The organism is Streptomyces inusitatus, assembly GCF_014651115.1.
Lineage (GTDB): Bacteria > Actinomycetota > Actinomycetes > Streptomycetales > Streptomycetaceae > Streptomyces > Streptomyces amakusaensis.
This window is the reverse complement of sequence record NZ_BMWG01000018.1, coordinates 57,672-162,884: the sequence shown is the minus strand read 5'-3', so window position 1 is coordinate 162,884 and position 105,213 is coordinate 57,672. Positions and strand designations below refer to the sequence as shown.

At 72.1% G+C, this 105,213-nt stretch carries 92 protein-coding genes, 2 pseudogenes and 1 riboswitch (1 of these 95 cut by a window edge); of the genes and pseudogenes, 71 read left to right on the top strand and 23 right to left on the bottom strand.

Going from position 1 to position 105,213, the window contains the following annotated elements; all coding sequences use genetic code 11:
- From IE247_RS24430 to IE247_RS24420, 3 genes and pseudogenes are all read right to left on the bottom strand, one after another.
- Nucleotides 1-216 (bottom strand): annotated as a pseudogene (locus tag IE247_RS24430) (M4 family metallopeptidase); the annotation flags it as partial.
- 419 nt (nucleotides 217-635) lie between these two features.
- On the bottom strand, nucleotides 636-2,540 hold the full coding sequence (locus IE247_RS24425; RefSeq protein ID WP_190125399.1) for an ABC transporter ATP-binding protein: 1,905 nt from the start codon (nucleotides 2,538-2,540) through the stop codon (nucleotides 636-638).
- Nucleotides 2,537-4,429: an ABC transporter ATP-binding protein gene (locus IE247_RS24420; RefSeq protein ID WP_190125398.1), complete on the bottom strand. Its 1,893-nt coding sequence runs from the start codon at nucleotides 4,427-4,429 to the stop codon at nucleotides 2,537-2,539. Before IE247_RS24420 ends, IE247_RS24425 begins: the two co-directional genes overlap by 4 nt.
- Nucleotides 4,430-4,572: 143 nt before the next feature.
- Here IE247_RS24420 and IE247_RS24415 point away from each other — a divergent pair, with 143 nt between their 5' ends.
- The 6 genes from IE247_RS24415 to IE247_RS24390 all read left to right on the top strand — a co-directional run bounded on the left by IE247_RS24415 (nucleotide 4,573) and on the right by IE247_RS24390 (nucleotide 11,369).
- Nucleotides 4,573-5,808 carry a L,D-transpeptidase gene (locus IE247_RS24415; RefSeq protein WP_373305603.1) on the top strand — a complete coding sequence of 412 codons (1,236 nt, stop codon included), beginning with the start codon at nucleotides 4,573-4,575 and terminating at the stop codon, nucleotides 5,806-5,808.
- Between the two features lie 245 nt (nucleotides 5,809-6,053).
- Nucleotides 6,054-7,322, top strand: coding sequence for a L,D-transpeptidase (locus IE247_RS24410; RefSeq protein ID WP_190125396.1), 1,269 nt, complete (start codon nucleotides 6,054-6,056; stop codon nucleotides 7,320-7,322).
- A gap of 58 nt (nucleotides 7,323-7,380) precedes the next feature.
- Entirely contained in the window at nucleotides 7,381-8,157 is a 777-nt protein-coding gene (locus tag IE247_RS24405; protein WP_190125395.1) for an enoyl-CoA hydratase/isomerase family protein, read from the top strand.
- 271 nt (nucleotides 8,158-8,428) lie between these two features.
- Nucleotides 8,429-8,962: an ATP-binding protein gene (locus IE247_RS24400; protein ID WP_190125394.1), complete on the top strand. Its 534-nt coding sequence runs from the start codon at nucleotides 8,429-8,431 to the stop codon at nucleotides 8,960-8,962.
- Nucleotides 8,963-9,363: 401 nt separating this feature from the next.
- Nucleotides 9,364-10,167, top strand: a complete 804-nt coding sequence (locus IE247_RS24395; protein ID WP_190125393.1) for a polysaccharide deacetylase family protein — start codon at nucleotides 9,364-9,366, stop codon at nucleotides 10,165-10,167.
- Nucleotides 10,167-11,369 (top strand): YncE family protein, encoded by a 1,203-nt coding sequence (locus IE247_RS24390; RefSeq protein ID WP_190125392.1) that lies wholly within the window; start codon nucleotides 10,167-10,169, stop codon nucleotides 11,367-11,369. The genes IE247_RS24395 and IE247_RS24390 overlap by 1 nt, the downstream gene beginning before the upstream one ends.
- Before the next feature lie 100 nt (nucleotides 11,370-11,469).
- Here IE247_RS24390 and IE247_RS24385 read toward each other — a convergent pair whose 3' ends face one another.
- Complete coding sequence (locus IE247_RS24385) at nucleotides 11,470-12,006, bottom strand: flavoprotein (protein WP_190125391.1); 537 nt, start codon at nucleotides 12,004-12,006, stop codon at nucleotides 11,470-11,472.
- 246 nt (nucleotides 12,007-12,252) lie between these two features.
- Entirely contained in the window at nucleotides 12,253-12,435 is a 183-nt protein-coding gene (locus tag IE247_RS24380; protein WP_190125390.1) for a hypothetical protein, read from the bottom strand.
- An 81-nt stretch (nucleotides 12,436-12,516) separates the two neighbouring features.
- Here IE247_RS24380 and IE247_RS24375 point away from each other — a divergent pair, with 81 nt between their 5' ends.
- From IE247_RS24375 to IE247_RS24365, 3 genes are all read left to right on the top strand, one after another.
- Nucleotides 12,517-13,767, top strand: a complete 1,251-nt coding sequence (locus IE247_RS24375) for a helix-turn-helix domain-containing protein (RefSeq protein WP_190125414.1) — start codon at nucleotides 12,517-12,519, stop codon at nucleotides 13,765-13,767.
- A 281-nt stretch (nucleotides 13,768-14,048) separates the two neighbouring features.
- Nucleotides 14,049-14,732, top strand: coding sequence for a SpoIIE family protein phosphatase (locus tag IE247_RS24370; protein WP_190125389.1), 684 nt, complete (start codon nucleotides 14,049-14,051; stop codon nucleotides 14,730-14,732).
- A gap of 159 nt (nucleotides 14,733-14,891) precedes the next feature.
- Entirely contained in the window at nucleotides 14,892-15,542 is a 651-nt protein-coding gene (locus IE247_RS24365) for an ADP-ribosyltransferase (protein ID WP_190125388.1), read from the top strand.
- Here the strand turns inward: IE247_RS24365 and IE247_RS24360 are convergent.
- Entirely contained in the window at nucleotides 15,527-16,195 is a 669-nt protein-coding gene (locus IE247_RS24360; RefSeq protein ID WP_190125387.1) for a GNAT family N-acetyltransferase, read from the bottom strand. The two genes, IE247_RS24365 and IE247_RS24360, sit on opposite strands and share 16 nt — an antisense overlap.
- A gap of 151 nt (nucleotides 16,196-16,346) precedes the next feature.
- On the opposite strand from IE247_RS24360, the gene IE247_RS24355 reads away from it, so the two are divergent.
- From IE247_RS24355 to IE247_RS24305, 11 genes are all read left to right on the top strand, one after another.
- On the top strand, nucleotides 16,347-16,568 hold the full coding sequence (locus IE247_RS24355; RefSeq protein WP_190125386.1) for an EF-hand domain-containing protein: 222 nt from the start codon (nucleotides 16,347-16,349) through the stop codon (nucleotides 16,566-16,568).
- 78 nt (nucleotides 16,569-16,646) lie between these two features.
- Nucleotides 16,647-17,660 (top strand): CopD family protein, encoded by a 1,014-nt coding sequence (locus IE247_RS24350; RefSeq protein ID WP_190125385.1) that lies wholly within the window; start codon nucleotides 16,647-16,649, stop codon nucleotides 17,658-17,660.
- 76 nt (nucleotides 17,661-17,736) lie between these two features.
- Nucleotides 17,737-19,074, top strand: coding sequence for a diacylglycerol/lipid kinase family protein (locus IE247_RS24345; RefSeq protein ID WP_190125384.1), 1,338 nt, complete (start codon nucleotides 17,737-17,739; stop codon nucleotides 19,072-19,074).
- 178 nt (nucleotides 19,075-19,252) lie between these two features.
- Nucleotides 19,253-20,239 carry a DUF1702 family protein gene (locus tag IE247_RS24340; protein ID WP_190125383.1) on the top strand — a complete coding sequence of 329 codons (987 nt, stop codon included), beginning with the start codon at nucleotides 19,253-19,255 and terminating at the stop codon, nucleotides 20,237-20,239.
- A 97-nt stretch (nucleotides 20,240-20,336) separates the two neighbouring features.
- Complete coding sequence (locus IE247_RS24335) at nucleotides 20,337-21,308, top strand: DUF1702 family protein (protein ID WP_190125382.1); 972 nt, start codon at nucleotides 20,337-20,339, stop codon at nucleotides 21,306-21,308.
- Nucleotides 21,309-21,369: 61 nt separating this feature from the next.
- A complete protein-coding gene (locus IE247_RS24330) occupies nucleotides 21,370-23,214 on the top strand; it encodes a CRTAC1 family protein (RefSeq protein WP_190125413.1) in 1,845 nt (614 codons plus the stop codon).
- A 5-nt stretch (nucleotides 23,215-23,219) separates the two neighbouring features.
- Nucleotides 23,220-24,248: an enediyne biosynthesis protein gene (locus IE247_RS24325; RefSeq protein ID WP_229869317.1), complete on the top strand. Its 1,029-nt coding sequence runs from the start codon at nucleotides 23,220-23,222 to the stop codon at nucleotides 24,246-24,248.
- Entirely contained in the window at nucleotides 24,245-30,064 is a 5,820-nt protein-coding gene (locus IE247_RS24320) for a type I polyketide synthase (RefSeq protein WP_190125381.1), read from the top strand. Before IE247_RS24325 ends, IE247_RS24320 begins: the two co-directional genes overlap by 4 nt.
- The gene (locus IE247_RS24315) at nucleotides 30,061-30,528 is read left to right on the top strand and encodes an acyl-CoA thioesterase (protein WP_190125380.1); all 468 of its coding nucleotides are present in this window, start codon (nucleotides 30,061-30,063) and stop codon (nucleotides 30,526-30,528) included. The genes IE247_RS24320 and IE247_RS24315 overlap by 4 nt, the downstream gene beginning before the upstream one ends.
- On the top strand, nucleotides 30,525-31,085 hold the full coding sequence (locus IE247_RS24310) for a flavin reductase family protein (protein WP_190125379.1): 561 nt from the start codon (nucleotides 30,525-30,527) through the stop codon (nucleotides 31,083-31,085). Before IE247_RS24315 ends, IE247_RS24310 begins: the two co-directional genes overlap by 4 nt.
- Nucleotides 31,082-32,485 carry a cytochrome P450 gene (locus IE247_RS24305; protein ID WP_190125378.1) on the top strand — a complete coding sequence of 468 codons (1,404 nt, stop codon included), beginning with the start codon at nucleotides 31,082-31,084 and terminating at the stop codon, nucleotides 32,483-32,485. Before IE247_RS24310 ends, IE247_RS24305 begins: the two co-directional genes overlap by 4 nt.
- Nucleotides 32,486-32,532: 47 nt before the next feature.
- Here IE247_RS24305 and IE247_RS24300 read toward each other — a convergent pair whose 3' ends face one another.
- Both IE247_RS24300 and IE247_RS24295 read right to left on the bottom strand, forming a co-directional pair.
- The gene (locus IE247_RS24300) at nucleotides 32,533-33,300 is read right to left on the bottom strand and encodes a helix-turn-helix domain-containing protein (protein WP_190125377.1); all 768 of its coding nucleotides are present in this window, start codon (nucleotides 33,298-33,300) and stop codon (nucleotides 32,533-32,535) included.
- A gap of 113 nt (nucleotides 33,301-33,413) precedes the next feature.
- Nucleotides 33,414-34,364, bottom strand: a complete 951-nt coding sequence (locus IE247_RS24295; protein WP_268247237.1) for a ParB/RepB/Spo0J family partition protein — start codon at nucleotides 34,362-34,364, stop codon at nucleotides 33,414-33,416.
- A 382-nt stretch (nucleotides 34,365-34,746) separates the two neighbouring features.
- On the opposite strand from IE247_RS24295, the gene IE247_RS24290 reads away from it, so the two are divergent.
- The 26 genes from IE247_RS24290 to IE247_RS24165 all read left to right on the top strand — a co-directional run bounded on the left by IE247_RS24290 (nucleotide 34,747) and on the right by IE247_RS24165 (nucleotide 63,767).
- Entirely contained in the window at nucleotides 34,747-35,316 is a 570-nt protein-coding gene (locus IE247_RS24290) for a DUF5987 family protein (RefSeq protein WP_190125376.1), read from the top strand.
- A complete protein-coding gene (locus IE247_RS24285) occupies nucleotides 35,313-36,971 on the top strand; it encodes an FAD-dependent oxidoreductase (protein ID WP_190125375.1) in 1,659 nt (552 codons plus the stop codon). The genes IE247_RS24290 and IE247_RS24285 overlap by 4 nt, the downstream gene beginning before the upstream one ends.
- Before the next feature lie 61 nt (nucleotides 36,972-37,032).
- Complete coding sequence (locus IE247_RS24280; RefSeq protein ID WP_190125374.1) at nucleotides 37,033-38,106, top strand: carboxymuconolactone decarboxylase family protein; 1,074 nt, start codon at nucleotides 37,033-37,035, stop codon at nucleotides 38,104-38,106.
- Complete coding sequence (locus IE247_RS24275; protein ID WP_190125373.1) at nucleotides 38,103-38,933, top strand: TIGR03084 family metal-binding protein; 831 nt, start codon at nucleotides 38,103-38,105, stop codon at nucleotides 38,931-38,933. Before IE247_RS24280 ends, IE247_RS24275 begins: the two co-directional genes overlap by 4 nt.
- Nucleotides 38,934-38,950: 17 nt before the next feature.
- A complete protein-coding gene (locus tag IE247_RS24270) occupies nucleotides 38,951-40,447 on the top strand; it encodes an MFS transporter (RefSeq protein ID WP_229869315.1) in 1,497 nt (498 codons plus the stop codon).
- 331 nt (nucleotides 40,448-40,778) lie between these two features.
- Nucleotides 40,779-41,579: a TIGR03084 family metal-binding protein gene (locus IE247_RS24265; RefSeq protein WP_190125372.1), complete on the top strand. Its 801-nt coding sequence runs from the start codon at nucleotides 40,779-40,781 to the stop codon at nucleotides 41,577-41,579.
- 47 nt (nucleotides 41,580-41,626) lie between these two features.
- Nucleotides 41,627-43,078 (top strand): extracellular solute-binding protein, encoded by a 1,452-nt coding sequence (locus IE247_RS24260; protein ID WP_190125371.1) that lies wholly within the window; start codon nucleotides 41,627-41,629, stop codon nucleotides 43,076-43,078.
- Between the two features lie 99 nt (nucleotides 43,079-43,177).
- Complete coding sequence (locus IE247_RS24255; protein ID WP_229869314.1) at nucleotides 43,178-43,972, top strand: DUF2306 domain-containing protein; 795 nt, start codon at nucleotides 43,178-43,180, stop codon at nucleotides 43,970-43,972.
- Between the two features lie 145 nt (nucleotides 43,973-44,117).
- Complete coding sequence (locus IE247_RS24250; protein ID WP_190125370.1) at nucleotides 44,118-45,296, top strand: acyl-CoA dehydrogenase family protein; 1,179 nt, start codon at nucleotides 44,118-44,120, stop codon at nucleotides 45,294-45,296.
- A 48-nt stretch (nucleotides 45,297-45,344) separates the two neighbouring features.
- Nucleotides 45,345-45,758 (top strand): SgcJ/EcaC family oxidoreductase, encoded by a 414-nt coding sequence (locus tag IE247_RS24245; protein WP_190125369.1) that lies wholly within the window; start codon nucleotides 45,345-45,347, stop codon nucleotides 45,756-45,758.
- Between the two features lie 31 nt (nucleotides 45,759-45,789).
- The gene (locus IE247_RS24240; RefSeq protein ID WP_190125368.1) at nucleotides 45,790-47,175 is read left to right on the top strand and encodes an FAD-dependent oxidoreductase; all 1,386 of its coding nucleotides are present in this window, start codon (nucleotides 45,790-45,792) and stop codon (nucleotides 47,173-47,175) included.
- Nucleotides 47,156-48,313 (top strand): epoxide hydrolase family protein, encoded by a 1,158-nt coding sequence (locus IE247_RS24235; protein ID WP_190125367.1) that lies wholly within the window; start codon nucleotides 47,156-47,158, stop codon nucleotides 48,311-48,313. Before IE247_RS24240 ends, IE247_RS24235 begins: the two co-directional genes overlap by 20 nt.
- A 171-nt stretch (nucleotides 48,314-48,484) precedes the next feature.
- Complete coding sequence (hppD, locus tag IE247_RS24230) at nucleotides 48,485-49,582, top strand: 4-hydroxyphenylpyruvate dioxygenase (protein WP_190125366.1); 1,098 nt, start codon at nucleotides 48,485-48,487, stop codon at nucleotides 49,580-49,582.
- A gap of 31 nt (nucleotides 49,583-49,613) precedes the next feature.
- Complete coding sequence (locus IE247_RS24225; RefSeq protein ID WP_190125365.1) at nucleotides 49,614-50,852, top strand: cytochrome P450; 1,239 nt, start codon at nucleotides 49,614-49,616, stop codon at nucleotides 50,850-50,852.
- Complete coding sequence (locus IE247_RS24220; protein ID WP_190125364.1) at nucleotides 50,849-52,660, top strand: non-ribosomal peptide synthetase; 1,812 nt, start codon at nucleotides 50,849-50,851, stop codon at nucleotides 52,658-52,660. The genes IE247_RS24225 and IE247_RS24220 overlap by 4 nt, the downstream gene beginning before the upstream one ends.
- 60 nt (nucleotides 52,661-52,720) lie before the next feature.
- Entirely contained in the window at nucleotides 52,721-54,109 is a 1,389-nt protein-coding gene (locus tag IE247_RS24215) for a condensation domain-containing protein (RefSeq protein WP_190125363.1), read from the top strand.
- A gap of 4 nt (nucleotides 54,110-54,113) precedes the next feature.
- Complete coding sequence (locus IE247_RS24210) at nucleotides 54,114-55,151, top strand: ketoacyl-ACP synthase III family protein (protein ID WP_190125362.1); 1,038 nt, start codon at nucleotides 54,114-54,116, stop codon at nucleotides 55,149-55,151.
- A 53-nt stretch (nucleotides 55,152-55,204) separates the two neighbouring features.
- Nucleotides 55,205-57,118 (top strand): AMP-binding protein, encoded by a 1,914-nt coding sequence (locus IE247_RS24205; RefSeq protein WP_229869313.1) that lies wholly within the window; start codon nucleotides 55,205-55,207, stop codon nucleotides 57,116-57,118.
- 189 nt (nucleotides 57,119-57,307) lie between these two features.
- Nucleotides 57,308-57,562 carry a cispentacin biosynthesis acyl carrier protein AmcB gene (amcB, locus tag IE247_RS24200; protein WP_190125361.1) on the top strand — a complete coding sequence of 85 codons (255 nt, stop codon included), beginning with the start codon at nucleotides 57,308-57,310 and terminating at the stop codon, nucleotides 57,560-57,562.
- Nucleotides 57,559-58,956, top strand: coding sequence for an amipurimycin biosynthesis protein AmcC (gene amcC / locus IE247_RS24195; protein WP_229869312.1), 1,398 nt, complete (start codon nucleotides 57,559-57,561; stop codon nucleotides 58,954-58,956). Before amcB ends, amcC begins: the two co-directional genes overlap by 4 nt.
- Nucleotides 58,953-59,384: an acyl-CoA thioesterase gene (locus tag IE247_RS24190; protein WP_229869311.1), complete on the top strand. Its 432-nt coding sequence runs from the start codon at nucleotides 58,953-58,955 to the stop codon at nucleotides 59,382-59,384. Before amcC ends, IE247_RS24190 begins: the two co-directional genes overlap by 4 nt.
- Before the next feature lie 12 nt (nucleotides 59,385-59,396).
- Nucleotides 59,397-59,918: a cispentacin biosynthesis cyclizing decarboxylase AmcE gene (amcE, locus tag IE247_RS24185; RefSeq protein ID WP_229869310.1), complete on the top strand. Its 522-nt coding sequence runs from the start codon at nucleotides 59,397-59,399 to the stop codon at nucleotides 59,916-59,918.
- A complete protein-coding gene (gene amcF / locus IE247_RS24180; protein WP_229869309.1) occupies nucleotides 59,915-61,084 on the top strand; it encodes a cispentacin biosynthesis acyltransferase subunit AmcF in 1,170 nt (389 codons plus the stop codon). Before amcE ends, amcF begins: the two co-directional genes overlap by 4 nt.
- Nucleotides 61,074-61,628, top strand: a complete 555-nt coding sequence (gene amcG / locus IE247_RS24175) for a cispentacin moiety biosynthesis protein AmcG (RefSeq protein ID WP_190125360.1) — start codon at nucleotides 61,074-61,076, stop codon at nucleotides 61,626-61,628. The genes amcF and amcG overlap by 11 nt, the downstream gene beginning before the upstream one ends.
- 7 nt (nucleotides 61,629-61,635) lie before the next feature.
- Nucleotides 61,636-63,048: an adenylate-forming 2-oxoglutaryl-ACP ligase AmcH gene (amcH, locus tag IE247_RS24170; protein ID WP_190125359.1), complete on the top strand. Its 1,413-nt coding sequence runs from the start codon at nucleotides 61,636-61,638 to the stop codon at nucleotides 63,046-63,048.
- A 2-nt stretch (nucleotides 63,049-63,050) separates the two neighbouring features.
- Entirely contained in the window at nucleotides 63,051-63,767 is a 717-nt protein-coding gene (locus IE247_RS24165) for a thioesterase II family protein (protein ID WP_190125358.1), read from the top strand.
- Nucleotides 63,768-63,789: 22 nt separating this feature from the next.
- On the opposite strand, the gene IE247_RS24160 is transcribed toward IE247_RS24165, so the two are convergent.
- The gene (locus IE247_RS24160; RefSeq protein WP_190125357.1) at nucleotides 63,790-64,773 is read right to left on the bottom strand and encodes a sigma-70 family RNA polymerase sigma factor; all 984 of its coding nucleotides are present in this window, start codon (nucleotides 64,771-64,773) and stop codon (nucleotides 63,790-63,792) included.
- Nucleotides 64,774-64,977: 204 nt separating this feature from the next.
- Here IE247_RS24160 and IE247_RS24155 point away from each other — a divergent pair, with 204 nt between their 5' ends.
- Nucleotides 64,978-66,564, top strand: a complete 1,587-nt coding sequence (locus IE247_RS24155) for an MFS transporter (RefSeq protein WP_190125356.1) — start codon at nucleotides 64,978-64,980, stop codon at nucleotides 66,562-66,564.
- An 82-nt stretch (nucleotides 66,565-66,646) separates the two neighbouring features.
- On the opposite strand, the gene IE247_RS24150 is transcribed toward IE247_RS24155, so the two are convergent.
- The gene (locus tag IE247_RS24150; protein ID WP_229869307.1) at nucleotides 66,647-67,009 is read right to left on the bottom strand and encodes a putative quinol monooxygenase; all 363 of its coding nucleotides are present in this window, start codon (nucleotides 67,007-67,009) and stop codon (nucleotides 66,647-66,649) included.
- A gap of 232 nt (nucleotides 67,010-67,241) precedes the next feature.
- Between IE247_RS24150 and IE247_RS24145 the strand changes: the two genes are divergently transcribed.
- From IE247_RS24145 to IE247_RS24135, 4 genes and pseudogenes are all read left to right on the top strand, one after another.
- On the top strand, nucleotides 67,242-67,685 hold the full coding sequence (locus IE247_RS24145; RefSeq protein ID WP_190125355.1) for a winged helix-turn-helix transcriptional regulator: 444 nt from the start codon (nucleotides 67,242-67,244) through the stop codon (nucleotides 67,683-67,685).
- A 118-nt stretch (nucleotides 67,686-67,803) separates the two neighbouring features.
- The gene (locus IE247_RS24140) at nucleotides 67,804-68,319 is read left to right on the top strand and encodes a hypothetical protein (RefSeq protein ID WP_190125354.1); all 516 of its coding nucleotides are present in this window, start codon (nucleotides 67,804-67,806) and stop codon (nucleotides 68,317-68,319) included.
- 224 nt (nucleotides 68,320-68,543) lie between these two features.
- Nucleotides 68,544-68,600: pseudogene (locus IE247_RS35050) on the top strand (hypothetical protein); the annotation flags it as partial.
- Between the two features lie 306 nt (nucleotides 68,601-68,906).
- Complete coding sequence (locus IE247_RS24135; RefSeq protein WP_190125353.1) at nucleotides 68,907-69,551, top strand: alpha/beta fold hydrolase; 645 nt, start codon at nucleotides 68,907-68,909, stop codon at nucleotides 69,549-69,551.
- Here IE247_RS24135 and IE247_RS24130 read toward each other — a convergent pair whose 3' ends face one another.
- The 4 genes from IE247_RS24130 to IE247_RS24115 all read right to left on the bottom strand — a co-directional run bounded on the left by IE247_RS24130 (nucleotide 69,552) and on the right by IE247_RS24115 (nucleotide 75,512).
- On the bottom strand, nucleotides 69,552-70,829 hold the full coding sequence (locus tag IE247_RS24130) for an MFS transporter (RefSeq protein ID WP_190125352.1): 1,278 nt from the start codon (nucleotides 70,827-70,829) through the stop codon (nucleotides 69,552-69,554).
- 81 nt (nucleotides 70,830-70,910) lie between these two features.
- Nucleotides 70,911-71,441 (bottom strand): carboxymuconolactone decarboxylase family protein, encoded by a 531-nt coding sequence (locus IE247_RS24125; RefSeq protein WP_190125351.1) that lies wholly within the window; start codon nucleotides 71,439-71,441, stop codon nucleotides 70,911-70,913.
- Nucleotides 71,442-71,458: 17 nt separating this feature from the next.
- On the bottom strand, nucleotides 71,459-72,286 hold the full coding sequence (locus IE247_RS24120; protein ID WP_190125350.1) for a DUF8832 domain-containing protein: 828 nt from the start codon (nucleotides 72,284-72,286) through the stop codon (nucleotides 71,459-71,461).
- Between the two features lie 661 nt (nucleotides 72,287-72,947).
- Entirely contained in the window at nucleotides 72,948-75,512 is a 2,565-nt protein-coding gene (locus tag IE247_RS24115) for an SdrD B-like domain-containing protein (protein WP_190125349.1), read from the bottom strand.
- Between the two features lie 292 nt (nucleotides 75,513-75,804).
- Here IE247_RS24115 and IE247_RS24110 point away from each other — a divergent pair, with 292 nt between their 5' ends.
- On the top strand, nucleotides 75,805-76,542 hold the full coding sequence (locus tag IE247_RS24110) for a hypothetical protein (RefSeq protein ID WP_229869323.1): 738 nt from the start codon (nucleotides 75,805-75,807) through the stop codon (nucleotides 76,540-76,542).
- 7 nt (nucleotides 76,543-76,549) lie between these two features.
- Here the strand turns inward: IE247_RS24110 and IE247_RS24105 are convergent, their stop codons facing one another.
- A complete protein-coding gene (locus tag IE247_RS24105) occupies nucleotides 76,550-77,896 on the bottom strand; it encodes a right-handed parallel beta-helix repeat-containing protein (protein WP_190125348.1) in 1,347 nt (448 codons plus the stop codon).
- A gap of 112 nt (nucleotides 77,897-78,008) precedes the next feature.
- Between IE247_RS24105 and IE247_RS24100 the strand changes: the two genes are divergently transcribed.
- A complete protein-coding gene (locus IE247_RS24100) occupies nucleotides 78,009-79,166 on the top strand; it encodes a Dyp-type peroxidase (protein WP_190125347.1) in 1,158 nt (385 codons plus the stop codon).
- Nucleotides 79,167-79,237: 71 nt separating this feature from the next.
- Here the strand turns inward: IE247_RS24100 and IE247_RS24095 are convergent, their stop codons facing one another.
- From IE247_RS24095 to gcvT, 4 genes are all read right to left on the bottom strand, one after another.
- Nucleotides 79,238-80,605: an L-serine ammonia-lyase gene (locus tag IE247_RS24095; RefSeq protein ID WP_190125346.1), complete on the bottom strand. Its 1,368-nt coding sequence runs from the start codon at nucleotides 80,603-80,605 to the stop codon at nucleotides 79,238-79,240.
- A 219-nt stretch (nucleotides 80,606-80,824) separates the two neighbouring features.
- Nucleotides 80,825-82,084 (bottom strand): serine hydroxymethyltransferase, encoded by a 1,260-nt coding sequence (gene glyA, locus IE247_RS24090; RefSeq protein WP_190125345.1) that lies wholly within the window; start codon nucleotides 82,082-82,084, stop codon nucleotides 80,825-80,827.
- Between the two features lie 38 nt (nucleotides 82,085-82,122).
- Complete coding sequence (gcvH, locus tag IE247_RS24085; RefSeq protein WP_190125344.1) at nucleotides 82,123-82,500, bottom strand: glycine cleavage system protein GcvH; 378 nt, start codon at nucleotides 82,498-82,500, stop codon at nucleotides 82,123-82,125.
- Nucleotides 82,501-82,658: 158 nt separating this feature from the next.
- Entirely contained in the window at nucleotides 82,659-83,774 is a 1,116-nt protein-coding gene (gene gcvT, locus IE247_RS24080) for a glycine cleavage system aminomethyltransferase GcvT (protein WP_190125343.1), read from the bottom strand.
- A gap of 164 nt (nucleotides 83,775-83,938) precedes the next feature.
- Nucleotides 83,939-84,035, bottom strand: a riboswitch (glycine riboswitch).
- Between the two features lie 234 nt (nucleotides 84,036-84,269).
- On the opposite strand from gcvT, the gene IE247_RS24075 reads away from it, so the two are divergent.
- The 11 genes from IE247_RS24075 (at nucleotide 84,270) to IE247_RS24025 (ending at nucleotide 96,253) form a co-directional block, all read left to right on the top strand.
- The gene (locus IE247_RS24075; RefSeq protein WP_190125342.1) at nucleotides 84,270-84,944 is read left to right on the top strand and encodes an AAA family ATPase; all 675 of its coding nucleotides are present in this window, start codon (nucleotides 84,270-84,272) and stop codon (nucleotides 84,942-84,944) included.
- A gap of 172 nt (nucleotides 84,945-85,116) precedes the next feature.
- The gene (locus IE247_RS24070; RefSeq protein ID WP_190125341.1) at nucleotides 85,117-85,923 is read left to right on the top strand and encodes an enhanced serine sensitivity protein SseB; all 807 of its coding nucleotides are present in this window, start codon (nucleotides 85,117-85,119) and stop codon (nucleotides 85,921-85,923) included.
- 129 nt (nucleotides 85,924-86,052) lie between these two features.
- The gene (locus IE247_RS24065) at nucleotides 86,053-86,841 is read left to right on the top strand and encodes an enhanced serine sensitivity protein SseB C-terminal domain-containing protein (protein ID WP_190125340.1); all 789 of its coding nucleotides are present in this window, start codon (nucleotides 86,053-86,055) and stop codon (nucleotides 86,839-86,841) included.
- 499 nt (nucleotides 86,842-87,340) lie between these two features.
- Nucleotides 87,341-88,342 carry an ABC transporter permease gene (locus tag IE247_RS24060; RefSeq protein ID WP_190125339.1) on the top strand — a complete coding sequence of 334 codons (1,002 nt, stop codon included), beginning with the start codon at nucleotides 87,341-87,343 and terminating at the stop codon, nucleotides 88,340-88,342.
- Between the two features lie 158 nt (nucleotides 88,343-88,500).
- Nucleotides 88,501-90,279: an ABC transporter substrate-binding protein gene (locus tag IE247_RS24055; RefSeq protein ID WP_190125338.1), complete on the top strand. Its 1,779-nt coding sequence runs from the start codon at nucleotides 88,501-88,503 to the stop codon at nucleotides 90,277-90,279.
- 146 nt (nucleotides 90,280-90,425) lie between these two features.
- Entirely contained in the window at nucleotides 90,426-91,424 is a 999-nt protein-coding gene (locus IE247_RS24050) for an ABC transporter permease (protein WP_190125337.1), read from the top strand.
- The gene (locus IE247_RS24045; RefSeq protein ID WP_190125336.1) at nucleotides 91,421-92,536 is read left to right on the top strand and encodes an ABC transporter ATP-binding protein; all 1,116 of its coding nucleotides are present in this window, start codon (nucleotides 91,421-91,423) and stop codon (nucleotides 92,534-92,536) included. Before IE247_RS24050 ends, IE247_RS24045 begins: the two co-directional genes overlap by 4 nt.
- A complete protein-coding gene (locus IE247_RS24040; RefSeq protein WP_190125335.1) occupies nucleotides 92,533-93,693 on the top strand; it encodes an ABC transporter ATP-binding protein in 1,161 nt (386 codons plus the stop codon). The genes IE247_RS24045 and IE247_RS24040 overlap by 4 nt, the downstream gene beginning before the upstream one ends.
- Before the next feature lie 41 nt (nucleotides 93,694-93,734).
- Nucleotides 93,735-94,397 carry a trimeric intracellular cation channel family protein gene (locus IE247_RS24035; RefSeq protein ID WP_190125334.1) on the top strand — a complete coding sequence of 221 codons (663 nt, stop codon included), beginning with the start codon at nucleotides 93,735-93,737 and terminating at the stop codon, nucleotides 94,395-94,397.
- Nucleotides 94,398-94,447: 50 nt separating this feature from the next.
- Nucleotides 94,448-95,299 (top strand): thioesterase family protein, encoded by an 852-nt coding sequence (locus IE247_RS24030; RefSeq protein WP_190125333.1) that lies wholly within the window; start codon nucleotides 94,448-94,450, stop codon nucleotides 95,297-95,299.
- 96 nt (nucleotides 95,300-95,395) lie between these two features.
- The gene (locus IE247_RS24025; protein ID WP_190125332.1) at nucleotides 95,396-96,253 is read left to right on the top strand and encodes an SRPBCC family protein; all 858 of its coding nucleotides are present in this window, start codon (nucleotides 95,396-95,398) and stop codon (nucleotides 96,251-96,253) included.
- Nucleotides 96,254-96,283: 30 nt separating this feature from the next.
- Here the strand turns inward: IE247_RS24025 and IE247_RS24020 are convergent, their stop codons facing one another.
- Nucleotides 96,284-96,856, bottom strand: a complete 573-nt coding sequence (locus IE247_RS24020; RefSeq protein ID WP_190125331.1) for a TIGR03086 family metal-binding protein — start codon at nucleotides 96,854-96,856, stop codon at nucleotides 96,284-96,286.
- A 131-nt stretch (nucleotides 96,857-96,987) separates the two neighbouring features.
- Here IE247_RS24020 and IE247_RS24015 point away from each other — a divergent pair, with 131 nt between their 5' ends.
- Together IE247_RS24015 and IE247_RS24010 are read left to right on the top strand one after the other, a co-directional pair.
- On the top strand, nucleotides 96,988-97,953 hold the full coding sequence (locus IE247_RS24015; protein WP_190125330.1) for a helix-turn-helix transcriptional regulator: 966 nt from the start codon (nucleotides 96,988-96,990) through the stop codon (nucleotides 97,951-97,953).
- 128 nt (nucleotides 97,954-98,081) lie between these two features.
- Entirely contained in the window at nucleotides 98,082-99,245 is a 1,164-nt protein-coding gene (locus tag IE247_RS24010; RefSeq protein ID WP_190125329.1) for a cysteine desulfurase family protein, read from the top strand.
- A 35-nt stretch (nucleotides 99,246-99,280) separates the two neighbouring features.
- Here the strand turns inward: IE247_RS24010 and IE247_RS24005 are convergent, their stop codons facing one another.
- On the bottom strand, nucleotides 99,281-100,009 hold the full coding sequence (locus IE247_RS24005; protein ID WP_190125328.1) for an N-acetylmuramoyl-L-alanine amidase: 729 nt from the start codon (nucleotides 100,007-100,009) through the stop codon (nucleotides 99,281-99,283).
- 60 nt (nucleotides 100,010-100,069) lie between these two features.
- Between IE247_RS24005 and mnmA the strand changes: the two genes are divergently transcribed.
- Complete coding sequence (gene mnmA / locus IE247_RS24000) at nucleotides 100,070-101,194, top strand: tRNA 2-thiouridine(34) synthase MnmA (RefSeq protein WP_190125327.1); 1,125 nt, start codon at nucleotides 100,070-100,072, stop codon at nucleotides 101,192-101,194.
- A gap of 33 nt (nucleotides 101,195-101,227) precedes the next feature.
- Here mnmA and IE247_RS23995 read toward each other — a convergent pair whose 3' ends face one another.
- Together IE247_RS23995 and IE247_RS23990 are read right to left on the bottom strand one after the other, a co-directional pair.
- Nucleotides 101,228-101,455: a DUF397 domain-containing protein gene (locus IE247_RS23995; RefSeq protein ID WP_190125326.1), complete on the bottom strand. Its 228-nt coding sequence runs from the start codon at nucleotides 101,453-101,455 to the stop codon at nucleotides 101,228-101,230.
- A gap of 12 nt (nucleotides 101,456-101,467) precedes the next feature.
- Nucleotides 101,468-102,319, bottom strand: coding sequence for a helix-turn-helix domain-containing protein (locus IE247_RS23990; protein ID WP_190125325.1), 852 nt, complete (start codon nucleotides 102,317-102,319; stop codon nucleotides 101,468-101,470).
- Nucleotides 102,320-102,563: 244 nt separating this feature from the next.
- On the opposite strand from IE247_RS23990, the gene IE247_RS23985 reads away from it, so the two are divergent.
- The 4 genes from IE247_RS23985 to ligA form a co-directional block, all read left to right on the top strand.
- Nucleotides 102,564-103,103, top strand: coding sequence for an LOG family protein (locus IE247_RS23985; protein WP_190125324.1), 540 nt, complete (start codon nucleotides 102,564-102,566; stop codon nucleotides 103,101-103,103).
- A 21-nt stretch (nucleotides 103,104-103,124) separates the two neighbouring features.
- A complete protein-coding gene (locus tag IE247_RS23980; protein WP_190125323.1) occupies nucleotides 103,125-103,832 on the top strand; it encodes an SDR family oxidoreductase in 708 nt (235 codons plus the stop codon).
- 61 nt (nucleotides 103,833-103,893) lie between these two features.
- Nucleotides 103,894-104,901: a methionine synthase gene (locus IE247_RS23975; protein ID WP_190125322.1), complete on the top strand. Its 1,008-nt coding sequence runs from the start codon at nucleotides 103,894-103,896 to the stop codon at nucleotides 104,899-104,901.
- Nucleotides 104,901-105,213 carry the 5' end (the start) of an NAD-dependent DNA ligase LigA gene (gene ligA / locus IE247_RS23970; RefSeq protein WP_229869305.1) on the top strand. 1,925 nt of this gene lie beyond the right edge of the window, so 313 of the gene's 2,238 nt are visible here — the first part of the coding sequence; the start codon lies at nucleotides 104,901-104,903; its stop codon lies off the right edge, out of view. Before IE247_RS23975 ends, ligA begins: the two co-directional genes overlap by 1 nt.

Here is a 105,213-nt window from a genome sequence, read left to right as displayed (position 1 = left end):
GGTCGCGCTCCGGGCCCGTATCAGCCCGGCGCGCTGCGCGGGGGTGAGACTCGCCGGCAGCGCTCCGGGGTCGGCCTTGCCCGCCTGCGCGGCGGCGGGCGCGGCCGCCGGGGACGCCGCGGCCGGCACGCCGGTCTGAACGGCTACGGCCAGGAGCGCGGCCGTGGCGATGAAGGCACCGGTCGCGGTGGTGCGACGTCGTGGCGTGGATCTCACACGAACTCCTTCTGCGAGGCGGTACCGGACGGCGCGGTGGGCCGCCCGGGCGAGCGTGCGGAGCAAGTGGTGCGGGGAACGGGGGAAGAGTGGCAGGAGTAACCAGTTCCTGTCAGGGCCCCGTCAAGGATTGGCCGGAACTCGTCCGTTGACCGAAGGGCCGTGTTCGTTGAGCGGACGTTTCAGCCGTGTTGCGTCCTCGTGCGCCCCTGGCTGTCACCCCGGCCCCAGGAGCCGCGCACCCCGGCGGCCATTACCGCCGTATGTCGCGCGGGCCCGCCCCGGCGCGCCCGCCGGGGCGCCCGATCCGGCCGGTAAGCGCCGGGCGCCGCCTGCGAGCCCGGGGTGAGCCCGGGGTGAGCCCGGCGCGGCGCCCGGTGGTGCGCCCGGTGGTGCGACAGGCGGCGAGTCCGGCGGGGTCAGACGAGACTGTCCCGCCACGCCCGGTGCAGATCCGCGAACCGGCCCGTCCCGCCGATCAGTTCGGCCGGGGAGCCGTCCTCCACCACCCGGCCGTGCTCCATCACCAGCACCCGGTCGGCGACCTCGACCGTGGAGAGCCGGTGGGCGATCACCACCGCCGTACGCCCGTGCAGCACGGTGTCCATGGCCCGCTGCACCGACCGCTCGCCGGGGATGTCGAGCGAGCTGGTCGCCTCGTCGAGGATCAGCACCGCGGGGTCCGCCAGCAGCGCCCGGGCGAAGGCGACCAGCTGCCGCTGGCCCGCCGAGATCCGGCCGCCGCGCTTGCGGACGTCGGTGTCGTAGCCGTCCGGGAGGCCGCTGATGAAGTCGTGCGCGCCGATCGCCTTGGCCGCGCCCTCGATCTCCTCGCGGGTGGCGTCGGGCCGGCCGATGGCGATGTTCTCCGCGATCGTGCCGGAGAACAGGAACGCCTCCTGGGTCACCATCACCACCCCGCGCCGCAGCTCGGGAGTGTCCAGCTCCCGGAGATCCACCCCGTCGATCAGGACCCGGCCCTCGGTCGGGTCGTAGAACCGGGCCAGCAGCTTGGCCAGGGTGGACTTGCCCGCGCCGGTCGAGCCGACGACCGCGACCGTCTGCCCGGCCGGGATCGCCAGATCGAAGCGGGGCAGCACCTCGCCGCCGGTCCGGTAGGCGAACCGCACGCTCTCGAAGTCCACCGCGCGGCCCGGCATGCCGCCCCGGCGCGGCGGCAGCTCCCGGGGGTGCTCGGTCTCCGGCACGGTCGGCGTCTGGGCCAGCAGGCCCGCGATCTTCGTCAGCGAGGCGGCGGCGCTCTCGTAGGAGTTGAGGAACATCCCGAGCCGGTCGATCGGGTCGTACAGCCGCCGCAGATAGAGCACCGAGGCCGCCAGCACACCGAGCGCCAGCGTCCCGTCCGCGACCCGGTAGGCGCCCCACAGCACGATCCCCGCGACCGCCGTGTTGGCGACCAGCCGGGAGCCGACGACATAGCGCGCCATCTCGATCAGCGTGTCGCCGTTGCTGCGGCCGTGGTGCTCGTTGAGCAGCCGGAACGCCTCGTCATTGGCCCGCTCGCGGCGGAAGGCCCGCACCGGGCGGATGCCGTTCAGGGTCTCGGTGAACTTGACGATGACCCCGGCGATCGCGGTGGACCGCTCGCTGTAGATGACTCCGGCGCGCCGCCGGTAGAGCTGGATGAGCAGATACAGGGGGATGAAGGAGGCCACCGCGACCGAGCCGAGCCCCAGATCCAGCCAGAGCAGCATCACGGAGATGTAGACGAAGCCCAGGATGACGTTGATGAGTTCCTGGAGGCCCTCTTCGAGCAGCTCCCGCAGGGACTCGACATCGGTGGTGGAGCGGGAGATCAGCCGGCCCGAGGTGTAGCGCTCGTGGAAGTCGACGCTCAGCGCCTGGGAGTGGCGGAAGATCCGCCCGCGCAGATCCAGCAGCACATCCTGGTTGAGCCGGCCGGAGACCATGATGAACAGGTACTGGAAGAGCCCCGCGCCGAGCGAGCAGAGCGCGTAGCCGACGGCCACGGCGATCAGCGGCCCGTAGTCCCGGTCGCGGAAGGCGGGCACGCCCCGGTCGATGGCGTACGCGACCAGCAGCGGTCCGGCCTGGATGGCGGCCTGCTGGATCAGCAGGATCAGGGCGAGCCGGATCACCCTCGGGCGGTGCGGGGAGAGCAGCGAGCGCAGCAGGGCGCCGGTGGCGCCCTTCACCGTGGGCAGATCGTCCCGGTCGAAGGGGTCGGCGCTCCGGGGGCCCGGAGTGTCGTCCGGCGCTCCCGGGGCGTGGCCCGCCGCCTCGCCGGGGCCGCCGGGGCGGTCCGTGTGCTCGGTGGGGCCGGAGGTCGTGGGGGCGGTCATCGCGCGTCCCTTTCCGTTTCCGTCGCCGTACGGTCGGCTTCCGTCGCCGTACGGTCCGCCCCGGCGGCGGGGCTCTGGGTGCCGGTTCCCGACATCAGCCAGGCGTACTCGGCGTTGGTGCGCAGCAGTTCCTGATGTGTGCCCACGGCCGCTATCCGCCCGCCGGACAGCAGCGCCACCCGGTCCGCGAGCAGCACGGTGGAGGGGCGGTGGGCCACCACCAGGGCGGTGGTCTCCCGCAGCACCTCCCGCAGGGCGGCCTCGACCAGCGCCTCGGTGTGGACGTCGAGCGCCGACAACGGGTCGTCGAGGACGAGGAAGCGGGGCCTGCCGACCACCGCCCGCGCCAGGGCGAGCCGCTGGCGCTGGCCGCCCGACAGGCTCAGGCCCTGCTCGCCGACCTCGGTGTCCACCCCGTCGGGGAGCGAGTGGACGAAGCCGGCCTGGGCCACCCGCAGCGCCCGCTCCAGGTCCTCCGCACGGGACCCGCCGTTCGGTTCGGCCGGGTCCGCGCGGTCCGGGTCCGCGCCCATGAGGACGTTCTCGCCGACCGTCGTGGAGAACAGCGTCGGCTCCTCGAACGCGACCGACACCAGCGAGCGCAGCCGCTCCCTGGGCATGGCGGTGATGTCCTCGCCGTCCAGGGTGATCCGGCCGGAGGTCATCTCGTGCAGCCGGGGCACCAGGGAGGTGAGCGTGGTCTTGCCGCTGCCGGTGCCGCCGACCAGGGCCATCGTCTCGCCGGGCCGGATGTGCAGATCGATCGGGCCGAGTACGGCGGGGAGGTCCTCGGCGGTGTCGGAATGGCGGAAACCGACCGCCTCGAACCGCATGCCGCCGCCGTCCGGGCTGTCGGGGCCGTCGGCCTTCTCGCTCCTCGCCCCCGGGGTGTCCGCCTCCGGCTCCTCGTCCATCACCTCGAAGAAGCGGTCGGTGGCGCTCGCCGCCTCCTGGCACATCGCCAGCAGGAAGCCCATCGACTCCACCGGCCACCGCAGCGCCAGCGCGATGGAGAGGAACGCCACCAGCGTGCCCGCCGAGAGATCCCCCTCGGCCACCTGCACCGAGCCCAGCACCAGCGCGGTGCCGATCGCCAGTTCGGGTATGACGGTGACCCCCGCCCAGATGCCCGCCAGCAGCCGGGCCTTGGACAGCTCGGTGCCGCGCAGCTCCTTCGCCATGTCACGGAAGGCGCGCGCCTGGCTCCGGTGGCGGCCGAAGCCCTTGACCACCCGGATGCCCAGGACGCTCTCCTCGACCAGCGTGGTCAGATCGCCCACCTGGTCCTGGGCCAGCCGGGCGGCGATCGCGTACCGCCCCTCGAAGTACGTCATGAGGACCGTCAGCGGGACCACCGGCACCAGCAGCACCAGCGCGAGCAGCCAGTCCTGGGTGAACAGGATCATGAACCCGACGAGGATCGTGGCCCCGTTGACCAGCAGGAAGGTCAGCGGGAAGGCCAGGAACAGCCGTACCAGCATCAGATCCGTCGTACCGCGCGAGAGTAGCTGCCCCGACGGCCAGCGGTCGTGGAAGGAGACCGGCAGCCGCTGGAGACGGGCGTAGAGGGCGGCTCGCATGGCCGCCTCCACCCCCGCCAGCGGGCGGGCCACCAGCCAGCGCCGGAAGCCGAAGAGGAGCGCCTCCGCCGCGCCGAGCAGCAGCAGGGCGAGCGCCCCCAGCCAGACCCCGCCCGGGTCGTGGTCGGCGACCGGGCCGTCCACCATCCACTTCAGCACGAGGGGGATGACCAGGCTCAGACAGGAGGCCACGATCGCGATGAACGCCGCGAGGAACAGCCGCGTGCGGACCGGCCGGACATACGGCCACAGCCGGGTCAGCGAGCGGACCGCGGACCGGTCCTCGGAGGGGGTGTGTGTAGTGGACATCAGGAGCGAGCCTACGGTTTATTCCTGACACCTCTCATCCTATTTACCGGCCGCTTCGGTGCTGGGCACGGCCGCCCCGCCCGTCCGGCCCCATCCGTGCGCGGACCACGTTTCCCCCGGGGGACCCGGTCGTTGGGGGAAGCGTGAGACACGCACTGAGACGGGCAGGCCGGGGCGCTGGGTTCGCTCTGGCATGGGCAGGACTGATGGCCGGGCTCGCCGGGCTGGCCGGCTGCGCCGACGGCGTCCTGGACGTCGGCGGCAAGGCGGGCTCCCCGGAGGAGGTCATCCGGGTCGTTCCGGACGATGGCGCGAAGGATGTGGATCCGGGTGTTCCGCTCGGGGTGCGGCTGCCCAGCGGGCGGCTGGAACGGGTCGCCGTCCGCCGGATCGAGAACGAGACGCCCGCGCGGGTGCCGGGCTCGATCTCCGAGGACGGGCTCCGCTGGAGCCCGAGGCCCGGCGTACGGCTGGATCTCGCGGCCAAGTACAGCGTCGACGTCGTCGCCCTCGACGGCCACGGCCGGCGCTCGGCCCGCCACACCACCTTCACCACCGAGGTCCCCGACCACCGCTTCATCGGCTACTTCAAGCCGGAGAACCGCGCCACCGTCGGCACCGGGATGATCGTCTCCTTCGACTTCAACCAGAAGATCGCCGACCGGGCCGCCGTGCAGCGCGCCATCAGGGTCACCGCCGAGCCGCCCGTCGAGATCGTGGGGCGCTGGTTCGGCGACACCCGGCTCGACTTCCGGCCGAAGGAGTACTGGGCCCCGGGCACCGAGGTCACCGTCGACGTCCGGCTGCGCGATGTGCAGGCCGCGCCGGGCGCGTACGGCATCCAGCACCGGAAGACCTCCTTCACCGTCGGCCGCTCGCAGACCTCGCTGGTGGACGCCGAGGCGAAGACGATGACGGTACGGCGGGAGGGGAACGCGCCGGTCACCATCCCCATCACCGCGGGCGCGGCCAAGTTCCCCACGTACAACGGGAAGATGGTCGTCAGCGAGATGCACGACGTCACCAGGATGAACGGGGCCACCGTCGGCTTCACCGACTCCGGCGGCAAGGGCGAGTACGACATCAAGGACGTGCCGCACGCGATGCGGCTGAGCAAGTCCGGCACCTTTCTGCACGGCAACTACTGGGAGGACGCGGACATCTTCGGCGAGGTCAACCTCAGCCACGGCTGCGTCGGACTGCGCGATGTGAAGGGCGGCAGCGGGGAGACTCCGGCGGGCTGGTTCTTCGACCGCACCCTGGTCGGCGATGTGGTCGAGGTGGTCCGCTCGGCCGAGCGGGAGATCGCCCCCGACAACGGGCTGAGCGGCTGGAACATGGAGTGGAACCGCTGGAAGGAGGGGTCCGCGCTGCGCTGAGGCTCCTCGCTCTCCCCTCGCTCTCCCCTCTCTTTCCCCTTCGCCCAGGACTCCTCCCGGCCTCCCGCCCCGGCCTCCCGGACGACCGCTTTCCGGACGGCTGTTTTCCGGACAACTTGGAACCGAACGGTGACATCCGCGAGAAGGGTTCAAAGGATGCCGTGTGATTCTCTGTTCGAGTGCGCAAAGGATGGCGTACGGGGGCGCGGGCCGTGGCGGGGCCAGGCCGTGCGAGGGGAGAGACCATGGGGAAGAAGCAGCACCCGATATCGGGAGCGCCGGCCGTCGTCGCACGTGGACGCGGGGGCGCTGCCGCGCGGGCCGCGACCGCCGCGGCGCTGCTGGTGCTGGTGACCGCCTGCGCGGGCGGCGGCGGTGGCGGTGACCGGGAGGCCTCCGGCCCCGGCGGGGAGAAGAACGGCGACGGCGCGAGCCGGGTCGCCGACGGGCCCTCGCGGGCCGTCGTCACCGTCGCGCCCGAGGACGGCGCGGGGACCGCCGCCACCAGCGGCGCGCTCAAGGTCACCGCCGACCGGGGCCGGCTGACCACGGTGACCGTCAAGGACGGCAAGGGCGTCGAGGTCAAGGGCCGGATCTCCGCCGACGGCGGCTCCTGGGAGCCGTCGCACCATCTGGCGGGGGCCACCCGGTACAAGGTGCACGCGGTCGCCCGGGACGAGGAGGGCCGGGAGTCCGCCAAGGACACCTCCTTCACCACCCTGTCCCCGAAGAACACCTTCATCGGGCACTACACCCCCGAGGACCGCTCCACGGTCGGTGTCGGCATGCCGGTCTCCCTCAACTTCACCCGGGGCATCACCGACCCGGATGCGGTCGAGAGGGCCATCACGGTCACCTCGGTGCCGTCCGTGCCGATAGAGGGCCACTGGTTCGGCAACGACCGGCTCGACTTCCGCCCGGAGAAGTACTGGGCCCCGGGGACGAAGGTCACCGTCAAGCTCAATCTGGACGGCGTCCAGGGCCGCCCCGGCGTCTACGGCAAGCAGGCCAAGACGATCTCGTTCACGATAGGCCGCAGCCAGGTGTCCACCGTCGACGCCAAGACCAAGCGGATGAAGGTCGTCCGGGACGGCAAGCAGATCAAGGACATCCCGATAACGGCCGGGGCCCCCGCGACCACCACCTACAACGGGCAGATGGTGATCAGCGAGAAGTACAAGGTCACCCGGATGAACGGGGCCACCGTCGGCTTCGGCGGCGAGTACGACATCAAGGACGTGCCGCACGCGATGCGCCTCTCCACCTCCGGCACCTTCCTCCACGGCAACTACTGGGCCTCCTCCGGCACCTTCGGATCGGCGAATGTCAGCCACGGCTGTGTCGGGCTGAGCGATGTGCGTGGCGGCTGGAACAAGAAGTCCCCGGCCGCCTGGTTCTACGACCGCTCGATCCTCGGCGACGTGGTCATAGTGAAGAACTCCAAGGACAAGCAGATCGCCCCGTCCAACGGTCTCAACGGCTGGAACATGTCCTGGGCCCAGTGGAAGAAGTAGCCCGGTGGAAGAAGCAGCGGCATCGCCCGCTGTCGTTAGCGGCGGTTAACCTCCTGTCATGACGACTGCGACTGTGCACTTCGAGGTCCTGGACGGCGTCGCCACCGTCCGGCTGGATCGTCCGCCGATGAACGCGCTGAACATCGCCGTGCAGGACCGGCTGCTGGAGCTGGCGGCGGAGGCGACCCGCCGCGAGGATGTGCGGGCGGTGATCCTCTACGGCGGGGAGAAGGTGTTCGCCGCCGGCGCGGACATCAAGGAGATGCGGGAGATGGACCACGCCGCGATGGTGGTCCGCTCCCGCGCCCTCCAGGAGTCGTTCACCGCGATCGCCAGGATCCCCAAGCCCGTCGTCGCCGCCGTCACCGGCTACGCCCTGGGCGGCGGCTGCGAGCTGGCGCTCTGCGCCGACTTCCGGATCGCCGCCGAGGACGCCAAGCTGGGCCAGCCCGAGATCCTCCTCGGTCTGATCCCGGGCGCGGGCGGCACCCAGCGGCTCTCCCGGCTGATCGGCCCGTCCAGGGCCAAGGACCTCATCTTCACCGGCCGTCAGGTACGGGCGGACGAGGCGCTCGCGCTCGGTCTGGTGGACCGGGTGGCGCCCGCCGCCGAGGTGTACGAGCAGGCCCGCGCCTGGGCCGCGAAGCTCGCGCAGGGGCCCGCGCTGGCCCTGCGGGCCGCCAAGGAGTGTGTCGACGCGGGTCTGGAGACGGACATCGAGACCGGTCTCGCGATCGAGCGGAACTGGTTCGCGGGTCTCTTCGCCACCGAGGACCGGGAGACGGGGATGCGGAGCTTTGTGGAGGACGGTCCCGGTAAGGCGAAATTCCGCTGAATGGAGGGCTGTTGGCGGAATCGCCCGCCATCCGCCCATGACGTCAACGCGGTGCGAGCCCGAAATCCGGACGGAGAAAACCCCGGGGAGATCTCGGGGAGATCCCGGGGCGGACGGTCCGACATATGTTGTTGACAGGGTGTCAACGCAGCTCAGTGGGGGAGCGGAAACCCGCATGACGCCATGGTCATATGCCCGGGGCTCCTCCGGGCAGGGGCGTCCCGGCCCCCCTGTTCCGCTGGAACGGCCACGGAACTCCCTCATTGCGGCCATGATGGGGGGTATGGCGGGCCTCGAAGGTGTGGAGCAACCGCGGCAGTCCGACAGCGCTGTCGCCACCCGGTGGATGGCCGCCATCGAGGACGAACAGTCCCTCAGGGCGCTGGAGCTGTACGGCAACCCCACCGAGGGGGAGGTCCGGCTCCCCTCCCGCCCGGAATCCGCCGCCACCGCCCGCCGGCTGACCCACTCCGTCGTGCTCTGGCAGTGGTCGCTCTCCGCGCAGACCGCCGAGCACGCGGTGCTGCTCGTCTCGGAGCTGGTGGGGAACGCCGTGCGGCACACCGGGGCCCGGGTCTTCGGGCTGCGGATGCTGCGCCGCCGGGGCTGGATCCGGATCGAGGTGCGCGACCCCTCGCGCGGGCTGCCCTGTCTGCTGCCGGTCCAGCCGATGGACGTCAGCGGGCGGGGGCTCTTCCTGGTGGACAAGCTCTCCGACCGGTGGGGCGTGGATCTGCTGCCGCGCGGCAAGACGACCTGGTTCGAGATGCGGATCACCGAGCGGTACGCGACCCCGTCGCCCTGAGTGCCCGAGTCCTTCTGCTTTGGTTCGGCCCGGAACGCACAGAAGCCCCCGCGCGGTCCGAGGGTGTCGGCGCCGGGGGGCTTCTGTGAAGCGCCGTGGATCGGGGGGGTGTACCACGGCGACAGAGACGACCTGGCCCGGGTCAATGGGGGTCGTGCCACCGACTATGGCAGACGGGGGCCTCCGTACCAAAATCCGCTACTCGGACAAATGTGATGAATAGCCATAGATTACTTGTGAATCGCAGGTGAGGTGGGCCACTCGCCTCATAAATGCTGCATAAAGTTCCCTTCTGTTGAATATTTCCTTGATCCGCTTCAGGTCGGGCTCCGCGACCCGCAGGGTTCATTCAATGCGCAAATCATCCTTATTTCCACCATTCACCCCTACGCTGCCTTCCCGTGACCCCGATCGACCGCCGCCGCGCCCTGCGCTCCGCAGCGGGGGCCGCCGTGTGCGCCTCCCTCGCCGGCTGTACCGGCGGCACCGACGGCTCCCCGCGGGCCGGGACGGTGCCGCCGCCCTCCCCGGCCGCCCCGTCCTCCCCGGCCGCCCCGCCCCCGCCCGGCGGCCGGGCCGCCCCCGCCGCCCGCCGCTTCCCGGGCCTGCCCGCGCAGATCACCCACGGCCCCCGCGACCGCGACCGGGTCGCCCTCACCTTCCACGGCGGCGGCGACCCCGCCACCGCCACCGCCCTCCTCGCCGAGGCCGAGCGGGCGAACGCCAGGGTCACCGTCCTCGCCATCGGCGGCTGGCTCGACCAGTACCCCCACCTCGCCCGCCGGATCCTCGACGGCGGCCACGACCTGGGCAACCACACCCAGCGCCATCTGAGCATCACCGAGATGCCCGAGGACGAGGCCTACGCCGAGATCACCGGCTGCGCGCGGCGGCTGCACCGGCTCACCGGCTCCATCGGCACCTGGTTCCGGCCCTCCCGCACCCAGCACGCCACCGAGCCGCTCATCCGGCTCGCACAGCGCGCCGGTTACCCGCACGTCCTCTCGTACGACCTCGACTCCCTCGACTTCACCTCGCCCGGGGCCGCGGCCGTGACCCGTACGGTCACCGGGCAGATCCGGCGCGGATCCGTGGTGAGCCTGCACTTCGGCCACGCGGACACGGTCGCCGCGCTGCCCGCCCTCCTCGACGATCTCGACCGCCGCGGACTGCGCGCGGTGACCACCACGGAGCTGCTGAGCTGATGCACCGACGAATCACTCCACTGAGACTCACCCGGCGGGCCGGCACCCTGGCCACCGGGGCCCTGCTCGCCCTGATCGCGGGCTGCGCCGGGGAGGGCTCCCCGACGGCCGGCGACACCCGGAGGACCGGGGCGGCGGTCCCGCTGGTCGCACCGGAGCCCGTCGTCCCGGCCGGGCTGCCGGGCATGCCGCCGGTACTCGACCCCAAGGACATCTACGCCGCCGACCGGCCCGGTCTGCTCTCCCCGGTGGTGCGGAACTACCCCTCCCGGGTGTACGTCCCCAACACCAACTCCAACACCGTCTCCGTCATCGACCCCAAGAGCTACGAGGTCGTCGAGACCATCCCGGTCGGCGTCCAGCCCCAGCACGTCGTCCCCTCCTGGGACCTGAAGACCCTGTGGGTGAACAACAACAGGGGCCACACCCTCACCCCGATCAACCCGGCCACCGGCGCCGCGGGCGACCCGGTGGAGGTGCACGACCCGTACAACCTCTACTTCACGCCCAACGGCAAGTACGCCGTCGTCATGGCCTCCCTCGACCGCGAACTGGTCTTCCGCGACCCGCACACCATGAACCGGGTGAAGACCACCCCGGTCTCCTGCTTCGGCGTCAACCACGCCGACTTCTCGGCGGACGGCCGCTACTTCATCGTCTCCTGCGAGTTCTCCGGCGAGCTGCTCAAGGTCGACACAGAGAGGATGGAGGTCGTCGCCCAGCAGAAACTGCCCTTCGAGGGGGCGATGCCCCAGGATGTGAAGATCTCCCCGGACGGCGGGACGTTCTACATCGCCGACATGATGGCGCACGGGGTGTGGGTGCTCGACGGCGAGAAGTTCACCACCCCCAAGCTGCTCCCCACCGGCGAGGGCGCCCACGGGCTCTACATCAGCCGCGACTCCCGGGAGATGTACATCCCCAACCGCGGCGAGGGATCCATCTCCGTCTTCGACTTCGCCAAGAACGGGCTCACCAAGAAGTGGTGGCTGCCCGACGGCGGCAGCCCCGACATGGGCGGAGTCTCGGCCGACGGCAAGGTCCTCTGGCTGTCGGGGCGGTACGACGACGAGGTGTACGCGATCGACACCAGGAGCGGCAAACAACTGGCCCGCATCCCGGTGGGCGGCGGCCCGCACGGACTCGCCGTCTACCCCCAGCCCGGCCGCTACTCCTTGGGGCACACCGGCGTCTTCCGCTGACCGGAGCTTTCCGCCCGCGTCAGCCCGCGCCCCGGCGCGCAGGCGCGTCACCGCAGGCCCGCGACGGTGATCGCCCACCGGCGCTCTGTCGGGGCGTCCGTCAGAGCGCCGGGGCGTGCCGCTCAACGGCGCGCAGCGCCGCCGCCCAGGGATAGGGTCGCTTCACCCCTGGAGGGTTCGGAGTGAACCCATCCCGGCCGTACAGCACCGCCACCCCGGCCTCCCGGAGAATTTCCACCGAGCGGTCGATCTGCGGGTGGGCGGCATAGGCCGCGTTCACGCAGGGCATGGCCACTGTCGGGATGCCCTTGCCGATGCCCTCCGCCGCCACCCCGACCACGAATACAGAGGTCAGACAGAGAGCCCAGGAGTTCAGGCTGTTCGCTGTCACCGGGGCGAAGAGGATCGCATCCGCCTTCGGCCACACATCCTGCTCTCCAGGCCGTTTGTGCCGCGAGCGCACCGGGTGCCCTGTCAGCCCCTTCAGGTCCACCAGCTCTTCGGACAGCCAGTCGGCCGCCGTCGGCGTCAACCCGAGGCACACGTCCCACCCGCGCGCCTGAAGATCCCGAATGACCTGGCCGATCTCGAAGACCGGCGGCGCGGCGCTCCCGAACAGATACAGCGTCTTCGTCATGCGTCCATCCGATCACATGAGCCCGCCTCCGGTCCGGGGACGGATCGGGGGCGATGCAGGGGCCACCACGCGGCCGCGCGGGTACCGTTCCAGACGGCGAGTCAGGAACGGAGACCGGTATGCCCTTGCCCGACGACGGCCACACCGGCGCGCGCATCAAAGAGCAGCGGAAGCTGGCCCGGACCTCCCCGCGCGCGTCAGCCCCGCGCCCGGCGCGCCCACGCGCGGGTGACGATGCCGGGGGCGTCACCGCAGGCCCGCGAGGGTGATCGCCCACTGGACGGCCCAGGCGGTTTCCACGGTCAGCTCGCGGGCCTGGATCTCCGCCCAGGCGGCCCACTCCAGGGCGATCAGCTCGTCAGTCAGTTCGATAGCGGCCGTGCCGCGCAGAGTACGGGGGCATCGGCGCGGCTCCGGAACAGGCACCACCCCGGTGATCTGACCACTGACACGACGATGGCCTCGCCCCTTACTCTGGCAGTGACGAGCTGGACAGAGAGGGGCAAGGCCGTGTCATCTCATGCTACCCCGGACCCTTACGCCGACCCGTTGGCATTCGGGCAAAGGCTTCAGATTCTCCGCACTAGTAGAGGCGTGACCCGAGATCAGCTCGGAGGGCTGATGGGCCGCTCCGACTCATGGGTGAAGGCCCTGGAGACGGGCCGACTGAAGACGCCGAAGCTCGACGTCATACTGCGGCTCGCTGACGTACTCCGTGTCCGGGACCTTTCCGACCTCACGGGGGATCAGTCCGTGCCCGTCTCGCTCTTCACCGGCCCTGGCCATCCCCGACTCGGCGCGGTCCGGGCTGCCGTCGACTCCTTGGTGCTCACCGCTGACCGGGAAGCCCCTTCTACCGCGCATCTCGCGGCGCGGCTCTCCCGAGCCTGGTCGTCCCGGCACTCTTCTCCGAAGCACCGCGAGGTCGTGGGTGCGCTCCTGCCGGAGCTGATCCGCGATGCCCAGATGGCGGTACGGCAGGCCGACACCACGGAGGGCAGGCGAGCAGCGCAGGCAGTCCTCTCCGAGGTGTACTCGCTCTCCCAGTTCTTCGTGGCCTACCAGCCCGACGCCGCACTGCTGTGGCGCGTCGCGGAGCGCGGCATGGTCGCCGCGCAGGAGTCCGAGGACCCGCACGCCATCGGCGTCGCCGCCTGGCTGAGTGCCCAGGCTCACCGGGACGCCGGCCCCGGCCACTTCGACGCGGCCGACGCGGTCACCTCGGCGGCGTTGGCGTATCTCAAACCGCTGCTCCCGGACGCGAGCGACGACGTCCTCGCCATCTCGGGCGCGCTCACGTTCGAGGCTGGGTACACAGCTGCGCGCCGCAAGGAGACCGGCACGGCATGGCGGCATTGGGATCAGGCCCGCGAGACGGCCCAGCGCCTGCCGGGGGACTACTTCCACCCCGTCACCAGCTTCGGCCGATCCATCATGGGCGCGCACGCGGTCACTATCGCTGTTGAACTCCGCCAGGGCGGGGAGTCGGTGCGGCAGGCCGTCAAGTCGGACACTGCCACGATTCAGTCCCGGCCGCGCCGGGCCAGGCATCGGATCGAAGAGGCTCGGGCGTACCAGCTCAACGGGCAGCCAGAGGTGGCGGTGGAGACTCTGTCGAAGGCGCACAAGGCGGCACCGGAGACGATCAAGTACAACGGCTACGCCAAGATGATCATCTTGGAGGAGGTCGAGTCGAAGAACCCCAACCACCGCCGTCGGGCATCAGCTCTCGCGGAGAAGCTCGGCCTCCTCGCCGCCTGACACCCGCTGAACAGAGGGGGCACAAACTGTGCCCCCTCTTCCGCTGCTGCGCTCATACCGTCGTCGTCAGTGCTGATCACAGACCTGGAACGGGTGGATCGCGTGATGACGCTTGAGGTGTACCGAATGGGCCGGGACGGGACCAAGCGCCCCGTCTCGCCGAGGATCGTGGTCGGCGGCCCGGGCGGTCCGCCCGGGCCGCGGGAAGTACCGATCTCGTCCGGCTATCCGCCCTGCGGCTGCCCCCGGTGCTCCGGACAGCGCTCCGGAGACGGCCGCCGATGAACAACCCCGCCATCGTCGTGGCGACCGCCACCCGGCAGGGCACCGGCGAGAACAACGCCGACGCCGCGTCCGTGTTCACCGCGTCGGACGGCACCGTGGCGGCAGCCCTGATCGACATCGCCGGACACCACCCCGGCGCACCCGTGCTCGCCGAGCGTCTGGCCTGGAGGGCGGCGGCGATCGGCGCACGCTATGGAGCCACTGCCGCGGTGCTCGACGCCGCCGCCCTGGTGGCCGATCCGGGAGACGGCCTCGGGGCCGGGCCCCTGCCCGACGGAGCGATCGTCGTCGCGGTGCTCCGTCCCGGCCGGCCGCCGAGGATCTGTGCGGCGGGGGACTCGGTCGCGTACGGCTGGGACGGTCGGCGTCTGACTGCCCGCACCGTCCCGCAGGGAGTGGGCGACGACCTCCGGGTCGGCCTTGGAACGGCGGTCGCGACAACCGTGGCCGCCGCCACCGCCCCGGCGGGGGAGATGCTGCTGCTTGTCTCGGACGGTGCCGACCTGGGCCGAGGGACGCTGGAGGCCCTCGCCCGCGAGCACGCCGCCGATCCGCAGGCCCTCGCCGACGCGATCGTGGACGCCGCCGCGTCGGACGGGGCGGGCTGCCGCGACGACGCCACCGCCATCGTCGTCGGCCCTGAGCCACCCGCGCGCGAGTTCCGCCGCCGAACCCTGTGACCGGCCGGCCGTCGGCGGAGCAGCTCACTCCGGAGTGCCGCCCGGGAGAGTGCCGATGGTGCGCGACTCCCCCCGCCCGCGTCAGCCCCGCGCCCCGGCGCGCCCACGCGCGGGTGACGGTGCCGGGGGCGTCACCGCAGGCCCGCGATGGTGATCCCTATGATCACAACTCGTCTGCGGCGGCGCGCCCTCGTCCTCGCGTTCACCTTCACCGCCGCCCTGCTTCCCGCAGCCGCCACCTCCGCCGCCTCCCCGGCCCCCGCCCCCGTCTCCGCCGTGCGGACGGCGGCCTTCAAGGCCGCCCCCGCCAACTCCTGTCCCCGGGTCGAGGCCCGCCTCTACGCCGCCGCCGACACCCGCGTCGACACCGACCGCATCACCCCCTACCCCGTCTGGCGCACCAACTGCCGCCAGCTCTACCGCTCCGACGGCCGGGGACCCGAAGTGATCTTCGAGGAGGGCTTCCACCCCAAGGCCCCCATCGACGGGCAGTACGACATCGAGAAGTACGTGCTGGTCAACCAGCCGTCCCCCTATGTCTCCACCAGCTATGACCACGACCTGTACAAGTCCTGGAAGAGCGGCTGGAACTACTACGTCGACGCGCCCGGCGGCGTGGACGTCAACGAGACCATCGGCGACACCCACAAGTACGCCTCCCAGGTCGAGGTCGCCTTCCCCGGCGGAGTGGCCCGCGAATTCATCGTCGGCGTCTGCCCCGTCGACCGCGCCCGCAAGATCGAGATCATGAACGAGTGCCAGGACAACCCGCACTACGAGCCCTGGCGCGAGTCCTACCCCGTGGGCTGAGGCCCCTCGCCGACCGCGGCGAACAGCGCCTCCGAGCCCACCGGCCGGAAGCCCGCCGCCTGGAACGCCCGCACACTGCGGGCGTTCCCCGGCGACTGCTGGGCCCACACCGCCGCGCCGGGCACCAGATGACGGGCCGCCAGCGCCAGCGCGGGTCCGAGCCCCCGGCCCCGCGCCTCCTCGTCCACCTCGACGGCGGCCTCCCAGCGGCCCGCGAGCCCCCGGCCGAGAACCAGCAGCCCCCCGTCCGCCGCCCACACCCGCACCCCGTCGCGGTACGCCCTCGCCCGCACCACCCGGGGATGGTCCGGGTCCTCGATCTCCCGCAGCGCCAGCCCCGGCCCGCCCGGCAGCGCACCGGCCGCCGAGACGAGATCGACCGTCTCCATCACCCGGCCCGTCCGCTCCAGCAGCGCCGCCAGAAACACCGGGTTCATCGCCGCCGCCAGCGGATCCGCCGGGGTCCGGGCCAGCCGCTCCCGCACCCACCCGGGATCCTCGTCCGTGAAGACCACCGAGTGCGCGGTGAACGCCAGCACCCCCGCGTCCCGGGCGTTCGGCTGCCCGATCACCGTCGTACCGCCATCGGCCGGCGGGAAACTCCCCCGCTCGGCGGCCCGCAGTATCCCCGCCAGTTCATCGCTCTCGTTCATGGCGGCATCATCCCCTCCGCCCCTGGGACGGTCCGCCCCTGGGACGGTCCGCCCCTGGGACGGTCCGCCCCTGGGACGGAGTGCCCCCGCTGTCCCGATAATCTGATCTCCGTCAGTAGTGCGGAAGAAGTGCACCAGGAGGGGCGAAGCAGTGGCGGACATCGAAGAGGCGCGCAAGGCGTTCGAGCGGTACGACGTGAACGGCGACGGCCGGATTACCGCGGCGGAGTACAAGAGCGTGATGGCGCAGCTGGGCGACTTCAATGTCACCGAGACGGTCGCCGAGGCGATCATCAAGACCAAGGACGCCAACGGCGACGGTCAGCTGACCTTCGAGGAGTTCTGGGCCTCGCTGAACAAGAACCAGGTCTGAGCGACCGGAGCGGTTTCCCGGCGGACGGCCGGGGAACCGCTCCGGCTGTCCGGGACATCCGGACCAGTTTGATTTGCCATGAAAAAGCCCCCCGGTGACGATCATGAAGTGACCACCCCCGGAGCACTGGCCCCCGCCCCCGGCCGGGCCGCACGCCGCCGTGCCGCGCGGCGCACCGGTCGCGGACTCGCCGCGCTCGCCCTCGCGGTGACGCTCGTGGCGCTCGGAGCCGCCCTGTTCGGCGGCCCGCTCGCCGCCCGTGGGACGGGTGAGCTGCGCGTACCCGCGGCCGGGACCACGACCCTGCTGCGCACCGCGGTCTTCGCCGCGCTCGCGGTCCATCTCGGCGAACTCGCGGGCGGGCGGCTCACGGCCGGCGGACCGGCTCCCCGGGCCTGGTCGCTGTACGCGGCGCTCGCCGGGGCGGCCGGTTCGGCGGGGCAGATCGCGGTGCTCGCGTCCGTCAGCGACATCGACATGGCCACGGCGTACGGCACCCGCGACGGGCGGCTCCTGCTGCTGAGCGCCAACGGCTTCCTCGCCGCCGCCGGGTGTCTCGCCCTGCGCAGGCCCGCGCTCGCCCTGGTGCCGCTGGCCCTGGTCATCGGCGCGGAGGCGCTGCGCGCCCACCCGGAGCAGTACACGCCCGAGATCGGGGCCGCGCTCACCGCCGTCCATCTGCCCGCGGCCTCCCTCTGGGCGGGCGGACTGCTCCACGCCCTGCGCCTGATGTGGCTGCGCCGCGCCGACCGGGCCGACGCGCTCGCCGTACTCGTCCGCTACGCCCGCCCGGCGGCCTGGCTCCTCGCGCTGCTCGCTCTCACCGGCACCGCGTCGACGCTGCGCAAACTGCCCCCGGACGCCGTCCTGACCTCCGCGTACGGCAGGGTCCTCATCGCCAAACTGCTGCTGGTGGGGCTCGCCTGCGCCCTCGCGCTGCTCGCGCGCCACCGTATGAGGCGCGGGCGGCTGGACGCCCAGATCCCGGCCAGGGCCGAACTCGCGGTGCTCGCGCTGATCGTCGTGGTGTCGGCGATCCTCACCGTCGTGCCCGATCCGCACTGGGTGAGCGCCCGGCTGGGCATCCGCTGAGCCGAGGCGGCACGGGGAGGCGCTCCGGGTGCACCGTGTCCGGGCCGGGAATAGCCTGGGGCCGGAGGCTGCCACGATGACCCGGACCGCGAGATGGGCGACGTCCGCCCGGCTTCCGGCCATCGCGGCCCTGTGCTGCGCCGCCGGGGCCGTCTCGATCGGTGTGCTGCTGCTCGCCGCCGCCGGACCGCGCAGTCTTGGGCTGCTTCTGGCGGCCCTGGCCGGGCTCGGGGCGGTCGGCGCGGGGGCCTGGTGGGGGCTCGCGTACCGGGGCCCGCGCAGGGTGCTGGGGCTGCTGCTCGCGGTCGTGGCCGTCGTCGTGGTGCTGGTGCTGTTCTTCAGCAGCGGTCTGTGGGTCTACGCGCTGGCCGCGGCCCTGCTGTGGGCGGCGGGGCTGGCCTGCGCGCGGCAGGCGCTGCGGAGGCGGAGCCCGGCCCGGGCGCGGGCGGAGCTCCGGCCGCCCCCGCGGCACCCGGTACTGATCATGAATCCGCGCTCCGGCGGCGGCAAGGTCCTCTCCTTCGATCTGCCCGCGAAGGCCAGGGCGCTGGGGTGCGAGGTCGTCGTGCTGGACACCTCGCGTCCGCAGGACGTCGCGGCCATCGCCCGGCGGGCCGTGGCGGACGGGGCCGATCTGCTGGGAGTCGCGGGCGGGGACGGCACCCAGGCGCTGGTCGCGGGGGTCGCCCGCGCCCATGACGTACCCCATCTGGTGATCCCCGCCGGGACCCTCAACCACTTCGCGATGGACCTCGGACTCGATCTCTCCGACCCGGCCCGGGCCCTGGACGCGCTGGCCCACGGCCTGGAGATCCGGGTCGACCTCGGCTCGGTCTCCGGCCGGCCCTTCGTCAACACGGTCTCCTTCGGCGCGTACGCGGACATCGTGCAGCGCCCCGCCTACCGCGAGGCCAAGGCCGCGACCATCCTGGAGGTCCTGCCCGAGCTGCTCTCCGGCGGCGCGGGGGCGGCCTTCACCGCCGAGGCCGACGGCGATCCCCTGGTACCGCCGCAGGCGCTGCTCGTCAGCAACAACCCGTACGCGGCGGGCCGGCTCGCGGATCTCGGCACCCGCCCCCGGCTGGACTCCGGCAGGCTCGGGGTGCGGAGCATCCGGGTCACCGGGCCCGCCGACGCGGCGGAGCTGGCGCTGCTCGGGGAGAAGGCGATGAGCCTCTCCGTCACGACGGCCCGCCGGGTGACCGTCTCCTCCTCGGAGCCGACGCTTCCGGTCGCGGTCGACGGTGAGGCCCTGCGGCTGGCCACCCCGGTGAGCTGCGAGATCGAGCACCGCGCCCTGCGGGTACGGGTTCCGGCCACCGGCCCGGCGGCCCGCCCGGCCTCCTTCCACGGGCTGTGGCGGCGCGTCGGCGTCATCGCGGTCCGGCGCGAGCCGAGGAGCACGGCCCGCTGAGGGCCCCCGGCCTTCCCGCACCCTTCCCGCACCCCTCCCGAGCCCCTTCCGTCCCCGCTTCCTCCCCCGTGGCGAGAAGCGCACGGGGGAGGATGCTCCTTTCCCTCGCGCGGTCCGACCATGGAACGACCGTCACCGGTTAACGGCGACGACGTCATGTCCATGGCAGGAGGGGATCATGCCGACCACGCTCGGATCGCTCCGCAGGCTTCTGATGGCGCCTCCCCTGGAGGAGGTCGGCTTCTCCGCACGGGGGTTCGGCATCCCCTCCACGGAGCTGACCCGCCGCTTGGAGGCGATACCGCAGGCCGTGGTCTGCGGCTTCGAGTGGGCCATCGACGCACGCGGCCCCTGGGAGACCGAACGCCGCACCCTCCTGGTCGAACCGGAGCTGCGCGGCTTCGTCTACGAGGGCGCGACCATGGCCCTGACGATCCGTGACGCCATGGGCCCCGGTCGCGGCCATCGCGCCGCCGACCTGCTGCGCGGCGCGGCCCGGCAGCATGTCTTCCTCAACTACATCGGCATCGGCTTCGCGATGGCCCGGCTGCCGAGGATCCTGTGGAAGAAGGTGCTGCCCGATCTCACCGGCTCCGACTACTACCCCGTCATGAGCTGGCTCGCGGTGGACGGATACGGCTTCGACCTCGCCTACTTCCACACCCGCCGCTGGGTCGACGAGCAGCGCCGGCCCGAGCCGTACCCCTGGGAGGGCTCGCCCGGCTACTTCCCGCGCGCCGTGGACCAGGGCATCGGGCGCGCCCTGTGGTTCATGCACGGGGCCGACGTCCCCCGGGTCGCCCACGCGGTGGAGCGGTTCGCCGAGGACCGCCGGGCGGATCTGTGGAGCGGGGTGGGGCTCGCCGCGACCTTCGCGGGCTGCTGCGCGCCCGAGGGGTTCCGGGCGCTGCGCGAGGCGGCGGGCGAGGCGTACGGGGACCATCTCGGCCAGGGGGCCGTGTTCGCCGCCAAGGCCCGCGACTACGCGGGCACGGTGCCCGAGCACACCCACGCCGCCACCGCCGCGCTCGCCTCCCTCACCGTCGAGGCGGCCGTCCGGCTCGCGGACGACAGCTCCGTCCCGGACGGCTCCCCGGGCGCGCGGCCCGCTTATGAACTGTGGCGCGAGAAAGTCCGCGCCAGAATTCTTTCCGACGCTCCCTGAGCACATTCGAAGTAGACACCTCCACGGCCCTGCTGTGTAGATTCGAACGGCATACCCCGGGCATCCGAGTTTTCTCGACGAGGGGCGGTAGAGCACTGTGACGGCTCTTTTGCGCGCCTTCAGGCGTCGCATTCTCACACCATCCACATCAGAGACAGAAATCGAGAAGAGGGGGTTCCACAACAAGGGGCCGGCCGCCACAGAGCTGCTGGAGACGGTCGGAAAGCAATTCCTCCACGGGTATGGAGAGGCTGTCGAGACACGCTCGACAGCGGAAATGGAAGAGAATCTCGAACGGGTCCCGACGCAGTTCCGGGGCTTCGCCTACGAGGGCGCGGCCATGGGCTGCGTGATCATGGACGCGCTGCCGGTCACCCGGACGAAGCGGCTCGCCGGGATGCTGGCCGGCCGCGGCGACGACCACGTGTACATGGCGTATGTCGGGATCGGCTGGGCGATGGCCCGGCTGCCGAGGCCGCTGTGGCCCGACATCTCGGCCACCGATCCGCTGCTCCGCTGGCTGATCCTCGACGGCTACGGCTTCCACCAGGCGTACTTCAAGACCGGCCGCTATGTCCATCAGCGCTATCAGGAGCCCCACTTCAACTGGGCGCACGGCACCGCCTCCTACGCGCGGCGCGCCATCGACCAGGGCATCGGCCGGGCGCTGTGGTTCATCGGCGGCACCGACCCCGGCCGGGTGGCCGATCTGGCGGACGCGTTCCCCGCCGTGCGCCACTCCGACCTCTACGGCGGCATCGGGCTCGCCGCCACCTACGCGGCCGGGGCGAGCGAGGACGAGCTGAGGCTGCTGCTGAAGCGGGCCGGCGACCACCGCGCCTCGCTGCTCCAGGGCTCGGCCTTCGCCGCCGAGGCCCGGGTGCGGGCCGGGCTCGTCGTCCCGGGGACCCGGGCCGCCACCGCGTTCCTCTGCGGAATGACACCGGAGGAGGCGTCCGAACTCTGTGTCACGACGCGGCCCACCGGAAAAGAGAGCGTCGATTCACTCGCCTACGAGCAGTGGCGCAGGCGTATAGCGGACACATTCATTTCGATGGGGAGGTGCTGATTCAATGGAGTCACGATCGTGGGCATACCGGAGAATGCCCGGCATAATCGCAATGGTGCTCATGGTGGGAATGTTCTACGCCGTCAAGCTCCCTGAGCCATCGGCCGCCGAAATCGAGAAGAGTGCCGAGCCCTTCGCTTTCGACGCCAAATCGATCGCCCTGCCCTCCGGATATCCGCAGCAGACGGTCCGCAAGGTGAACAAGAAGTACAAGCACATCGACGGATGGATTTCATCGGTCGGCGCGGGCGTCTCCATGACGGACGCCGACAACGACGGACTGCCCAACGATCTGTGCGTCACCGACCCGCGGATCGACCAGGTCGCCGTCACCCCCGCGCCGGACTCCCGCGCCGGGCGCTACGAGCCCTTCGTCCTCAACCCCGCACCGCTGCCGATGAGCTCGGTGATGGCCCCGATGGGCTGCGCCGCCGGTGACTTCAACGAGGACGGCCGGACCGATCTGCTCGTCTACTACTGGGGCCGCACCCCCATCGTCTTCGAGGCACGGCCCGGGGCCGACGGCCGCTCCCTCGCCTCCTACAAGCCCGTCGAGCTGATGAAGGGCGTCGGCGCCGACACCTACGACGGCCCGCAGTGGAACAGCAACGCCACCACGATCGCCGACTTCGACGGCGACGGCCACGACGACATCTTCATCGGCAACTACTTCCCCGACAGCCCCGTGCTCGACCCGTCGAAGAACGGCGGCGTGGAGATGAACGAATCCCTGTCGCACGCCGAGAACGGCGGCGAGGACCACTTCTTCCGCTGGACCCCGGAAGGCTTCGAGCACATCGACGACGCCCTGCCCAGGGAGGTGCGCACCGGCTGGACCCTCGGCGCCGCCGCCACCGACCTCGACGGCGACCAGCTCCCCGAGATGTTCCTCGCCCACGACTTCGGCAACAGCCAGCTGCTGCACAACCGCTCCCGCCCCGGGAAGATCGAGTACGCCGTGGTCAAGGCCCCGCGCGACGCTCTCGTCCCCAAGTCCAAGCGGCTGGGCACCAGCTCCTTCAAGGGCATGGGCGTCGACTTCGGCGACCTCAACGGCGACGGACGCTACGACATGTTCGTCAGCAACATCACCACCTCCTTCGGCATCCAGGAGAGCAACTTCGCCTTCATGGACGCCTCCGGGAGCAAGGACAGGCTCCGCTCGAAGTTCAAGAAGGGCGAGGCCCTCTACGAGGACCGCAGCGCCCCGCTCAATCTCGCCTGGTCCGGCTGGGGCTGGGACGTGAAGACCGGCGACTTCGACAACAGCGGCACCCTCGCCATCGCCCAGACCACCGGCTTCGTCAAGGGCAAGACCAACCGCTGGCCGCAGCTCCAGGAGCTGGCCACCGCCAACGACGGACTGACCTCCAACCCGCTGTTCTGGCCCAACGTCCGGGAGAACGACGACCTCGGCGGCGACCAGACCCTGCGCTTCTTCGTCAAGGGCGAGAACGGCCGCTACGCCAACGTCGCCTCCGAACTCGGCATGAGCGTCCCCGTACCGACCCGGGGCATCGCCACCGGAGACACCGACGGCGACGGCCGGCTCGACATGGCGGTGGCCCGCCAGTGGGCCGAGCCCGTCTTCTACCAGAACAAGGCCCCGAACGCCGGGGAGTCCCTCGGACTGCGGCTGCTGCACCCCTCCGGCTCCCCCGTCGTCGACGCCCAGGTCACCGTGGTCCTCCCCGACGGCACCCGCCGGGTGAGCCGGGTCGACGGCGGCGGCGGCCACTCCGGCAAGCGCGCCCACGACGTCCACATCGGCCTCGGGAAGCAGACCGGACCGGTCGAGACCCGCCTCAAGTGGCGCGACCGCGACGGACAGGTGCGCGAGGAGACCCTCCGGCTCAGCCCCGGCCGGCACACGCTCGAACTCGCGGCGACCGTGAAGGAGAAGTGACCCAGATGAGCGAGAACGGACTCACCGCGACCGGTCCGGCCCCCGAGACCGCCGCCCCCGCCGCCGGGCCCGCCCAGGCGCCCCGCCACGACCCCAAGGTCACCACGGCGCTCCGCCGGTTCGCCATGTCGATCACGATCTTCAACATCCTCGGCTACACCGTGCTGGGCTTCGAACAGCCCTGGCTCTGGCCCATTCTCGCGCTGCTCACCGGCTACACCGTGGAGATCGCGCTGGAGATCGTCGGAGCCCGGGTCGAGGGCCGCGCCCCCCGCTTCCTCGGCAACGGCGCGCGCGGGGTCATGGAGTTCCTCTTCCCCGCCCACATCACCGCGCTCGCCCTCAACATGCTCACCTACGTCAACGACCGCGTCTGGGTCATGATCTTCGGTGTGGTGGTCGCCGTCGCCACCAAATGGGTGCTGCGCGCCCCGGTCCGGGGCAAGGACCGCCACTACATGAACCCGTCCAACTTCGGCATCGCGATGATCCTGCTGCTCTTCCCCTGGGCCAGCATCGCCCCGCCGTACCACTTCACCGAGTACGTCGACGGGGCCTGGGACTGGATCATCCCCGGCATCATCATCGCCGCGGGCACCCTCCTCAACGCCAAGCTGACCAACCGGATGTGGCTGATCATGGCCTGGGTGGGCGGCTTCGCGCTCCAGGCGATCCTGCGCGGCCTCATCTTCGGCACCGCCATCCCCGCGGCCCTCGCGATGATGACCGGAGTCGCCTTCGTCCTCTTCACCAACTACATGATCACCGACCCCGGCACCACCCCCTCCCGCCCGGCCGCGCAGATCGCCTTCGGCGGCGGAGTGGCCCTGATGTACGGGGTGATCACCGCGCTCGGCGTCGCCTACGGGATCTTCTTCGCCACCGCGGCCGTCTGCCTCATCCGGGGCGGCTACCACTGGTGGACCGACTTCGCCGAGCGCAGGCGCACCGCCGCCCCGGCCGTCGAACCACCCGCGACCACGACCCCCGGCGACGAGCCGGCCGAAACGGGCCAGAAAGCGGTACTCGCATGAACCGGATCGCCATCGTCGGCATGGCCTGCCGATACCCCGACGCCGAGGACCCCCACGAGCTGTGGGAGAACGCCCTCGCGGGCCGGCGCGCCTTCCGCCGGCTCCCCGACGAACGCATGCGGCAGTCGGACTACTGGGACCCCGACCCCACCGCCCCCGACCGCTTCTACGCCCGCGACGCCGCCGTCATCGAGGGGTACGAGTTCGACCGGCTCGGCCACCGGGTCGCGGGCAGCACCTACCGCACCACCGACCTCACCCACTGGCTCGCGCTGGACATCGCCGGCCGCGCCCTCGCCGACGCCGGCTTCCCGGGCGGCGAGGGAATGCCCAAGGACCGCACCGGAGTGATCGTCGGCAACACCCTCACCGGCGAGTTCACCCGCGCCAACACCATGCGGCTGCGCTGGCCCTACGTCCGCCGGGTGACGGCCGCCGCGCTCAGGGAACAGGGCTGGGAGGACGACCGGATCATCCCCTTCCTGGAAGGGCTGGAAGCCTCGTACAAAAGCCCCTTCCCGCCCGTCGACGAGGACTCCCTCGCGGGCGGCCTCTCCAACACCATCGCCGGACGGATCTGCAACCACTTCGACCTCAACGGCGGCGGCTACAGCGTCGACGGAGCCTGCTCCTCCTCGCTGCTCTCGGTGACCCAGGCCGCCAAGTCCCTGCTCGACGGCGACATCGACATCGCGATCACCGGCGGCGTCGACCTCTCCATCGACCCCTTCGAGATCATCGGCTTCGCCAAGACCGGAGCACTCGCCACCGGCCAGATGAAGGTCTACGACCGGGGCTCCAACGGCTTCTGGCCCGGCGAGGGCTGCGGCATGGTCGTGCTCATGCGCGAGCAGGACGCCCTGGAGAGCGGCCGCCGCGTCTACGCCACCATCGCGGGCTGGGGCATCTCCTCCGACGGCCAGGGCGGCATCACCCGCCCCGAGATCAGCGGCTACCGGCTCGCCCTGACCCGCGCCTACGAGCGGGCGGGCTTCGGCATCGAGACGGTGCCGCTCTTCGAGGGCCACGGCACCGGCACCGCCGTCGGGGACGCCACCGAACTCCAGGCCCTCACCCAGGCCCGCCGGGCCGCCGACCCCACGGCGGCCCCCGCCGCCATCAGCTCCATCAAGGGCATGATCGGCCACACCAAGGCCGCCGCGGGCATCGCCGGACTCATCAAGGCGGCGCTCGCCGTCGACGCCGGGGTACTGCCGCCCGCCATCGGCTGCGTCGACCCCCACCCCATCCTCACCGGCGACGGCGCGGCCCTGCGCGCCCTGCGCGGGGCCGAGGCCTGGCCCGGCGGCCAGGCCGTCCGCGCCGGAGTCACCGCCATGGGCTTCGGCGGCATCAACACCCACATCGTGCTGGACCGGCCCGCCACCGGCGGGCCGGCCCGCCCGGCCGGACTCACCCCCCGCACCCGCACCCTCGCCGCCTCCGCCCAGGACACCGAACTCCTCCTCGTCGACGCCGACTCGCCGGAGGCGCTGCGCGAACGCCTCACCCGCATCGCCGACTTCGTCCCCGCCGTCTCCTACGCCGAACTCGCCGACCTCGCGGCCACCCTCCAGAGCGAACTGCGCGACGCCCCCTGGCGGGCCGCCGCCGTCGTCTCCTCCCCGAGGGACGCCGAGGAGCGGCTGCGCGAGCTGATCCAAGCGCTCGACGAAGGCCGCACCGAACACCTCCCCGCGAAGGGGAACGCCTTCCTCGGCCACGCCGGACGCCCCGGCCGCATCGGCTATCTCTTCCCCGGCCAGGGCTCCGGACGCGGCACCAGCGGCGGCATGCTGCGCCGCCGCTTCAGCTCCGCCGCCGAGGTGTACGACGCGGCCGAACTCCCCCTGCGCGGAGACATGGTGGCCACCGAGGTCGCCCAGCCCAGGATCGTCACCGGATCCGTCGCCGGGCTGCGCACCCTGGACGCGCTGGGCCTCACCGCCCGGGTCGCCGTCGGCCACAGCCTCGGCGAGATCACCGCCCTGCACTGGGCCGGGGCCATGGACACCGACACCCTGCTGAAGGTCGCCCGCACCCGGGGGGCCACCATGTCCGAACACGCCGCCCCCGGCTCCATGGCCTCGCTCGCCACCGACCCCGACACCGCCGCCGACCTCATCGGCGACCTCCCGGTCGTCGTCGCCGGCTACAACGGACCCCGCGCGACCGTGGTCGCCGGACCCGCCGACGCCCTGGACGCGCTCGCCCGCGTCTCCCGGACCCGGGGAGTCGTCCACACCTCGCTCAATGTCTCGCACGCCTTCCACTCACCCCTGGTCGCCCCCGCCGCCGAACTCCTCCACCAGCGGATCGCCGACGAGCCCTTCGGCCCCGTCGGCCGCCGGATCATCTCCACCGTCACCGGGGAGGAACTCCCCGCCGACACCGGCGTACCCGGCCTGCTGCGCTCCCAGATCACCGAGCCCGTCCGCTTCGAGGCCGCCCTGCGGCGCGCCGCCGAAGACGTCGACCTGCTGATCGAGGTCGGCCCCGGCCGCGTCCTCGGCGGACTCGCCGCCGAGATCACCGACGTACCCGCCCTCTCCCTGGACACCGACGACGAATCGCTGCGCGGACTCCTGCGGGCCGCCGGAGCCGCCTACGCCGTCGGCGCGCCGCTCCGCCACGACCGGCTCTTCGAGGACCGGCTGCGCCGCCCGCTGGAGGTCGGCGCCGAATTCACCTTCTTCGCCAGCCCCTGCGAGCGGGCACCCGAGATCGACCTCGGCGACACCCCGCGCGACACCGCCCCCCGGCAGCCCGCGGGACAGGGCGCCGGGGCCGGTGAGAACGGCCTCGACCTGCTCCGCAGACTCGTCGCCGAACGCGCCGAACTGCCCCTGGAGACCGTGGGGGAGGACACCACCCTCCTGGACGACCTCCACCTCAGCTCCATCACGGTCGGACAGATCGTCAACCAGGCCGCCCAGGAACTGGGCGTCCCCGCCTCCCAGGCCCCGGTCAACTTCGCCACCGCCACCGTGCGGGAGCTGGCCGAGGCCCTCCAGGAACTGGCCGCCACCGGACTGCCCGACGACGGGGCCGCCGCCGTGATCTCCGGCGCGGCCGCCTGGGCCCGCCCCTTCGCGGTCGACCACGACGAACTGCCCCTCGCCGGGCGCGCCGCCGAGGAGGAGGAGAACGGACCCTGGCGGCTCCACGCCGCCGCGGACCACCCCTTCGCCGAAGAGCTGCGCACCCGGCTGGAGAACGCGGGAGTCGGCCCCGGCACCCTCGTCTGCCTGCCGCCCGACTGCACCGAGGAACACCTCGCACTCGCCCTCGCCGGAGCCCAGGAGGCCGCGTCCGGCACGGCGGGACGGCGGTACGTCCTGGTCCAGCACGGCCGGGGCGCGGCCGGACTGGCCAAGACCCTGCGGCTGGAGACCCCCCGGCTGAGGGTCACCGTCGTCCACACGCCCCCGGTCGCCGAAGCCGTCGACCGGGTCGTCGCCGAGACCGCCGCCACCACCCGCTTCACCGAGGCCCACTACGACTCCGAGGGCCTCCGGCGCGTCCCCGTGCTGCGCCCGCTGCCCATCACCCCCGCCCGTACGAAGGCCCCGCTGGACGCCTCCGACGTCCTGCTCGTCACCGGCGGCGGCAAGGGCATCACCGCGGAGTGCGCCCTCGTCGTCGCCCGCGACCACGGCGCGCGCCTGGCCGTGCTCGGCCGCTCCGACCCGGCCGCCGACGAGGAACTCGCGGCGAATCTGCGCCGGATGGCCGACGCGGGCGTCGAGGTGCGGTACGCCCGCGCCGATGTCACCGACCCGGAGCAGGTCCGGGCCGCGGTCGCGGAGCTGACCGCGGCACTCGGCCCGGTCACCGCCGTACTGCACGGCGCGGGGCGCAACGAGCCCGCCGCCATCGCCTCCCTGGACCGGGACGCCTTCCGGCGCACCCTGGCCCCCAAGGCGGACGGACTGCGGGCCGTGCTCGCCGCCGTCGACCCCGCCCGGCTCAAGCTGCTGGTCACCTTCGGCAGCATCATCGGCCGGGCCGGGCTGCGCGGCGAGGGGCACTACGCCACCGCCAACGAATGGCTCGCCGACCTCACCGAGGAGTTCGCCCGCGAGCGGCCCGACTGCCGCACCCTGTGCATGGAGTGGTCGGTCTGGTCGGGCACCGGCATGGGGGAGCGGCTCTCCGTGGTCGAGTCCCTGGTCCGCGACGGCATCACCCCCATCTCCACCGACCAGGGCGTGGAGCTGATGCGACGGCTGGTCGCCGACCCCGACGCACCCACCACCGTCGTCATCAGCGGCCGCACCGGCACCATCGACACCGTGCGTCACGCCGTACCGCCGCTGCCGCTGCTGCGCTTCGCCGAAAAGCCCCTGCTCCGCTACCACGGGGTCGAACTGGTCACCGAGGTCGAGCTGAACGCGGGCACCGACCCCTATCTCGCCGACCATCTCCTCGACGGCAATCTCCTCTTCCCCGCCGTCATGGGCATGGAGGCGATGGCCCAGGCCGCCGCCGCGGTCACCGGCTGGACCCGGGCCCCCGTCATCGAGGACGCGGAGTTCCTGCGGCCCATCGTGGTCCCCCCGAACGGGACGACGACCATCCGCGTCGCCGTCGTCGTCACCGGCGACGACACCGTCCAGGCGGTCATCCAGAGCGCCGACACGGGCTTCGCAGCCGAGCACTTCAGGGCCAGGCTCGTGCTGGCCGACGGCGACGAGCTGCCCGAAGGCCCGCCGGAGCCCACCGAGGGACTGCCCGAGGTGCCGCTCGACCCGGCGGCCGAGCTGTACGGCACGGTCCTCTTCCAGTCCGGCCGCTTCCGCCGGCTGCGGCGCTACCACCGGGCCGCCGCCCGGCACGTCGACGCGGTGATCGCCACCGAGCAGTCCGCCGACTGGTTCGCCGGCTTCCTCCCCCGGGAGCTGCTGCTCGGCGACCCGGGCATGCGGGACGCCCTGATGCACGGCAATCAGGTCTGCGTCCCGGACGCCACCCTGCTGCCCGTCGCCGTCGACCGGATCCACCCCTGCGGCGACAAACCGGCCGACGCCGGGGAGCTGCGCTACTGCGCCGTCGAACGCTCCCAGGACGGCGACACCTATGTGTACGACATCGCCGTGCGCACCGCCGAGGGCGCGATCGTGGAGCGCTGGGAGGGGCTGCGGCTGCGCGCGGTCCGCAAGGGCGACGGCGCGGGGCCCTGGTCGCCGGTGCTGCTCGGCCCCTATCTGGAGCGGGCGGTCGGGGATCTCACCTCGGGCCGGGTCGCGGTCGTGGTCGAACCGGACGGGGACGCGGCGACCGGATCCGGCGGGCGCTCCCGTACCGCGCTCGCGGCGGGACGCGCGCTGAACCGGCCCGTCGAACCGGTCCGCAGACCCGACGGGCGGCCCGAACTGGAGGGCGGCGTACCGCTGTCGTCCTCGCACGGCGCGGGGCTGACGCTCTGCGTGGTGGGCTCCCCGGCCCCCGACGGTTCCCCGGCCTCCGGAGGCTCCCCGGCCGCCGCCGTGGGCTGCGACGTCGAGACCGTGGTGGCGCGCTCCGAGGAGGAGTGGGCGGGTCTGCTCGGCGGACACGCCCCGCTGGCCCGGGTCCTCACCCGGCCGGGCGAGGACGCGGACACCGCCGCGACCCGGGTGTGGGCGGCCGTCGAGTGCCTCCAGAAGGCCGGGCTCACCACCCACGCGCCCCTCACCCTGACCCCGGTGGAACGGGACGGCTGGCGGGTGTTCGCCTCGGGAGAGCTGCGGGTGGCGACGCTGGCGACCGCGGTGCGGGGCGTACCGGAGAAGGTCGTGTTCGCGATACTGACAGGAGGCGGTCACAGGCCATGACGGACCACACGGACTACTTCGAACACAGGCACACGGTCGGTTTCGAGGAGACCAACCTCGTCGGCAATGTGTACTACGTGAACTATCTGCGCTGGCAGGGGCGGTGCCGCGAGATGTTCCTCAAGTTCCGCGCACCGGCCGTGCTGGCCGAGGTGCAGAGCGATCTCAAGCTCTTCACCCTCAAGGTCGACTGCGAGTTCTTCGCCGAGATCACCGCCTTCGACGAGCTGTCCATCCGGATGCGGCTCGCCGACATCGCCAGCACCCAGCTGGAGTTCACCTTCGACTACGTCAAGCTGGAGCCGTCCGGCGGCGAGACCCTGATCGCCCGGGGGCGGCAGCGGGTCGCCTGTATGCGGGGACCCAACGGCGCGACCGTGCCGGTGACGGTGCCCGAGGCGCTCCTCGACGCGCTCGCCCCGTACCGGCCCCGGCCCGCGCAGCTCACCGGGAGGGCCGTATGAGCGCCCGTCCGGCCCCGCCCGCCGCCGAACCGGCCGTGACGGACGGCAAGGCCCTGCGCCGCGCCTTCGGGGAGTTCGCCTCCGGCGTCACGGTGGTGACGACCGGGGGGCCCGTGCCCCGGGGGATGACCGCCAACTCCTTCACCGCCGTGTCGCTGAACCCGCCGCTGCTGCTGATCTGCGTCAAGCACGAGGCGACCATGCACCGGTCGCTGGAGTCGGCGTCCCACTTCGGGGTGTCCGTGCTGAGCGACCGTCAGGAGGCGGTGGCCCGGCACTTCGCGGACCACTCCAGGCCCTCCGGTCTCTCGCAGTTCGCCTCGGTCCCGTGGACGCCGGGCCGGGCGGCCGACGGGGCCCCGCTGATCGACGGCGCGCTGGCCCGCTTCGAGTGCGCGCTCGTGGAGCGTTACGAGGGCGGCGACCACACCGTCTTCCTCGGCGAGGTGCTGTCGCTGGAGCGCGGTACGGAGTCCGGCGGTACGGAGTCCGACGGCGCGCTGGTCTTCTTCCAGGGCCGGTTCCGCCGGCTGGCCGACGAGACGGAGGCGGCATGACGACCGAGGCGCTCCCCGGGCCGCCGGGCGGCACCCCGCCCCGCACCCCGCCCCGCACCCCGCCGGGCCCGCCGCGCCGGGCGCTGCCGAGACTGCTGGCCAAGCTCGCCACCGACCGGCTGGGGCTGATGAGCGAGGCCGCCGCGCTGGGCGACGCGGTCCGGGTCGCGATCGGGCCGAGGACCCTGTACATCTTCAACCACCCCGAGCACGCCAAGCACGTACTGGCCGACAACACCGCCAACTACCACAAGGGCATCGGGCTCAGCGAGGCCCGACGGGTCCTCGGCGACGGCCTGCTGACCAGCGAGGGGCGGATCTGGCGCGAGCAGCGCACCCGGATGCAGCCGGTGTTCCAGCACAAGCGGATCGCCGCCCAGGCCTCCGTGGTCGCCGAGGAGGCCGAGCGGCTGGTCGCCCGGCTGCGCACCTACCGGGGCGCGGGGCCCGTCGATGTGGTGGAGGAGTTCACCGGGCTCACCCTGGGGGTGCTGGGGCGGACCCTGCTGGAGACGGATCTGACGGCGCACGGCTCGGTCGCGCACGCCTTCGAGGTGGTGCAGGACCAGGCGATGTTCGAGATGATCACGCAGGGGGCGGTGCCGCTCTGGGCGCCGCTGCCCCAGCAGATGCGCTTCCGCAGGGCGCGCCGCGAGCTGAACCGGGTGGTGGATCTGCTGGTGGCGGACCACCGTCCGGCGGCCGGGGACGGCGGGGAGGGCGGCGCCGTCGGGGACGACGCGCTCTCCCAGATGATCGGGGCCGCCGAGAGCCAGGGCGGCCCCGAGGCGGGACGGCAGCGGCTCAGCGACGAGCTGGTGACCCTGCTGCTGGCCGGTCATGAGACGACCGCGTCCACGCTGAGCTGGACCTTCCATCTGCTGGACCGGCATCCGGAGGTGGCCGCGCGCGCCCGCGACGAGGCCCGGGCGGTGCTGGGGGACCGGCTGCCCGAGCACGAGGATCTGCGGGAACTGACGTACATCACGGCCGTCGTGCAGGAGGCCATGCGGCTCTATCCGCCGGTGTGGATCCTCACCCGGCGGGCCCAGGAGGCCGATGTGATCGGCGGGTACGACGTGCCGGCCGGGGCGGACGTGCTGATCTGCCCGTACACCCTGCACCGGCATCCCGGCTTCTGGCCGGATCCGGAGCGCTTCGACCCCGGCCGCTTCCTCGGCGATTCGGGCGGCCGTTCGCGGTACGCCTACATCCCCTTCGGGGCCGGACCCCGGTTCTGCGTCGGCAGCAATCTGGGGATGATGGAGGCGGTCTTCGTCACCGCTCTGGTCGTCAGGGAGCTGCGGCTGAGCACGGCGAACGGGCACCGTGTGGTGCCCGAGCCGATGCTCTCACTCCGGATGAGGGGCGGGCTCCCGATGGAGGTCGGGCCCGCGTGAGGGTTCCGTTCGAGGGGCCGACGAGCATCGATCGGCCCCTCCCGCGCTCAGGCGGCCACGGCCCGCAGCGCGGTGAGGCGCATGTCGAGCAGCGCGAGCAGGACCGGCGGGTCCAGGGCCCGGATGGGGCGCAGCTCGATGTCGGCCGGGGCGGGGGTCTCGTCGGGGCCGACGGTCACCGGGCCGTGGGCGCCGACGAAGGTCGCGTCGTCCTCGCCGAGGTCCTGGGACTCCTCCATGCCGTACGGGACTGATTGGACGAGTACATGCCAAGTGCCTGGCGGGACGTTGCGGAGCGTATAGGGCCCCGGGCGGTCCAGGATGACGCAGCGGACCGGCTGGCCCTGGGGGATGCAGTCGGGGAATAGCCCGATGAAAACAAATCCAGTGTCCCCTTCGGGGGCTGCGGACACCGTCCCGGTGATCGATGTCTGAGCCGCTCCCTGGGGCAGGTTGTCATCGGCGGTCGGGATCTCTGAAACGAATCCGTTGAACTGGCGGTACGTTGAAGGTGCAATACCCACACAGGTTTTGAAGCGTGAGCTGAAGGTGCCGACGCTGCTGTAGCCAACGCAATTGCTTATGTCAGCGATGCTGAGGTCCGTGTTGATCAGGAGCCGCTTTGCCTCATTCAGGCGGAGCGCCGAGAGGAAGCGGCCGGGGGAGACCCCGGTCTGGCCGCGGAAAAGGCGGGTGAAGTGAAACTTGCTGAACATGGCGGTCTGGGCCATGTCATCGATGGTGATTCGCTCGCCGAGGTTGGCGCGCATGTCTTCGATAACCCGTGTCACGACGCGCTCAATGGTGGATTCCATGAAGGGTCCCTCGTTCGTCGAAAAGATCACGCCGAATGCGGTATATGGCCGTGTAATCAGACCTTAACCGCGACCAGTCCAGTCTTTCGAGAGTTCAACGGTGAGGAACGGGGCTACCTGTCGCGGTCGGAGAGCTGGCGGGCGATCTGCTGCCAGGCCTCGGCGCATTGCCGGGCCAGCTCGGCGACGGCGTCGCTGCAGTGGGCGGGCACGCTCTCGACCCGGGGCCGCCAGTCGTCGTCCAGAACCAACTGCGCGTGGAGCCAGCGCAGAAGCTCGCGGCCGCTCTCGGTGTGCCGCAGGGAGGGGTCCTTGGTGAGATTGCGGAGGATCGCCGCGTACTGCTCGCCCCCGTCCTGGCAGCGGGAGCGCACGGTCGGCGGCGAGGACTGGGCGTATGCCGAGGGGGCCGCCCGGCCGGTCTTCCCGGCTCCGGGGCGGCCCGCGGACAGCTGGGTGGCGGGGAGTGGCTCCTCCCCTCTGAGCAGGCGCGCCCGCACGTCGTGGGCGGTGCCCACGGAGACTCCGGCCTCCCTGGCGATCTCGCGCAGCGAGGCCTCGGGGCGGGCCGCGATGATCTCCGCGGCCCGCAGCCGGCCGCCGGTCCCGCTCAGCGGATGTCTTCGGCCGTCGGTGCCGAAGCGGGAGTTCAACTGCTCCTCTTCCGCGCCTGAACATCGGCGGACGGCGGCCACGGTCCGGGCGGCCAGCCCGGTCCTGGCCGCGATCGACCGATCGGAAAGTTCGGGCCGGGTGGCCAGAATTCGCCGGGCCGCCGCCTTGCGGTCCGTCAGTGAGAGCGGAAGTCCGTGTGAGACGTTCTCCTCCACCGAGCGGAGGAACGCCTCTTCCTCACTGCATTCTAAAAATGTCACGGCGATACTCTGCTGCCCTTTCAGCTGCGCCGCGCGCAACCGGTGCATGCCGTCGATCACACGCATGGTGAGGCGCTCCACGAGAATGGGTGGAAGGTTTCCTTCGAATTCCGCGAGCCGGAGTACATGTTCTTCGTCGACGCCGGCGGATCGAGGTGAATCGGCAGGGAGAAGGCGGTCGACCTTGATCAGGTGAGGTATTTCCCTGAGTTCGGGAGAATGGCTCGGCGATCTGCTCTCGCCGGCAGGGTGATTGTCAGGGATTCGGGCGGTGGTCAACTGCGCCCGTGCACTCGCGTCAGCCACTGATGGGACCCTCACGGTTGATGTTGACTTGGTTCGGATCGTGGTTGCGCTGGGTGAAATTACTCTGAAGTAAGTTCACGTTGCACTCTCTCAGGGGGGTTGCGTTGGCGCGAGAAGCGTACCGGGAGATCGAGAAGTGGCCAAGAGCTGGCCTATTGTTCAAGCGGTGGCAATGATTCCGTTTCGTTGGTTGCTTGAACGAACTCGCTATCAATACCTTATTGGCAGCCCGAGTAAATTCGGTGGTTTAAAAGGAGGATTGGCGATGGAGCAGCACAGTTCCGCTCCTGAATGGGACCGGACACCCACCCTGGAGGCCTACGCGGACACGATCCTGCCGGGGCGCGCGAGGGGCCCCGGCGACCGGGCGGTGGCCGGGGTCTCGCAGAGCCCGGGCTCGGTGGAGGCCGGCGCCGTCGAACTGCTGGAATGGGACGCCACCGGGATGACCCAGGGGCTGGGCGATCTCGCCCGGCTGCTGAACGACCACACCGGCGCGTACGCGGACGAGCACGGCCTCGTACTGGACACGGAGGTGGATCCGTTCGTCGCCCTGTCCTTCGAGCACCGCACGGCCCTGGTGCGCAGGCTGACCGCGCCGGAACACCCGGAGAAGGAATTCTGGGTACTGCTCGCGCTCTTCTGCAACATGGCCTACGACTCCGCGGCCCATCTGCACACCGCCGAGGCGATGGCGGCGGGCCACCCCGGCCTCGCCGCGATGGGCATCAGCCAGCCCGACGAAGACGGCCTGTGGCGCTTCGACCAGCACTCCTACGGCAGGCCGCTGGCCCGTCTGCACCCCGACACCACCCCCTCAGGGAGTCCGGCATGACATCCCCGCAGAGCACCGACGTCCTGGTCATCGGCAGCGGCTTCGGCGGTTCCATCGCCGCCTACCATCTGGCGGCCGGCGGCGCGAAGGTCACCGTCCTGGAGCGCGGACCCTGGCTGGAGAGCGAGGACTTCGAGCACGATTTCAAACTCGGCTCCTCCTACACCAGGGCCTTCGACTTCGTCGTCGGGGACGGCATGAGCGTCCTCAGCGGCAACTGCGTCGGCGGCGGCAGCGTCGTCTACTTCGCCTCGCTGCCCCGCGCCCCGCGCTTCGTCTTCGACCGCCGCGGGAGCATCGGCCGCCGGATGTGGCCCGCCTCCGTCAGCCGGGACACCCTGGAACCCTGGTACGACCGGGTCGCCGAGGCCATCCCCGTCGTCCAGCAGTCCTGGGACGACGTCACCTACGCGGGCGGACTCTGGGCCGCCGCCTGCGACCACGCGGGCCGCACCGCCAACCCGCTGCCGGTCGGCCTCGACAAGAAGGCCTGCGTCAACTGCAACTGGATGATGGCCGGCTGCCGCTTCGACGCGAAGAAGTCGCTGCTCACCAACTATCTGCCCGCCGCCGTCGCCCACGGCGCGCGGATCCTGCCGCTCCACGAGGTGCAGCGGATCTCCCGCACCGACACAGGCGGATACCGGGTCCACTTCGACACCATCGACGAGGAGGACTACCGGATCCGCACCGGCTCCGGCGAGATCGACGCCAAGATCGTCGTCCTCGCGGCGGGAGCCGGCGCGACCCCCGTCATCCTCCAGCGCAGCGAGCCCGTGCTCGGCACGATGCCCCACGCCGTCGGCCGCTACTTCTCCGGCAACGGCGAACGGCTCAACACCGCCTATCTCAACGAGGACCGGATCGCCGAGGTCCTGGGCCTGTCCCGGGGCGACGGACTGGCCTACGAGGCCAACCAGATCGGCCGCGGCCCGACCGTCGCCAGCTGGGACCGGCTGGACGGCTCGCTCCCCGAGTACTCCCGCTACTCCCTGGAACAGCTCTACTTCCCGCCCGGCCTCGGCACCATCCTCGCCCAGATACCGAACGCGGACGGCGGACCCTCCTGGTTCGGCCCCAAGAAGAAGGAACTCCTCGCCCGCTGGCGCTCCTGGCTGACCATCTTCACCATGAGCGAGGACGACAACGAGGGCGTCTTCGGCCCGCCCCCGGCCGCCGGCAACGCCCACCGCATCTCCCAGCAGATGCTCGGCCGGGGCGCGCTCCGCTACGACCCCACGGCCAACACCCGCCACGGCTGGGCCGAGTCCGACCGCGAGGTCAAGGAGATCCTGGAGCGCGACGGCCTCGCCGAGGTCATGCCCTGGACCAACGACCTCGTCGGCGCGTACACCGTCCACCCGCTGGCCTCCTGCCGGATCGGCGACGACCCCGCCACCTCCGCCCTCGACGACCGCCATGAACTCCGCGGCCACCCGGGCATCTTCGTCACCGACAGCTCCGCCGTCCCCGGCGCGCTGACCGTCAACCCGGCGATGACCATCGCGGCACTGGCCGAGCGGTCCGTCCCCGCGATCGTCGCCGCCGCCCGCGAGCGGGGGGTGAAGGTCACCTACGGGGCCCCCGCCCCGGACGGCTCGACCAGCGGCCGCCGCGGCGTCCGCCCCCTCGTCCCGCTGATCGCGCGGGACTGACCGTGCCCGGCGCGGCCCCGGTCCCACCGGGACCGGCGAGCGGACCACGAAGGAGACTGCCGTGAAGAGAGTCCTCCGCACCGTGGTCAAGAACTCGCTCGGCAGCATCCGTCACATCGAGGCGGTACGCCCCGACGGCGCCACCGGCCTGGTGGCCCGGGTGTACGAACAGACCGTGCGCGACTTCGGCGGGCTCGCCCCGCCGATCGCCCTCCACTCACCCGCCCCCGAACCGCTGGCGGCCTCCTGGCTGATGCTCCGGGAGAGCCTGCTGGTGCCCGGGACCGCCGGGCGGGCGGCGAAGGAGGCGGTGGCCCACGCCGTCTCCGAGGCCAACTCCTGCCCGTACTGCGTCGAAGTGCACGGCGCGGCCCTGCGCGACCTCGAACCCGCCGCCGCCCCGGGGGCCGCCCCCGCCCCGGGGAGCGCGGCACACGCCGCCGCCCGGTGGGCCCGCGCGGGCCTTCGCCCCGGCACGGACGCCGACGACGGCCCCCCGGCGGACACCCGTACCGAGCTGACGGCCGTCGCGGTGGCCTTCCACTACCTCAACCGCATGGTCAACGTCTTCCTGGAGGACTCCCCGCTCCCCGCCGGACTGCCCGCCGCCGCGCACGACGGGCTGCTGCGGATGGTGGCGCGCACCCTGCGGCCCTCCGCCCCCGGCGGACCGGCGGCAGGGGCCTCGCTCCCGCTGCTGCCGAAGGCCCCGCCGCCGCCCGACCTCGCCTGGGCGTCCGGCGTCCCGGACCTCGCCGACGCGTTCGCCCGCTCCGCCGCGGCCGTCGACCGGGCGGCCGGGCCCGCGCTCCCCGCCGCCGTACGCGAACGGGTGCTCGCCGAACTCGACGCCTGGGACGGCCGGCCGCCCCCCGTCGGCCGGGGCTGGCTGGACGAGAGGACCGCCGGGCTTCCGCCCGGCGACCGGCCCGCCGCCCGGCTCGCCCTGCTCACCGCCCTCGCCTCCTACCGCGTGGAGGACCGCGACATCGCCGCCTTCCGGGCCCGCACCCCCGGCGACGCCGCGCTGATCGGACTGACCTCCTGGGCGGCCCTGGCCGCCGCGCGCACCCACGGCGCACGCACGGTGCGCAACCCCCCGCCCGCCCCCGCTCCGAAGGAGAGCAGCCCATGACCGACTCGCCCAGCACCGAGCACCGCCCGCCGCACACCGCACCGGCCCTCGACTCCCTGGCCGAGGAGTGCGCGCGGCTGGACGCCCTGGTGGCACAGGTGGAGGCGGGACAGCTCGCCACGGACTCCCCGGCCCCCGGCTGGACCGTGGCCGACCAGATCGCCCATCTGGTCTTCGTCTTCGGGCTCGCCCGCGTCGCCGCCACCGACGCGAACGCCTTCCACGGCTTCATCGAACGCGCGGCCGGAAACTTCAACGGCGCGGTCAACGCGGCGCTGGCCGACTACGCCGACGACTCCCGCGAGACCCTCGTCGCCCGCTGGCACGAGACATGGAGGGCGACCCACACCGCGCTCGCCGCCCTGCCCCCCGAGCGGCCGGTCCCCTGGCTCACCGGCCCCACCCTCCCCGCCGATGTCGCCCGGGTCGGGGTGCTGGAGCTGTTCGGCCACGGCCAGGACATCGCCGACGCGCTCCGACTGCCACACCAGCCCACCGACCACATCGCCCATGTGACCCGATTCGCCCAGGCCAACCGGGACTTCGGCTATCAGTCCCGGGGTCTCACCCCGCCTTCCGAGCCGTTCCGGTTCGAGCTGACCGGGCCTTCGGGCGCGCTGTGGGAGTACGGTCCCGCCGACGCGAAGGAGCGGATCACGGGCTCCGCGTACGACTTCTGTCTGCTGGTGACCCGCCGGCGGCACCGCGCCGATCTGGAGCTGAGCGCCACGGGCGCGGAGGCGGACCGCTATCTCGACCTCGCCCAGGCCTACCGGGGAGACCCCGGGCCCGGCCGCACCCCCGGACAATTCGCCCACCTCGGCTGACCAGGAGAGGCCCCACGGTGCCCCCAGCAGAGAACCTCCGCGCGGGCCGCCGGGAGTGGCTGGCGCTCGTGGTCCTGGCGCTGCCCGCGCTGCTGCTCGCCCTCGACTCCGGGGTGCTGCAACTCGCCCTCCCTGCCATCGGCGCGGACCTGCGGACCGGCCCCGCCCAGCTGCTCTGGGCCATGGACGTCTACGGCTTCATGATCGCGGGCTTTCTGGTCACCATGGGCTCCCTCGGCGACCGGATCGGCCGCCGACGGCTGCTGATGGCCGGGGCCGCCGCGTTCGGCGGCGCGTCCGTGCTCGTCGCGTACGCCGACAGCGCCACCGCCCTGATCGCCGCGCGGGCCCTCCTCGGCATCGCCGGAGCGGCCCTGATGCCCACCACCCTCGCCCTGATCAGCACCCTCTTCCGCGATCCGCGCCAGCGCACGGCCGCCGTCGGCGTGTGGATGACCTGCTTCATGGCCGGCATGGTGATCGGCCCGCTCGTCGGCGGCGTACTGCTGCGATTCGCCTGGTGGGGCTCGGTGTTCCTGCTGGGCGTCCCCGTGATGGCACTGCTGCTGATCACCGCGCCGTTCCTGCTCCCCGCCGACCGGGACCGTACGCCGGACTCCGCCGGGCTCGACCCGCTGAGCGTGCTGCTCTCCCTCGCCGCCGTGCTCGCGACCGTCCAGGGGCTCAAGGGGCTCGCCGTCGGCGCGGGCACGGCGCTCTCCTCGGCCCTCGTCGTCCTCGGCGTCCTCCTCGGCCGGATGTTCGTCCGCCGCCAGCGCGGACTGCCCCGGCCGCTGCTGGACCTGGGGCTCTTCGCCGACCGCACCATCCGCTCCGTACTGCTGATCATGCTGCTCGGCGGGGCGGCCATGGGCGGCATCGGGCTGCTCACCGCGCAGTATCTGCAACTCGCCCTGGGACTCGACCCGCTGAGCGCCGGGCTGTGGATGCTCCCGTACGCCCTCGCCATGCTGATCGGCTCCGCGCTGACCCCGCCGCTGGCCCGGCGGATCCCGCCCGGACGGCTCATCGCGGGCGGTCTCGGGCTCGCGGCGGCCGGTTACGGGCTGCTGCTGACCCAGGCGGCCTCCGGCGGGCTCCCGGCGGTGATCACCGGCCTGGTCGTGGTCTATCTGGGGCTCGCCCCCTCGGCCGTGCTGGGCACGGACCTGATCCTCGCCGCCGCCCCCGCCGGCCGGACCGGCTCGGCGTCCGCGCTCTCGGAGAGCGGCAGCGAACTGGGCTTCGCGCTCGGCACCGCCGTGCTCGGCAGCGTCGCCACCGCCGTCTACCGGGTGCGGATGCCCGAGACCGCGCGGACGGACGAGACCTTCGCCGGTGCGGTCTCCCGGAGCGAGGAGCTTCCCGCCGGACCCGGCCGGGCGCTGTTCGACCAGGCCCGGGAGGCCTTCACCGACGGCCTCACCGCCGTGGCCTGGGTGTGCGCCCTGCTGGCCGCCGTGCTCGCCGCCCTCGCGCTCAAGGGGATCCGCGGCCCGGCCCCGGCCGACTGACCTGCCGGTACGGACAGCACACAAGGAGAAGACAGCGCCCCACGAGTGCGGCACGCTGGGGTGCACCGCGGAGCCAGGGGCCTGATCCGAACGACAGGCCCCAACCGACTGCCCGTCACCAACGGACCGGTCCCGCACGGCAGTACGGCCCCGCCGGGAAACGAAGGATCCCCGCCCGCACCGCCTCCCCGCCGCGCGGCCTCATCGAACGGACAGGGCGCGGCCCCGCCGCGCCCCGGACCGCCGCGCCCTCGACCTTCCCGGACCCGACTCCCCGGACCCGGCCCCGGACCGACCCCCCGGACCCGATCTCCCACGAGAGGAACCACACGTGAACGACTCAAGAGACGTGCTGGACGATCTGACCGCGGCGGGCGATGAGATCGACCGCCTGGTGGCGGAGCTGGACGAGCGGCAGTGGGACACGCCCACCCCCGCCCCCGGCTGGACGATCAAGCACCAGATCGCCCATCTGGCCTTCATCTTCCGGCTGGCCGGAGCCGCCGCCGGGGCTCCGGAGGCGTTCAAGGCCGCCGCCGCGGCCGCCGCCGAGGACTTCGACGGAGCGGTCAACGCCGCGCTCGCCGGGTATCTCGACAAACCGGCCGCCACGGTGCTGGACATCTGGCGCGAGGAGCGGGCCAAGGCGGGCGCGGCACTGGCCGCCGTCCCGGCCGGGGCGCTGGTGCCCTGGCTGGTCAACCCGCTGCCCGCGCCCGTGCTCGCCTGCGCCGGGATCATGGAGCTGTTCGGTCACGGCCAGGATGTCGCCGACGCGCTCGGCATCCGGCGCGAGCCCACCGACGGGATCCGGCACCTGGTCGGATTCGCCACGCTGACCAGGGACTTCGGCTATCAGGCCCGGGGTCTCACCCCGCCTTCCGAGCCGTTCCGGTTTGAACTGACCGGTCCTTCGGGCGCGCTGTGGGAGTTCGGCCCCGCCGACGCGGAGCAGCGGATCACGGGCTCCGCGCACGACTTCTGTCTGCTGGCGACGCGACGGCGGCACCGCGCCGATCTGGAGCTGAGCGCCACGGGCGCGGAGGCGGACCGCTATCTCGACATCGCCCAGGCCTACCGGGGCCCCGCCGGACCGGGCCGTACCCCCGGACAATTCGCCCACCTCGGCTGAACCGGCCCGCCCGACCGTCCCGCACCCCATCCCTCTTTGGAGAAAGCATGCGCAGCCCAAGGACGTTGCTCGCCGCCTCGCTCGCCACGGCGGGCATGCTCACCCTCGCCGCGTGCGGCACCCCGGCCTCCCCCGGCACCCACGCCCAGCTCGGAGTGGACACGAGCAAGGTCACCACCGTCGACGTCTGGCTCGCCGAATACCCCTTCCCGGGGTATCTGGACACCCGTAAGAAACTGGCCGAGGAGTTCAACGCGAAGCACCCCGGCTACCGGGTGAAGATCAAGGCGTTCCCCTACACCCAGCTGCCGCTGGAGGTCTCCAAGGCCGCGGCGCAGGGCAGGGCGCCCGCCGTGGCGAACTACTACTACAGCACCACCCAGCTCGCCCGGGACGCCCGGAACAAGGCCGGCAAGCCGCTGTTCACCTCGGTGGAGAAGGCGATCGCGGGCCGCTCGACCATCCTCGGCGAACCCGTCGTCACCGACGATCTGCTGCCCGCGCTGCGCGCCTACTACAGCGAGTCCGGCGATCTGCGGTCCATGCCGCTGACCGCGATGACCTCGCTGATGTACGGCAACAAGAAGATCCTGGACGCGGCCGGGGTGGACTCCTTCCCGAGGACCTGGCGGGAGCTGGAGCGCGCCTGCAAGAAGGTCGCCAAGCTCGCCGACGGCCCGAAGAACTGCGTCACCTGGCCCAACCACAGCTGGTTCTTCCAGCAGGCCGCCGCCCAGCAGGGCGGACTGCTGACCGACCGCGCGGGCGGCCGGGACGGCCGCGCCACCCAGGTGGAGCTGAACTCGCCGGAGGTGCTGTCCTACGCCTCCTGGTGGGAGAAGCTGCACCGCAAGGGCGCGTACCTCTACACCGGCCAGCCGGGCGACTGGGGCGGCAACTTCGAGGCCTTCAACCAGCAGAACGTGGCCTTCGTACTGGACTCGGCCAACATGGGCGGCATGCTCGCCCAGGAGGGCGAGAAGGCCGGCTACAAGGTCGAGGCGGGCCCGGTGCCGCACAACGGCCGCACCCCCAAGACCGGCAATCTCACCTCGGGCGACTCGCTCTGGCTGAAGTCCGGTCTGGACCGGCGGACCCGGGACGGCGCGCTGGCCTTCATGCAGTTCCTCAACAGCACGGCCAACGGCGCCGAGTGGCACAAGAACACCCAGTATCTGCCGATGACCGAGAGCTCCGCCGAACTCCTGGACGAGCAGGGCTGGTTCGAGCAGAACCCCGCGCCGGAGGTGGCGCTGGAGCAGATCCGGGCCACCAAGGACGAGCCGGGCGCGCTCGGCCCGGTGCTCGGCGGCTTCACCGGGGTCGAGAACGAGCTGACGAAGGCCATGCACGACGTCCTCAAGGACGGCGCCCGCCCGGCGAAGCGCTTCGGCCTCGCCGACGCCGAGGGCCAGAAGATCCTGGACGACTACAACACGCGCTGCGTCGGCGCGGGTCCGGTGGCCCCGGACTGCCTGGTGGTCGGCGAACTCGGCTGACCCCACGGGCCCGGCCGGCCACCCGGCCGGGCCCCACCCACCGAACGCGCGACCTCCGTACCACCGGACCGCCCGTGCGCATGAACTGGAGGATCCACCGTGACACAGAACCTGGAGCGCGCGGGCACGCCGGCTCCCGCCCCGCCCCCGTCCTCGCCGCCGCCCCCGGCCGGACCGCCGGACCGCCGCGGTGTGCGGGTGTGGATGATTCTGCTGGTCCTGTCCACCGTCGCTGTCTTCGCCTACGTCCTTCCGCCGTATCTGGGACTGGACCCCGCCAAGGCGACCGTGCCGCTGCCGCCGGAGTTCCCCACCAAGTACGCGATGCTCGTCGGCCACATCCTCTTCGGCTCCATCGCCATGGTGACGATGTGTCTCCAGGTGTGGCCCTGGCTGCGGCGCGAACACCCCGCGATCCACCGCCGCAGCGGCCGGCTCTATGTCTTCGCCGGGGTGCTGCCCTCGGTGGTGCTCTCCTTCTATCTGCTGGTGACCTCCTTCGGCGGGCCCGGCTGGGTGGGGCGGGCCTCGCTGGCCGCGCTGTGGTTCATCACCACCCTCGTGGGATATGTACGCGCCCGGCAGCGGCGCTACCAGGAGCACCGCCGGTTCATGATCTACAGCTTCGCCCTGACGATGGAGGCCCTGAGCGGCCGGCTGCTCGCCAACGGGCTGATGCTGGCGATGGGGATGACGCCCGGCGAGATACCCACCGAACAGGCCGCCGCGATGATGACCGCGGCCGAGGCCTCGGCCTGGCTCGGCTGGGTGGTCAATCTGATGATCGCCGCATGGTGGCTGGACGGCCGCGGGTCCAGGCGCAAGCCCGGGGCCAAGACCAAGGCCGGGACCGGGACCGTGCGCGGGCCCGCCGCCACCGCCCCCTCCTCCTGACCCGAGGCCAGTGACCGCGCGCGCCGCCGTACACGGAGCGCAATCAGGAAGATGCGGCCCCGCCGAGGCGGCTGCGAGTCTCAAGACGCCGCGTCCGACGCGGCGTCACCCACCCCACCCCGTGCCCCAAGCCGAGGAGAACTCCATGGCCACCGACACCCCGTCGAGGACGGAACTCGTCCGGCGCGCCGCCGAGCTGGTGCCCCTGCTCCAGAAGAACGCGCCCACCGCGGAGGAGGACCGGAGCCTGCCGGAGGACACCGTCGCGGCGCTCGCCGACTCCGGACTGCTCAAGATGCGGGTCCCCGTCCAGCACGGCGGCTACGAGTCCGACATGCGCACCGTCGTCGAGGTCCTGGCCGAGCTGGGCCGCGGCTGCGGCTCGACCTCCTGGACCGCCGCCGTCTGGGCGGTCAGCACCTGGATGGTGGGGCTCTTCCCCGACGAGGTGCAGGAGGAAGTCTTCGCCACCCCCGACGTCCGGATCTCCGGCATCCTCAGCCCGAGCGCCATGGCCGTGCCCACCGAGGGCGGCATCGTCCTCAACGGCCGCTGGGCCTTCAACACCGGTGTCCGGCTCAGTAGCTGGAACACCAACGCGGCCGTGCTCGCCCATCCGGACGGCAGCTTCGAGCCGATCATGACGCTGCTGCCGGTCGCGGACCTCGGCGTCATCGACGACTGGCACACCTCGGGACTGCGCGGCTCCGGCAGCGTCACCACCGTCGCCGAGAACCTCTTCGTCCCCACCGAGCGCGTGCTGCCGCTCGGCCCGGCGCTCCAGGGCCACCATCTCTCCCGGCGGAACGCGGGACGGACGATCTACCGCGCCCCCTTCCTGCCCACCGCGGTCGCCACCGTCAGCGGTCCGGCCCTCGGCCTGGCCAAGGCCGCCCGGGACGCGTTCTTCGAGCGGCTGCCGGGCCGGGGGATCAGCTACACCTCGTACGAGAAGCAGAGCGACGCCCCGCTGACCCACCTCCAGGTCGCCGAGGCCACCGTGAAGATCGACGAGGCCGAGTTCCACGCCTACGCCGCCGCCGACCTCCTCGACGCCAAGGGCGCGTCGGGCGAGGAGTGGACGATGGAGGAGCGGGCCCGCGCCCGGCTCCGGGTGGGGGCGGTGTGCTCCCGCGCCAAGGAGGCCGTGGACATCCTCAACACGGCCAGCGGCGGTTCGTCCATCTACCACTCGGTGCCGATCCAGCGCATCGAGCGCGACATCCAGACCGTCAATATGCACTCGATCATGCACCCCAACACCAATCTGGAGCTGTACGGACGAGTGCTGTGCGGCCTGGAGCCCAACACCCAGTACATCTGACCCTCATTCCCGATTCCCGGCCACCCACCACCGGACAGGACCGTGAACATGAGCGCATCGACTTCCAACGACACCGACATCGCGGCGATCGCGGGCGTCCCCGGGCGCATCGTCGCCGCCTGGGCCGACAACGACGCCGACGCCTTCGCCGAGGTCTTCGCCGAGGACAGCACCCTGATCCTGCCCGGCGATGTCTTCCTGCGCGGCCGCGAGGAGGTCCGGGCCTTCATGACCCGCGCCTACCAGGGCCCCTTCAAGGGGACCCGGGTCTTCGGCGAACCGCTGAGCCTCCGCCGGCTCGCCCCCGACGTCGCCATGGTGATCACCAAGGGCGGGGTGCTCGCCCCCGGCGACACCGAGGTCGCCCCCGAGCGGGCCATCCGGGCCGGCTGGCTGCTCACCCGCCACGACGGGGAGTGGCTCATCACCGCGTACCAGAACACCCCCATCGGCACCGCCTGACCGGTTCGGCGACAAGAGAGAAGGTGACGCCGTGGAACGGCGAATAGGCGACCGCGCGGTGGTGCTCGGCGGCAGTCTGGCGGGGCTGCTCGCGGCCAAGGTCCTCGCCGGGCACTTCGAGCGGGTCCTGCTCGTGGACCGGGACGAGCTGACCGGCGTCACGAAGGCCCGCAGGGGAGTGCCGCACGGCGGCCACGCGCACGGTCTCGTCGCCCGGGGCCAGCAGATCCTGGAACGCCACTTCCCGGGCCTCACCGAGGAGCTGCGGACCGCCGGAGTGCGCCCGGGGGACTTCAGCGGGGACATCCGCTGGTACTTCAACGGCCGGCGGATGCGCCCCTCCCACTCCGGGCTGCTGTCGATCCCGGCGACCCGGCCCGTCCTGGAACACCATGTACGGATGCGCGTGGCCGCGCTCCCCGGCGTGGAGCTGCTGGAGGGACGGGACATCCTCGCCCCGGTCGCCGCCCCGGACGGCCGGCGGATCACCGGGGTCAGGATCAGCACCGAGGACGGCGGGGAGGAGACCCTGGAGGCCGATCTGGTGGTCGACACCACCGGACGGGGCTCCCGCACCCCCGCCTGGCTCGCCGAACTCGGCTACGAACGCCCCGAGGACGAGCGCGTCGTGATCGACCTCGCCTACACCACCCAGCACTTCCGGCTGGAGAGCGACCCCTTCGGCCCCGATCTGGCGATCATCCCGGCGGCCACCCCGGCCTTTCCGCGCGGGGCCTTCTTCTACCGGCTGCCCGGCGACGAGGGCAAGGTCGAACTCTCCCTCACGGGCATGCTCGGCGACCATCCGCCCACCGACCCCAAGGGCTTCCTCGACTTCGCGGCCTCGCTCCCGGTGCCCGACATCCACCGGGCCGTACGGGACGCCGAGCCGATCGACGACCCGGTGCGGTTCCGCTTCCCGGCGAGCGTGCGCCGCCACTACGAGAAGCTGGCCCGCTTCCCCGACGGGCTGCTGGTCATGGGCGACGCCGTGTGCAGCTTCAACCCCCTCTACGCCCAGGGCATGACCGTCTGCGCCCTTCAGTCCCTGACCCTGGCCCGGCTGCTGGAACGCGGCGCCGTGCCCCGCCCCGCCGAGTTCTTCGCCGGGATCAGCGCCGACATCGACTCCCCCTGGGAGTTCTCCGCCGGGGCCGACCTCGGCTACCCCGGCGTCGCCGGCCGCCGCACCCTCAAGGTCCGGCTCGCCAACAGCTATGTCGCCCGCCTCCAGGCCGCCGCCGTCCACGACGCCGAACTGGGCAACGCCTTCATCCGCGCCGCCGGACTCATCGACCCGCCGCAGGCCCTGATGCGGCCCGCCAACCTCCTGCGCGTACTGCGCGCCTCCCGCCGCCGACCCGACCCCGCCACCCCATTCGAGGACAGGAGCCCCCGTGCGTCCCTTCCGCGTTGACATCCCCGAGGCCGACCTCGACGATCTGCGCCGCAGACTCGCGGCGGCCCGCTGGCCCGACGAGATACCCGGGGCCGGCTGGGACCGGGGCGTCCCCGTCGCCTACCTCCGCGAGCTGGCCGAGTACTGGCGTACGGAATTCGACTGGCGCGCCGCCGAAGAGCGGCTGAACGCCCACCCCCAGTACCTCACCGAGATCGACGGCACCACCGTCCACTTCCTGGAGGCGCGCTCCGCCGAACCGGACGCGATGCCGCTGCTGCTCACCCACGGCTGGCCCGGCTCGTTCACCGAGTTCCTCTCGCTGATCGGACCGCTGACCGACCCCGTCGCCCACGGCGGGAACGCGGCCGACGCCTTCCATGTGGTGATCCCCTCGCTGCCCGGATACGCCTTCTCCGGCCCGACCCGCGCCCCCGGCTGGGACGTCCGCCGGGTGGCCCGCGCCTGGGCGGAGCTGATGAGCGGGCTCGGCCACGAGCGCTATGTCGCCCAGGGCGGCGACTGGGGCATGCCGATCTCGCTCCAGCTCGGCCTGGCCGACCCCGAGCATGTCGCCGGGGTGCACCTCAATATGTTCGCCACCATCCCCACGGGCCCCGAGGACCTCGAAGGGCTGGACGAGAGGGACCGGGGCCGGCTGGAGTTCGCCCTCGCCTTCGAGCGGACCGCGATGGGCTGGCAGAAGATCCAGTCCACCCGCCCGCAGACCCTCGCGTACGGTCTCACCGACTCCCCGGTGGGCCAACTCGCCTGGATCGTCGAGAAGTTCAAGGAGTGGAGCGCGGCGGACCGCGTCCCCGAGGACGCCATCGACCGCGACGAGCTGCTGACCATCGCCTCCCTCTACTGGCTGACCGCCACCGCGGGCTCCAGCGCGCAGCTCTACTACGAATCCACCCCCACCCCGGCGGACTTCCCGGCCGTCTGGGGCGGGCCCTGGCCCCTCGCCATGCCCGCCGGGGTCGCCGTCTTCCCCGAGGACGCCTCCCTGCCCGTGCGCCGCATCGCGGAGAAGGTGCTGCCCACACTCACCCACTGGACCGAATTCGACCGGGGCGGCCACTTCGCCGCCCTGGAACAACCGGAGCTGCTCGTCGGCGACATCAGGGAATTCGTACGCCCGCTGCGCGGCTGATTTCCCCGCCCCCGAATCGGCGAAGGCGCGGCCCGTTCCCCGGCGGACCGCGCCTTCGCCCTGCCCGGCGGGCCGCCGCCGGGCAGGGCGAAGCGCCGCAATCCAGAGGATGCGGCCCGTTCACCGCCGGTGCGATCGTCGAAGGAGTTGTCCAAGCGGATGGGAAAAGCGATGACAAGCCCTGCGAGCCCTGCGGACGCGTTCGAGGGAATGACCCTCGACCATATTCGGTTCTTCGTCGAGGACACCGCCGTTCAACAAGAGATATTCGCCGGGCGCTACGGCATTCCGGCGCTGACCGCCGCCGAGACGGACGAGACCAGTTCGATCGCCCTCGGCGCGGGCGACATCCGGCTGGTGCTGACCCGGCCACTGGTCGAGGACCACCCCGGCACCGCCCATCTCGACCGGCACGGACACGGCGTCGGCGACATCGCCCTCAGGGTCCGCGACGCCCGCGCCGCCCATGAGCGGGCCGTGCGCGGCGGGGCCCGGAGCGTCTCCCCGCCGGTGGAGCGCGACGGCATCGTCACCGCCGCCGTCATGGGCTTCGGCGATGTCATCCACACCCTGGTCCAGCGCCCCGAAGGCGCCGACCCCGGCGCGCTGCCCGGCTTCACCCCGATCCCCGGCGCGCCCGAGCGGGCCCCCGCGGCCTCGGAGACCGGACTGCTCGCCGTCGACCACTTCGCCGTCTGCCTGGAGGCCGGCGGACTGGAGGAGACGGTCCGCTTCTACGAGGAGGCCCTCGGCTTCTCCGTGATCTTCACCGAGCGGATCGTCGTCGGCGAGCAGGCGATGGACTCCAAGGTCGTCCAGAGCGCCTCCGGCGCGCTCACCCTGACCCTGCTGGAGCCCGATCTCTCCCGCCGCCCCGGCCAGATCGACGCCTTCCTCAAGAACCACGGCGGCCCGGGCGTCCAGCACATCGCCTTCACCGCCGCGAGCGTCACCGAATCCGTCGCCGCCGTTCGCGACCGGGGCCAGGAATTCCTGACCACGCCCGCGAGCTACTACCGGCTCCTCGAAGGCCGGATCGAACTGGCCCGCTACACCGTGCCCCAGCTCCAGGAGCTGAACGTCCTGGTGGACGAGGACCACGACGGACAGCTCTTCCAGATCTTCAGCCGCTCGACCCACCCCCGCGCCACCCTCTTCTTCGAGATCATCGAACGCCTGGGCGCGCGCACCTTCGGCAGCGGCAACATCAAAGCCCTGTACGAAGCGGTCGAGGCGCAGCGCGCCAAGGACGGATCCGCCGGCGCGTGACATGACCCGCGACCCCGAGGACACCTCCCCCATGCCGGCAGACCCGAGCGAGCCGAACCTCGCCGACCCCGCGACCTTCGTCCGCCCCGACATGGACCGCGTCTGGCGGCGGCTGCGCACCCACACCCCGGTGTACCGGCACCCGGCGACCGAACTCGGCCCCGCCTTCTGGGTGCTGACCCGCTACGCCGACGCGCTGACGGTCTACAAGGACCCGGCCCGCTTCGGCTCCGCCCGGGGCAACATGCTCACCTCCCTGCTGGCCGGCGGCGACCCGGCGGGCGGCCGGCTGCTCGCCGTCAGCGACCCGCCGCGCCACACCGCCCTGCGGACCATGCTGCTCAAGGCTTTCTCGCCCCGGCTGATGCGCCGGGTCGCCGAAGGCGTACGGGTCAGGGCCGACGCCCTGGTCGAGCGGGCGGTCGCCGCCGGGGAGTGCGACTTCGCCCGGGAGGTCTCGGAGATCGTCCCGATCGCCACCATCTGCGATCTGCTCGGCGTCCCCGAGTCCGACCAGGCGGCGATGCTCGCGCTCAGCAAGCGCGCGCTGAGCGCCGACCGCCCCGGGGACACCGCCCGCGACATGCGGATGGCCCGCAACGAGATCCTGTTGCGCTTCTCCGACCTGGCGCGCGCCCGCCGCGTCCGGCCCGAGGACGATGTGATCAGTCTGCTGGTCCACGCCACGGTCGACGGCGCACCGCTGACCGAGGAGGAGGTCGTCCTCAACTGCTACGGCCTGGTCCTCGCCGGGGACGAGACCGGACGGCTCGCGATGACCGGCGCGGTCCTGGACTTCGTACGCCATCCCGACCAGTGGCGGGCGCTCAAGGAGGGCCGCGCGGGCGTCGAGAGCGCCGTGGACGAGATCCTGCGCTGGAACTCGCCCGCCATGCACATCGGGCGCACCGCCCGCCGGGACACCGAGATCGGCGGGGAGCGGATCGCCGAGGGCGACCTCGTCACCGTGTGGAACGTCTCCGCCAACCGCGACGAGAGAGTCTTCGACCGCCCCGAGGTCTTCGACGTGGCCCGCACCCCCAACCGCCATCTCGCCTTCGGCCACGGGCCGCACTTCTGCCTCGGCGCGTTCCTGGGCCGGGCCGAGATCGCGGCCGTCCTCGCCGCCCTCCTGGCGCGGGTGGAGGTGATCGAGCAGCTCGGCGAACCGGTCCCGCTCTACTCCACCTTTCTGCGCGGCTACACCTCCCTGCCCGTCCGGCTGACGCCGGTCCGCCGTCCCGTCCCCATCGAACGGAGTATGCGATGACGTCCCCCTCGCTCCAGGAGCGATTCGCCCGGCAGGCCGCGCTGACCCCCGACGAGACCGCCGTGGTCCTCGCCTCCGGGGAGCTGACCTACCGTGAGCTGGACGAGCGGGCCAACCGGCTCGCCCATCGGCTGCTGGACCTCGGGGTACGGCCGGAGGAGCCGGTCGCCGTGCTGATGGAGCGCTCGGCCGAGCTGGTGGTGGCGATCCTCGCGGTGGTCAAGGCCGGGGCCTGCTATCTGCCGCTGCACAGCGCCTATCCGCCGGAGCGGATCCAGCGGATCGTGGACCTCGGCGGCGGCACGGTCCTCCTCACCGACCACGCCATGCGCGGCCGGGGGCTGCCCGCCGTCGAGCACACCGTCGTCGTCGACACCGACGCGGCGACCTCGCGGGCCCCCGCCCACGACCCGGGACGCCCGGGCCATCCGCTGGCCCTCGCCTATCTCATGTTCACCTCCGGCTCCACGGGGGAGCCCAAGGGAGTCGCCGTCACCCACCGGGACGCGCTGGCCCTGGCCCTGGACAGCTGCTGGGACGGCGGCGCGCACGAGCGGGTGCTGATGGTCGCCCCGTACGCCTTCGGCATGTCCACCTACGAACTGTGGGTGCCGCTGCTGCGCGGCGGGCGGCTGGTGCTCGCCCCCGAAGGGCAGCCGACGGCCCCCGTGCTGCGCAAGGCCGTCGAGGCGCACGGCATCACCGTCGTCCATCTGACCGCCGGACTCTTCCGGGTGATCGCCGAGGAGGACCCCGGCGCGCTCTCCGGGCTCCGCGAGGTCATGACCGGCGGCGACCGGATCCCGCCCGCCGCCGTCGGCCGGGTCCTCGCGGCCAATCCCGGGCTCGTGGTCCGCGCGATGTACGGATCGACCGAGACCACGTTGTTCGCCACCCAGTCGGAGATGCGGGACGGGTACGAGCCCGGTGACAGCGTCCCCGTCGGCCGTCCGCTCGACGGCATGCGGGCGCATGTCCTGGACGAGCGGCTGCGGCCGGTGCCGTCCGGGGAGACGGGGGAGCTGTACATGGCGGGCGCCGGCGTCGCCCGGGGCTATCTGGCCCGCCCGGCGCTGACCGCCGAACGCTTCGTCCCCGACCCCTTCGGCCCGGCCGGGACCCGGATGTACCGCACCGGCGATCTGGTGCGCCACACCCCCGAGGGGCTGATCGACTTCATCGGGCGCTCCGACAGCCAGGTCAAGATCCGGGGATTCCGGGTCGAGCCGGGTGAGGCGGAGGCCGTGCTCGCCCGCCATCCGGACGTGGCCCAGATCGCCGTCGTCGCCGAGGAGGCCGCCCGTACCGGCGAACGGCGGCTCGCCGCCTACGCGGTGCTCCGGCCGTCGGCGCGCTCCGAGGACCCGGCGGGCACCGTCGATTCGCTGCGCGCCCACGCCCGGCGCTCGCTCCCCGACTTCCTGGTCCCCTCGCGCTTCACCGTGCTGGACGCGCTGCCGCTGACGGTCAACGGGAAGCTGGACCGCCGCGCGCTGACCGCCCCCGCCGCCGCCGAGGACGGGAGCGCGGGGGCCGCGGCTCCGGCCGTCCGCTCCGGTCTGGAGGTGCTGCGGACGCTGTACGCCGATGTCCTCGGCGTCGAGTCCGTCGGCCCCGACGACGACTTCTTCGAGCTGGGCGGCAACTCCCTGCTGGCGATCCGGCTGATCAGCCGGGTCCAGGCCGAGCTGGGGGCCGAACTGGCCGTGCCCGTGGTGTTCGACGAGTCCACCCCGGCGGCGCTCGCCGCCCATCTCGACCGTGAGGCGAGCCCCGCCGGGGCGCCGTCCGCGAGCACCTCGCCCTGACGCCTCTTCGTACCCGTCGTACCCCGTCAACCGCCACCACGATCAGGAGCCCGGCCACCGATGAGCACCGCGCACAGCGACGACACCACCCTTCAGGTCCCGCTCTCCTTCAACCAGGACTTCCTCTGTCTGTACGACCAGGGGGACGACGCCGGCCCGTTCGGCCCGCGCTACCACATCGTGCACGGCTGGCGGGTGCGCGGCGCGGTCGACCACGCCGCGCTCCGGGGCGCGCTGGACGACGTGGCCGAACGCCACGAGGCCCTGCGCACCTCGGTGATACGCAACGGGGACGAGCGGTACCAGCGGATCCATCCGCCCGCCTCCCCGGAGCTGACCGTCCGCGACCTCCCCGCGACGGACCCCGCGCTCCGGGACGAACTGGTGGAGAATCTGCTGATCGAGGCCGAGCGCGGCACCTTCGACAGCCTCCGGATCCCGCATCTGCGCGCCGTGCTGGCCCGCTTCACCGACACGGACGCGGTGCTGGTGCTCACCGCGCACCACACCGCCACCGACGGCTGGTCCATGCGGCTGATCATGCGGGACCTCGCCCACCGCTACGCGGTACGGCGCGGCCACGAGCTGCCGGAGCTGCCGGAGGCGCTGCCGTACCGGGAGTTCGCCCAGTGGGAGCGGGAGCAGTCGAAGACCCCCGCCGCCGACGCGGCCCGCGCGTACTGGCGCGACCGGCTCCGGGGCGCGCGGATCGTCACCATCGGGACCGACCACCCGCGCTCGGCCGGTCTGGAGCAGACGACGGGCATCCACCGCTTCCTGATCGAGCGGGAGACGATGACCGCCGCCCTGGAGCTGGCCAGAAAGAACCGCAGCTCGCCCTTCATGGTGCTGATGGCCGCCTTCCAGGTGCTGATCTGCCGGACGACGGACGTCACCGAGGTCACCGTCCCCACCTTCTCGCCGGGCCGGGGGCCGGAGCGGTTCCAGCAGACCGTCGGCTCGTTCTTCAACTTCATGCCCGTCCGGACCGATCTGGCCGACTGCGCCACCTTCCGCGAGGCGCTGGCGCGGGTGCGGAAGAGCTGTGTCGCCGCCTACGCCCACGACATGCCGCGGATCCCCGCCGAAGCGCCCGAGATGATGGCCCCCGCCATGGCGGACTCCCGGGCCACCTGCGTCTTCCAGGTCTTCCCCTTCCCCTTCGTCCTCGACGGCGACACGGTCGGCGATCTCACCTACACCGAGGTGCGGCGGCGGCTCGTCTCCCAGCCGCTGGCCTCGGACATCCCCGACGGCTCGCTGTGGACCCTCAACCTCGACCCGGACGGCGACGTCGTGGCGAGCGTGGCCTACAAGCGGAGCCTCTACGACCCGGCCACCGTCGCCGCGCTGGCCTCCGGCTACCGCGAGACGCTGCGCGAGCTGGTCGCCGAACCCGACACCCCCCTGAACCTCACGCCCGGCCGGGCGACCGCGGAAAGGGTCTGAACACATGCGCTGGAACGACCTCTTCATCGACGGCGTGGCCACCGCTCTCGGCCACGAGGAGCGCACCGCCGACGCGGTGGCCGACGGCCGCTACGACGCCGAGGAGCACGAACGCAGCGGCTATCTGGGGGTACGGGTCTGCCCCGAGGGGCCCGCGATCGAGCTGGCGGTGCGCGCCGCCGAGCGGGCGCTGAAGCGCTCCGGCACCGACCCCGACCGGTTCACCCTGGTCACCCACTCCTCCGTCGCCCACCAGGGCCTCGACGACTTCGCGCCCGCCGCGCACCTCCAGAGCCGTACCGTCGGCGGCCGGGGCACGGCCGTGGAGATCCGCCAGGCCTCCAACGGCGGCATGGCCGCCCTGGAGCTGGCCGCGGCCCATCTCAGCGTCGGCCGCCCGGACGGGGCCGTGCTGCTGGCGACCAGCGACCGTTTCGTCCCGCCGGGGTACGACCGGTTCCGTACCGCCCAGGGGTGTCTGCTGGGGGACGGCGGCACCTCGCTGGTGCTGGCCCGGGGCTCGGGGGCGCTGCGGCTGTGCTCCAGCGCCTCCATGGGCGACACCGCCCACGAGGGGCTCCAGATCGGGGCCGACCCCTGGTCGGAGGTGAGCGGCGGCAACGGCTGGCCAGTCGACCAGGACCAGCGGGTACGGGGCTATGTGGAGCGCCACGGTCCGGAGATCTTCATGGATCTCGTCCAGTCCATCTGGGCCTGCGAGAACGAGACCATGGAACGCGCCCTGGCGGACGCGGACTGCACCGCCCGCGACATCGCCCACTGGGTCTTCCCCAACATGGGCCTCGCGCTGACCGGCTGGGACTCCCGCGCCGAGTTCGGCGTCGACCTGGAGCGCACCACCTGGGAGTGGGGCCGGCGCGCGGGCCACCTCGGCGCGGGCGACCAGTTCGCCGGCCTCGCCCATCTCCTGGAGTCCGGCGCGCTCTCCCCCGGCGACCGGGTGCTGCTCCACGGCGCGGGCACCGGCTTCTCCTTCACCTCCGCCGTGGTCGAGGTACTGGAGATCCCCGACCGGTCCTAGGCCGTGTCCTCGAAGTCCCGTCCGGTCCGGCCCCACCACCCCGCAGAAAGGCGATGCCCGTGTTCACCCTGGACGACCTCGTCCGTCTCGTCCGTGACGAACTCGCTCTCCCACTGCCCGTGAACGGGGCCGTACCGGACTTCGACCACGCCCTGAACTGGCGGTCGGTGGATCTGGTACGGCTGGTCCTGGCCGTGGAGAAGCACACCGGCCACCGCGTCCCCATCGCCGAGCTGTACCGGCGGCGGAATCTGCGCGGCGTCCACGACCTCTACACCGCCACTGCCACCGCCGCCGGGTCCGCCGACCCCGGAAGCGGTACGCGGCGCACGGCCGCCGGATCCCCGGCCGCGGCGGCCGGGCCGCTTCCCGGCGAGGGGTACGAGGATCTCTCGCTCCACGGCTGGTTCGCCCGCTCGGCGGCCCGCCACCCCGACGCGCTCGCCCTGCGCGTCGCCGGCCAGGACCTCTCGTACCGCGCCCTGGAACAGGCGGTGGAACACCTCGCGGGCCGCATCGCCGAACGGCCGGGCGGCCGACCGGGACGGCTCGGTCTGCTCTGCTCCCGCACCGTGAGCACCTACGCCGGATATCTCGCGGGGCTGCGGCTCGGCGCGGCGGTCGTCCCGCTCAACCCCGAGTTCCCGCCCGAGCGCAACACGGCCACGGCCCGCGCCGCCGCCGTCGATCTGCTGCTCTGCACCGCCGAGGACGCCGAACTCGCCGAGCGGATCGGCCGGGAGACCGGGATCCCCCACCTGGTGCTCCCCGACACCCCCGGCCCCGGCGAGAGCGCGGACGGCGAGAGCGCGGACGCCGGGCGCGCCCCCGGGAGCGCCCCCGGCCCGGACGACCTGGCGTACATCATCTTCACCTCGGGCTCCACCGGAGCGCCCAAGGGCGTCCCCATCAAGAACCGCCATGTCTCCGCCTGGCTCTCCCACACCGTGCCGTACTTCGAGGCGGGGCCCGGCTCACGCTTCTCCCAGACCTGCGACCTCTCCTGGGACCTCTCGATCTGGGTGCTCTTCGTCGCCTGGGCCTCGGGAGCCGCCCTCGTCGTCCCCGAGAAGGCCGAACTCCTCACCCCCGTCGCGCACATCAACGAGGACGCCATCACCCACTGGTTCTCCGTCCCCTCCTCGCTCTCCATGGCCCGGCTGCTCGGGGAGCTGACCCCCGGCGCTCTGCCCACCCTGCGCTGGAGCCTGTTCGGCGGCGAACCCCTGACCGTGGACAACGCCCGCGCCTGGCAGGAGGCCGCGCCCGGCGGAGTGCTGTCCAATGTGTACGGACCCACCGAGGTCACCTGCACCTGCACCACCTACCCGCTGCCCGCCGACCCCGCCGACTGGCCGGACGCCCGCCTCGGCTCACTGCCGATCGGACCCGTCTACCCGGCGCTCGAATGGGTCGTGATCGACGAGCGGGGCAGGCGCTCCCAGGAGGGCGAACTGCTCGTCCGGGGCCCCCAGCGCTTCGACGGCTATCTCGACCCCGCGCACAACACGGGCCGCTTCGCCCGCTGGAGCGAGGACGACTGGGCCCCCTTCGAGCCGGGGGAGGAGCTGACCGACGCCCACTGGTACCGCACCGGGGACCGCGTCCACACGGAACCCGACGGCACCCTCGTCTATCTCGGCCGGGTGGACAACCAGGTGAAAATCCACGGCTTCCGCGCGGAGCCCGGCGACATCGAGGCGGCGCTCCGCCGCCATGAATCGGTCGAGGAGGCCGTCGTGGTCCCCTGCGTCACCGCCGACGGCACCACCGAACTCGCCGGATTCCATCTGGGGCCGGAGACCGACCGGGAACAGCTCCTCGCCTTTCTCGAAAAGCAATTGCCCCCCTACCTGGTGCCCCGTCATCTCGTCCGGCTCCCCGCCTTTCCCATGAACTTCAATGGAAAAGTGGACCGCCGGAAACTGTCCGAGGAGGCGTTCGACCTGATCGCCCGGTACGGCTGAGCCCGGCCGCCCGCATCGTCAACACCACCTCCCAGCGCCCCGGTTCCCTTCGGACCGGGGCGCTTCGGCGTCCCCGGCCGAAATTCCGTTCGGCGCAATCCAGGAGATGCGCCCGACGAGTTCCGCCCCTCATGATGAATTCGGAAAACAAGGGCCGCCAGGAGCGGAAACAACGGGAGAGGTACACCCATGGATATCGAAGGAACGATCCGGAAGATTCTGACCGCCGAATTGTTTCTGGAGGCCCCGCCCGAGGAAATAGGCGCAGAGGACAGCCTGCGGGCCGTCCACGGCCTCGACTCCCTCGGCTTCGCCGAACTCCGGGTCCTGTGCGAGGAGTCCTTCGCCGTCCGGATCTCCGACGAGGACTTCACCCCGGAGAACTTCCGCTCCCTGAGCACGGTCACCGCGCTCGTCACCCGGCTCCGGGCGGACGCCGCGTGAGCGCCGCCCCGACCGGGCCCGCCACCCTGCCCCCCGGCACCCTCGACACCCTCGCCCGGGGCCGCGAACTCCACCTCGACCACTACGGCCGACGGCTCCCCTTCGCCCTCCTCGGCGGCACCGGACTGCGCCAGCGGTACGCGGAACTCGAAGGAGAGCGCGCCGGCGCCGTCTTCGAGGCCCTCGACGCCAGCGGCGGCTACGCCAGCGCCTGCCTGGGCGCGGGCCACGAAGTCGTACGGCGCGCCCTGGACCGGGGGACACGGGAGGCGGGCTACGCCACCGACGAGATCGGCTCCCTGGAGCGCTCCGCGCTGCTCACCGAAGTCCTCGGCGAGGGCGGACTCTGGACCGACCACTTCCCCGCGGGCGAATACCACGCCAGCGGACGCAACTCCGGCTCCGAAGGCATGGAACTGGCACTGCGCCTCGCCCTCGAAACCCGCTTCGACCACCGCACCCTGCGCCCCGCCACCGGCCGCGGCGAACGCGACCGGATCCTCGCCTTCGAAGGCGCGTGGCACGGCTGGACCAGCGGACTCGTCCCCTTCCTCAACCGCAGGCACTACCGGCTGGGACTCCCCGTCCCCGACCCCTCGCGCCCCTACGGCACCACCGTCGACCATCTGCCCTTCGGCGACGAGACCGCGCTCGCCGGCTATCTCTCCCAGTTCGGCGACCGGCTGCTCGCCGTGGTCGTCGAACCCATCCAGGGCGACGCGGGCATCCTCACCCCGCCCCCCGGCTATCTGCGCTCCCTCGCCGAACGCACCCGCCGGGCGGGCGCGCTCCTCATCGCCGACGAGGTGCTGACCTTCGCCAAGAGCGGCCGCTTCTTCGCCATGGCCGACGACGAGGGACCCGTACCCACCGACATCACCGTGATCGGCAAGAGCATCGGCATGGGCGCGCAGTCCGTCTCGATGGTCATCGCCCGCAAGGAGCTGACCGTACGCGGCTCCGGCGCGGTCGCCACCTCCGATCTGCGCCCGCTGGGCTGCGCCGTCATCCGCGACGGACTGCGCCACATCGTCGACGAGAAACTCCTCGAACACTCGGCCGCCCTCGGCGAGCAGTTCACCGCCGCCCTGCGCGAGGAGGCCGTGGCGGCCTTCCCCGAGCTGTACCGGGAGATCCGGGGCCGGGGCGTCATCCAGGGCCTGGAGCTGACCGAGGCCGCCGCGGGCCGGCTCGTCGAACTGCGCGAGCACATCGTCCGCGCCGGAGTCATGGTCGAGTTCATGGCCGGGGCCGGCCGCCGCTCCGCCGGACTGCGCTATGTCTTCCCCACCCTCCGGATCGCCCCGCCGCTCATCACCGGCCCCCGGGAGGCGGAGGAGATCGTGGCCCGCATCGCCGAGGGCTCCCGCGCCTTCCTCGGACGCCCGGAGTGAACGGGCTGCGCCCGGTGGTCCGGCGGGTGGAGCACGTCGACACCGACGCCGCCGGAGTCGTCCACTTCAGCCGCTACGCCTCCCTGATGGAGACCGCGATCCTGGAGAACCTGGAGAGCCTCGGCCAGGGCGTCACCGCTCTCGCGGACGACGGACTCGACCTCGCCGTCGCCGAGACCCATCTCAAATACCATCTGCCCGCCCGCTTCCCCGACGAGGTCAGCATCACGGTCCGCGTCGACCGGGTCGGCGGCGCGTCCTGCCGGCTCCACAGCCAGATCCACCGGACCGCCGACGGCGAAACGGCCCTGCTGGCCTCCGGCGACCTCGTCCTCTGCGTGGTCGACCGGGCCAGGGGAACCGTGGCCCCGCTGCCGGCCCCGCTCCGGCAGACCCTGCGCGACCGGCTGACCCGCGCGACCGCGTGAACGGAGAGAGCCATGACCGACCCGACCGACCCGACCGACCCGACCGAAACAACTGAACCGGCCGAACCGGCCGACACCGCGCTGGGCTTCACCGAGATCAAGCAGTGGCTGCGCCACCGCCACCCCATGATCTACATCGACCGGATCCTGGACCACCGGCCGGGGGAGTACCTCCGCAGCGTCACCATGGTCTCCGGCACGATGGACGTGATCGCCGGACACTTCCCCGAGCGCGCCGTCTTCCCCGGCAGCCACCTCATGCAGGCGTTCGCCCAGTCCGGCATCATCCTCTACCAGATGAGCACGTCCAAGCTGGACGAGGACGAACTCACCCTCATCGGCTCCACCCGCTGCCGCTTCACCAAGGTCGTCGTCCCCGGCGACCGGGTCGTCTTCGACGTCCGGGTGGACCGCCTCTACGAGGCCTCCTTCCACTTCTCCTGCCGGGCCACCGTCGAGGACCGCCAGGTCGCCGCCTTCCGGGGCTCCCTGGTCCGCACCAAAGTCGCGGACCTGGGACGCCAGCTGTGGTGAGCGGCGAGCCGCTGATCACCGGCATGGCCTGGTCCACCGCGCTGGGCACGGGGCTCGACGCCGTCTGGGACCGGCTGATCGCCGGGGACAGCGGAGTGCGCCCCGTACCCTCGCGCCACGAGCTGCGCAACGAGCTGGCCGGGGCACTCGCCGAACCCCCGCCCGGCCCCGGCCCCGGCGCGGCACCGGGGCCGGGGCCGGGGGCGGGGCCGCGTGAGCGCCAGCGGGCCCTGACGGCCGACACGATCGCCCGCGCCCTGGACGACGCGGGCCCCGGCGCGCGCGACGGCGACCCCTGGCTGGTCGCCGGGACCAGCTACGGATCCCATCTCGACGATCCGGAGACCCGAAGCCTGTACGCGTGGGCCGCCGAGGCCGCCCGCGACACCGGCATCGCCCGCGCCCCCGTCGCGCTCTCCACCGCCTGCTCCTCCGGCTCCGACGCACTGCTCGTCGCCGCCCGGCTGATCCGGTCGGGGGCGGCCGAACGCGTCGTCTGCGGCGGGGCCGACGTCCTCACCGACGCCAAACGGCTCGGCCACTCACGGCTGGGCACCATGTCCCCCACCCTGCTGCGCGCCCTGGACACCCGGCGGGACGGCACCCTCCTCGGGGAGGGGGCGGCCTTCCTCGTCCTGGAGTCCGCCGAGGCCGCCCGCCGCCGGGGCGCCAGGGCGTACGCCGTGCTCCGGGGCGCGGGCTCCTCCAACGACGCCGCGGGCATGACCGCCCCCGACCCCTCCGGCGACACGGTCGTGCAGGCCATCGGCTCCGCGCTCGCCGACGCCGGAGCCCGCTGGGAGGACGTCGGCGTCGTCAACGCCCACGGATCCGGTACGGAGGCCAACGACGACGTCGAGACCCGCAGCCTGGGCAGGCTCGCCGAGGGCGGCCACCGGCCCACGGTCTTCGCCACCAAGGGGGCCTTCGGCCACACCCTGGGCGCGACCGGGGCCATGGAGGCCGTCGCGGTCGTCCTGGCGCTCAAACACCGCCGGGTGCCGCCCGTCCACTCGCTGCGCACCCCGCTGCCCGCTCTCGCCCTGCCCGTACCGGCGGGCGCTCCCGCCGGGATCGGCCCCGGCATCGGACTGAGCGTCACCCTCGGATTCGGCGGCTTCAACACCGCCCTCGCGCTGGAACGGGGACCCGGCCATGCACGATGAACTCCCCTCCGGCGGCGACGCCCTCGACACCGACACGCGCCTGAGGGTCGTCGCCCGCACCCGGGTCGGCGGGGACATGGCGGAGGGACCCGTACGGCGCACGGTCTCCTCCTACGCGGACCCCGTCGCCCTGCTGGTCTCCGACACCGTCGCCGAGGTCCTCGCCCTGCTTCCGGAGACGGACACGGAGCCGGGTACGGGGACAGGGACGAGTACGGGGGTGCTCACCGTCAGCGAGACCGGCACCCTCCACACCATGCGGACGCTCGCGGCCGGCCTCGGCCGGGGGCGGATCTCGCCCCTGCGCTTCGCCGGAGCGGGCCCCGGCTCGCTCGCCGGACTCGCCTGCATCGTCCACGGGCTCCGGGGCCCCAGCCTCGTGCTGACCATGCCGCCCACGGCCGCCGAGCCCCTCCTCGTACCCCTGGTGCACGGCTGGCTCACCACGGGCGGCTGCCGCCAAGTCGTCGTCAACGAGCATCTGACCGACGCCGCAGGCACCCACTTCGTCCGCAGCCGTGTGGTGCGGCACACCGCGAACTGAGGCCGCCATGACCCCTGATGACATCCCCTGGACACCCGACGGGATAGAGAGCTATCTGTCCGGGAACGCCCTCGACACCGAACCCGACGACGGGCCCGTCCCCTCGCTCGACGCCATCGCGGCCACCCTCCTGGAGGCGGGACTGCGCCCCGGCGGCACCGTCCTCATCGCCCTGCCCAACGGCACCGCGCTGCTGCGGCACTTCTTCGCCGTGCTCTTCGCCGGAGGCGTCCCCGCCCCCCTCCCGGCGGGCACCCCCCGCGCCCGGATCCAGGAGATCGCCGACCGGCTCGGCGCGCGGCTGCTGCTCGTGCCCGGGCAGTCGGCCGCCTTCCGCGACCTCCCCCGGTACGGGAGTCATGGCGCGCTCGCGGTCGCGCTCCCCGGCCCCGGCCCCAGCCCCGGCCCGTACACGCAGACGCACCGGCGCGGCGATGTCGTACTCCTCACCTCCGGCACCTCCGGCATCTCCAGCGGCTGTATCCACCCCCTCTCCTCCCTCGTCCACAACGCCCGGCTGCACGCCGCCGAAGTGGGGCTGCGCGCCTCGGACACCGTGCTGGTGAATCTGCCCCTCAACTACTCGTACGCGCTGGTCGCCCAGGCGCTGGCCGCCCTGGTGACCGGGGCCCGGCTGGTGATCTCCGGCCCGCCCTTCAGCCCCGACGCCTACCACGCGGCGCTCACCGCCGCCGGGGTCACCAGCTCCTCCATCACCCCCACCGTCGCCCGCGCCCTGCTGCGCGGCGACTGGAAGCCGCCGGGGTGCCTGCGGATGCTCACCGTCGGCGGCGAGGCCATGAGCACCGGCATGACCAGGGAGCTGCTGGACCGGGGCCCCGGCACCGAGCTGTATCTGACCTACGGGCTGACCCAGGCCGGACCCCGCGTCAGCACCCTCGCCGCCCACCGCGAACCCCCGCACCGGCTCTCCTCCGTCGGCACCCCGCTGCCCGGCGTCCGCGTCGCGCTGCGCTCGGTGGACCGGGACGGCACCGGGGAGCTGCTGGTCACCTCGCCCACCGTGCTCCGCGGCACCGTCGGAGTCTCCGAGGGCCGGGCGGGCGAGCTGTTCACAGGACCCGGCCAGATCGCCACCGGCGACCGCTTCCGCATCGACGCCGACGGCTATCTCCACTTCCGGGGGCGGCTCTCCGACTTCCTCGTCGCCGACGGCCTCAAGGTCTCCCTGGCCTCCGTCCGCCGGATCGCCAACTCCCTCCCCGGCGTGGTGACCTCGGCCACCCGGCCCTACACGGCCGAGGACGGCGACACCCGCTTCGCGCTGGACCTCTACCTCCTCGACACCCGCCCCGAGACGGTCGCGGCGACCGAGCGCGCCCTTCACCGCAAGCTGGTGCGCGGCGAGCGGCCCGGACGGATCAGGGCGCTGCCCGCCGGGGAGGCGGGCCCCAAGTAATGATGAGGATCTTCTGCCTGCCGCACGCCGGAGGCTCCGCCGCCCGTCTCGCCGCCACCCTCGCCCCCTGGATCGAAGGGGCCCGGCCGGAACCGCTGGAGCCCTCGGGCCGGGGCGAGCGCTGGCGCGAACCCCCCTGCCCCGACTGGCCCACCGCCTGCCACGACCTCGCCGAGCGGCTGACCGCCCTGACCGGCAGCGGCGAGCCCTACGGCCTCCTCGGGCACAGCCTCGGCGCGCTCTACGCCCATGAACTGGCCGTACGGGCACAGGACCGCGCCCGGCCGCCCGCCCTGCTGATCGTCACCGGCCGCAGACCCCCGCACGAGAGCCTCCGCGCCGTCCCGCACACCGCCGAGCTGCCCGAGCTGTCCGACGAGGAGCTGTACGCCCGGGTCGTCGCCCTCGGCGGCGCACCCGCCCGGGGCGCGGGCCCCCTCACGTACCGGATGTTCCTGCCCGTCCTCCGCGGCGACCTCCGGATCGCCGACGCCTACCGCCCGGTGCCCCAGAAGCCGCTGTCCTGCCCGCTCCTCGCGCTGCACGGCACGGACGACCCGCTGGCCCCCGGCGGCCCGATGCGCGGCTGGCGCGGGCGCACCACCGGGGAGTTCGCCCTGCGCCAGGTGCCGGGAGGGCACTTCTTCCCGTACCGCGCCCCCGCCGGGACCGGCGCGGCCGTCGGCCGCTTCCTCGCCCGGATCCCCGACGGCGCGTGAGGCCAGGGGCCCGTCCCGCCGATCACTCCGGCAGTGTCTCCGGGAGGCCGAAGACCGGGAACAGCCGCAGATCGAAGAACATGGTCATCGCCCCGATGCGGCCCCGGTCCAGGCTGAGGACCTGTATCGCCGACGCGTGGTGCCGGCCGTCCTCCCCGCGCAGATACGTCGCGAACGCGGGCTGCCCATTGGCCCGGGTGGGCAGAAGCCGCAGCTCCCCGGCCCGGGTCGGGCACTGGGTCGCCAGATGCCGGCCGATCGTGTCGACCCCCCGGTACCAGGCGGTGAACGGAGGCATCTCCCAGGTGGCGTCCGCGTGGAACAGCGCCGTGATCCCCGGGACGTCATGGTTCTCGAAGGCGTCGACATAGCGGTCGAGCAACTGCCTCTGATCCTGGTCGTCCGGCTCGGCGAGCTGCTCCTCGCGCGGGGCGATGCGGTCGAGCTGCGCCCGGGTCCGCTGAAGCACGCTGTTGACGGCCACGGACGTGGTGTCCAGGATCTCCGCCACCTCCGAAGCCCGCAGCCCCATCACATCCCGCAGGATCAGCACGGTCCGCTGCCGGGGCGGCAGATGCTGGAGCGCGGCGATGAACGCCAGCCGGGTGCTCTGCCGGTGCAGCACGATCGAGGCCGGATCCCCGCCGACCCCGGCCGCCGAGTCCGGCAGCGGCTGGAGCCAGGGCACGTCGGACCGCTCGGCGGCGGCGGGCGAACCCGGCTCGGGGTCCGGCCCGCCCAGATCGCGCGGCAGCGGCCGGCGGCCCCGGGTCTCCAGCGCGGTCAGACAGGCATGCGTGGCGATCCGGAACAGCCAGGACCGCACCGAGGAGCGGCCCTCGAAGCGGTCGTACGCCCGCCAGGCGCGCAGATATGTCTCCTGTACCAGGTCCTCCGCGTCGTGCACCGACCCGAGCATCCGGTAACAGTGCGCGAACAGGGCGCTCCGGAACGGGTCGGTCACCCGAGGGAACTCATCGGCGACTGTGCTGGTGGGCACCGCCATGGCCTCTCCCATCTGCCCGTTGTGCTCATCGTTCCTGTCCGCCGACTCTAGGCGACCGGACCCCCCGCCGTCCGCCCTCAGGGTTGCGGAAGAGCCACGGATCCGACCGGATTCGGGAGAAGTTCGCGCCGACCCGATGAAAACCCGCTTCGGCGACGGTCTGTAGTGGTGAGTGGCTGTCATGAAGCGGAAGGAAGTTCAAGGATGAGCGACGTGCCCAAGGCGGGACGGCGTGAGTGGGCCGGGCTGGCCGTACTGGCTCTGCCCACCATGTTGCTGTCGATGGATATCAGCGTCCTGTATCTGGCTCTGCCGAGCCTGGGCGCGGATCTCGGAGCGGGGAGCACCCAGCAGCTCTGGATCATGGACATCTACGGGTTCCTGCTCGCCGGGTTCCTGGTCACGATGGGAACCCTCGGCGACCGCATCGGCCGCCGGAAGCTGCTGCTGATCGGCGCGGCGGCCTTCGGCATCGCCTCCGTCGCCGCCGCGTACTCCACCAGCCCGGAGATGCTGATCGTCACCCGGGCCCTGCTCGGCGTCGCCGGGGCGACCCTGATGCCGTCCACCCTCGCGCTGATCAGCAATATGTTCGCGGACGCGGGCCAGCGCGGAGCCGCCATCGCCGTGTGGGCGATGTGCATGATGGCGGGCGGCGCGCTGGGACCGGTGGTCGGCGGTGTGCTGCTGGAGCAGTTCTGGTGGGGCTCGGTCTTCCTGATGGGCGTGCCCATCATGCTGCTCCTCCTGGTGACGGGCCCGGTGCTGCTGCCGGAGTTCCGGGACGAGGAGGCCGGCGGCCTCGATCTGGTCAGCGTGGTCCTCTCCCTGGCGGCCGTGCTCCCCGTCATCTACGGCTTCAAGGAGCTGGCGGCCGAGGGCCTGGCCGGCGGAGCGCTCCCCTGGATCGCGATGGTCGTGGGCCTGGTCGCCGGAGCGGTGTTCCTCCGCAGGCAGGGGCGGATCGACAATCCGATCCTGGACGTCAAGCTCTTCCACAACCGCGCCTTCGCCGCGGCGCTCGGCATCATGCTCTTCGGCGGAGCCGCCCTGGGCGGCACCTTCCTGCTGGTGAGCCAGTACGTGCAGTCCGTCGAGGGGCTGTCGCCCGCGGCCGCCGGCTGGTGGCTGGTGCCGGTGGGCGTCTCCATCGCCATCGGCGCGATGGTGTCCCCCGCCATCGCCCAGAAGGTGCGCCCCGGGACCACGATCGCGGTGGGCCTCGCCCTGTCCGTGGTCGGCTTCATCATGCTCACCCAGGTGGACGCGGGCAGCGGTCTCGGCCTGCTGGTCCCGGGCATCGCGGTGATCTACTTCGGAGCCGGGCCCGCCGTGGCCCTCGGCGTCGACCTGGTGGTCGGCTCCGCCCCGCCGGAGAAGGCCGGCTCGGCCGCCTCCATGTCGGAGACCAGCAACCACCTCGGCATCGCCATGGGCATCGCGGCCTTCGGCAGCATCGGCTCGGCCGTCTACCACTCCGAGGTCGTCGTGCCCGAGAGCCTTCGCGGCGAGGCCGCGGAAGCCGCCGGGGAGAGCGTGGCCGGAGCCGTGGCCGCCGCCGACGGACTCGCCCAGGGCGGAGCCGCCCTGCTCGACTCCGCCAGAGAGGCCTTCACCTCCGGAATGCACATGGCCGCCATCGTGGGCGCGGTGCTCTTCGGCAGCCTGGCCCTGCTCGCGGCCGTCGCCCTGCGCGAAGCGCCCCCGCTGGGCGCGGCGAAGAAGGACGACGCGGAATCGGACGCCGGCGGCGGCGCGCCGCAGAGCGTCCCGGCCGCGGCCCGGGACTGACCGGGACCGGCACCCGACGCCGAAGCGGGCCCTCGCGATCGCGCGAGGGCCCGCTCGGGCGTAGCTTCTCCCGGGCCGTGGCTCAGGGAGCTTCCTTCGCGGAGATCCGGTAACGCCAGACGTCCGCGCCCAGGATTTCGGCGTTCTGCTCGTCGTCGGGACCCGAACCACGGAACTTCATGAGCTGTTCGTCCGATTCCCAGCGCTCATAGACATTGATACGACCGGGGTCGATCGGGTCGGGCGAGAGGGCGAAATCAAGACACCCGTCCGCCGCCCGGGCCTGCTCGATGACCGAATGACAGCCACTGATGTATTCCTCCCGCTTGTCCGCGGCCACACTGAGGTATCCGGAAACGATGATCACAGCGGTATTCCCTCTCGTCGCGCATTCATAACTGCCCTGCTGGGAACGAACATTACCCAACATCACTGCCACCTGCATGAGTTGAGGAAAAGCGCCGGGAAACGCCCCCTCCTGAAGGAGCGGACAGTACCGCGGGACCCGCGGGCGGCCGGTCCCGGCGAGGTGACGGGCTCCGGAGCCCTCGGCCGGGACGGGACCTGTCGGCCATATCGAGCCATCGCCGCGGGCGGCGAGGCCGTAGTATCGGCAGGCGGCGAAAATTCCGGGACAGTACTGCCAGAGAAGCCGAACTGCCCCTAAAATCGACCAAATGCTGAGACGTACTTACGACGGTCAGGACTGTTCGCTGGCGCGGACCCTGGAAGTGGTCGGCGAACGGTGGACCCTTCTCATCATTCGCTCGGCGCTGCTCGGCACCACCCGGTTCGACGGATTCCTCGACCATCTGGAAATCGCCAGAACCGTTCTGACCAACCGCCTCGGCCGCCTGGTGGAACACGGCGTCATGGAGCGCGTCCCCTACCAGGAGCGCCCCCCGCGGTACGAGTACCGGTTGACCCGCATGGGCCGCGATCTCGCCCGGGCCGTCCTCGTCCTCATGCAGTGGGGCGACCGCCACCTCCCCTCCGAACACGGCCCCCGCCGCCGCGCCGAACACCTCGGCTGCGAAGGCCCCGTCGTCGTCCTCCCCCACTGCGCCACCTGCGACACCCCCATCCCCGACGACGAGGTCCAGGTCCGCCCCCTCCGCTGAACCCCCGGCCCCGCGCCGCCCTGTCACAGACCGGTCCCGACACCCGGTGATACGCCATCGGCCGCCACACCTCCTGCCACCCTGGCACCACATACGCCAGACGACGACCGGGGGACGGATGCCGACCACGACGGACAGCCCGAGGGACTGGTTCGACCTCACCTTGTTCACCGTGCTGTGGCTCGCCCTCCTGGCAGGCGCCACCGGAATGGGCATGGCCGTCGTGGCCCCCATCGAACTGGGCGTGGAGACCCGCTCCTACGCCAACGGCGGCAGCATCCACCTCGCCGACGGCCCCCACCAGCACTGGTACGCCATCGGCATCACCCTGGGGGTCCTCTGGCTCTGCGGCCTGGGCGCGTACTTCCGCCACTGCTTCGGCGAAGATCACCCCTTCATCACCGCGGCAGCCCTCACTCACATCCCCATCGGCGCCGGCATCAGCGCCACCGTCCTCCACCACCTGGGCCACGGCGACGAACGCGCCGCCGCCTCCGCCTCCCTGGCCACCGGCGGCCTGGTCCTCGCCCTCATCCTCTGGCTCGCCACCCGCGCGAAGTGGAACGCCCAGGAGCGCCGACGACAGACGCGGACCGCCGCGAACAGCGGGCCGGCCGCCCGGGGCCGCCGCTGAGGCCCCGCCGGACGGAACCCCGTCACGGCCGAGGAGTCGACCCTCATGCTCACCCGCTCACACACCACCCGGGCCGACGAAGACCCGGGCGGTGCTCCTCGCGGAGGCGGTAGTGGGCCCTGTCGGCGAATGGCCGCGCTCCAGCGCAGCTCCAGCGCATCGAGGCCGTCACCCGACTGCCCGGCGAGGGCGAGGACGAGAACGGCCCCGAACCGGACCGCCCTGTGCCGCGCCCCGGCGGCGAACGCCGGTGCGTGGCCATCGCGCGGGCCCTCCTGCCCAGACCCCGGCTGCTGCTCCTGGACGAGCCCACCTCCCGGCTGGACGCCGCCAACGAGGCGGCGCTCACCCGCACCGTCGAGCGGCTCTCCGCCGAGTGCACCCCTGCTGGTCATCGCCCACCGGCCCTCCGCCATCCGCGCGGCCGACTCCGTGGTGCTCCTGGAGTCCGGCCGGGTGACGGCGGTCGGCATCCCGGAGGAGATGGGACGGGGCAGACCAGAGGTACCAGAGGGGGGTATACCCTGGAGAGGTTGTCAATACCCCCTCAGGGTATTGGTGCGCCGGGAGACACCCAAGGGGTTCGTATGCGCGACTTCGTCTATCACGGCAGCGACGGCTGCCGGCTGCACGCCACCGTGCTGGGCCAGGGGCCCGCGCTGATCCTGCTGCACGGCGGCGGGGCGGATCGCCGGGGGCTGCTGCCTCTGGCGCGGCTGCTCGCCGAGGGCCTCACGGTCGTCCTGGCCGAGGTGCGCGGCCACGGCCGCTCGGTGTGCGCCTGCCGCACTCGCCGCGCCCGGGCCCGGTACGCCGGGGATGTCGACGCGCTGCTGGACCGGCTCGGCCTTCGCCGGGCCGCGGTGGGCGGTACGGGCGCGGGCGGAGCGGTGGCGCTGCGGGTGGCCGCCGCCCGCCCGGAGCGCGTCCGGGCCGCACTCGTCATCGGCCGGGAGGGCCGGGACGGCCGGGGCTCCGCACGGCTGAGCGATCTGGCCGCGATCACCGTGCCGACCCTGGTCGTCGCCGACGCCGGCTCCCCACGGCTCGGAGCGCTGTCCGCCCGGGCGGCCCGCGCCCTGCCCCACGGCCATCTGGCGCGGGTGCCCCTGACCGCCGGGGGCCCGGTACCCGCCCTGGCCTCGGCGGTCTGGGACTTCCTCGTCACGCATCTGACGCTGCACGCGGCCGCGCCGGGCCGCCCCGGGCATCGGCCGGCCTGCCACGGATAGCTACGCGGCCTTGGCCAGGGTGGACCTGTCCGTCCGGGGCACGGCCGCCGGGCCGGGCGCCGTGGGTCCGGTCGCGGCCCGCCGTCCGTCGTGGCGAGGCCACAGGAGGAGAGCGCCGAGGGTGCCCGCCCCGGCGAGGGCCGCGAGGACGGTCCAGGCGAGGGGGAGACCGGCGCTCGTGCCGAGCTGCCCCGCGATGGGGTAGGTGATCAGCCAGGCCAGATGCGACAGGGAGAACTGGGCCGCGAAGGCCCCGGGGATCGCGTTCGGCTCGACGGAGGCGCGCAGGACCTGGCCGGTCGGTGTGATGACCAGCGCCATGCCGACGCCGATCACGGCCCAGACGACCGCCGTACCGGTCCACGCGGCCGGACCGGCCGCGATGAGAGCCGCCGCGGCGACCGTGCCGCCGACGAGGACCGCGGCGCCGGTCATCATGACGGTGCGGGCGGCGATCCGGTCGAGTACGCGGGGCAGCGCGAGAGCGGCCAGCAGGGTTCCGCCGCCGGAGGCGGCGAGCATCCACGCCACGTCCGACTGCGAGCCGCCGAGACGGTCACGGACGTGGTTGACGGTGTTGACGACGACGATCGATCCCGCCGCCGCGACCACGAGATTGAGCGCCATGACGCCACGCAGCCGCGGTGTCCGGAGGAATGTCCTGATCCCCGCCGCCGCCTTGTCCCACGCCCGGGTGTGGGCGCTGGGCCGGGCGTCGGGGACGCGCGCCGACAGCACGAGCAGACCGGAGAGGAGGAAGCCGGCGGAGGTGCCGAGGAACAGCAGGTCGAAGCTTATGAACGCCAGGGCGACCGCTGCCAGTACGGGGCTGAGCAGGCTCTCCATGGTGGAGGCGACCTGGGAGGCGGACAGGGCGCGCGTGTAGTCGGACTCATCGGTGACGATGTCCGGGATGACGGCCTGGAACGTCGGGGTGAACGCCGCCGACGCGGCCTGGAGCAGGCCGATCAGTACGTAGATGTGCCAGATCTCGCTGACGAGCGGCAGCGCCAGGACCACGGCCCCGCGCACCACGTCGAGGAGGACCAGGAAGGTTCTTCTGGGGAAGCGGTCCACGTACGCGGCGGTGAGGGGAGCTATGACCACGTACATGACCATCTTCACGGTCAGGGCGGTGCCGAGGACCGTGCCGGCGCGCGGGCCCGCGAGGTCGTAGGCGAGCAGTCCGAGGGCCACGGTCGTCAGCCCGGTGCCGAACAGGGCGATGATCTGGGCGCTGAACAGGCGGCGGTAGTCGCGGATGGCGAACAGGCTCATGGCGTGTTCCTTCTGTGTCCGTGCGGCGGGGCACGGCCTCGGGCCGGAGGCCGTGCCCCGCGGCGGGGGGCCTGGATCCCTCTACGCATCGGTGCCGCTCTCCGGTGTGAGCCCGGCGAGCAGGTTGAAGGCACCGGTGAGGATGTTGAGCGCGACGACGCCGACGACATCGGCTGTCGCGCGGTCGCTGTAGCCGTACTCGCGCAGTGCGGCGATCTGCTCGTCGGTGATCGACGTCGGCTCGCGGTAGATCTGGAGGGCGAGGGTGACGATCGCCGCGATCGCGGGATCGGCCGAGGTGCCCGCACGGGCCCGCTCGATCTCCTCCTCGTCCACTCCCAGCGCGCGGGCGGCGCTCACATGCGCGTCGAGACAGAGCCCGCAGCCCTGCCGGACCTGGATCGCGATCGAGATCCGCTCGCTGATCCGGCGGTCGAGTCTGGCTCGTCCCATGGCCCGGCTGAGCTGGAGATAGCCGCCCAGAACGGCGGGTGAGTGCGCCATCGTGGAGACCATGTCGCCCACTTGGCCGTGGCGCGAGACCAGTTCGGCGAGAAGGTCGCGCGAGGCGCCGACCGCCGTGTCGGGCGTGAGTCGGTTCAGACGGGGCATGACGGTCCCTCCCGGGGTCAGTGGTGGTGGCCTGTGTGCCCGTGCCCGTGCCCGTGCCCGTGCCCCGACGCGGCCCGGGCGGCCCGCACCGTGAACTCCGCCGTCCGCACCACGCCGTCGTGCTGGAAGTCCAGGTAGAGCCGGTAGGTCCCGCCCGACGGCGCGGCGGCCATGAAGGTGATCCCGGGCCCCGGCTCGGTGCTGCCGTCACCGGGCTCCCCCTCCGGGTGGACATGCAGATAACCCAGGTCGCCGACCCGCAGCGCCACCAGGTGCCCGTACGCCTCCAGATAGGGCTCCAGATCCGTGACGGGCCGCCCCTCCCGGCTGACGGTGAGCGTCAGATCGCTCGCCTCACCGGGCACGAGTTCCCCGTCGAGAGTCACGGTGTACTCACCGACCCGAGCGGTCCGCGTCTCCTCGGGAAGCGGCCGCGGGTCGTACTGCCCGGCCACCGAGACATCGATCCCCAGCGTCATGGTCCCGCCGTGCCCGGCCGGGTGGATGTCCGCGAAGAACCTCCAGTCCCCCGGCTCCAGAGCCACCTCGACGCTCCAGGTGCCCTTCTCGTCCATCACCGGATGCACATGCTGAAAACCGGCCGTGTCGCGCCGGACCGCGATGAGATGCAACCTCTTCCCGTGCTCGGCCGTGAACTCCGTGACCGGCTCCCCGTCGGGACCGGTCACCCGGAAAGCGACCGTCTGCGTCCCCGCCGGAAGGATCGTCGAATCGAACCCGAGGGTGTACCCGTCCTCGGAGACCGAAAGCCCACCCGGACGGGCTCCGCCGTGGCCGCTGTGGCCGCCGTGGCTGGTCATGTCGTGACCGGAAGTGCTGTTCATCGTCTCTCCACCCGCGTGATGCGCGCCGCGCGGCGCGTCTTATGGCGTTGCCCGTAGCCGGACACCTGCCAGAACAGCATACCCCCGGGGGGTATTCCGTCAAGAGGTCTCCGACCCGTCGTGTCGTGATGAGATCCGCACCCCGCTCCGCCGCACGCGTACTGCCGCTCGGCATACCGAGCGGCCTTCCGGCGCGAGACGGGTTTCGCGGTGCGTCCTCGCCCGTGAGGTCAGTGCTGTGGGCGGCGCTGGACGGGAAGTCGGCGAGCCGCCCGCGCCGGGCTGGTTCGGGTCGTTGAAGACATAGGCGTACGCGTGGGGGCGTCCCTCGCCCTCCCGCCGGCTCCGCCGTCTGCTCCGCGCGCGGCCGGGCCGTGCCGGCGGCCTGCCGGTGGTCGCGGACGATCGCGGCGGTCGTCGCCGTGGCCACTGTGAACAGCACACTCGCCACCGGGATGCGGCGGGCGGCCGGGGGCGGTCCATGGAGCACGGCCGCGTACACCGCGTCGGCGAAGACATGGCCTCGCGACGCCCCCGCCGGAGAACACGCACAGGATGCCCCCCGCGCCGTCTCCTTCTGCTGAGGCGCGGCGCAGGCCGACGGGCCGGTGCGCCGCACCGGCCCGTCGGGTGTTTCCAGATGTTCCTGGTGTTTCCGGTGTCAGTGGCGCCTTGCGCGCCGCCGGCGGGTGACGGTGACCGCTGTCGCACCCGCGCCGAGCAGCCCGGCGGCGAGGGCGACAGCGCCTCCGAGGCCGGCCATACCGGTTTCGCCGAGGGCGCCCTTGGGCGGCTGTCCTGACGCTGTTGAGGTGTTGGACGGCGTTCCTGTCGGCTGCGACGAGGAGGAGGACGAGGACGGCGACGGCGACGTGGAGTCCGTCGGTGTGGGTGTGGGTGTGGGCGTCGGGGAGGAGGAGTCCGTCGGCGTCGGTGTCGGCGATACCGGCTCCGGGATGTGCACACCGGCGTCGATCGTGTGATCGACCCCTCCTGACGTGGCCGGCGCGGTGACCGGGGCGTAGCCGTTGCAGAGCCGGCCGTCGGTCGGCGGGGTCACGTTGGAGTCATGGACCCGGTCGTCACCGACCTGCGGCAGAGTGAACCGCAGCTCGGTGGCGGCCGGTTGGCCCGGCACCTTGCTGGTGTCCGCCGTGCACACGTCGAACTGGACGGTGTACTTGGCGCCCGGTGTCAGCTCGTAGTCCGCGCCGACCCCGCCGAAGTAGTACTCGCCGGCGGCGTCGGTCGTGGTCGTGGCGACCTGCTTGCCATCGGCGTCCAGGAGGTTGATCGTCGCATCCGGCAGCAGCACGTGCCCCGGGTCCTGGATGCCGTTGCGGTCGCCGTCGTACCACACCACGTTGCCGATCTGGATCGGTGCGTTCGCCGCGGCGAACGCGATGTCGCCGAGGCCGCCGGCCTTGCCGAACCCGTTCTGGTTCGGACCGACGAACTCGTACGCGTTCTTCGCCGGGTCGTTGCCGGGGCCGAGGCCGGTGGCGACGTCGTAGTAGCCGGTTCCGTTGGTGATGACCCGGCCGGTCGGGTCCATCTGGGTGCTGACGATCCACTGCTGCTGCGGGATGTAGGCGACCGACCCCAGCGCGGATTCCTGGTGCGGCCCGGGCGAGGTCGCGGAGCCGCCGTTCGGGAAGAAGTCACCCGGGAAGTACTCGTCGACGCCGCTGGGCTGGGCCCCGTCGAGGGTCGGGCTCGTGGCGTGGTCGGGGCAGATTCCGGTGCCTTCCCAGTCGTACCCGCCGGTGGGCCTGGCGCAGGCCATGTTGATGTCACCGCCGGACATGCCGTTCTGCGGGGTGTTGTTGCCCGGGCGCGGGTCCAGCCCGCCCCAGCTCACGACGTCCATGAACCGGTCGCGGAAGCCGAGGATCAGCGAGCCGTCGCGGGCGAAGGCCATACTGGCCAGCGACGGCTGCGGATTGATCATGGCGCCGGTCACGGTGAAGGAGTCCCAGTCCTCCAGGGCGGTGTTCCAGGGGTTCCAGTGGTTGACCTGGTCGCGGCCGGAGTTGCTGGTGAACACGCTGCCGCGCTCGGCGGCCAGCGGCTGGGAGAGAACGGTGGTGAACCGGTCGCCGTCATAGGTCGCGACGACGGCCTTGAGGTCCGCGCGTTCCTGTGTGCTCTCCGCGCTGCACACTCCTCCGACGTACAGGGTGTTGTCGTGGGTGGCCAGGCCGAACGGGCGCCAGTCCTTGGACGATGCGCACCCCGGGTTGGGGATCGGCACGGTCTCCTCGGGCGCCGCGGCCGTGGGCCCGGTCGCGTCAAAGCTGATCAGGCTGCGGGTGAGCAGATTCACCGCGTACAGGGTGGAGCCGTCCTCCGACAGGGCGAGGCCGCCGATGCTCTCCTTGCCCGGTACGTCGACGAACCCGGCGTCCTTGATCAGGTTGCCGGTGTCGTGGGGCGTCTTCGTGGCGTCCGGCACCCTGGCGAAGAGCTTCGTGGCCCCGCCGTTCGCGGGCACGGTGTAGATCGCGTCGCCGCCGCCGGGCCCGTACTCGGTGTACCGCCGGGCGAACGCCGCCTGGAACAGCCGGCCGCGGTACCTGTCGTGGGCCAGTCCGTAGGTCGTGCCCACCTGGTCCTGGGTGTTGAGTACCTCCGGGCATGCCTGCTGTTCGGGACAGTTGCCGCGGGCGTTCGTCCCGAACGCCACCAGGGCCCGGGTGTCCGTCTCGCCGGGGCCGGCCTTGGCGCCGCTCTGGATCGGAACGAAGTAGCGGGAGTCGGGCAGCGCGTAGTCGGCCGGGTTCCAGACCCCGGTGGTCACCGATTCGTCCTTGCCGTCCGAGATGTCCACGAACGAGGTGAAGCTGTCGAAGTGATTCGGCGCGGTCGAGGCGGGCGCGGCCCGCAGATAGTCGCTGTAGGGTTCCGGGACGGTGACGTCGACCCGGTACCGGCCGCCGGTCAGCTCGCTCGACGGCGGCACGACGACCCTTCCGGTGGCGTCCGTGACACCGGTGACACGGACGCCCGCGGGGTCGGTGACAGTGACCCGCATTCCCCGCTGAGGCACATCCATGGTCGCGTTGATCACGCCGGTGCCGAAGAAGTCCCGCAGTACCTCGACGGTCAGGGTGCCATCGGGGGCGGCGGCTCCGGCCTGCCCGGCGCCGGTCAGGACCGTACCCGCGCCGCCCCCTGCCAGGAGCAGGCCGGACAGCCCCAATCGCACGAGAACACGTAACCGCATATCGCTCCCTTACATCGCCCCAAGCTCACGCCAATCCGGCAACTCCCGCGCAGAGAATACAGCTGATGAGACGTCACGTCCGGCGATCGTGGAGTTCGGGGTGCCTCAACGAGAGCTGTTACGATCCCGCCGCGTGCGGAGCATATGGAGCAGCGGAGCGCGGGACAGCGAGGCGCGGAGCGCCGGCGCGCGAGACATCGGCATCGACAAGCGGCGTCTCCGGGGAGGCGAGGCGACGGGCCGGCGTCGCCGATGGCCGCGATTACGGTGGGCAGCGGGCGCCGCCGTCTGTATCGCGGCCGCCGCGGCCGGCGCCGCCGTCCTGCTCGGTGACGGCGATGACGCCGTCACCCCGCGGGCGCTGACCGCGGACGAGGTGAACCGGCTGTCGGTCACGCGATTCCTCAACTACCGGGCGGGAGGACGCGCGGTGACGATCACCGTGCCGAACGTCAGCGGCGGGCTGGTCATCACCGGATCCGTCGACTACCGCACGCACACCGGTTACGGGGTGGTGCGCGGGAGGGGGCGCGACGCGTCCAGCGACGGGCTGATCCGGTGGACGGCCACCACCGTCCTCGTCCTCCCCATGGCGAAACCTCCGGCGGTCGCACCGGCCTCGCCGCCCGCGTCCGGTTGGTACAGCCGTCCGCTGCGGACGTCCGGCATGACCCTGGACAGTGCGCTGGCCATCGTGCTCGACCTCGGCAGCGACCGGCCGGACAACGCCGCGCTGCTGCCGCAGAACGGTGCCGCCTGGGTCGGGCGGGAGCGGGTGCGCGGCCATCGGACGGACATCATGAACGGTCCGCGTGCCGAGGCTGATGCCAGTACGGGTACGGGTGCCGGTGCCGGCACGGGCACCGACGCCGGTACGTCACGGACGGTGCGCTATTGGATCGGCTCGGACGGCACCATGCACCGGGTGGAGATCGGTATCGCCTCCGCGCCGCAGCCGGTGGTCTTCGACTTCGGCACCCGGAAGTACGTCCCCGTCCGGCCGCTGCCGGGAGCCACACCGACGCCGTAGCCGCCGCTCATGAGGCCCGCACCCGCGCGCTGCCGGCGAGCAGCGACGGCGACGGCAGAGCGATGTCCGCGATGGCGGGCAGCGCCGGAGTGTCCGGCACGACGGTGGCCCCGGCCGTGCCGGTCCCCGGGAGCTCGGGCTGGGGGCCGGGCGCGGCCACGTCGGTGAAGGGGATGCCGGCGGGTGCCGCCGGGCTCCGCCAACTGCCGGAGGGCGTGGTCGACGTGGCGGGGACCGGGCAGGACGCGCTGGACGCGAGTCCCGCCGGCACGGTCGTCCGAAGCTTGTTCCCTTCCAGGCAGTTGCCCTGTCCCCGGGTGGTGGTGGGGAACGTCCAGCCGATGTCGACGCCGTTGGCGTCGAAGGTGTTGTCCGTGATCCGGTTGCGGTCCGCCGTCAGATCGGCGGTCGCGGTGATCACAAGCCCGGCGTTGGTATTGCCGGTGACCCGGTTGCGGATGATCCGGTTGTCGCTGCCGCCGTCGATGCCGATGCCGATGCCCCAGCCGCCGTCGGCCTGTTCGGGGGTCTGCCGCTGCTGGTTGTCCGCGATCAGGTTGCCCGCGATGACGGCGTCGCGCTGCGGGAGCAGTTTCTCCTGGTGGTCGGAGTTGGTGGTCAGTCCGACGCGGTTGCCGACCAGACGGTTGCCGACCACATACATGTCACCACCGGCGTTGGTGCCCTCGTAACCGACCGCGTTGAGTTCGGAGACGTTGTCCCGCACCACGATCCGGCACGGCCTGCACTGGCCGACATAGATCCCCGAGTCGGCCCCGCCCGAGGTGTAGGAGCGCTCGATGACCCCATTCCGCGCGGAGAACGCATAGATGCCGTAGAGGCCGTTACGGGTCGCCGTCACATGCGACACCAGGAACGACTTCAGGAGGCGCACCGGCTCGTCACCGGTGTCGTAGCCGCCGCTCCCCGGCAGTCCGGCGACCGCCGCCGCCGAACCGGTGACCAGCACCCCGTTGTGCGTGTTGTTCCGCACGGTCAGGTTCTCCACGGCCACCCCGGGCGCCGCGACGACCACACCGTTCGGCCGCCGCACCTGCCCGTCGATGACGACCCCGGCCCGGGACTCGCCCCGCAGAGTGATGCGCTCCGTGTCGATCCGCACCGACTCGCGGTACACACCCGGAGCCACCAGCACCAGGTCACCGGGCCGGGCCAGAGACACCGCGCCCGAGATCGTCGGGGCGTCACCTGGCACCCGGATCGTCACCCGCGCGCCGTCCGGCCGTCGGCCCTCGCCCGATCCATCACCGCCGCCGCCACCGTCGCCGCAGCCGGTCACCAGCGTCAGTGCGCCCAGGGCGGCCGTCATCACGCGAAGAGCCAGTCGAGACATGATCCCAGTCTGGCACGGCGTCGAGCCCTCCCGCCGGAATGCCGAACTCACTCTCGCGGCAATGAGGTTGAGCGAGGCGAAAGCGCATCCAGGTGTGGCACTGTTACCCATCATGCATCGCGCCGATCAGCCCCCATCGCGCCGCGCGTTCCTCGACATCACCGGCACCACGGTGGCCGCCGGTCTCCTCGCCGGGTGCTCAGGGGACTCCGACCGGCCCGACCGGCCCGCCTCTTCCGCGTCGGCCACACCTGCGCCGGTCCCGGCGACGGGCCGGCATCAGGCCGGCGTGACGCTTCCCCGGGCGGCCCAGTCCCACCTGCTGGCCCTCGTGGCCGACCTCGACGCCACAGTGGCCCCCGGCCCGCTGCTCGCTGAACTCGGCGAGGCCATCCGCACCCTCACAGCCGGGTCCGACCCACGGCTGCTGGGCCTGTCCCCGGGCGATGTGACCGTGACCGTCGGCGTGGGTCCACGGCTGGTACGGACGGTCGGCGCCGCACTGCCCGGCGCGGCCGACCTCCCGCGGTTCTCCCGCGAACGGATCGCCCCGCGGGCGCGCGGCGGTGATCTGCTGATACAGATCTGCGCCGGCGACGCCCTGCTTGTGCCGGTCGTCGCCGCCGCACTCCTGGACCAGGCCGGCGACCGCGTCCGGGAGCGCTGGCGGCAGTACGGACGCCGGGGTACGGAGGTGCCCGTGGCCGAGGGCCGCACCGCACCGCGCAACGTGCTCGGTTTCATCGACGGCATCGTGGGCCCGCACACCACCGCCGAGCGGGAACGCGACCTCTGGCTGCCCGGACCCCCCGCGGTCGCCGGCGGCACCCTGGCCGTACTGCGGCGCATGGAACTCGACCTGACACGCTTCGCCGCCCTCTCCGTCGCCGAGCAGGAAGCGATCTTCGGCCGCCGCCGAGCCGGCGGCGCCCCCCTCTCCGGCGGCAGCGTCGCCTCGGCCCCGGCACTCGGCGCCAAGACGCCCGACGGGCGCTATCTCATTCCGGCGGACGCCCACGTACGCCGGGCGAACCCCACCGTGGTCGGCGTCGGCCATATGCTCCGCCGTTCCTACAGCATCGACGATCCCGCCCCCGGCCTGCTCTTCATCAGCTTCCAGAACGACCTGCGGACCTTCACCGCCACACTCGCCCGCATGGACACCTCCGACGCGCTGCTGCCCTTCACCACCACGACCGCCGGCGCGACCTTCCTGATCCTCCCCGGCCACGGCCCGCGACGCCCGCTCGGCTCCGCTCTGTTCGGCTGACCCGTGAACGCCGCCTGTGGCGTTCACGGTCCTGACCGCGCCGAAAGACAGGGCCTTCGGTGGCAGCGGCCTCAGCACTCGATGATGTTCACCGCCAGCCCGCCCCGCGCCGTCTCCTTGTACTTGACCGACATGTCCGCGCCGGTCTCCTTCATCGTCTTGATGACCTTGTCGAGGGAGACCTTGTGGCTGCCGTCGCCGCGCATCGCCATCTTGGCGGCGGTCACGGCTTTGACGGCGGCCATGCCGTTGCGCTCGATGCAGGGGATCTGGACGAGGCCGCCGACGGGGTCGCAGGTGAGGCCGAGGTTGTGTTCCATGCCGATCTCGGCGGCGTTCTCGACCTGTTCGGGGGTGCCGCCGAGGACCTCGGCGAGGGCGCCGGCGGCCATGGAGCAGGCGGAGCCGACTTCGCCCTGGCAGCCGACCTCGGCGCCGGAGATGGAGGCGTTCTCCTTGAAGAGCATGCCGATGGCGCCGGCGGAGAGGAGGAAGCGGACGACGCCGTCGTCGTCGGCGCCGGGGACGAAGTTCATGTAGTAGTGGAGGACGGCGGGGATGATGCCGGCGGCGCCGTTGGTGGGGGCGGTCACGACGCGGCCGCCGGCGGCGTTCTCCTCGTTGACGGCCATGGCGTAGAGGGTGATCCACTCCATGGCGCGGGCCAGCGGGTCGCCCTCGGCGCGGAGCTGGCGGGCGGAGTTGGCGGCGCGGCGGCGGACCTTGAGGCCGCCGGGGAGGATGCCCTCGCGGGCCATGCCGCGGGAGACGCAGGCCTGCATGACGCGCCAGATCTCCAGGAGGCCGGCGCGGATCTCGTCCTCGGTACGCCAGGCCTTCTCGTTCTCCAGCATGAGGGAGGAGATGGAGAGGCCGGTCTCGCGGGCCAGCCGGAGCAGCTCGTCACCGGTGCGGAAAGGATACTTCAGCACGGTGTCGTCGAGCTTGATCCGGTCTTCGCCGACGGCGTCCTCGTCGACGACGAATCCGCCGCCGACCGAGTAGTAGGTCTTCTCCAGGATGCTCGCGCCCTCGGCGTCGTACGCGAAGACGGTCATGCCGTTGGCGTGGTACGGCAGGGTCTTGCGGCGGTGGAGCACCAGGTCGCGGTCGAAGTCGAAGCCGATCTCGTGGGTGCCGAGCAGGCCGAGTCGGCCGGACTGCTTGATCTGTTCGACCTGGTCGTCGGCGCTCTCCACGTCGACGGTGCGCGGGGAGCCGCCGGTGAGGCCGAGCAGGACGGCCTTGGGGGTGCCGTGGCCGTGGCCGGTCGCGCCGAGGGAGCCGTACAGTTCCGCGCGGACGGAGGCGGTGCGCTCCAGCAGGCCTTCGTTCTTGAGCCGCCGGGCGAACATACGGGCCGCGCGCATCGGGCCGACCGTGTGCGAGCTGGAGGGGCCGATGCCGACCGAGAACAGGTCGAAGACCGAGATGGCCACGGGGTGACTCCTAGGAGGTTGGTAGACGCCGTTGTCTGCCAGGTGACTCGGCGGCGCGAAGCGCCTTGTGCGAAAAGGCGAGGAGGACGGGAGCGGGGCGGGGAGACGGCAGCGGAGACGGGTGGGGGAGACGGGCGGGGGCACCGCGCCCACCTTCCAGTGTGCGCGGTGCCCCCGAAGAAGAAGCGTACAAAGGTACGCATACGCTTCAGGCGGGCTTTACAGCCCGGGGTAGAGCGGGTGCTTCGCGGCCAGCGCGGAGACCCGGGTGCGCAGCGCCTCGGTGTCGTACGAGGGCTTCAGCACCTCGGCGATGATGTCGGCGACCTCGCGGAAGTCCTCCGCCTGGAAGCCGCGGGTGGCGAGCGCCGGGGTGCCGATGCGCAGGCCCGAGGTGACCATCGGGGGCCGGGGGTCGTTCGGGATCGCGTTGCGGTTGACCGTGATGCCGACCTCGTGGAGCCGGTCCTCGGCCTGCTGGCCGTCCAGCTGGGAGTCGCGCAGGTCGACCAGGACCAGGTGGACGTCGGTGCCGCCGGAGAGCACCGAGACGCCGTGCTCGGTGACGTCCTCGCGCACCAGGCGCTCGGCGAGGATCCGCGCGCCGTCCAGGGTGCGCTGCTGGCGCTCCTTGAAGTCGTCGGACGCGGCGACCTTGAAGGAGACCGCCTTGGCCGCCACGACGTGCTCCAGCGGGCCGCCCTGCTGACCGGGGAAGACCGCCGAGTTGATCTTCTTCGCCAGCTCCTGGGTGGAGAGGATCACTCCGCCCCGGGGGCCGCCCAGCGTCTTGTGGGTGGTGGTGGTGACCACATGGGCGTGCGGCACCGGGTTGGGGTGCAGCCCGGCCGCGACGAGGCCCGCGAAGTGGGCCATGTCGACCATCAGATAGGCGCCGACCTCGTCCGCGATCCGGCGGAAGGCGGCGAAGTCCAGCTGGCGCGGGTACGCGGACCAGCCCGCCACGATCAGCTTCGGGCGGGACTCCTTGGCGAGCTTCTCCACCTCGGCCATGTCGACCTGGCCGGTGGCGTCGTCGACGTGGTAGGCGACCACGTTGTAGAGCTTGCCGGAGAAGTTGATCTTCATTCCGTGGGTCAGATGCCCGCCGTGGGCGAGATTCAGACCCATGATCGTGTCGCCCGGCTTCAGCAGCGCGAACATCGCCGCCGCGTTCGCCTGCGCGCCGGAGTGCGGCTGCACATTGGCGTGCTCCGCGCCGAACAGCTCCTTGACGCGGTCGATCGCGATCTGCTCGATGACGTCGACGTGCTCACAGCCGCCGTAGTAACGGCGGCCCGGGTAGCCCTCGGCGTACTTGTTGGTGAGGACCGATCCCTGGGCCTCCATCACCGCGACCGGAGCGAAGTTCTCCGAGGCGATCATTTCCAGGGTGGACTGCTGACGGTGGAGCTCGGCGTCGACGGCGGCGGCGACGTCCGGGTCCAGCTCATGGAGAGGGGTGTTGAGAAGCGACATCTCGGGTCCCTGTCGTAGTCGTGGTCGGGTACTGGAAATCAGCTGCTGGAGAAAGCGGAGTACTCGTCGGCGGAGAGCAGATCCTTCGGCTCCTCGCTCACCCGCACCTTGAACAGCCAGCCGCCCTCGAAGGGGGCGCTGTTCACCAGGGAGGGGTCGTCGACGACGTTCTGGTTCGCCTCGGTGACCTCACCGGAGACGGGGGAGTACAGATCGCTGACGGACTTGGTGGACTCCAGCTCGCCGCAGGTCTCGCCCGCGATCACGGTGTCGCCCACCTGGGGGAGCTGGGCGTACACGACGTCACCGAGCGCGCTCGCGGCGAACTCCGTGATCCCGACCGTCGACACGCCGTCCTCGGCGTCCGACAGCCACTCGTGCTCCTTGCTGTAGCGCAGCTGCTGGGGGTTGCTCATGACCTGAATTCTCCTGTACGCGGGAAGGGCGGATGAACGGGCTGGGGGCGTGCGGGCGTGCCGCTGGTCACTTCTGACGCCGGAGCGCCGTTTTGTACGAGGCTTTGTACGAGTCCGTGGATGGGAGTCCGTGGATGGGAGTCCGTGGAGCGGAATCGTCACTTCTCGCGCTTGTAGAACGGCAGCGCGACGACCTCGTACGGCTCGTGAGTCCCGCGGATGTCGACGCCGACGCCCTCGGTGCCGGGGGCGGCGTGGGCCGCGTCCACATAGGCGATGGCGATCGGCTTGCCCAGCGTGGGGGAGGGGGCGCCGGAGGTGACCTCGCCGATCACCGCTCCGCCCGCGACGACCGGGTATCCGGCGCGGGGAACCCGCCGGCCCTTGGCGATCAGCCCGACCAGCTTGCGCGGCGGGGCGGTCTCGGCCCGCTCGGCGGCGGCCGTCAGGGCCTCGCGGCCGACGAAGTCGCCCGCCTTCTCGAACTTGACGACCCGGCCCAGGCCCGCGTCGAAGGGGGTGAGGTCGGTGGTCAGCTCGTGCCCGTAGAGCGGCATGCCCGCCTCCAGGCGCAGGGTGTCCCGGCAGGAGAGGCCGCAGGGGACCATGCCCGCCGGCTCGCCCGCCTCGGTCAGCGCCCGCCAGAGCGACTCCGCGTGCCGGGGTTCGACGAACAGCTCGAAGCCGTCCTCGCCGGTGTAGCCGGTACGGGCGATCAGGGCGGGGACGCCCGCGACGGTGCCGGGCAGGCCCGCGTAGTACTTCAGCCCGTCCAGGTCGGCGTCGGTGACGGACTTCAGGATTCCGGAGGACTCGGGGCCCTGGATCGCGATCAGCGCGTAGGCGTCCCGGTCGTCACGGACCTCGGCGTCGAAGCCGGCCGATCGCTCGGTGATCGCGTCCAGCACGATCTGGGCGTTCCCGGCGTTGGCGACGACCATGTACTCGGTCTCGCCGAGCCGGTAGACGATCAGATCGTCCAGGATGCCGCCGTCCGCCCGGCAGATCATGGTGTAGCGGGCGCGGCCCAGCCCCACCGAACCGATGTTCCCCACCAGCGCGTGGTCCAGCAGCGCGGCGGCCCCGGGGCCGGTGACGGTGATCTCGCCCATGTGGGAGAGGTCGAAGAGCCCGGCGCGGGTGCGGACGGCGAGGTGCTCGTCGCGCTCACTGCCGTACCGCAGCGGCATGTCCCAGCCGGCGAAGTCGGTCATGGTCGCGCCCAGCGAGCGATGGAGGGCGTCGAGCGCTGTTTGACGATGGGCGTTGCTCATGAAAAAGGCTCCCAGGGCATGCGGGCGAGGACGACCCTCCCCATCTGTCATCGGAACCTGAGAGGTTCGTCGCGACCGTGTGTACGGGTGACCGTACGTACCGGTGGCCGTGACTTGCACCTTGGGTGGAGCCGCACGGGGGCGACTCGCTTTTCAGATCTGCCTCATCGCGCGCGGTACGGGGCCTGAGAGATTCAAGGGAGGAACTTGCTCCTTCGGCGCCCGGCACAGAGGTGCCCGGGACTCTCCCGCGTGGATTCAAGCGGCCGGTATGCAGTTGGCGGGCACATCATTGCACGCATTCGGGGCTGGTGGGGGGTGTGGTCCCGGTCGTTCTGAGCGATGCCCGGGGCGCGTGGGGCGGGGCCGCCCGGGGCCGGGGAGCGACACGCCGCGCGCCGTACGCGCCTCAGACGCAAATCAGTTGCGTCCCATTACCATTTCTTTACGCTTCTTGGGCAAGTGTGTGGGTGACCTGACAAGGGGGAGGGTGTGATGACGTTGCAGCACTCCGGTGCGTACGCCACGACCGCGGGTGTGCCCGCGCAGCCACAGCCGGCGGTCAGTGGAATCCGCGAGGGGGCGGGGGCCGCGCCCGTACTGCGCGACCTCAGGGACCGTTCGGGGCACGGCCCCCGCCGGCTGATGTTCGCCGCCGGGGACGTGGTGGTGGTGTCCGGCCTGCCGGGCAGCGGGAAATCCACCCTGATCCGGCGCGCGGCGGCCGGCCGGGGCATCGACTCGCAGGACAGCCGGGACCGCTGGGACGCGTGGACGCCGGGCTTTCTGCCGTACGCGGTCTACCGCCCCCTCGTCCGCCTCGCGCACTACGCCGGGCTCCGCCGGGCCCTGCGCTCCGGCGAGAGCGTCGTGGTCCACGACTGCGGCACCCAGGCCTGGGTGCGGCGCTGGCTGGCCCGCCGGGCCCGCCGCCGGGGCGCGGCGCTCCATCTGGTGCTGCTCGACGTGCCGCCGGGGGTCGCCCGGCAGGGCCAGCGCGAGCGCGGTCGCGGAGTCTCCGGATACGCCTTCGCCCGCCACCGGCGCGGAGTGGGCCGGCTGATCGCCGACGCGGAGGCGGGCCGTCTCCCGGCGGGCTGCGCCTCCGCCGTCCTCCTCGACCGCGACGCGGCCTCCGCCCTGACCCTGCTCGGCTTCGAACCGTCCTGACCCCGCCCGTACGCCCGTACACCCATACGCCCGCCCCCGCTCGTACACACGTGCCCGGGATCACCCCGGCGGGTCCGCACCCGGGAGGCGGTGCCCGGAGATCGCCGTCGGCATTAGGGTCGGGGAGAAAGCAGAGGGGACGACCGGCGGAGCCGGGGGAGAGGGCCAGCACATGACCATTCCGGAGCATCCGCACCCGTATCCGCAGCCCTACGGCGGCGGCTGGCCCGCGAACGAGCTGGAGGAGACGCTGACCGCGTCCCTCGGCGACCCCCTGGCCGGAGCCCGGCTGGTGGAGGTGATCGGCCGCAGCCCGATCTGGGTGCCCCTGCCCCGGGGCGGCTCCCCGGAGAGCCGGGACCTCGATCTGCCCACCATGGAGATCGACGGCATCCCCTATGTCCCCGTCTTCAGCTCCGAACAGCAGTTCATGAGCTGCGTCGGTCCCCATATGTCCTTCACCGTCGCCCCCGCCCGCGACTTCGCCCGGGGCCTGCCCCCCCAGCTGGGCATCGCGGTCAACCCCGGCGGCACCGTCGGCGCGCCGCTCCCCCCGCCCGCCGTCGCCGAGCTGTGCCGGGCCGGAGCCCCTGCCCCGGCCGCGGGCCCCGCCCCCGGCGGCCGGGTGCGGATGTTCGAGCCCGACTGGCAGGAGGAGCCGATCGACTTCCTCTCCGCCGCCGCCGGGGAGTTCCAGCAGGCGGGAAACGTCCTCACCGCCCGCCGGGCGCTCGCCTCCGTGGAGGGGGACCCGCCCGCCCTCTTCATCGGCGTCCAGCTCGCCTCCTGGGAGGGCCCCGGCGGATCCGCCCCCCTCGACGCGCTGGGCCGGGCGCTGGGCCGTGTCCAGGTCGGCTGGCCGGTCAATCTCGTACTCCTCGATGTCGCCCAGGACCCGGTCGCCGACTGGATGCTCGCCCAGGTCCGGCCCTTCTACCAGCGGGATCACCACGAGAGCCCGCGACCGGGAACCCTGTGAGCGCCCACGGGCGTCAAGTCGGTGTCAAGGCGGCCGATTAAGCTGGCTCCACAGCCCGGCCTCCCACCGGTCCCAGGGCTGTGCGGAGCACGGAGCAGGAGCACGGAGCAGGAGAGGGGCGGAACGAGGGTGAGCGCGTCAGGCACCGCGGCGACCGGACAGGTCGAGCACATGCTGCGCCAGGTGACGCCCGGACGGTACGACGCGTACGAGGCGTTGCTGAAGGCGCTCGCCGACCCGGCGGGCGGCAGGGTCTGGATGCTGCTCTGGCACGGCAGGCCCGGCTCCCCCGACGCCCAGTACGGGAACATGGAGATCGACGGAGTCGGCTATGCCCCCTGCGTCACCTCCGCCCAGGAGCTGGCCGTCTCCGGCTGGAACCGCGCCCACGAGGTGGTCTCCGGCCCCGACATCGCGCGCACCCTCTTCCCCGAGCGCTGGGGCATCTGGCTGAATCCGCATGCCCCCGGCGGCGGCGTCGGCATCCCCTGGCCCGATCTCCGCAGGATCGCCACCGGCCTGGAGCGGATGCCCGCGGGACCGCTGCGGCTCACCGAGCCCGCCATCGAGATCCCGCACTTCTACGCCCTGCTCTCCCAGCACGCCCATCGCACGCCCCCGGTCAGATCGCTGCGCCGGGCCTGGGTCCAGCCCGCCCTGGGCGCTCCGTACCTGGTCATCGGGCTCGACCTCTATGACACCGGCCCCCAGTCGGTGGACGCGGCCCGGGCGATGATGCAGCAGTCGATCGCGGCGGTCCCCGAGGGACTGCCGGTCTCCACGGTGGCGATGTCCGACGAGTACGACCCGGTGACCATGTGGCTGCGGGCCAACGCCCGCCCCTTCTACGACCGTGACGCGCACGCCGCCCCCGATCAGCGGACCGGCTACGGCTACCCGCCCGCCCCCGTTCGCTGACCGAAAATCTCCCTCGCGCATTCATCGACGCGCCCCGAACGCATTCCTGTTCGGGGCGCGTTGTCATGAGCCCGGGCCATCACCCCCCGCACCTCCGGGCTTTCACACGGTGACCATCCCGATCTCCCACGGAAAGCGCTATCCCCATCGGGCTGTCACCTTCGAAACGCAGAGCGGTTCCGATGTCCAGGGAGCGGGAAATTCCTCAACTGGCCACCGATATGCGGCAGATGGGGTTCCGCTCAGCCGTTGGCGCGGTCCGGATAACGGATTCCCTCTACGCGCATCACGTTTGAGCAAACATTCCCCGATGGGTCTGGCGGCTGGTCGCCTGACCATTGAAGACTCCCGCAGCAAGGGAAGATTCGCTCCCGTCCCCGGCGGGCTCCGCGAGTGAATCTCGTACCAAGTGTCCCAAGTACGACCGATGTTGTGAGAGAAGCCGCCACAGCGGCGGGTACGGGCCGGTCGCCTCCGGCCGAGAGGGGTCCCCACCACGATGACGGCACCACTGCACGACACGAGCGTGGACGCGGAGAAGTCCACGACCGCCGGCGCCGCGGCGCCGGCCGGCACGCCGGTCCAGGGGCGGTCGCTGCGTCAGATCGCGTGGACCCGCCTCAAGCGGGACAAGCTCGCGCTCGCCGGCGGTGTCGTCGTTCTTCTCCTCGTCATCGTCGCGATCTTCGCCCCGCTCATCGTCAGCCTGCTGGGCCATCCGCCCAACGAGTTCCACCAGGACAAGATCGACCCGCTCTTCGGCACCCCCGCCGGCTCCTTCGGCGGCATCAGCTCCGAGCATCTGCTGGGCGTCGAGCCCAACAACGGCCGCGACGTCTTCAGCCGGATCGTCTACGGCGCGCGCATCTCGCTGCTGGTGGCCTTCCTCGCCGCGGTCGTCGCCGTCTTCATCGGCACCGTCCTCGGCATCGTCGCCGGATACTTCGGCGGCTGGGTCGACTCGGCCATCAGCCGGGTGATGGACATGCTGCTGGCCTTCCCGCAGCTCCTCTTCATCATCTCGCTGGTCTCGGTCCTCCCCAACAATCTGCTGGGCATGACCGGCAGCAATGTCCGCATCGCCATCCTGGTCGGGGTCATCGGCTTCTTCGGCTGGCCCTACGTCGGACGGATCGTGCGCGGCCAGACCCTCTCCCTGCGGGAGAAGGAGTACGTCGAGGCCGCCCGCAGCCTGGGCGCGGGCCGCCGCTATGTCCTCTTCAAGGAGCTGCTGCCCAACCTGGTCGCCCCGATCACCGTCTACGCCACCCTGATGATCCCCACCAACATCCTCACCGAGGCCGCGCTCAGCTTCCTCGGCGCGGGAGTGCGGCCGCCGACCGCCTCCTGGGGACAGATGCTCTCCACCGCCGTGGACACCTATGAGTCCAATCCGACCTTCATGATCGTCCCCGGCGTGGCGATCTTCATCACGGTGCTGGCCTTCAACCTCTTCGGCGACGGGGTACGGGACGCGCTGGACCCCAAGGGCACCCGGTGAGTCCAGGGCGCCTGGCGAGTCCGGCGCGCCCGGTGAGCCCGCGGGCCGCCGCTCGACCGTCACACAACTGAACGCGCCGGGCCCCGAAGGCCAGGCGGTACACCGACGTCCCCGGCACCACGGCGGGGAACCGCGCTATCCCGGAGGTTGCAGGAACAATGACACCCCAACGTTCGTCGAGGACCAGGCGCATCGCCGGAGCGGCGCTCGTCGTGGCCGCCCTCACGGCCACCGCGGCGTGCGGCGGCGGTTCGAAGGACGGCAAGGAGGGCGGTGACGGGAAGGCCGCGGGCTTCAACGCGGCCGTCAAGGGCATCGCCAACCCGTCCGTCAAAAAGGGCGGCACGCTGAAGTTCATCGGCAAGCAGGACTTCGACTCGACCGACCCGCAGCGCCAGTACTACGGCTTCGCCTGGGACTTCTCCCGGTTCTACTCGCGCCAGCTCGTCTCCTACGCCCCCAAGCCGGGCCCCGCCGGCGCGGAGCTGGTGCCGGACCTCGCCAAGGCCAAGGGCGTCGTCTCCAACGACGGCAAGACCTACACCTACGAGCTGCGCGACGGGATCACCTGGGAGGACGGCACACCAGTCACCTCCCAGGACATCAAGTACGGCATCGAGCGCACCTGGGCCTCGGACGTCATCACCGGCGGCCCGGCCTATCTGCGCCAGGTCCTCGACCCCAAGAACGAGTACAAGGGCCCGTACAAGGACACCTCCCCGGACAAGCTCGGCCTCAAGGCCGTGCAGACGCCGGACGCCAAGACCATCGTCTTCAACCTGGCCAAGCCCAACGGCGACTTCGAGCAGATGCTCGCCATGCCGGCCGGGTCCCCGGTGAAGAAGGAGAAGGACACCGGCGCCAAGTACCAGCTGAAGCCGTTCTCCTCGGGCCCGTACAAGTTCGAGTCGTACAGCCCCAAGAAGGGCGCCGTCCTCGTCCGCAACGACAAGTGGCAGAAGGCCTCGGACCCGATCCGCGCCGCGCTCCCGGACAAGATCACGGTCACGGTCAACTCCAACATCGAGGCGATCGACGAGCTGCTGATCAAGGGCGACTACGACCTCGACATGAACGCCACCGGCATGTCGCAGGCGGGCCGCACCAAGGCGCTCCAGAAGCACAAGGCCAATGTCGACAACATCGAGACCAGCTTCATCCGGTACGTCGACATCGCCAGCAAGGTCAAGCCGTTCGACAACGTCGAGTGCCGCAAGGCCGTGATCTACGCGGCCGACTACAAGTCGATGCAGACGGTCCGCGGCGGCCCGGAGGCCGGCGGCGACATCGCCACCAACATGCTGCCCAAGTCCATCAAGGGCTCGGACGACTACGACCCGTACGGCATCCTCGCCCGCGACGGCAAGCCCGACGTCGCCAAGGCCAAGGCGGCCCTGAAGGCCTGCGGCAAGCCCGACGGCTTCAGCACCAACATCAGCGCCCGCAGCAACAACCCGGGAGAGGTGCAGACCGCCGAGGCGCTTCAGCAGTCGCTCCAGGCCGTCGGCATCAAGGCCGAGGTCGAGGCCATCGACGGCGCCGAGTCCTCCACCATCACCGGCTCCCCGGCCGTGGTGAAGCAGCGCGGTCTGGGCCTGGTCATGACCGGCTGGGGTCCCGACTTCCCGACCGGCCAGGGCTTCTCGCAGCCGCTGGTGGACGGCCGCTTCATCGCCCCCAACGGCAACTACAACGTCTCCGAGACCAACGACCCGAAGATCAACAAGCTCTTCGACGACGCGCTCCAGGAGACCGACGCCGACAAGGCCGGTGAGATCTACAAGGAGATGAACCACGCCGTCTCCGACCGGGCCGCGCAGATGCCGTTCATCTACGAGAAGAACTTCACCTGGCGCAGCTCGCGGCTGACGAACGCGTACTCCACCGCCGCGTACAACGGCCGCTACGACTACGTCTCCCTGGGCGTCGTCAAGTAACCGTTCCCACGGTCAGTCGCCCCATGGTGACGCGTCACCTCCCACCATCGCCCAACCCGCCAGTCCCGAAGGGCAGGTGATGGCCTCGGGCGGTGGCCCGGGGGCCCCGTGAAAGGGGTCCCCGGGCCACCGCCGGGCCGCGCACAGTGCTTGCTTACGTCATCCGGCGCTTGTTCGCCGTCGCCATGATGCTGCTGGTCGTGACCCTGACGACCTTCGTCATCTTCTTCGTGCTCCCCAAGTGGGCGGGCTCCGACCCGGCCTACCTCTTCGCCGGAAAGCAGACCGACCCGGCCGCGATCGAGGGCATCCGGCAGAAGCTGGGCCTCGCCGATCCGGTGCTGGTGCAGTTCTGGAACTTCGTCCAGGGCCTGATCGTCGGCCGGGAGTACACCAACGGCGCCGATGTCACCAACTGCCCCGCCCCCTGCTTCGGTTACTCCTTCCGCACCGAGCAGGACGTCTGGCCGCAGCTCACCGAGGCGATCCCGGTCACCCTCTCGCTGGCCGCCGGGGCGTGTCTGCTCTGGGTCGTCGGCGGGGTCGCCGCCGGTGTGGTCTCCGCGCTGCGCCGGGGCACCCTGTGGGACCGGGCCGCGATGACGGTCGCGCTGGCCGGCGTCTCGCTGCCCATCTACTTCACCGGTCTGCTCTCGCTGGCGGTCTTCAGCTACCAGCTCGACTGGGTCGGCGGCGAGTACGCGCCGCTCGAAGAGGACTTCGCCCAGTGGTTCCAGACCCTGGTGCTGCCCTGGATCACCCTCGCCTTCCTCTACGCGGCGATGTACGCCCGGCTCACCCGGGCCACCATGCTGGAGGTCATGGGCGAGGACTACATCCGCACGGCCCGCGCCAAGGGCCTCACCGAGCGGGTCGTCATCGGACGGCACGCGATGCGCTCCACCTGGACGCCGGTGCTCACCCTCCTCGGACTGGACATCGGGGCGCTGCTGGGCGGTGCGGTGCTCACCGAGTCCACCTACAACCTGCCGGGACTCGGCCGGCTCGCGATCGACTCCATCGGCACCAAGGACCTTCCGGTGATCCTCGGCGTCACCCTCGTCGCCGCCCTGTTCATCTGTGTCGCGAACCTCCTCGTGGACCTGTTGTACGCCGTAATCGACCCGCGAGTGAGGATCGGATGACCAACCTCGGCAAAGCCGGAACCTCCGGACCGGTCCTCGCCCCCGGCGAGGTCGGCGCCCCCGGTTCCGCCGCCCCCACCGCCTTCCTCGAAGTGCGCGATCTGAAGGTGCACTTCCCGACCGACGACGGTCTGGTCAAGTCCGTCGACGGCCTCAGCTTCCAGCTGGAGCGGGGCAAGACCCTCGGCATCGTCGGGGAGTCGGGCTCCGGGAAGTCCGTCACCTCGCTCGGCATCATGGGCCTGCACACCGCCGGACAGTACGGCCGGCGCAAGGCCAGGATCTCCGGCGAGGTCTGGCTCGACGGCCAGGAGCTGCTGGGCGCCGACCCGGACCGGGTGCGCAGGCTCCGGGGCCGGAACATGGCGATGATCTTCCAGGACCCGCTCTCCGCGCTCCACCCGTACTACACGATCGGCAAGCAGATCGTGGAGGCCTACCGGGTCCACCACAAAGTCGACAAGAAGACCGCCCGCAAGCGGGCCGTCGAGATGCTCGACCGGGTCGGCATCCCCCAGCCGGACAAGCGGGTGGACAGCTATCCGCACGAGTTCTCCGGCGGTATGCGCCAGCGCGCCATGATCGCCATGTCGCTGGTCAACAACCCCGAGCTGCTGATCGCCGACGAGCCGACCACCGCGCTCGACGTCACCGTCCAGGCGCAGATCCTCGATCTGATCCGCGACCTCCAGAAGGAGTTCGGCTCGGCGGTCATCGTCATCACCCACGACCTCGGCGTCGTCGCCGAACTCGCCGACGACATCCTGGTGATGTACGGCGGCCGGTGTGTGGAGCGCGGACCCGCCGAGAAGGTCTTCTACGAGCCCCAGCACCCCTACACCTGGGGACTCCTCGGCTCGATGCCGCGCGTCGACCGGGACCAGACCGAGCGGCTCATCCCGGTCAAGGGCTCCCCGCCCAGCCTGATCAACATCCCCGACGGCTGTGCCTTCAATCCGCGGTGCCCCTACGCCGACGTGCCGGAGAAGAACGCGACGCGCACCGTCCGCCCCGACCTCCGCCCGGCGGGCGACCGGCACTTCTCCGCCTGCCACATGGCGACGGAGGACCGGACGCGGATCTGGACCGAAGAGATTGCGCCCAAGCTGTGACTGACACTGTGAAGATTCCCGGACAGACGGCGCCCGCCCCGGACGCGCTGCTGAAGGTCGACGGCCTGGTCAAGCACTTCCCCATCAAGAAGGGGCTGCTGCGGCGGCAGACCGCGGCCGTGCGGGCGGTCGACGGGCTGAGCTTCGACGTCCGCCCCGGCGAGACCCTCGGTGTGGTCGGCGAGTCGGGCTGCGGAAAGTCGACCATGGGCCGGCTGATCACCCGGCTGCTGGAGCCGACCGCCGGGAAGATCGAGTTCCAGGGCCACGACATCACCCATCTGGGCGTCGGGGCCATGCGACCGCTGCGCCGCGACATCCAGATGATCTTCCAGGACCCGTACTCCTCGCTGAACCCCCGGCACACGATCGGCACCATCGTCTCCGCGCCCTTCAAGCTCCAGGGCGTCACGCCCGAGGGCGGGGTGCGGGCGGAGGTCCAGCGGCTGCTGGAGCTGGTGGGCCTCAACCCCGAGCACTACAACCGCTATCCGCACGAGTTCTCCGGCGGACAGCGCCAGCGCATCGGCATCGCCCGGGCCCTCGCGCTGAAGCCGAAGCTCGTGGTGGCGGACGAGCCCGTCTCCGCGCTGGACGTCTCCATCCAGGCACAGGTCGTCAATCTGCTGGACGACCTCCAGGACGAGCTGGGGCTCACCTATGTGATCGTCGCCCACGACCTCTCGGTGATCCGGCACGTCTCGGACCGGATCGCCGTGATGTACCTCGGCAAGATCGTGGAGCTGGCGGACCGCACCGCGCTCTACGAGTCGCCGATGCACCCGTACACCAAGGCGCTGCTCTCCGCCGTGCCCGTGCCGGACCCCAGGCGGCGCGGCGGCGGCAGTGAGCGGATCCTGCTGAAGGGCGATGTGCCCTCCCCGATCGCCCCGCCGTCCGGCTGCCGCTTCCACACCCGCTGCTGGAAGGCGACCGAGCGCTGCAAGACCGAGGAGCCGCCGCTGATCGCGCTGGCCCCGGGCCGTCAGGTGGCCTGCCACCATCCCGAGAACCCGCCGGGGGAGGCGTCCGGCGCGTCCGGCGCGGTGCCGGTCGAGATCGGGAAGCCGGTACCGGCGAAGGAAGCGGAAGAGCCCGAGGAAGCGGAACAGCCCGAGGAGGAGTCCGAGGAGTCCAGGGAGTCCGAGGAGGAGTAGCCCGGGCACAAGCAGGGGTCCGATACCGGCACAATCGTCCGGTGCTCCAAGAATTGTTCTCACCCTCCGTCCAGCATGCGCTCGACCTCGCCGGAATCTTCGTCTTCGCGATCTCCGGTGCTCTTCTCGCCGTCCGCAAGAACTTCGACGTCTTCGGGATGGCGGTGCTCGCCGAGGTGACCGCGCTGGGCGGAGGGCTCTTCCGCGACCTGGTCATCGGGGCCGTGCCCCCGGCCGCCTTCACCGACCTCGGCTACTTTCTGATGCCGCTGGTCGCCACGGCCATAGTCTTCTTCCTCCACCCCCACGTCGAGCGCATCCAGACCGGGGTCAATGTCTTTGACGCGGCCGGGCTCGGGCTGTTCTGCGTGACCGGCACCACCAAGGCGTACGAGTACGGCCTCGGCCTCACCTCCTCCGCCGTGCTGGGCCTCGCGACCGCGGTCGGCGGCGGTGTGCTGCGGGACGTACTGGCCAACGAGGTCCCCTCGCTGCTGCGCTGGGACCGCGATCTGTACGCGGTGCCCGCCATCGTCGGCGCGGTCATCGTCGTCCTGTGCATCCGCTTCGACGAGCTGAACGCGTTCACCAGCGCGCTGGCCGCCCTCACCGCCTTCACCCTGCGACTGCTGGCGATGCGCTTCCACTGGCGGGCCCCGCGCGCCTGGAACCGCCGCTCCGCCACCGCCGACGACGGCCAGTGACCCACCGCTGAAAGCTACCGCTCAGTATGCGGGTCTTGTACGGTACGGCCATGGCACAGGCAGTTCAGGCATCCATCGGGGACAGCGAGTTCGACCGCGACACCGCCCTCACCCCGCGCACACCGGGCGTCTACGACGCGGAGCTGTCCGCCGGGTGGACGATCATGCGGGCCGTCAACGGCGGCTATCTCCTCGCCCTCCTCGGACGCGCGCTCGGCGACGCGCTCCCGCACCCCGACCCCTTCACCGTCTCGGCCCACTATCTGAGCGCCTCCCGGCCGGGCCCCGCGGTGATCAGGACCGAGGCCGTACGCTCCGGCGGCTCCCTCTCCACCGGTCAGGCCTCCCTCTTCCAGTACGACAAGGACGGCACGGAGGTGGAGCGCATCCGGCTGCTCGCCACCTACGGGGACCTGGACAAGCTCCCCGCCGAGGTACGCACCCCGGCCGCCCCGCCGCCGTTCCCGCCGTACGAGAAGTGCCTCGGGGCCTCCGACGGGCCCCGGCCGCCGATACCCGGCGGCTCGGAGATCCTGGACCGGCTGAACATCCGGCTGGACCCGGCCACCGCGGGCTGGGCGGTCGGCGCGCCCTCGGGGAAGGGCGAGATGCGCGGCTGGTTCTCCCTCGCGGACGGCCGGGACGCCGACCCCCTCTCCCTGCTGCTGACCGTCGACGCCCTCCCGCCCACCGCCTTCGAGCTGGGCATCAAGGGCTGGACCCCGACGGTGGAACTGACCGTCCACATCCGCCGCCGCCCCGCCCCCGGCCCGCTGCGGGTCGCGCTCACCACCCGCAACGCGGCCGGCGGATTCCTGGAGGAGGACGCCGAGGTCTGGGACAGCGAGAACCGGCTGGTCGCCCAGTCCCGCCAGCTCGCGAAGATGCCGGCCGGCCGCTGACGCCGGGGACGCGGGCGGGTCGCGGTGGACGGGGCGGGCCCGCTCCCGCAGACTTCGTCCGGGGGATCATCGCGACGCGATGGAGGCCCGCTCCCCATGACCCCGCACCCCGACACCCTCACCGCCCCCGACGACGACGGCCGGAGCACGCTGCGGACGGAACGCCGCCTGGCCCATCCGCCGTCGCGGGTCTGGGAGGCGCTCACCCGGCCGGCCCCGCTCGCCCGGTGGTTCCCCGTCGAGGTGAGCGTGGACCCGCGCCCCGGCGGACGGATCGACTTCACCTCCCCGGGCGAGAGCGCCCCGGGGAGCACCGGCACTGTCACCGACGCCCGTGAACCGGACCTCCTCGCCTTCACCTGGGGCGAGGACGGCCTCCGCTTCGAGATCGCCCCCGACGGCGAAGGCTCGCTCCTCACCCTCTCCCACACCTTCGGCGACCGGTACGGCGCGGCGAGCTTCGCCGCGGGCTGGCATCTCCGCCTCGGCGCGCTCGCCCGGCTGCTCGACGGCGCGGAGCCCCCGGCCGGGAACGACCCCGGCGACGAACTGCACGAGGAGTACCTCGCCGCCTTCGGCCTCGACCGGGGCACCGTCGACACCACCGCCGACGGCTGGCGGATCCGCCTCGAACGCCAGCTCGTCCGGCCCGAGGACGAGGTCTGGGCCGAACTCGCCGCGGGCTCCACCCCGCTCCTCGGCGGCCCCGCCCCCCGGGGCTTCACCACCGGGCAGAGCCCGCCCGGCCGGATCACCGGACTGCGCCCGCCCCGGCTGCTCTCGTACATCACCACCCCCGCCGGCGAGGTCCGCTGGCGGCTCGCCGAAGGCACCGGCCACGGCCCCCGGCTGATCCTCACCCAGACCGGCCCGGCCACCGCGCCCCCCGAACCGGTGCTGGCCGCCTGGGAGGCCCGCGTCGCCGCCCTCGCGGCCCGGCTGCGCCGCCGATAGCCGGGCGTACGGCATACGTCGTACGGCGTCCTACGAGACCTCGCGGCCGAGCCAGGCCGCGAGCCGCTCGTGCGCCCCCGCGTCCGGCCCCGCCTCGCGGACCGGCCCGAACGGGACCTCCTCGCCGCGCCGGTCGGCGGCCAGCGCCTCGCGCGCGATCGGCAGGACCGCCTCGGCCGGCTCCGGGTCCAGGACCAGCGGGTGCCCCAGCGCCTTGGAGAGGTCCCAGGTGTGCGTCGCCGTCTCCATCACCGCGCCCGCCACCGCCCCCGCGCCCGGCATCGTGCCCCACGGCAGCTCGGTCGTCCGGGCCAGCTTCGCGTCGTCCGCCCAGGCCCGGTCGAAGCGGCCGCGCGCCCGGTCGTACACCGCGACCCACTCGCCGTCCGCGACCTCCTCCGACCAGGTGGGCGCGGCGCGGAAGTCCCCGCCCTCGCCGACGAAGGCCATCCAGTGGGTGCTGTTCACCACATGGGCCAGCAGCGCCCGGACGTCGAACTCGGGACACGGCGTCGGATCGCCCAGCCGCTCGGGCGTCACGGTCTTCAGCAGCTCCGCGAACTGGTCGGCGGCGCGCTCGTGGAGCAGGCGGAAGTCGTTCATACGGTCCATCTCCCAGGAAGTCGTCGGCGGCCCGGTGCGGGCCGACGCGGCTCACTCTCGCCGGATAACCTGACAACGACCGTCATGTATGAACCGAGGTTCCGTCCCGTCCGTCCGCGAAGGCGCGTCCCGTGAAATCCGACCGGCTGCTGTCGATCCTGCTGCTGCTCCAGACCCGGGGGCTGGTCCCCGCGACCGCGCTGGCCGAGCGCCTGGAGGTGTCCGTACGCACCATCTACCGGGATGTGGAGGCGCTCTCCGCCGCCGGGGTCCCGGTCTACGCGGAACGAGGCCGGCACGGCGGGATCACCCTGCTCCCCGGGTACCGCACCGATGTCACCGGCCTCACCGAGGACGAGTCCCGCGCCCTGTTCGTCCTCGCGGCCCAGGGCGCGCACACCGCGCTCGGCCTCGACCGGGCGCTCGGCTCGGCCCTGCGCAAGATCATGGCCGCGCTGCCCGAACCCCACCGGCCCGCGGCCGAGCTGACGAGCCGCCGCGTCCTGGTCGACCCGGAGCGCTGGCTGACCCGGCCCGGGCCCGCCGTCGACCTGGATGTGCTCAACACCGCCGTCTTCACCGACCGCAGACTCGGCCTGCGCTACCGCCGGTCGGTGACGAGCGAGCCGCGCGACTACCTCCTCGACCCCTACGGCCTCGTCGCCAAGGCGGGGATCTGGTACCTGGTCGCCGACAAGGAGGGGGAGCCGAGGATCTTCCGGGTGGACCGGGTGGTCTCCGCCACCGTCCTCGACGAACCGGTCCGCCGCCGGCCCGGCCTGGAGCTGGCGGCCCTCTGGCAGAGCCTGCGCTCCCGCATGAGCGACCGGCCCCCGGGCGCCGTGGTGACCGCCCGGATCCACCGCGACCGGCTGGATCTGCTGCTGCGGATGTACGGCGGCCTGCTCACCGGCGACCCCGTCCCCGAGGACGGCGACAGCGAGTGGTCCCGCATCGAGCTGGGCTTCGACATCCTCCCGGCCGTCCGCGCCCTGCTCGCCTTCGGCGACGGCGTCGAGGTCCTCTCACCCCCCGCCGCCCGCGAGGAGCTGATCCGCACGGCCGCCGCCGTGACCTCCCTGTACGCCGCCTCCTAGGTCGTGTCCCGCGGCTCTCGCCCGGCCCCGCCCGAGGGGGCCGAGGGGCGGATGTGGCGGGCCGCACGCCCCGTACCCCCCTGCGCCGCGTCCGCGCCCCCCGGCCGCCTCGTAGAATCGGCCACACCATGGCCTACCTCGACCACGCCGCGACCACTCCGATGCTGCCGGAGGCCGTCGAGGCGATGACCGCCCAGCTCACCGCTGTCGGCAACGCCTCCGCACTGCACGCCGCCGGCCGCCGGGCCCGGCGGACCGTCGAGGAGGCCCGCGAAGCGCTCGCCGAGTCGCTCGGCGCACGCCCCAGCGAGGTGGTCTTCACCTCGGGCGGCACCGAGGCCGACAACCTCGCCGTCAAGGGGCTCTACTGGCAGCGCCGCGACGCCGACCCCGCCAGAACCCGCGTCCTCGCGAGCCCCGTCGAGCACCACGCCGTACTCGACGCCGTCGACTGGCTCGCCGAGCACGAGGGCGCGACCGTCGAATACCTCCCGGTCGACGGCCACGGCAGGGTCCACCCCGAGGCGCTGCGCGAGGCCATCGAGCGGAACCCCGACGATGTGGCGCTCGCGACCGTGATGTGGGCGAACAACGAGATCGGCACCATCATGCCGATCGCCGCCCTCGCCTCCGTGGCGCGCGAGTTCGACGTGCCCCTGCACTCCGACGCGGTCCAGGCCTTCGGCCAGACCGAGGTCGGCTTCGCGGACTCCGGGCTCGCCGCGATGACCGTCTCCGGCCACAAGATCGGCGGACCGTACGGCATCGGAGCCCTGCTGCTGGGCCGGGAGTACACCCCCGTCCCCGTGCTGCACGGCGGCGGCCAGGAACGGCACGTCCGCTCGGGCACCCTCGACACCCCCGCCATCGCCGCCTTCGCGGTCGCGGGCCGGATCGCCGCCGAGCGCCGCGAGGAGTACGCCCGGGAGATCGGCTCCCTCCGTGACGAACTGGTCCGCGCCGTCCGCGCCGCCGTCCCCGACGTGATCCTCGGCGGCGACCCGGTCGACCGGCTCCCCGCCAACGCCCACTTCACCTTCCCCGGCTGCGAGGGCGACTCGCTGCTCCTCCTTCTCGACGCCCAGGGCATCGAGTGCTCCACCGGATCGGCCTGCACGGCAGGCGTCGCCCAGCCCAGCCATGTCCTGCTCGCCACCGGCACCGACCCCGACCTGGCGCGCGGCACCCTCCGTTTCACCTTCGGCCACACCTCCACCAAGGCGGACGTCGACGCGGTCGCCGAGGCCATCGGCCCGGCCGTGGCGCGCGCCCGCACCGCCGGACTCAGCTGACCCCCGGGTGACCTCCGGTGACCTTCGGCGGGCCGCTACTCGGCGGCCCGCCGCGCCGAGGGCATCGCCGCGCGCACCAGCTTGAGATAGCGGTCCCAGTCCCAGTGCGGCCCGGGATCGGTGTGATCCGTCCCCGGCACCTCCACATGCCCGATGATGTGCTCGCGGTCCACCGGCAGCCCGTGGCGGACACAGATGTCCGCCGTGAGCCGCGCCGAGCCCTTGTACATCGCGTCCGTGAAATCCTGCGGCCGGTCGACGAAGCCCTCGTGCTCTATGCCGATGCTGCGCTCGTTGAACGAGCGGTTCCCCGCGTGGAAGGCCACATCCAGCTCGCGGATCATCTGGGCGACATGGCCGTCCTTCCGCACGACATAGTGCGTCGCCGCGCCGTGCCCCGGATTCTTGAACACCCTCAGCGCCGTCGGATAGCTGCCCTGCACCACATGGATGATCACCCGGTCGATCTCGAAGTCGTCGGGCCGGTCGGCCAGCCGCCAGTTCGCCGTGGACGCGGCGGTCCACTCGGCCCCGGCGTGATCGAGTTCACCCTCCTTGCGCGGCTTCGCCATCCCCGGCACCTTCCACCACAGCCGCTCCAGCTCCTCCCGCGCCAGCAGGCCGCCGCCGCCCACCGCCGCGACGGCGCCCCCGATCAGCACACCCCGTCTGCCGATCCGGGGCGTGCCCCGGCCGCCCTTTCCCGTAACTCCGCCCCGGCCCCGGCCGCCGGTCCCGGCACCGCTCCCCGCTCTGCTTCCCATGGCCTGTTCAACGCGGCCGGGAGCCTCCTCGGTTCCCCGGGCCCGTACTCTGGTAGGGCTATGACTCAGACTTCCCAGCGCCCCCTGCGCGTGCTCGCCGCCATGTCCGGCGGTGTGGACTCCGCCGTCGCCGCCGCCCGCGCCGCCGAGGCCGGCCACGATGTGACCGGTGTGCATCTGGCGCTCTCCGCGAACCCGCAGTCCTTCCGCACGGGCGCGCGCGGCTGCTGCACCATCGAGGACTCGCGCGACGCCCGCCGCGCCGCCGATGTGATCGGCATCCCCTTCTACGTGTGGGATCTCGCCGAACGCTTCCGCGAGGACGTCGTGGACGACTTCATCGCGGAGTACGAGGCCGGCCGCACCCCCAACCCCTGTCTCCGCTGCAACGAGAAGATCAAGTTCGCGGCGCTGCTGGACAAGGCGCTCGCGCTGGGCTTCGACGCGGTCTGCACCGGCCACTACGCCACCGTGATCACCCGCGAGGACGGCAGCCGCGAGCTGCACCGCGCCGAGGACATGGCCAAGGACCAGTCGTACGTCCTCGGAGTGCTGGACGAGCGACAGCTCGCCCACGCCATGTTCCCCCTCGGCGACACCCTCACCACCAAGGACGAGATCCGCGCGGAGGCCGAGCGGCGCGGTCTGGCCGTCGCCAAGAAGCCCGACAGCCACGACATCTGCTTCATCGCCGACGGCGACACCCAGGGCTTCCTCGCCTCCCGTCTCGGCACCGCCGAGGGCGACATCGTCGACGAGTCCGGCACGAAGGTCGGCACCCACGAGGGCGCCTTCGGCTTCACCATCGGCCAGCGCAAGGGCCTGCGCATCGGCCACCCCGCCGCCGACGGCAAGCCGCGGTACGTCCTCGACATCTCCCCGGTGAACAACACGGTCACCGTCGGCCCCGTCGAGGCCCTCGACGTCACCTCCCTGACCGCGATCCGCCCCCGCTGGTGCGGCTCCGCCCCGGCCGGCCCCGGCGTCTACACCGCCCAGCTCCGCGCCCACGGCGGCGAGACCGAGGTCACCGCCGCCCTGGAGGGCGACGAGCTGACCGTCACCTTCAGCGAGCCGGTCCGGGGCGTCGCCCCCGGCCAGGCGATCGTCCTCTACGACGGCACCCGCGTCGTCGGCTCGGCGACGATCTCCGCGACCTCGCGCACCGCGGCCCGGGTCGCCTGAGCCGTACCGACGCCTTCCGGAGACGCCCGGGGGTCAGCCACCCGGGGAGCGCCCGCCGCGCTCCCCGGGCGGCCCGCTCCCCGCGAGAGCGGCGAAAGCGACGAAGGCCGCGAAGGCCGGGCGGTCCGCCACGACCACCCGCGCCGGACGCCCGCTGTCCCGGACGGCCACCACCCCCTCCCAGCCGTCGAGACAGACCTCGACACAGGCGTTGCCGGACGCTTCGGAGAACGAGGACTTGAACCAGCGAGGCGTGGACAAGCGGTACCTCTTTTAGAGACTCCGGGCGATTTCGAGGATGAGATCCCTCGACCTCTCCGGATTCAACGTGACCCGCTCGACCACGTCCAGGCGCTTTCGGAAGTTGGCCAATTGCGTGGGGGAGTCGAAGAAGACCGCACCGGTCGGCGAGTCGACCTCCACCGTGTCCAGACGCGAATTCGCCGCCGACGCGTACAGCACCGTCTCCCCGGCCATGGGAAATCCCTCCGTCCCGAAAGGGATGACGAGCAGCCGCACATTGGCCCGGGTGCTCTCCCGCGACAGCCGCTCCAACTGGGCCCTGGCGACCTTCCGCCCGCCCACGCACATGCGCAGCGCCGCCTCATGGACCATTCCCACATAGGGCAGCGCCGGAGTACGGGTGATCACCTCGCGGCGGGCCTGCCGATGCGCGATCCGCAATTCGATCTCCAGCCTGGGCAGGGCCGGAATGTACAGCCCGAAGAGCGCGCGGGCATGGTCCTCGGTCTGGAACATGCCGGGAATGTGCGCGGTCTGGAGCGTCCTCAGCGCCGAAGCGTGGTGTTCCACCTCCGCGACATCGAGAAAATCCGCCGGGATCTTTCCCCGGTACTCGTCCCACCAGCCCCTGACACGCCCGCCGGTCATCGCGGCCAGCGCTTCGACGAGCCCGGCGTCCCCGCACCCGTAAATGCTCGCGAGTCTGCGCAGCCGCCCCTCACTGATGCCAAAACGGCCCGCCTCGATATTCGAGATCATGGTGCGGTCCGCCCCGAGACGCTGCGCGGCCACGGGCGCGGAGAGCCCGGCCTCCTCCCGCAGTCGGCGCAGTTCGGCACCGAAACGGCGCTGGCGGACGGTGGGACTGTGCCTGGGGGCCATGGGGTCAACTCCTCGCTCGCGCGCACATCTTGCCGACCGGCGCGCGCCCCGTGTCCACCAGAACGCGACAGTCCACCCGTTCTGGTGAGCGCCGTACGGGAACTCGAACGCGGATCCCGTAGGCGGCTCCCGCAACGGCTCCCGTACCCGGATCCCGTAGGCGGCTTCCGTACCCGGATCCCGTACGCGGCCCGCCCGGGAAATCCGTTCGCGACCGCGGCCGCGCCGCGCCTACCGTGATGCCATGAACATCTGTGTCTTTCTCTCCGCCGCCGATCTGGACGACCGCTACACCCGCCCGGCCCGGGAATTCGCCGAACTGCTCGGCAAGGGCGGCCACACCCTCGTCTGGGGAGGCTCCGAGAGCGGGCTGATGAAGGTCGTCGCCGACGGGGTGCGGGAGTCGGGCGGCCGGCTCGTCGGCGTCTCCGTGGCCTTCCTCTCCGGGACGGCCCGGGCGGACGCGGACGAACTGGTGGTCGCGGCCGACCTCGCCGAGCGCAAGGCGCTGCTGCTCGCCAAGTCGGACGCGGTCGTCGTCATGGTCGGCGGCATGGGCACCCTGGACGAGGCCACCGAGATCCTGGAGCTGAGGAAGCACGGCCTGCACGACAAGCCGGTGGTGCTGCTGAACACCGCCGGTTTCTACGACGGGCTGAAGCAGCAGCTCCGGCGGATGGACGAGGAGGGCTTTCTGCCGCTCCCCCTCACCGAGCTGGTGTTCTTCGCCGAGGACGGGGTATCGGCGCTCGCGTATCTCCAGGAGACGGCCGGGATTCGTTAGCCGCGCACCCCGGGTGCGAGCATGGGCGGCATGGCAACACACCTGATCACCGGTTCCGGCTCCGGCATCGGCGCGGCGGTCGCCCGCCGGCTCCATGAGCGCGGCGACGAACTCATCCTGCTCGCCCGGGACGCCGGCCGCGCCAAGCAGCTGGCGGCGGCCCACCCCGGCGCGCGCACCCTCGTCGCCGACCTCGCCGACCCCGACCGCATCTCCTGGGCGTTCTCGAAGCAGCCGATGCCCGAGCGGCTCGACTCACTGCTGCACATCGCGGGCATCGTCGACCTCGGCCCGGTCGGCGATCTGCGCCCCAAGACCTGGCACCAGCAGCTCAACACCAATCTGATCGCACCCGCCGAACTGACCCGGCTGACCCTGCCGCAGCTGCGCGCCTCGCGCGGGCAGGTCCTCTTCGTCAACTCCGGCGCGGGGCTCGCCACCCACGCCGAGTGGTCCGCGTACTCCGCCGCCAAGCACGGGCTCAAGGCCCTCGCGGACGCCCTGCGGCTGGAGGAGGCCGACAACGGCGTCCGGGTCACCTCCGTCTTCCCCGGGCGCACGGCCAGCCCCATGCAGGCCAAGGTGCACTCCCAGGAGGGGCGGGAGTACGACCCCTCGCGATGGATCGACCCGGAGTCGGTCGCGACCGCGATCATCACCGCGCTCGACCTGCCGCGCGACGCGGTGATCGACAACATCAGCGTCCGCCCCGGCCCGGCGGTGCGCTGAGCGCGGCGGGCCCGCGCGGGCCTTTCGCGGGCCCGCCGACAGCGCCGCGTACCCTTCCCGGGTGACCGAGAAGAGCGAGACGCACAACGCCGGCTGGGGCCCCGCCACCGGTGTCGGATCGATGCCCGGCGGCGACGCACGCGAGGCGGCGAGGACCGTCACCGGATCCTTCGAGACCTTCCCCCATCTGTTCGAGCTGCCCGCCCGGGGACCCGGCGCCGACATGATCGGCCGGACCCTCGGGCTGCTGGTCGAGATGTACGCCCATGTCGAGCCCAGCGGCTGGCGCGTCAGCGACCGCCCCGGGCGCGACACCCGCCGCGCCCGCTCCTGGCTCGGCGAGGACCTCGACGCGCTGGAGGAGTTCACCCAGGGGTACACGGGGCCGCTGAAGATCCAGGCCGTGGGCCCCTGGACCCTCGCCGCCGCGCTGGAGCTGCGCAACGGCGAGGCGGTGCTCTCCGACCCCGGAGCCTGCCGCGATCTCGCCGGCTCGCTCGCGGAGGGGCTCCGCGCCCATCTCGCCGAGGTGCGCCGCCGGATCCCGGGCGCGGACGTGGTGCTCCAGCTCGACGAGCCCTCGCTCACCGCCGTACTGCTCGGCCGGATCCGCAGCGCCAGCGGCTACCGCGTCCACCGCGCCCCGGACCGCCAGATCGTGGAGTCCGCGCTGCGGGAACTCATCGGCGAGGAGCGGACCGTCGTCCACTCCTGCGCCCCGGACGTCCCCTTCGCGCTGCTGCGCAGGGCGGGGGCGGCGGGAGTCTCCTTCGACTTCGAACTCCTCACCGAGCGTGACGACGAGGCGATCGGCGAGGCCGTCGAGGGCGGCACCCGGCTGTTCGCGGGAGTCGTGCCGTCCACCGATGCCGCATTGTCGGACCCGGCAGGTAGCGTCATGGGGGTAAGGAAGCTGTGGCGCAGGTTGGGGCTGAATCCGGGGACTCTCGCCGAGTCCGTGGTCATCACCCCGAGCTGCGGTCTGGCGGGTGCGTCTCCGGCGTACGCACGGGCGGCGCTCGCCCACTGCGTCACCGCCGCGAGATCGCTCGCGGACAACCCTGAGTAATGGGTGCCGGGAAACGGGAGGACGAAACGGTGGCTGGCGAAGAGCGGACGGATCTGTCGGCGCAGGAGGATTCGGGGCTGCCCGCACAGGCGCGGGAGCACCATGCCGACCTCGCCGGGCAGATCGAGGAGCACCGCTTCCGGTATTACGTGAAGGAGCAGCCGGTCGTCAGCGACGCCGACTTCGACCGGCTGCTGCGCGCGCTCGAAGAGCTGGAGGAGCGCTATCCCGCCCTCCGCACCCCCGACTCCCCGACCCAGAAGGTCGCCGGGCAGTACGAGACGGACCTCGCCAAGGTCGAGCACCGCGAGC

Coding starts and splice junctions, on each gene's coding strand:
- IE247_RS24285 (WP_190125375.1), top strand. CDS start 35,313: ATGACATCCCCGCAGAGCACCGACGTCCTGGTCATCGGCAGCGGCTTC.
- IE247_RS24045 (WP_190125336.1), top strand. CDS start 91,421: ATGACCAACCTCGGCAAAGCCGGAACCTCCGGACCGGTCCTCGCCCCC.
- IE247_RS24105 (WP_190125348.1), bottom strand. CDS start 77,896: ATGTCTCGACTGGCTCTTCGCGTGATGACGGCCGCCCTGGGCGCACTG.
- IE247_RS24075 (WP_190125342.1), top strand. CDS start 84,270: ATGACGTTGCAGCACTCCGGTGCGTACGCCACGACCGCGGGTGTGCCC.
- IE247_RS24060 (WP_190125339.1), top strand. CDS start 87,341: ATGACGGCACCACTGCACGACACGAGCGTGGACGCGGAGAAGTCCACG.
- IE247_RS24385 (WP_190125391.1), bottom strand. CDS start 12,006: ATGACGAAGACGCTGTATCTGTTCGGGAGCGCCGCGCCGCCGGTCTTC.
- IE247_RS24310 (WP_190125379.1), top strand. CDS start 30,525: ATGAGCGCCCGTCCGGCCCCGCCCGCCGCCGAACCGGCCGTGACGGAC.
- IE247_RS23980 (WP_190125323.1), top strand. CDS start 103,125: ATGGGCGGCATGGCAACACACCTGATCACCGGTTCCGGCTCCGGCATC.
- IE247_RS24305 (WP_190125378.1), top strand. CDS start 31,082: ATGACGACCGAGGCGCTCCCCGGGCCGCCGGGCGGCACCCCGCCCCGC.
- IE247_RS24275 (WP_190125373.1), top strand. CDS start 38,103: ATGACCGACTCGCCCAGCACCGAGCACCGCCCGCCGCACACCGCACCG.
- gcvT (WP_190125343.1), bottom strand. CDS start 83,774: ATGAGCAACGCCCATCGTCAAACAGCGCTCGACGCCCTCCATCGCTCG.
- IE247_RS24425 (WP_190125399.1), bottom strand. CDS start 2,540: ATGACCGCCCCCACGACCTCCGGCCCCACCGAGCACACGGACCGCCCC.
- IE247_RS24360 (WP_190125387.1), bottom strand. CDS start 16,195: ATGAACGAGAGCGATGAACTGGCGGGGATACTGCGGGCCGCCGAGCGG.
- IE247_RS24325 (WP_229869317.1), top strand. CDS start 23,220: ATGAGCGAGAACGGACTCACCGCGACCGGTCCGGCCCCCGAGACCGCC.
- IE247_RS24315 (WP_190125380.1), top strand. CDS start 30,061: ATGACGGACCACACGGACTACTTCGAACACAGGCACACGGTCGGTTTC.
- IE247_RS24010 (WP_190125329.1), top strand. CDS start 98,082: ATGGCCTACCTCGACCACGCCGCGACCACTCCGATGCTGCCGGAGGCC.
- amcH (WP_190125359.1), top strand. CDS start 61,636: ATGACCCCTGATGACATCCCCTGGACACCCGACGGGATAGAGAGCTAT.
- IE247_RS24130 (WP_190125352.1), bottom strand. CDS start 70,829: ATGAGCCTGTTCGCCATCCGCGACTACCGCCGCCTGTTCAGCGCCCAG.
- IE247_RS24250 (WP_190125370.1), top strand. CDS start 44,118: ATGGCCACCGACACCCCGTCGAGGACGGAACTCGTCCGGCGCGCCGCC.
- IE247_RS24300 (WP_190125377.1), bottom strand. CDS start 33,300: ATGGAATCCACCATTGAGCGCGTCGTGACACGGGTTATCGAAGACATG.
- glyA (WP_190125345.1), bottom strand. CDS start 82,084: ATGTCGCTTCTCAACACCCCTCTCCATGAGCTGGACCCGGACGTCGCC.
- IE247_RS24405 (WP_190125395.1), top strand. CDS start 7,381: ATGACGACTGCGACTGTGCACTTCGAGGTCCTGGACGGCGTCGCCACC.
- IE247_RS24145 (WP_190125355.1), top strand. CDS start 67,242: ATGCTGAGACGTACTTACGACGGTCAGGACTGTTCGCTGGCGCGGACC.
- IE247_RS24100 (WP_190125347.1), top strand. CDS start 78,009: ATGCATCGCGCCGATCAGCCCCCATCGCGCCGCGCGTTCCTCGACATC.
- IE247_RS24005 (WP_190125328.1), bottom strand. CDS start 100,009: ATGGGAAGCAGAGCGGGGAGCGGTGCCGGGACCGGCGGCCGGGGCCGG.
- IE247_RS23985 (WP_190125324.1), top strand. CDS start 102,564: ATGAACATCTGTGTCTTTCTCTCCGCCGCCGATCTGGACGACCGCTAC.
- mnmA (WP_190125327.1), top strand. CDS start 100,070: ATGACTCAGACTTCCCAGCGCCCCCTGCGCGTGCTCGCCGCCATGTCC.
- IE247_RS24215 (WP_190125363.1), top strand. CDS start 52,721: ATGAGCACCGCGCACAGCGACGACACCACCCTTCAGGTCCCGCTCTCC.
- IE247_RS24165 (WP_190125358.1), top strand. CDS start 63,051: ATGAGGATCTTCTGCCTGCCGCACGCCGGAGGCTCCGCCGCCCGTCTC.
- IE247_RS24260 (WP_190125371.1), top strand. CDS start 41,627: ATGCGCAGCCCAAGGACGTTGCTCGCCGCCTCGCTCGCCACGGCGGGC.
- IE247_RS24150 (WP_229869307.1), bottom strand. CDS start 67,009: ATGCAGGTGGCAGTGATGTTGGGTAATGTTCGTTCCCAGCAGGGCAGT.
- gcvH (WP_190125344.1), bottom strand. CDS start 82,500: ATGAGCAACCCCCAGCAGCTGCGCTACAGCAAGGAGCACGAGTGGCTG.
- IE247_RS24055 (WP_190125338.1), top strand. CDS start 88,501: ATGACACCCCAACGTTCGTCGAGGACCAGGCGCATCGCCGGAGCGGCG.
- amcB (WP_190125361.1), top strand. CDS start 57,308: ATGGATATCGAAGGAACGATCCGGAAGATTCTGACCGCCGAATTGTTT.
- IE247_RS24420 (WP_190125398.1), bottom strand. CDS start 4,429: ATGTCCACTACACACACCCCCTCCGAGGACCGGTCCGCGGTCCGCTCG.
- IE247_RS24205 (WP_229869313.1), top strand. CDS start 55,205: ATGCCCGTGTTCACCCTGGACGACCTCGTCCGTCTCGTCCGTGACGAA.
- IE247_RS24225 (WP_190125365.1), top strand. CDS start 49,614: ATGCCGGCAGACCCGAGCGAGCCGAACCTCGCCGACCCCGCGACCTTC.
- amcE (WP_229869310.1), top strand. CDS start 59,397: ATGACCGACCCGACCGACCCGACCGACCCGACCGAAACAACTGAACCG.
- hppD (WP_190125366.1), top strand. CDS start 48,485: ATGACAAGCCCTGCGAGCCCTGCGGACGCGTTCGAGGGAATGACCCTC.
- IE247_RS24365 (WP_190125388.1), top strand. CDS start 14,892: ATGATCACAACTCGTCTGCGGCGGCGCGCCCTCGTCCTCGCGTTCACC.
- IE247_RS24370 (WP_190125389.1), top strand. CDS start 14,049: ATGAACAACCCCGCCATCGTCGTGGCGACCGCCACCCGGCAGGGCACC.
- IE247_RS24210 (WP_190125362.1), top strand. CDS start 54,114: ATGCGCTGGAACGACCTCTTCATCGACGGCGTGGCCACCGCTCTCGGC.
- IE247_RS24125 (WP_190125351.1), bottom strand. CDS start 71,441: ATGCCCCGTCTGAACCGACTCACGCCCGACACGGCGGTCGGCGCCTCG.
- IE247_RS24390 (WP_190125392.1), top strand. CDS start 10,167: ATGCACCGACGAATCACTCCACTGAGACTCACCCGGCGGGCCGGCACC.
- IE247_RS24345 (WP_190125384.1), top strand. CDS start 17,737: ATGACCCGGACCGCGAGATGGGCGACGTCCGCCCGGCTTCCGGCCATC.
- IE247_RS24350 (WP_190125385.1), top strand. CDS start 16,647: ATGAAAAAGCCCCCCGGTGACGATCATGAAGTGACCACCCCCGGAGCA.
- IE247_RS24220 (WP_190125364.1), top strand. CDS start 50,849: ATGACGTCCCCCTCGCTCCAGGAGCGATTCGCCCGGCAGGCCGCGCTG.
- IE247_RS24025 (WP_190125332.1), top strand. CDS start 95,396: ATGACCCCGCACCCCGACACCCTCACCGCCCCCGACGACGACGGCCGG.
- IE247_RS24320 (WP_190125381.1), top strand. CDS start 24,245: ATGAACCGGATCGCCATCGTCGGCATGGCCTGCCGATACCCCGACGCC.
- IE247_RS24115 (WP_190125349.1), bottom strand. CDS start 75,512: ATGCGGTTACGTGTTCTCGTGCGATTGGGGCTGTCCGGCCTGCTCCTG.
- IE247_RS24030 (WP_190125333.1), top strand. CDS start 94,448: ATGGCACAGGCAGTTCAGGCATCCATCGGGGACAGCGAGTTCGACCGC.
- IE247_RS24070 (WP_190125341.1), top strand. CDS start 85,117: ATGACCATTCCGGAGCATCCGCACCCGTATCCGCAGCCCTACGGCGGC.
- IE247_RS24155 (WP_190125356.1), top strand. CDS start 64,978: ATGAGCGACGTGCCCAAGGCGGGACGGCGTGAGTGGGCCGGGCTGGCC.
- IE247_RS24410 (WP_190125396.1), top strand. CDS start 6,054: ATGGGGAAGAAGCAGCACCCGATATCGGGAGCGCCGGCCGTCGTCGCA.
- IE247_RS24330 (WP_190125413.1), top strand. CDS start 21,370: ATGGTGGGAATGTTCTACGCCGTCAAGCTCCCTGAGCCATCGGCCGCC.
- amcG (WP_190125360.1), top strand. CDS start 61,074: ATGCACGATGAACTCCCCTCCGGCGGCGACGCCCTCGACACCGACACG.
- IE247_RS24290 (WP_190125376.1), top strand. CDS start 34,747: ATGGAGCAGCACAGTTCCGCTCCTGAATGGGACCGGACACCCACCCTG.
- IE247_RS24400 (WP_190125394.1), top strand. CDS start 8,429: ATGATGGGGGGTATGGCGGGCCTCGAAGGTGTGGAGCAACCGCGGCAG.
- IE247_RS24160 (WP_190125357.1), bottom strand. CDS start 64,773: ATGGCGGTGCCCACCAGCACAGTCGCCGATGAGTTCCCTCGGGTGACC.
- IE247_RS24340 (WP_190125383.1), top strand. CDS start 19,253: ATGCCGACCACGCTCGGATCGCTCCGCAGGCTTCTGATGGCGCCTCCC.
- IE247_RS24120 (WP_190125350.1), bottom strand. CDS start 72,286: ATGAACAGCACTTCCGGTCACGACATGACCAGCCACGGCGGCCACAGC.
- IE247_RS24140 (WP_190125354.1), top strand. CDS start 67,804: ATGCCGACCACGACGGACAGCCCGAGGGACTGGTTCGACCTCACCTTG.
- IE247_RS23990 (WP_190125325.1), bottom strand. CDS start 102,319: ATGGCCCCCAGGCACAGTCCCACCGTCCGCCAGCGCCGTTTCGGTGCC.
- IE247_RS24135 (WP_190125353.1), top strand. CDS start 68,907: ATGCGCGACTTCGTCTATCACGGCAGCGACGGCTGCCGGCTGCACGCC.
- IE247_RS24020 (WP_190125331.1), bottom strand. CDS start 96,856: ATGAACGACTTCCGCCTGCTCCACGAGCGCGCCGCCGACCAGTTCGCG.
- IE247_RS24245 (WP_190125369.1), top strand. CDS start 45,345: ATGAGCGCATCGACTTCCAACGACACCGACATCGCGGCGATCGCGGGC.